The organism is Microbacterium sp. EST19A, assembly GCF_019969685.1.
Taxonomy (GTDB): domain Bacteria; phylum Actinomycetota; class Actinomycetes; order Actinomycetales; family Microbacteriaceae; genus Microbacterium.
This window is the reverse complement of sequence record NZ_JAHXYZ010000001.1, coordinates 1,850,275-1,960,746: the sequence shown is the minus strand read 5'-3', so window position 1 is coordinate 1,960,746 and position 110,472 is coordinate 1,850,275. Positions and strand designations below refer to the sequence as shown.

At 69.5% G+C, this 110,472-nt stretch carries 111 protein-coding genes (2 of these 111 cut by a window edge); 44 read left to right on the top strand and 67 right to left on the bottom strand.

The genetic code is table 11. The features are described 5' to 3' along the window. The 4 genes from LC452_RS09700 to purM form a co-directional block, all read right to left on the bottom strand. A protein-coding gene (locus LC452_RS09700; protein WP_223624571.1) for an HNH endonuclease signature motif containing protein crosses the window boundary here: on the bottom strand, positions 1-230 show its 5' portion. It extends 1,276 nt beyond the left edge of the window; 230 of the gene's 1,506 nt are visible here — the first part of the coding sequence; its start codon is at positions 228-230; its stop codon lies beyond the left edge, outside the window. A 103-nt stretch (positions 231-333) separates the two neighbouring features. Beyond that, the gene (locus LC452_RS09695) at positions 334-1,635 is read right to left on the bottom strand and encodes a CynX/NimT family MFS transporter (protein WP_223624569.1); all 1,302 of its coding nucleotides are present in this window, start codon (positions 1,633-1,635) and stop codon (positions 334-336) included. Further along, the gene (gene purF, locus LC452_RS09690) at positions 1,632-3,104 is read right to left on the bottom strand and encodes an amidophosphoribosyltransferase (RefSeq protein WP_223624567.1); all 1,473 of its coding nucleotides are present in this window, start codon (positions 3,102-3,104) and stop codon (positions 1,632-1,634) included. Before purF ends, LC452_RS09695 begins: the two co-directional genes overlap by 4 nt. Positions 3,105-3,110: 6 nt before the next feature. Further along, positions 3,111-4,226, bottom strand: a complete 1,116-nt coding sequence (gene purM / locus LC452_RS09685) for a phosphoribosylformylglycinamidine cyclo-ligase (protein WP_223624565.1) — start codon at positions 4,224-4,226, stop codon at positions 3,111-3,113. Positions 4,227-4,312: 86 nt separating this feature from the next. On the opposite strand from purM, the gene LC452_RS09680 reads away from it, so the two are divergent. Then, positions 4,313-4,918: a zinc-binding alcohol dehydrogenase gene (locus LC452_RS09680; protein ID WP_223624564.1), complete on the top strand. Its 606-nt coding sequence runs from the start codon at positions 4,313-4,315 to the stop codon at positions 4,916-4,918. A gap of 18 nt (positions 4,919-4,936) precedes the next feature. Here the strand turns inward: LC452_RS09680 and LC452_RS09675 are convergent, their stop codons facing one another. The 3 genes from LC452_RS09675 to LC452_RS22075 form a co-directional block, all read right to left on the bottom strand. Next, on the bottom strand, positions 4,937-5,359 hold the full coding sequence (locus tag LC452_RS09675; RefSeq protein WP_223624562.1) for a cupin domain-containing protein: 423 nt from the start codon (positions 5,357-5,359) through the stop codon (positions 4,937-4,939). Between the two features lie 4 nt (positions 5,360-5,363). Then, positions 5,364-5,678 carry a potassium transporter Trk gene (locus tag LC452_RS09670; protein WP_223624560.1) on the bottom strand — a complete coding sequence of 105 codons (315 nt, stop codon included), beginning with the start codon at positions 5,676-5,678 and terminating at the stop codon, positions 5,364-5,366. 148 nt (positions 5,679-5,826) lie between these two features. Further along, complete coding sequence (locus tag LC452_RS22075) at positions 5,827-10,038, bottom strand: HtaA domain-containing protein (RefSeq protein ID WP_223624558.1); 4,212 nt, start codon at positions 10,036-10,038, stop codon at positions 5,827-5,829. Between the two features lie 163 nt (positions 10,039-10,201). Here LC452_RS22075 and LC452_RS09660 point away from each other — a divergent pair, with 163 nt between their 5' ends. Genes LC452_RS09660 through LC452_RS09650 form a run of 3 tightly spaced genes read left to right on the top strand, consistent with a single transcriptional unit; the run spans position 10,202 to position 13,148 of the window. Then, the gene (locus LC452_RS09660; protein WP_223624556.1) at positions 10,202-11,308 is read left to right on the top strand and encodes a hemin ABC transporter substrate-binding protein; all 1,107 of its coding nucleotides are present in this window, start codon (positions 10,202-10,204) and stop codon (positions 11,306-11,308) included. Continuing rightward, positions 11,305-12,378 (top strand): iron ABC transporter permease, encoded by a 1,074-nt coding sequence (locus LC452_RS09655; protein WP_223624555.1) that lies wholly within the window; start codon positions 11,305-11,307, stop codon positions 12,376-12,378. The genes LC452_RS09660 and LC452_RS09655 overlap by 4 nt, the downstream gene beginning before the upstream one ends. Then, positions 12,375-13,148: a heme ABC transporter ATP-binding protein gene (locus LC452_RS09650; RefSeq protein ID WP_223624554.1), complete on the top strand. Its 774-nt coding sequence runs from the start codon at positions 12,375-12,377 to the stop codon at positions 13,146-13,148. Before LC452_RS09655 ends, LC452_RS09650 begins: the two co-directional genes overlap by 4 nt. Positions 13,149-13,164: 16 nt before the next feature. Here LC452_RS09650 and LC452_RS09645 read toward each other — a convergent pair whose 3' ends face one another. Further along, positions 13,165-13,542, bottom strand: coding sequence for a hypothetical protein (locus tag LC452_RS09645; protein WP_223624553.1), 378 nt, complete (start codon positions 13,540-13,542; stop codon positions 13,165-13,167). 113 nt (positions 13,543-13,655) lie between these two features. After that, positions 13,656-14,027, bottom strand: a complete 372-nt coding sequence (locus tag LC452_RS09640; protein ID WP_223624552.1) for a sterol carrier family protein — start codon at positions 14,025-14,027, stop codon at positions 13,656-13,658. Positions 14,028-14,180: 153 nt separating this feature from the next. Between LC452_RS09640 and LC452_RS09635 the strand changes: the two genes are divergently transcribed. The 4 genes from LC452_RS09635 (at position 14,181) to LC452_RS09620 (ending at position 18,109) form a co-directional block, all read left to right on the top strand. Next, positions 14,181-14,861, top strand: coding sequence for a CoA pyrophosphatase (locus tag LC452_RS09635; protein WP_223624551.1), 681 nt, complete (start codon positions 14,181-14,183; stop codon positions 14,859-14,861). Positions 14,862-14,913: 52 nt separating this feature from the next. Further along, entirely contained in the window at positions 14,914-16,191 is a 1,278-nt protein-coding gene (gene purD, locus LC452_RS09630) for a phosphoribosylamine--glycine ligase (RefSeq protein WP_223624550.1), read from the top strand. A gap of 101 nt (positions 16,192-16,292) precedes the next feature. After that, a complete protein-coding gene (locus tag LC452_RS09625) occupies positions 16,293-16,766 on the top strand; it encodes a helix-turn-helix domain-containing protein (protein ID WP_223624549.1) in 474 nt (157 codons plus the stop codon). Beyond that, positions 16,763-18,109: an MFS transporter gene (locus LC452_RS09620; RefSeq protein ID WP_223624548.1), complete on the top strand. Its 1,347-nt coding sequence runs from the start codon at positions 16,763-16,765 to the stop codon at positions 18,107-18,109. Before LC452_RS09625 ends, LC452_RS09620 begins: the two co-directional genes overlap by 4 nt. 13 nt (positions 18,110-18,122) lie before the next feature. Here LC452_RS09620 and LC452_RS09615 read toward each other — a convergent pair whose 3' ends face one another. From LC452_RS09615 to LC452_RS09590, 6 genes are all read right to left on the bottom strand, one after another. Next, complete coding sequence (locus LC452_RS09615) at positions 18,123-18,851, bottom strand: amino acid ABC transporter ATP-binding protein (RefSeq protein ID WP_223624546.1); 729 nt, start codon at positions 18,849-18,851, stop codon at positions 18,123-18,125. Further along, positions 18,848-20,317: an amino acid ABC transporter substrate-binding protein/permease gene (locus tag LC452_RS09610; protein ID WP_223624544.1), complete on the bottom strand. Its 1,470-nt coding sequence runs from the start codon at positions 20,315-20,317 to the stop codon at positions 18,848-18,850. The genes LC452_RS09615 and LC452_RS09610 overlap by 4 nt, the downstream gene beginning before the upstream one ends. 143 nt (positions 20,318-20,460) lie before the next feature. Then, positions 20,461-20,697: a DUF2442 domain-containing protein gene (locus LC452_RS09605; protein ID WP_223624542.1), complete on the bottom strand. Its 237-nt coding sequence runs from the start codon at positions 20,695-20,697 to the stop codon at positions 20,461-20,463. Further along, positions 20,681-20,914, bottom strand: a complete 234-nt coding sequence (locus LC452_RS09600) for a DUF4160 domain-containing protein (RefSeq protein ID WP_223624540.1) — start codon at positions 20,912-20,914, stop codon at positions 20,681-20,683. Before LC452_RS09600 ends, LC452_RS09605 begins: the two co-directional genes overlap by 17 nt. 169 nt (positions 20,915-21,083) lie before the next feature. Continuing rightward, the gene (locus LC452_RS09595) at positions 21,084-22,640 is read right to left on the bottom strand and encodes a DHA2 family efflux MFS transporter permease subunit (protein WP_223624538.1); all 1,557 of its coding nucleotides are present in this window, start codon (positions 22,638-22,640) and stop codon (positions 21,084-21,086) included. Continuing rightward, positions 22,637-23,260 carry a PadR family transcriptional regulator gene (locus LC452_RS09590; protein WP_223624536.1) on the bottom strand — a complete coding sequence of 208 codons (624 nt, stop codon included), beginning with the start codon at positions 23,258-23,260 and terminating at the stop codon, positions 22,637-22,639. Before LC452_RS09590 ends, LC452_RS09595 begins: the two co-directional genes overlap by 4 nt. Positions 23,261-23,345: 85 nt before the next feature. On the opposite strand from LC452_RS09590, the gene LC452_RS09585 reads away from it, so the two are divergent. Continuing rightward, a complete protein-coding gene (locus LC452_RS09585; protein WP_223624534.1) occupies positions 23,346-24,224 on the top strand; it encodes a phosphoribosylaminoimidazolesuccinocarboxamide synthase in 879 nt (292 codons plus the stop codon). Between the two features lie 121 nt (positions 24,225-24,345). Next, a complete protein-coding gene (locus tag LC452_RS09580) occupies positions 24,346-25,701 on the top strand; it encodes a uracil-xanthine permease family protein (RefSeq protein ID WP_223624532.1) in 1,356 nt (451 codons plus the stop codon). Here LC452_RS09580 and LC452_RS09575 read toward each other — a convergent pair whose 3' ends face one another. From LC452_RS09575 to LC452_RS09565, 3 genes are read right to left on the bottom strand one after another with little or no spacing between them, the layout of a single operon-like run. After that, positions 25,702-27,297 carry an urea amidolyase family protein gene (locus LC452_RS09575; protein WP_223624731.1) on the bottom strand — a complete coding sequence of 532 codons (1,596 nt, stop codon included), beginning with the start codon at positions 27,295-27,297 and terminating at the stop codon, positions 25,702-25,704. 4 nt (positions 27,298-27,301) lie between these two features. After that, positions 27,302-28,066 (bottom strand): LamB/YcsF family protein, encoded by a 765-nt coding sequence (locus LC452_RS09570; RefSeq protein WP_223624531.1) that lies wholly within the window; start codon positions 28,064-28,066, stop codon positions 27,302-27,304. A 4-nt stretch (positions 28,067-28,070) separates the two neighbouring features. Next, complete coding sequence (locus LC452_RS09565) at positions 28,071-28,736, bottom strand: TetR/AcrR family transcriptional regulator (protein WP_223624530.1); 666 nt, start codon at positions 28,734-28,736, stop codon at positions 28,071-28,073. Between the two features lie 125 nt (positions 28,737-28,861). On the opposite strand from LC452_RS09565, the gene LC452_RS09560 reads away from it, so the two are divergent. Continuing rightward, complete coding sequence (locus tag LC452_RS09560) at positions 28,862-29,734, top strand: DUF1266 domain-containing protein (protein ID WP_223624529.1); 873 nt, start codon at positions 28,862-28,864, stop codon at positions 29,732-29,734. Beyond that, a complete protein-coding gene (locus LC452_RS09555; protein WP_223624528.1) occupies positions 29,707-30,771 on the top strand; it encodes a hypothetical protein in 1,065 nt (354 codons plus the stop codon). Before LC452_RS09560 ends, LC452_RS09555 begins: the two co-directional genes overlap by 28 nt. A 91-nt stretch (positions 30,772-30,862) precedes the next feature. On the opposite strand, the gene LC452_RS09550 is transcribed toward LC452_RS09555, so the two are convergent. The 5 genes from LC452_RS09550 to LC452_RS09530 form a co-directional block, all read right to left on the bottom strand. Then, the gene (locus LC452_RS09550; RefSeq protein ID WP_223624729.1) at positions 30,863-31,858 is read right to left on the bottom strand and encodes a LacI family DNA-binding transcriptional regulator; all 996 of its coding nucleotides are present in this window, start codon (positions 31,856-31,858) and stop codon (positions 30,863-30,865) included. A gap of 120 nt (positions 31,859-31,978) precedes the next feature. After that, positions 31,979-33,409 carry a GH1 family beta-glucosidase gene (locus LC452_RS09545; RefSeq protein WP_223624527.1) on the bottom strand — a complete coding sequence of 477 codons (1,431 nt, stop codon included), beginning with the start codon at positions 33,407-33,409 and terminating at the stop codon, positions 31,979-31,981. A gap of 5 nt (positions 33,410-33,414) precedes the next feature. Beyond that, positions 33,415-34,305, bottom strand: coding sequence for a carbohydrate ABC transporter permease (locus LC452_RS09540; RefSeq protein WP_223624526.1), 891 nt, complete (start codon positions 34,303-34,305; stop codon positions 33,415-33,417). Beyond that, a complete protein-coding gene (locus LC452_RS09535; RefSeq protein ID WP_223624523.1) occupies positions 34,302-35,357 on the bottom strand; it encodes a carbohydrate ABC transporter permease in 1,056 nt (351 codons plus the stop codon). The genes LC452_RS09540 and LC452_RS09535 overlap by 4 nt, the downstream gene beginning before the upstream one ends. A gap of 96 nt (positions 35,358-35,453) precedes the next feature. Next, on the bottom strand, positions 35,454-36,761 hold the full coding sequence (locus tag LC452_RS09530; RefSeq protein WP_223624521.1) for an ABC transporter substrate-binding protein: 1,308 nt from the start codon (positions 36,759-36,761) through the stop codon (positions 35,454-35,456). Positions 36,762-36,905: 144 nt separating this feature from the next. Here LC452_RS09530 and LC452_RS09525 point away from each other — a divergent pair, with 144 nt between their 5' ends. The 3 genes from LC452_RS09525 to purQ all read left to right on the top strand — a co-directional run bounded on the left by LC452_RS09525 (position 36,906) and on the right by purQ (position 38,460). Further along, complete coding sequence (locus tag LC452_RS09525; RefSeq protein WP_223624519.1) at positions 36,906-37,445, top strand: adenine phosphoribosyltransferase; 540 nt, start codon at positions 36,906-36,908, stop codon at positions 37,443-37,445. Between the two features lie 62 nt (positions 37,446-37,507). Further along, entirely contained in the window at positions 37,508-37,756 is a 249-nt protein-coding gene (purS, locus tag LC452_RS09520) for a phosphoribosylformylglycinamidine synthase subunit PurS (RefSeq protein ID WP_223624517.1), read from the top strand. Continuing rightward, positions 37,753-38,460: a phosphoribosylformylglycinamidine synthase subunit PurQ gene (purQ, locus tag LC452_RS09515; RefSeq protein ID WP_223624515.1), complete on the top strand. Its 708-nt coding sequence runs from the start codon at positions 37,753-37,755 to the stop codon at positions 38,458-38,460. Before purS ends, purQ begins: the two co-directional genes overlap by 4 nt. A 37-nt stretch (positions 38,461-38,497) precedes the next feature. Here the strand turns inward: purQ and LC452_RS09510 are convergent, their stop codons facing one another. Beyond that, complete coding sequence (locus tag LC452_RS09510) at positions 38,498-39,757, bottom strand: glycoside hydrolase family 76 protein (protein WP_223624513.1); 1,260 nt, start codon at positions 39,755-39,757, stop codon at positions 38,498-38,500. Positions 39,758-39,952: 195 nt separating this feature from the next. Here LC452_RS09510 and LC452_RS09505 point away from each other — a divergent pair, with 195 nt between their 5' ends. Both LC452_RS09505 and LC452_RS09500 read left to right on the top strand, forming a co-directional pair. Further along, complete coding sequence (locus LC452_RS09505) at positions 39,953-41,758, top strand: glycoside hydrolase family 15 protein (protein ID WP_223624510.1); 1,806 nt, start codon at positions 39,953-39,955, stop codon at positions 41,756-41,758. A 65-nt stretch (positions 41,759-41,823) separates the two neighbouring features. Beyond that, positions 41,824-42,720: an SDR family oxidoreductase gene (locus LC452_RS09500; protein WP_223624508.1), complete on the top strand. Its 897-nt coding sequence runs from the start codon at positions 41,824-41,826 to the stop codon at positions 42,718-42,720. Between the two features lie 25 nt (positions 42,721-42,745). Here the strand turns inward: LC452_RS09500 and LC452_RS09495 are convergent, their stop codons facing one another. Further along, complete coding sequence (locus tag LC452_RS09495; RefSeq protein ID WP_223624506.1) at positions 42,746-43,174, bottom strand: DUF1761 domain-containing protein; 429 nt, start codon at positions 43,172-43,174, stop codon at positions 42,746-42,748. Positions 43,175-43,288: 114 nt separating this feature from the next. Between LC452_RS09495 and LC452_RS09490 the strand changes: the two genes are divergently transcribed. Further along, the gene (locus LC452_RS09490; protein WP_223624504.1) at positions 43,289-44,950 is read left to right on the top strand and encodes a glycoside hydrolase family 13 protein; all 1,662 of its coding nucleotides are present in this window, start codon (positions 43,289-43,291) and stop codon (positions 44,948-44,950) included. 103 nt (positions 44,951-45,053) lie between these two features. Here the strand turns inward: LC452_RS09490 and LC452_RS09485 are convergent, their stop codons facing one another. Genes LC452_RS09485 through fdxA form a run of 3 tightly spaced genes read right to left on the bottom strand, consistent with a single transcriptional unit; the run spans position 45,054 to position 46,520 of the window. Continuing rightward, the gene (locus LC452_RS09485; protein ID WP_136056718.1) at positions 45,054-45,683 is read right to left on the bottom strand and encodes a superoxide dismutase; all 630 of its coding nucleotides are present in this window, start codon (positions 45,681-45,683) and stop codon (positions 45,054-45,056) included. Positions 45,684-45,708: 25 nt separating this feature from the next. After that, positions 45,709-46,197 (bottom strand): flavin reductase family protein, encoded by a 489-nt coding sequence (locus LC452_RS09480; protein ID WP_223624502.1) that lies wholly within the window; start codon positions 46,195-46,197, stop codon positions 45,709-45,711. After that, entirely contained in the window at positions 46,194-46,520 is a 327-nt protein-coding gene (gene fdxA / locus LC452_RS09475) for a ferredoxin (RefSeq protein ID WP_223624500.1), read from the bottom strand. The genes LC452_RS09480 and fdxA overlap by 4 nt, the downstream gene beginning before the upstream one ends. 162 nt (positions 46,521-46,682) lie before the next feature. Between fdxA and LC452_RS09470 the strand changes: the two genes are divergently transcribed. From LC452_RS09470 to LC452_RS09435, 8 genes are all read left to right on the top strand, one after another. Next, positions 46,683-47,765, top strand: coding sequence for a nucleoside hydrolase (locus LC452_RS09470; protein ID WP_223624498.1), 1,083 nt, complete (start codon positions 46,683-46,685; stop codon positions 47,763-47,765). A 3-nt stretch (positions 47,766-47,768) separates the two neighbouring features. After that, positions 47,769-48,539: a hypothetical protein gene (locus LC452_RS09465; RefSeq protein ID WP_223624496.1), complete on the top strand. Its 771-nt coding sequence runs from the start codon at positions 47,769-47,771 to the stop codon at positions 48,537-48,539. Then, positions 48,536-49,795: an adenosylhomocysteinase gene (locus tag LC452_RS09460; protein ID WP_223624493.1), complete on the top strand. Its 1,260-nt coding sequence runs from the start codon at positions 48,536-48,538 to the stop codon at positions 49,793-49,795. The genes LC452_RS09465 and LC452_RS09460 overlap by 4 nt, the downstream gene beginning before the upstream one ends. A gap of 35 nt (positions 49,796-49,830) precedes the next feature. After that, positions 49,831-51,135: an amidohydrolase family protein gene (locus LC452_RS09455; RefSeq protein WP_223624491.1), complete on the top strand. Its 1,305-nt coding sequence runs from the start codon at positions 49,831-49,833 to the stop codon at positions 51,133-51,135. Continuing rightward, positions 51,132-52,499, top strand: a complete 1,368-nt coding sequence (locus LC452_RS09450; RefSeq protein ID WP_223624489.1) for an NtaA/DmoA family FMN-dependent monooxygenase — start codon at positions 51,132-51,134, stop codon at positions 52,497-52,499. Before LC452_RS09455 ends, LC452_RS09450 begins: the two co-directional genes overlap by 4 nt. Before the next feature lie 154 nt (positions 52,500-52,653). Continuing rightward, complete coding sequence (locus tag LC452_RS09445; protein ID WP_223624487.1) at positions 52,654-53,895, top strand: extracellular solute-binding protein; 1,242 nt, start codon at positions 52,654-52,656, stop codon at positions 53,893-53,895. Continuing rightward, positions 53,895-54,842, top strand: coding sequence for a carbohydrate ABC transporter permease (locus LC452_RS09440; protein WP_223624484.1), 948 nt, complete (start codon positions 53,895-53,897; stop codon positions 54,840-54,842). Before LC452_RS09445 ends, LC452_RS09440 begins: the two co-directional genes overlap by 1 nt. Then, entirely contained in the window at positions 54,839-55,666 is an 828-nt protein-coding gene (locus tag LC452_RS09435) for a carbohydrate ABC transporter permease (protein ID WP_223624482.1), read from the top strand. The genes LC452_RS09440 and LC452_RS09435 overlap by 4 nt, the downstream gene beginning before the upstream one ends. A gap of 19 nt (positions 55,667-55,685) precedes the next feature. Here the strand turns inward: LC452_RS09435 and LC452_RS09430 are convergent, their stop codons facing one another. From LC452_RS09430 to LC452_RS09405, 6 genes are all read right to left on the bottom strand, one after another. After that, a complete protein-coding gene (locus tag LC452_RS09430) occupies positions 55,686-57,932 on the bottom strand; it encodes a glycoside hydrolase family 3 N-terminal domain-containing protein (RefSeq protein ID WP_223624480.1) in 2,247 nt (748 codons plus the stop codon). Further along, complete coding sequence (locus LC452_RS09425) at positions 57,932-58,981, bottom strand: ABC transporter permease (protein WP_374197768.1); 1,050 nt, start codon at positions 58,979-58,981, stop codon at positions 57,932-57,934. The genes LC452_RS09430 and LC452_RS09425 overlap by 1 nt, the downstream gene beginning before the upstream one ends. 67 nt (positions 58,982-59,048) lie before the next feature. Next, positions 59,049-60,044: an ABC transporter permease gene (locus tag LC452_RS09420; RefSeq protein ID WP_223624476.1), complete on the bottom strand. Its 996-nt coding sequence runs from the start codon at positions 60,042-60,044 to the stop codon at positions 59,049-59,051. After that, entirely contained in the window at positions 60,041-60,853 is an 813-nt protein-coding gene (locus tag LC452_RS09415) for an ABC transporter ATP-binding protein (protein ID WP_223624474.1), read from the bottom strand. Before LC452_RS09415 ends, LC452_RS09420 begins: the two co-directional genes overlap by 4 nt. Continuing rightward, entirely contained in the window at positions 60,850-61,674 is an 825-nt protein-coding gene (locus LC452_RS09410) for an ABC transporter ATP-binding protein (RefSeq protein ID WP_223624472.1), read from the bottom strand. Before LC452_RS09410 ends, LC452_RS09415 begins: the two co-directional genes overlap by 4 nt. Positions 61,675-61,787: 113 nt before the next feature. After that, on the bottom strand, positions 61,788-63,458 hold the full coding sequence (locus tag LC452_RS09405) for an ABC transporter substrate-binding protein (protein WP_223624471.1): 1,671 nt from the start codon (positions 63,456-63,458) through the stop codon (positions 61,788-61,790). A 128-nt stretch (positions 63,459-63,586) separates the two neighbouring features. Here LC452_RS09405 and LC452_RS09400 point away from each other — a divergent pair, with 128 nt between their 5' ends. Both LC452_RS09400 and LC452_RS09395 read left to right on the top strand, forming a co-directional pair. Beyond that, the gene (locus tag LC452_RS09400) at positions 63,587-64,222 is read left to right on the top strand and encodes a TetR/AcrR family transcriptional regulator (protein ID WP_223624470.1); all 636 of its coding nucleotides are present in this window, start codon (positions 63,587-63,589) and stop codon (positions 64,220-64,222) included. 9 nt (positions 64,223-64,231) lie between these two features. Then, positions 64,232-65,446 (top strand): amidohydrolase, encoded by a 1,215-nt coding sequence (locus tag LC452_RS09395; protein ID WP_223624469.1) that lies wholly within the window; start codon positions 64,232-64,234, stop codon positions 65,444-65,446. Between the two features lie 76 nt (positions 65,447-65,522). Here the strand turns inward: LC452_RS09395 and LC452_RS09390 are convergent, their stop codons facing one another. From LC452_RS09390 to LC452_RS09365, 6 genes are all read right to left on the bottom strand, one after another. After that, the gene (locus tag LC452_RS09390) at positions 65,523-66,089 is read right to left on the bottom strand and encodes a hypothetical protein (protein ID WP_223624468.1); all 567 of its coding nucleotides are present in this window, start codon (positions 66,087-66,089) and stop codon (positions 65,523-65,525) included. A gap of 133 nt (positions 66,090-66,222) precedes the next feature. Then, on the bottom strand, positions 66,223-67,083 hold the full coding sequence (locus LC452_RS09385; protein WP_223624727.1) for a 1-phosphofructokinase family hexose kinase: 861 nt from the start codon (positions 67,081-67,083) through the stop codon (positions 66,223-66,225). Positions 67,084-67,088: 5 nt separating this feature from the next. Beyond that, complete coding sequence (locus tag LC452_RS09380) at positions 67,089-67,562, bottom strand: hypothetical protein (RefSeq protein ID WP_223624467.1); 474 nt, start codon at positions 67,560-67,562, stop codon at positions 67,089-67,091. A 10-nt stretch (positions 67,563-67,572) separates the two neighbouring features. After that, positions 67,573-69,363: an IlvD/Edd family dehydratase gene (locus tag LC452_RS09375; protein WP_223624466.1), complete on the bottom strand. Its 1,791-nt coding sequence runs from the start codon at positions 69,361-69,363 to the stop codon at positions 67,573-67,575. Next, positions 69,360-70,730, bottom strand: a complete 1,371-nt coding sequence (locus LC452_RS09370; protein WP_223624465.1) for a hypothetical protein — start codon at positions 70,728-70,730, stop codon at positions 69,360-69,362. Before LC452_RS09370 ends, LC452_RS09375 begins: the two co-directional genes overlap by 4 nt. A 34-nt stretch (positions 70,731-70,764) precedes the next feature. Then, positions 70,765-71,604 (bottom strand): fumarylacetoacetate hydrolase family protein, encoded by an 840-nt coding sequence (locus LC452_RS09365; RefSeq protein ID WP_223624462.1) that lies wholly within the window; start codon positions 71,602-71,604, stop codon positions 70,765-70,767. A gap of 68 nt (positions 71,605-71,672) precedes the next feature. Here LC452_RS09365 and LC452_RS09360 point away from each other — a divergent pair, with 68 nt between their 5' ends. Continuing rightward, positions 71,673-72,350, top strand: a complete 678-nt coding sequence (locus LC452_RS09360; RefSeq protein WP_223624460.1) for a hypothetical protein — start codon at positions 71,673-71,675, stop codon at positions 72,348-72,350. Between the two features lie 12 nt (positions 72,351-72,362). Here the strand turns inward: LC452_RS09360 and LC452_RS09355 are convergent, their stop codons facing one another. Further along, on the bottom strand, positions 72,363-73,781 hold the full coding sequence (locus tag LC452_RS09355) for an MFS transporter (RefSeq protein WP_223624458.1): 1,419 nt from the start codon (positions 73,779-73,781) through the stop codon (positions 72,363-72,365). Between the two features lie 112 nt (positions 73,782-73,893). On the opposite strand from LC452_RS09355, the gene LC452_RS09350 reads away from it, so the two are divergent. Further along, positions 73,894-74,268 (top strand): helix-turn-helix domain-containing protein, encoded by a 375-nt coding sequence (locus tag LC452_RS09350; RefSeq protein ID WP_223624456.1) that lies wholly within the window; start codon positions 73,894-73,896, stop codon positions 74,266-74,268. A gap of 63 nt (positions 74,269-74,331) precedes the next feature. Here the strand turns inward: LC452_RS09350 and LC452_RS09345 are convergent, their stop codons facing one another. From LC452_RS09345 to LC452_RS09310, 8 genes are read right to left on the bottom strand one after another with little or no spacing between them, the layout of a single operon-like run. Then, entirely contained in the window at positions 74,332-75,012 is a 681-nt protein-coding gene (locus LC452_RS09345; protein ID WP_223624454.1) for a polysaccharide deacetylase family protein, read from the bottom strand. Continuing rightward, on the bottom strand, positions 75,009-75,458 hold the full coding sequence (locus tag LC452_RS09340) for a hypothetical protein (RefSeq protein WP_223624452.1): 450 nt from the start codon (positions 75,456-75,458) through the stop codon (positions 75,009-75,011). Before LC452_RS09340 ends, LC452_RS09345 begins: the two co-directional genes overlap by 4 nt. A gap of 6 nt (positions 75,459-75,464) precedes the next feature. Further along, the gene (locus tag LC452_RS09335; RefSeq protein ID WP_223624450.1) at positions 75,465-76,310 is read right to left on the bottom strand and encodes a class II fructose-bisphosphate aldolase; all 846 of its coding nucleotides are present in this window, start codon (positions 76,308-76,310) and stop codon (positions 75,465-75,467) included. Continuing rightward, entirely contained in the window at positions 76,304-77,083 is a 780-nt protein-coding gene (locus LC452_RS09330; RefSeq protein WP_223624448.1) for a DeoR/GlpR family DNA-binding transcription regulator, read from the bottom strand. Before LC452_RS09330 ends, LC452_RS09335 begins: the two co-directional genes overlap by 7 nt. Further along, positions 77,067-78,074 carry a D-2-hydroxyacid dehydrogenase gene (locus LC452_RS09325; RefSeq protein ID WP_223624446.1) on the bottom strand — a complete coding sequence of 336 codons (1,008 nt, stop codon included), beginning with the start codon at positions 78,072-78,074 and terminating at the stop codon, positions 77,067-77,069. The genes LC452_RS09330 and LC452_RS09325 overlap by 17 nt, the downstream gene beginning before the upstream one ends. Then, positions 78,071-78,985, bottom strand: coding sequence for a carbohydrate ABC transporter permease (locus LC452_RS09320; RefSeq protein WP_223624444.1), 915 nt, complete (start codon positions 78,983-78,985; stop codon positions 78,071-78,073). Before LC452_RS09320 ends, LC452_RS09325 begins: the two co-directional genes overlap by 4 nt. A gap of 9 nt (positions 78,986-78,994) precedes the next feature. Continuing rightward, the gene (locus tag LC452_RS09315) at positions 78,995-79,936 is read right to left on the bottom strand and encodes a carbohydrate ABC transporter permease (RefSeq protein ID WP_223624442.1); all 942 of its coding nucleotides are present in this window, start codon (positions 79,934-79,936) and stop codon (positions 78,995-78,997) included. Beyond that, positions 79,936-81,240, bottom strand: a complete 1,305-nt coding sequence (locus tag LC452_RS09310) for a sugar ABC transporter substrate-binding protein (protein WP_223624441.1) — start codon at positions 81,238-81,240, stop codon at positions 79,936-79,938. Before LC452_RS09310 ends, LC452_RS09315 begins: the two co-directional genes overlap by 1 nt. A gap of 178 nt (positions 81,241-81,418) precedes the next feature. On the opposite strand from LC452_RS09310, the gene LC452_RS09305 reads away from it, so the two are divergent. The 3 genes from LC452_RS09305 to LC452_RS09295 are packed head-to-tail and all read left to right on the top strand — an operon-like array spanning position 81,419 to position 83,630. After that, complete coding sequence (locus tag LC452_RS09305; protein WP_223624440.1) at positions 81,419-82,327, top strand: SIS domain-containing protein; 909 nt, start codon at positions 81,419-81,421, stop codon at positions 82,325-82,327. Then, the gene (locus LC452_RS09300; protein ID WP_223624439.1) at positions 82,327-82,671 is read left to right on the top strand and encodes a hypothetical protein; all 345 of its coding nucleotides are present in this window, start codon (positions 82,327-82,329) and stop codon (positions 82,669-82,671) included. The genes LC452_RS09305 and LC452_RS09300 overlap by 1 nt, the downstream gene beginning before the upstream one ends. Further along, the gene (locus tag LC452_RS09295) at positions 82,647-83,630 is read left to right on the top strand and encodes a carbohydrate kinase family protein (protein WP_223624438.1); all 984 of its coding nucleotides are present in this window, start codon (positions 82,647-82,649) and stop codon (positions 83,628-83,630) included. The genes LC452_RS09300 and LC452_RS09295 overlap by 25 nt, the downstream gene beginning before the upstream one ends. A gap of 25 nt (positions 83,631-83,655) precedes the next feature. Here the strand turns inward: LC452_RS09295 and LC452_RS09290 are convergent, their stop codons facing one another. Then, positions 83,656-83,922, bottom strand: coding sequence for a hypothetical protein (locus LC452_RS09290; protein ID WP_223624436.1), 267 nt, complete (start codon positions 83,920-83,922; stop codon positions 83,656-83,658). A gap of 49 nt (positions 83,923-83,971) precedes the next feature. Then, positions 83,972-84,550 carry a TetR/AcrR family transcriptional regulator gene (locus LC452_RS09285; protein ID WP_223624434.1) on the bottom strand — a complete coding sequence of 193 codons (579 nt, stop codon included), beginning with the start codon at positions 84,548-84,550 and terminating at the stop codon, positions 83,972-83,974. Between the two features lie 61 nt (positions 84,551-84,611). Here LC452_RS09285 and LC452_RS09280 point away from each other — a divergent pair, with 61 nt between their 5' ends. Beyond that, a complete protein-coding gene (locus tag LC452_RS09280) occupies positions 84,612-85,391 on the top strand; it encodes an SDR family NAD(P)-dependent oxidoreductase (RefSeq protein WP_223624432.1) in 780 nt (259 codons plus the stop codon). A 21-nt stretch (positions 85,392-85,412) separates the two neighbouring features. On the opposite strand, the gene moaA is transcribed toward LC452_RS09280, so the two are convergent. The 3 genes from moaA to LC452_RS09265 all read right to left on the bottom strand — a co-directional run bounded on the left by moaA (position 85,413) and on the right by LC452_RS09265 (position 87,667). Next, positions 85,413-86,495 carry a GTP 3',8-cyclase MoaA gene (gene moaA, locus LC452_RS09275; protein ID WP_223624430.1) on the bottom strand — a complete coding sequence of 361 codons (1,083 nt, stop codon included), beginning with the start codon at positions 86,493-86,495 and terminating at the stop codon, positions 85,413-85,415. A gap of 102 nt (positions 86,496-86,597) precedes the next feature. Further along, the gene (locus LC452_RS09270) at positions 86,598-87,206 is read right to left on the bottom strand and encodes an MBL fold metallo-hydrolase (protein ID WP_223624427.1); all 609 of its coding nucleotides are present in this window, start codon (positions 87,204-87,206) and stop codon (positions 86,598-86,600) included. After that, positions 87,203-87,667, bottom strand: a complete 465-nt coding sequence (locus LC452_RS09265; protein WP_223624425.1) for a MarR family winged helix-turn-helix transcriptional regulator — start codon at positions 87,665-87,667, stop codon at positions 87,203-87,205. The genes LC452_RS09270 and LC452_RS09265 overlap by 4 nt, the downstream gene beginning before the upstream one ends. A gap of 59 nt (positions 87,668-87,726) precedes the next feature. On the opposite strand from LC452_RS09265, the gene LC452_RS09260 reads away from it, so the two are divergent. After that, positions 87,727-88,095, top strand: coding sequence for a VOC family protein (locus tag LC452_RS09260; RefSeq protein ID WP_223624423.1), 369 nt, complete (start codon positions 87,727-87,729; stop codon positions 88,093-88,095). A 29-nt stretch (positions 88,096-88,124) separates the two neighbouring features. Here the strand turns inward: LC452_RS09260 and LC452_RS09255 are convergent, their stop codons facing one another. The 4 genes from LC452_RS09255 to LC452_RS09240 are packed head-to-tail and all read right to left on the bottom strand — an operon-like array spanning position 88,125 to position 91,143. Continuing rightward, positions 88,125-89,177, bottom strand: a complete 1,053-nt coding sequence (locus LC452_RS09255) for a sulfate/molybdate ABC transporter ATP-binding protein (RefSeq protein ID WP_223624420.1) — start codon at positions 89,175-89,177, stop codon at positions 88,125-88,127. Then, complete coding sequence (modB, locus tag LC452_RS09250) at positions 89,174-89,962, bottom strand: molybdate ABC transporter permease subunit (RefSeq protein WP_223624418.1); 789 nt, start codon at positions 89,960-89,962, stop codon at positions 89,174-89,176. The genes LC452_RS09255 and modB overlap by 4 nt, the downstream gene beginning before the upstream one ends. After that, the gene (gene modA / locus LC452_RS09245; RefSeq protein ID WP_223624416.1) at positions 89,959-90,747 is read right to left on the bottom strand and encodes a molybdate ABC transporter substrate-binding protein; all 789 of its coding nucleotides are present in this window, start codon (positions 90,745-90,747) and stop codon (positions 89,959-89,961) included. Before modA ends, modB begins: the two co-directional genes overlap by 4 nt. A 3-nt stretch (positions 90,748-90,750) precedes the next feature. Next, positions 90,751-91,143, bottom strand: a complete 393-nt coding sequence (locus tag LC452_RS09240) for a molybdopterin-binding protein (RefSeq protein WP_223624414.1) — start codon at positions 91,141-91,143, stop codon at positions 90,751-90,753. A 166-nt stretch (positions 91,144-91,309) separates the two neighbouring features. Between LC452_RS09240 and LC452_RS09235 the strand changes: the two genes are divergently transcribed. Then, the gene (locus LC452_RS09235) at positions 91,310-92,698 is read left to right on the top strand and encodes a D-alanyl-D-alanine carboxypeptidase family protein (RefSeq protein ID WP_223624412.1); all 1,389 of its coding nucleotides are present in this window, start codon (positions 91,310-91,312) and stop codon (positions 92,696-92,698) included. 27 nt (positions 92,699-92,725) lie between these two features. Here the strand turns inward: LC452_RS09235 and LC452_RS09230 are convergent, their stop codons facing one another. Both LC452_RS09230 and LC452_RS09225 read right to left on the bottom strand, forming a co-directional pair. Beyond that, on the bottom strand, positions 92,726-93,307 hold the full coding sequence (locus LC452_RS09230) for a putative glycolipid-binding domain-containing protein (RefSeq protein WP_223624409.1): 582 nt from the start codon (positions 93,305-93,307) through the stop codon (positions 92,726-92,728). 29 nt (positions 93,308-93,336) lie between these two features. Then, complete coding sequence (locus tag LC452_RS09225; protein WP_223624407.1) at positions 93,337-93,972, bottom strand: dihydrofolate reductase family protein; 636 nt, start codon at positions 93,970-93,972, stop codon at positions 93,337-93,339. A gap of 71 nt (positions 93,973-94,043) precedes the next feature. On the opposite strand from LC452_RS09225, the gene LC452_RS09220 reads away from it, so the two are divergent. From LC452_RS09220 to LC452_RS09205, 4 genes are read left to right on the top strand one after another with little or no spacing between them, the layout of a single operon-like run. Then, the gene (locus LC452_RS09220) at positions 94,044-94,829 is read left to right on the top strand and encodes a HesA/MoeB/ThiF family protein (protein WP_223624405.1); all 786 of its coding nucleotides are present in this window, start codon (positions 94,044-94,046) and stop codon (positions 94,827-94,829) included. Beyond that, positions 94,826-96,061, top strand: coding sequence for a gephyrin-like molybdotransferase Glp (gene glp / locus LC452_RS09215; protein WP_223624403.1), 1,236 nt, complete (start codon positions 94,826-94,828; stop codon positions 96,059-96,061). The genes LC452_RS09220 and glp overlap by 4 nt, the downstream gene beginning before the upstream one ends. Beyond that, positions 96,058-96,552, top strand: coding sequence for a cyclic pyranopterin monophosphate synthase MoaC (moaC, locus tag LC452_RS09210; RefSeq protein WP_223624401.1), 495 nt, complete (start codon positions 96,058-96,060; stop codon positions 96,550-96,552). Before glp ends, moaC begins: the two co-directional genes overlap by 4 nt. After that, on the top strand, positions 96,549-96,782 hold the full coding sequence (locus tag LC452_RS09205) for a MoaD/ThiS family protein (protein ID WP_223624399.1): 234 nt from the start codon (positions 96,549-96,551) through the stop codon (positions 96,780-96,782). The genes moaC and LC452_RS09205 overlap by 4 nt, the downstream gene beginning before the upstream one ends. 13 nt (positions 96,783-96,795) lie before the next feature. Here the strand turns inward: LC452_RS09205 and LC452_RS09200 are convergent, their stop codons facing one another. The 5 genes from LC452_RS09200 to LC452_RS09180 form a co-directional block, all read right to left on the bottom strand. Next, positions 96,796-97,224 carry a molybdenum cofactor biosynthesis protein MoaE gene (locus tag LC452_RS09200; protein WP_223624397.1) on the bottom strand — a complete coding sequence of 143 codons (429 nt, stop codon included), beginning with the start codon at positions 97,222-97,224 and terminating at the stop codon, positions 96,796-96,798. Then, positions 97,221-97,709, bottom strand: a complete 489-nt coding sequence (locus LC452_RS09195) for a molybdenum cofactor biosynthesis protein B (protein ID WP_223624395.1) — start codon at positions 97,707-97,709, stop codon at positions 97,221-97,223. The genes LC452_RS09200 and LC452_RS09195 overlap by 4 nt, the downstream gene beginning before the upstream one ends. 128 nt (positions 97,710-97,837) lie before the next feature. Next, a complete protein-coding gene (locus LC452_RS09190) occupies positions 97,838-99,424 on the bottom strand; it encodes a molybdopterin-dependent oxidoreductase (protein ID WP_223624393.1) in 1,587 nt (528 codons plus the stop codon). A 192-nt stretch (positions 99,425-99,616) separates the two neighbouring features. After that, positions 99,617-100,516 (bottom strand): formate dehydrogenase accessory sulfurtransferase FdhD, encoded by a 900-nt coding sequence (fdhD, locus tag LC452_RS09185; protein WP_223624391.1) that lies wholly within the window; start codon positions 100,514-100,516, stop codon positions 99,617-99,619. Between the two features lies 1 nt (position 100,517). Continuing rightward, entirely contained in the window at positions 100,518-102,950 is a 2,433-nt protein-coding gene (locus LC452_RS09180; protein WP_223624389.1) for an FdhF/YdeP family oxidoreductase, read from the bottom strand. Positions 102,951-103,090: 140 nt separating this feature from the next. Here LC452_RS09180 and LC452_RS09175 point away from each other — a divergent pair, with 140 nt between their 5' ends. Next, a complete protein-coding gene (locus tag LC452_RS09175; RefSeq protein ID WP_223624387.1) occupies positions 103,091-103,738 on the top strand; it encodes a TetR/AcrR family transcriptional regulator C-terminal domain-containing protein in 648 nt (215 codons plus the stop codon). A gap of 43 nt (positions 103,739-103,781) precedes the next feature. Here LC452_RS09175 and LC452_RS09170 read toward each other — a convergent pair whose 3' ends face one another. Next, positions 103,782-105,368, bottom strand: coding sequence for an alpha-amylase family glycosyl hydrolase (locus tag LC452_RS09170; protein WP_223624385.1), 1,587 nt, complete (start codon positions 105,366-105,368; stop codon positions 103,782-103,784). A 163-nt stretch (positions 105,369-105,531) separates the two neighbouring features. Between LC452_RS09170 and LC452_RS09165 the strand changes: the two genes are divergently transcribed. Next, on the top strand, positions 105,532-106,968 hold the full coding sequence (locus LC452_RS09165; RefSeq protein ID WP_223624383.1) for an MFS transporter: 1,437 nt from the start codon (positions 105,532-105,534) through the stop codon (positions 106,966-106,968). A 69-nt stretch (positions 106,969-107,037) separates the two neighbouring features. Here the strand turns inward: LC452_RS09165 and LC452_RS09160 are convergent, their stop codons facing one another. After that, positions 107,038-107,736, bottom strand: a complete 699-nt coding sequence (locus tag LC452_RS09160; protein ID WP_223624381.1) for a GTP pyrophosphokinase family protein — start codon at positions 107,734-107,736, stop codon at positions 107,038-107,040. A gap of 180 nt (positions 107,737-107,916) precedes the next feature. On the opposite strand from LC452_RS09160, the gene LC452_RS09155 reads away from it, so the two are divergent. Both LC452_RS09155 and LC452_RS09150 read left to right on the top strand, forming a co-directional pair. After that, a complete protein-coding gene (locus tag LC452_RS09155) occupies positions 107,917-110,022 on the top strand; it encodes an APC family permease (RefSeq protein WP_223624379.1) in 2,106 nt (701 codons plus the stop codon). Positions 110,023-110,178: 156 nt separating this feature from the next. Further along, a protein-coding gene (locus tag LC452_RS09150) for a GNAT family N-acetyltransferase (protein ID WP_223624377.1) crosses the window boundary here: on the top strand, positions 110,179-110,472 show its 5' portion. 297 nt of this gene lie beyond the right edge of the window; only the first 294 of its 591 coding nucleotides appear in the window; the start codon lies at positions 110,179-110,181; its stop codon lies beyond the right edge, outside the window.

Sequence of the window (110,472 nt, the reverse complement as noted above, 5' to 3'; positions counted from 1 at the left end):
TGCGGGATCCGAGCCGCAGCAGAGAACTCCGCGACCATCGATCGGTGCATCGCATCCCGGTGATAGCCATTCCCCACGACATCCCTGTCGTGAATCGCGATCCGCTCGCCGAGCAGGTCCATCGCCTCGCATTCCAGAACCGCGGCCTGACGCTTCTTCTCCACCCACGCATCCAACACACGACAACGCTCCTCGAGATCGAGGTCGAAATCCGTGCACTGCTGAGCCATGACCCCAGTTTAGAACGTATGTTCGAATCAGGAACGGCTCAGCTCACGAGAATATCGGTCAGTCCCCCTCGATTCTCACCGCTCGACGTTCGCCAGCATGACCTCACCAGCGCCCGTACCGGCGCTCCCACTCGTCTTCGATCGTGCGCCGCCGCCCTGCGACGATGCCCGCGGGGATCGCCGCGACCAGGACGGCACCGACGACGATGAGCGGCACCTGCCATCCGTCGGTGGTCTCATGCAGCAGACCGACCAGCAGCGGGAAGACTGCGGCGATCGCGTACCCGATGCTCTGCACGAAGCCGCTCAGCGCGACGGCACTCTCGGGCGTGCGGGCGCGGATGCTGAGCAGCACGAGGCTGAGCGGGAACATGATCGCCGAGAGGCCGAAGACGCACACCCACAGCGCCAGCGCGGCGGTCGGCGCGAACAGCAGTCCGAGAACGCCGATGAGCCCGGCCACGACCCCGACGAAGAAGAGCGGCCGCGTCGCCTGATACCGCACCACGAGGATCGGAACCAGCATCGAGCAGGGCAGACCGATCAGGGCGAAGAGAGAGAGCAGGAAGCCCGCGGTGGCGGGTGTGACGTCGCCGATGTCGACGAGCATCGTCGGCATCCATGCGAAGGAGACGTACGCCATGGTCGACGATGTCGCGAACACCAGCGCGAGCGCCCAGGCCAGCGGCAGCCGCCACAGGCGGGCGAAATACCGCGGATTCGCGGGGGCGGTCGAGATCGGTCCGGTCGCGACGGCCACGGCATCCTGCAGGTCGTGACGACCGTCGGTCGGATCGAGCTCCTCCGTCTCGGCCGGCGCCGGCATCGGGTTCGACCGCTCGCGCAGAAGCAGCGTCACCCACGGCACCAGCGCGATCGCGGCGAAGAGGCCCCACATGCCCAGGGAGACGCGCCAGCTGAGCGCGTCGGCCACCGGCACGGCGACGAGCGGCGGCAGGAACGTCGAGACCGCCAGCGTCGTCGAGTACACCGTCATCATGACGCCGATGCGGTCGGGGAAGTACTTCTTCACCAGCGGAGGCAGCAGCACGTTCCCCGAGCCGACGCCGGCGAACACGAGCGCAGTCGCCGCGAGAAGGCCGACCGAGTCGAACGCGAGCCCGCGCAGCAGCATCCCCAGGGCCATCAGCGCGATCGCGGTCACCGCGACGCGTTCGAGGCCGAACCGCCGTTCGAAGAGCGGCGTGAGCAGACCGAAGATCGCGAAACAGACCGGCGGCGCCGCGCCGATCAGCCCGACGGCGACCGGAGAGACCGGGAAGTCCTCGGCGATGTGGTCGATGACCGGCGACAGCGAGGCGACGGCGGACCGCAGCGAGAACGCGACGAGCACGATCCCGACGAGTGCGAGCGCACGGCCCTGCCACAGCGGCCGGGCCGTCACGAGGTCTGCGACCCCTCCACCCAGGCGAGGTATTCGTCGGAGACGGTGCCGGTGACGTACCGGCCGTCGAAGCAGCTCATGTCGAGATCTGTCAGAGCGGAGCCCTCGATGATCGCGGCCTTGAGGTCTTCGACCTCCTGGTAGACGAGGTGATCGCAGCCGAGCTCCTCCGCGATCTCGGGGATCGTCCGGCCGTGCGCGATCAGTTCGTGACGCGACGGCATGTTGATGCCGTAGACGTGCGGATGCCGCACCGGCGGCGCCGCGGACGCGAAGGTCACCGAGGCGGCGCCGGCATCCCGCGCCATCTGGATGATCTCCTTCGAAGTGGTGCCGCGCACGATGGAGTCGTCGATGAGGAGCACGTTCTTGCCCTGGAACTCGGTCGACATCGCGTTGAGCTTCTGGCGCACGCTCTTCTTGCGCACGGCCTGCCCCGGCATGATGAAGGTGCGGCCGACGTAGCGGTTCTTGTAGAAGCCCTCGCGGTACTCGATGCCGAGCTTGCGGGCGACCTCCATCGCGGCGGGCCGTGACGAGTCGGGGATCGGCATGACCACGTCGATCTTGTCCATCGGCACATGCTTGGCGATCGTGTCGGCGAGACGATCGCCCATGCGCAGCCGCGACTCGTAGACCGAGATGCCGTTCATGACCGAGTCAGGACGCGCGAGGTACACGTACTCGAACGCGCACGGCGCGAGGTGCACCTCGGGCGCGCACAGCTTGCTGTAGAGGGTTCCGTCGTTCGTGATGAAGACGGCCTCACCCGGCTCGACCTCGCGGACGATCTCGTAGTCGCCGTTCTCGAGCACGAGGGACTCGCTCGTGACGACCCACTCGTCGCGGCCTTCAGCGCCTGCGACCGTCGACGGCCGGCGCCCGAGGATGAGCGGACGGATGCCGAACGGGTCGCGGAATGCGAGGAGACCGTATCCGGCGATCACGGCGATCACCGCGTAGGCGCCCTCGATGCGCGCCTGGGTGCGGGCGACCGCCTCGAAGACGCGCTCGGAGTCGAGGTCGACCGCGGAGGTCGTGGCCTGCAGCTCGCCCGCGAGCACGTTGAGCAGCAGCTCGGTGTCGCTGGAGGAGTTGAGGTGGCGCCGGTCGCGCTTGGCCATGTCGGCGGTCAGCTCACGCGTGTTGGTGAGGTTGCCGTTGTGGATGAGGATGATGCCGTAGGGCGCGTTCACGTAGAACGGCTGCATCTCCTCCTCGTTCGACGCGGTGCCCTTGGTGGCGTAGCGCACGTGGCCGAGGCCGACGTTGCCGAGGAGGGCCCGCATGTCACGCGTGCGGAACGCCTCGCGGACCATGCCCTGCGCCTTCGCGTTGTGCATGACGCCGTTGGCCTCCGCCGTGGCGATGCCCGTCGCATCCTGGCCGCGGTGCTGCAGCAGCAGGAGTGCGTCGTAGATGTCCTGATTGACCGGGGCAGAGCCCACCATTCCGACGATGCCGCACATGGGCTCTTACTTCGCTCCGTCCGCGTAGGCGCCGACCAGGCGCACCGCTCCACCGTCGACGCCTTTGGCGCCCTGTTCGAATTCGCCGGCCGGACGCGCGCCGAAGCCGACGGTCCCGACCTGCCACGAGGGCATGCCCTCGGCGTTCAGTGCCGCGATCGCGGCATCCTTCTTGTCAGCGGCGATGATCGCGAGGAATCCGATCCCGAGGTTCCAGGTGCCCTCGGCCGACTCCAGCGTGGAGCCGGCGATATCGCTCAGCACGCGGAAGACCGGGCTCGGCGACCACGTGCTGCGATCGACTTCGGCCCAGCTGCCCTGCGGGAGCACACGTGCGAGGTTCGCCGCGATGCCGCCGCCGGTGACGTGGCTCAGCGCGTGCACTCCCCCGGGCAGCGCATCGATCAGGCGCAGCAGCGGCAGCGTGTACAGACGCGTCGGCTCGAGGAGCGCCTCGCCCCAGGTCACGCCGAAGTCGGCGGCGTTGTCGCCGTAGCCGATGCCCGCGCGGGTGACGATGTGACGCACGAGCGAGTAGCCGTTGGAGTGCAGCCCGCTCGAGGACACCGCGATCACCGCGTCGCCGTCCTGAACCCGATCGGCGCCGAGGATGGCGTCGGCTTCGACGACTCCGGTCGCCGCGCCCGCCACGTCGTAGTCGCGCGGCCCGAGCAGACCCGGGTGCTCGGCGGTCTCGCCGCCGACCAGCGCCGTGCCCGTCGCCGAGCAGGCGTCGGCGATACCGCGGACGATGTCGGCGATGCGCTCGGGGACGACCTTGCCGCACGCGATGTAGTCGGTCATGAAGAGCGGCTTCGCACCCACCACGACGATGTCGTCGACGACCATCCCGACCAGGTCCTGGCCGATCGTGTCGTGCTTGTCGATCGCCTGCGCGATCGCGACCTTCGTGCCGACCCCGTCGGTGCTGGTCGCGAGCAGCGGGCGACGGAAGTCGCGCAGCGCGCTGGCGTCGAACAGGCCGGCGAATCCACCGACACCGCCGAGCACTTCGGGGCCGTGCGTCGCGCGCACGGAAGACTTCATCAGCTCGACGGCAAGATCACCTGCAGCGGTGTCGACGCCGGCTTCGGAATAGGGATTGGTGGGGGAGGCAGCCACCCGTCCAGCCTACCGCCCACGACCGACCCGGCTCTCCGCCGAAACAGACCTCGGACCATGACCCCGCTCCCGCCTACGATGGGGCCATGGCCGACAAGCCGCAGTGGCTCATCCGCGAAGACGCGAGCGTTCCGGTGCTCGTCGCGCTCGCGCTGCGCCAGATGCTCGGGATCCGGGTGCCGGAAGACCTCCCGAGCCTTCGCGAGCTCGCCGTACGCGCACCGGATGCCGTCGACGCCTCGGATGCTGTGGAGGAGCAGTGGCGGCAGTACTGGGACATGACGGTCGAGCCGCGTGCCCATCCGTCGGAGGTGCCGCTCGAGCTCATCGACGGCTTCGACACGCTCGTCGCCCTGCCCGCGACCGGCGCTGCCGAGCTGGGCGCCGCGATCGCGCCCCACGGCGAATCGGCTCTCCGCTATGCGCGCGCCGCGCATGACCGCTACGTGCACTCGATGAAGAGCAACACCGGCGGCGACGCGTACCGGGCCTACGCGAGCGCCATCGCGGAATTCGAGCGCGAAGTCGGCCGGCGAGCGCACTCGTTCGAGCTGAACGTGCAGGTGCTGCCGTTCTCGCAGCGCGGCATCTGGTGGATCGGCGCCCTCACCGTCGCCGTGACCGACGGACTCCGCCGCGATGTCGTGGCGTTCGATGCCGCCATCCGTCCGGTGATCGCCGAACTCGCGTAGCGCGAGCCGGCGAGGTCGTCACCCCTCCGGGGCGAACGAGCCGATCTGCCGGTCCAACGGCACCGTGCGCTCGACGGTCACGTCTCCCGTGTGCGCGGTCGTCACCGTCTCGATGAGGACGATCTCGACCTCGCTCTCGGCGACGGGATTGTGGCGCACGCCGCGAGGCACGACGAAGAACTCCCCCGGACCGAGGCGGACCTCCCGATCGCCCTCGAGCTGGATGAGAAGGTCGCCCGAGACGACGAGGAACATCTCGTCCTCGTGCTCGTGGGCGTGCCAGACGAGCTCTCCGAGCAGCTTGGCCACCTTGATGTACTGGTCGTTGACCTGACCGACGACCCTCGGCGTCCAGTGGTCGGTGACCAGCGCCAGTTCCGCCGCGATGGACGTCGCGCTGAGGACGGACAGGCCGCTGCCCCCGATGTCGGTGCCTCCCACAGGACTAGTCCGTCTCGACGACGGTCTCGCGGTCGACCCTGACCACGCGGTCGTGTCGACGGGCGACGCGTTCGAGGATGATGCCGACGACACCGCCGAGTGCGAGACCGATCGGCGCGGTCCACAGCAGCAGGAATCCGAAGACCTGGGCGGGCGGATAGACGACGTCGAGCGCCTGCGACTGCTCGAAGCTGCCCGCCCAGGTGAGCAGGGCAGCGGCGATGACGCCGACCACCACGCCGATGCCCATGAACACGCCATAGCGAGGCACGCGACGCACGGTCGCCTCGACGGTCTGGTGGGAATCGGTGGGAGCCATGTGTCCATTCTCCCACCGTTGCGATCAGCCCGCAGCCCGTGTGCCCTGGCGCTTTGCAGGTCGAGATCACGGATGCAGGTCGAGATCGTCGATCTCGGCCTGCATCCGTGATCTGGTCCTGCATCTGTACCCGGACGGCCCGAACGGATCAGACCTCCGTCGTCGCCTCCGCCGACTCACCCGTGCGACCACGGCGCGCGATGAGCACACCACCCGCCGCGGCGAGCGCGACGACGACGAGCCCGCCGACGATCCACGGCCACACCGGAGCACCCTCCGTGATGGCCGGTGTGGTCGCCGCGGTGACCGCTGCGGTCGCGTCCGAGTCGGTCTCGTCCTCCGCCGGCGCCGCGACGCCGCACTCGGCGTCCACCGGGATCACCGCGGTGACCGGGTCGAGCGCCTCGCCCGCGGCGTAGGTGCCGAATGCGGCGGAACCTGCCTCGGTGAGCCTCGTCGGAACGGCATCCAACGACAGGACTCCGTCGACCACCGCGGCGTCGCCGAGCGCGAACTCCGCGAGACGCACGCCCTGCTGGTCGACGCTGGCGCCGTCCTGCGTGGTGCCCGTCACATCGAACACGAGGTACCCGGTGTCGCCGGCGAGCTCGACGCGGGCGTCGGCCAGCGTGGTGTTGAGCGCGCCCTCATGACCCGTGAAGGTGATGCTGCCGCCGTAGGTGACGAGGCCTGCGAGGGTCTCGTCGTCGAACGAGCCGGAGCCGTTCGCCCAGACGTAGTCCGGGTACTGGTACGCCACGTCGGTGAGCGTCCAGCCGCCCTTCGCGATGCCCTCGATGTAGGTGCGGAAGGACTCCTTGTACCCCCACTTCAGCGTCGCCCCCTCGACCGTGCACGCACCGATCGCGGTGACCGCGCGGGTCAGTGTGAACGCGAGGCCGCGGTCGACCGAGCCCTGCAGGGTCAGGGTGTGCGGGCCGTCCTCGAGGCTGGCCGGCAACGTGCCCGACCAGGTCGCGACGCCAGTGGCATCCGCCGTCACCGTCTCGAGCAGCACCGGCGTCGAGTAGACGACGACCTGGATTCCGTCCTCGTTCGGCTGGAAGCCGGCGGCGGAGATCGTCGCCGCGCTGCCGGCCTCGAGGGCGGCGAGGTTCTCGTCGTCGATCACGATGCCGTCCGTCGCGGGCGGAGTCGACGGGAGCGTCGCCTTCGCCTTGACGGATGCCGCCGCCACCGTGCCCGTCGTACCGGCCGGCGCAGCCGCCGCCGAGCCGATCGTGAAGGTGACCGGGTTCAGCGCGGTCGGGTTGCCCGACAGGACGCGGTCGCGCCCGGCATCCGTCAGCGTCGCGGGAGCGGCGATGTAGCTCACCGCACCGGCCCCCGTGGTGCGCCCCGCACTGCCCAGGTCGAGCGTGGCGAACGCGATCTGCGCTCCACCGCTCGACACGTACAGCGTCGCGGCGTTCGCCGACGTCACGCGGATCACCGGGTTCGCGATCGTGACGTCGAGCACGCCGTGGTGCCCGGTGAAGCGCACGGCGCCGCGGTACGCGACGCTGCCGAGGCCGGTCGCGACATCGAAGTCCCCGCCGACCGACTGGCCGAACTGGAACTGCCCGCCCGAGCGCGTCGCTCCGTCGGACACGGCGATCGAGCCCTGCGCGATCGGACCTGTGATGTAGTTCACGAACGACGAGGAGATCGCCCAGCGGAGCGAACCCCCGGGGACGTTGGCCGGCGGGGTCACCGGGGTCACCGGCGGCTTCGGCTCCTCCGGCTTCTTGCCGAGCAGGGCGTCCCATTGCGCCTCGGTGATCGTCACCGTGGACCGGGCGAGCATCGTGTCGGCGTTCGGCATCGTGTGCTGCTGCCAGACGATGACCTCGTAGGTCTTCGTGCGATCGAGCGTGGCGGCGGCCGTCGTGAGGTCGACGCTGAATGCGCCCCAGGTGACGTTCCGGACGAACTGCATCGCGAGGAAACCGCCGCCCGCGGTGACATCCGCCTCCGTTCCCGCCTCGATCAGCGCGACGTAGGCGCCGGTGATGTCTCCGAGATTGGCCGCGGCGGCGCTGACGGTCAGCCCGTCCGCGGCCGTCGCGGTCTTCACCGTGGTGGTGACGGATGCCGAAGCGGGGAAGATCTTGTCCCATTCGCTGTCACTCACCGCGACGGTTCCTCGGGCGAGGATCGTGTCGGCGTTCGGCATCGTGTGCTGCTTCCACACAATCACCTCATAGGTCGTCGTGCGGTCGAGGTCGGCCGCCGCCGCGGTCAGATCGACCGTGAACGCGCCACCCGAGACCGGACGCACGTACTGCATGGCGAGGAAGCCGCCGCCGGCGGTGACATCCGCCTCGGTGCCCTCCTCGATCAGCGCGACATACGCCCCCGTGATCGCGCCGAGCTTCGACGCCGCGGTCGTGACGGTCAGGCCGTCGGCAGCCGTGGCCGCCTTCACGGTGTTCGTGACGACCGGCGTGATCGCGTAGTCGAGGGCGACGCTGCGCTCCTGGTCGGCGTTGACGACGCCGCCTGCGCCATAGGTGTAGACGCCGTAGGAGCCGGGGGATGCCGCGGCATCCTTCAGCGTCAGCGTGGCCTGGAACGTGCCGTCCGCGGCGATGTCCACCCACTGCGCGCGGATCGCGGCCTGGTATTGCGCCGGCACCTGGTCGAGCACGCTCTCGGCGAGCGCCCATGCCTGCGCGCCGACGGAGCGCGTCGACGACGCTGCACCCGTGGACGGCTGCCAGGTCGAGGCGAAGTTGCCGAAGACCACGTAGGTGCCCTGGGGAAGGTTCGACGGGATCGGAGCCCCGCGGCCGCCGACGTTCGCTGTCGGGTCGTAGCCCGAGCCCTTCACGACGACCTTGTCGCCGGCCTTGAGCGCGACGCCCTCCGCGGGAGTCGTCCCGTCGGCGAGGAACACCGAGATCGACGGCGAGACCGGCTCCGGGGCGATGGCGTCCCAATCCGCGTCGCTGATCGCGACGGCCGAGCGGGCGAGGATCGTGTCGGCGTTCGGCATCGTGTGCTGCTTCCACACGATCACCTCGTAGGTCTTCGTGCGGTCGAGGTCGGCCGCCGCCGCGATCAGATCGACCGTGAACGCGCCGCCCGAGATGCCGCGCACGTACTGCATCGCGAGGAAGCCACCACCCGCGGTGACGTCCGCCTCCGTCCCCGTCTCGATCAGGGCCGCGTACACACCCGTCGCCGCACCGAAGTCCGTACCCGCGACGGTCGCGGTGATTCCGGATGCCGCGGGGGAGACCGCAGAGGTCACGGAGATCTTCGGGGTGATGGCGTAGTTCAGGGCGACGCTGCGCTCCTGGTCGGCGTTGACCACGCCGCCGGCGCCGTAGGTGTAGACACCGTAGGACCCGGGCGTCGCCGCCGTGTCCTTCAGCGTCAGTGTCGCCTGGAACGTGCCGTCCGCGGCGATGTCCACCCACTGCGCGCGGATCGCTGCCTGATACTGCGCCGGCACCTGGTTCAGGACGCTCTCCGAGAGCGCCCATGCCTGCGCGCCGACGGAGCGCATCGACGACGCCGCACCGGTCGAGGGCTGCCACGTCGCACCGAAGTTGCCGAAGACCACGTACGTGCCCTGCGGAAGGTTCGACGGGATCGGGACGCCCCGACCGCCGACGTTCGCCGTCGGGTCATAGCCCGAGCCCTTCACGACGACCTTGTCGCCCGCCTGGAGCGCAACACCCTCGGCAGGAGTCGTCCCGTCAGCGAGGAACACCGAGATCGCCGCGGATGCCGGGGGCGTGCCCGGGTCGGTGCCGGGGTCCGTACCGGGGTCGGTGCCCGGGTCCGTACCCGGGTCCGTACCCGGGTCCGTACCCGGGTCCGTGCCGGGGTCCGTACCCGGGTCCGTGCCGGGATCCGTGCCCGGGTCCGTTCCCGGCGCCGCACCGAAGACGGCATCCCACTGCTCGCCGGTGATCCCGACGTCGCCGCGGGCGTAGATCGTCGTCGCGTCCGGGTTCGAGTGCTGCTTCCAGACCAGCACCTCGTAGGTCTTCGTGCGGTCGAGCGATCCTGCCGCGGCCGTGAGGGTGAACGAGCTCGCTCCCGCGCTCACCGCGGGGAACGGCATCGCGAACGCCGCGTATCCGCCGCCCGCCGAGATCGACCCTTCGGTGCCCTTGACGATGAGCGCGGCGTAGGCCCCGGCGACGTCCGGGAGTCCGGATGCCTGCACCTGCACGGTCACGCCCGACGGCGATGCGGCGGTGACGGTCGAGGTGACGCTGCCGTCGGCGGCGTGCGCGGGAGCGGCCACCACCGCTCCCGCGGCGACGAGGAGGAAGGAGATGAGGGCGGCGATCAGCACGCGGAGGCGGCTGCTCGTTCTGAGGGCGATTGCTGTGTCGTTCACGGGTTCTCTCCGGACCCCGGGGCACGCGGACACGCGCGCCGGCGGTGCCGCAATGCAGTCGGGCGAAGGGATGAGGATTGGTTAGGCTTAGCTAAGTAAGCCCACCTTCCTGAGCGTAGGGGGCTGCCTCGGACCGCGTCAAGTTTTAGGATAGCCTTGCCTAATGCGACGCGTTCTTGCCCTCTTCTTCGCAGCCGCTCTCGCCGTCGGGCTCACCGCGTGCGCGGAGCCGGGCGCGACCGCAGCCGCGCCGTCGGAGTCTGTGGATGCCTGCCCGCAGGCATCCGTCCCCCTCGCTTCTCTCGACCTGGTCGACGACGTGCGCGCCGTCACGGGAGGGTCGACAGCCTGCCTGCCGAACCACACGATCGAGCCGGTCGACGACGACACGGCACCCAAGCTGCCGGTGTCCGTCACCGACAGCGAGGGCCGTGCCGTGACCATCACCGACGTCGACCGCATCCTCCCCATCGACATCTCCGGGACGATCGCGTCGACCGTGTTCGCGCTCGGCCTCGGCGATCAGGTGGTCGGCCGCGACTCCTCCACCGACTTCGCCGGGACCGAGGACCTGCCGGTCGTCACGAAGACCGGTCACTCGCTGAACGCCGAGGCGATCCTCGAACTCGCGCCGACCGTCATCCTGACCGACACCACGATCGGCCCCAAGGAGATCCGCCAGCAGCTGCGAGACGCCGGCATCGCCGTCGTCGTCATCTCCAGCGACCGCCGCATCGACACGACCGATGAACTCGTCACCGAGATCGCCGCCGCGCTCGGCGTGCCCAGTCGTGGTGACGCCCTCATCGAACGGCTGAATGCCGAGCTCGACGCCTCCCTCGCCGAAATCGCCGACGTGGTGCCCGCAGAGGACGAGGACCGCGCCCGGATGCTGTTCCTCTACGTGCGCGGCAGCGCCAACGTCTATTACATCTTCGGCGAGGACTCCGGGGCGGACTCCCTGATCGACGCGGTCGGCGGGGTCGACGTCGCCGGTGAGATCGGATGGGAGGGCATGAAGCCGATGACGGCGGAAGCCCTCGTGGCCGCCCGCCCGGACGTGCTCGTGATGATGACGGACGGCCTGGAATCGGTTGGGGGCATCGACGGCCTCATCGAGCGGATCCCGGCGGTCGCCGAGACGCCGGCCGGCGCGAACCGTCGCGTGATCGACATGGCCGACAGTGAGATCCTCAGCTTCGGACCGCGCTCCGCCGAGGTGATCAGCGCTCTCGCTCGCGCCCTGTACGCCCCCGAGCCCGCGAAGTGACCGCCGAGGTCGTCACCTCGACGCCGGCCAGGCATCGGGGGCTGCGGTTCGCCCTGGTGACCGTCGGTCTGATTGTCGCGCTCGTGATCACCTGCATCGCGTCGATCACCAGCGGGCAGTACGACCTCTCCCCGACCGATCTCATCGGCGTGCTCCTGCACGGCGTGGGGATCGACACCGCCTGGGCACCCGCCGCCTCGACGGATTACGGCGTGATCAACAGCATCCGGATGCCGCGACTCGTGCTCGGACTCCTCGTCGGCGCCGCGCTCGCCGTCTCGGGGGTGCTGATGCAGGCGATCTTCGGCAACCCGTTGGCGGATGCCGGCGTGGTCGGGGTCTCGTCGGGCGCGGCCCTCGGCGCGGCCGGGAGCATCACCTTCGGCCTCGCCACCTTCGGGATGTGGACGACGCCCGCCTTCGCGTTCCTGGGCGGCCTCGCGGCCGTACTCGCGGTCTACTTCATCAGTCGCTCCGGCGGACGCACCGAGGTCGTGACCCTGCTGCTCACCGGCATCGCGATCAACGCCATCGCGGGCGCGGGCATGGCGTTCTTCACCTTCCTCGGGACGACCTCGACGCGTGAGCAGATCGTGTTCTGGCAGCTCGGCTCCCTCAACGGCGCTCTGTGGGCGAACATCCAGCTGGTCGCTCCGCTCGTCGGCATCGGCGTCGTCGCCGCCCTCGTCGTCGCGCCGACGCTCGACCTCTTCGCCCTCGGCGAGCGCACGGCCCGGCACCTCGGGGTGAACGTGGAGCTGCTGCGGATGGCCGTCATCGTGACGGTCGCGATCCTGGTCTGCGCGGCCGTCGCCTTCGCCGGCATCATCGGATTCGCGGGTCTCGTCGTGCCCCACCTGATGCGGATGATCATCGGGCCGGCGCATCTCCCCCTCGTGATCGCGTCTGCTCTGGGTGGTGCTCTGCTCATCGCCGTGGCCGACCTCGTCGCCCGCACCGCCGTGCCCTTGGCCGACCTGCCGATCGGGATGATCACGTCCCTCGTGGGCGGACCGTTCTTCCTCTGGCTCCTCGTCCGGACCCGCCGACGCTCGGGAGGATGGGCATGACCGTGCGGCTGCGGGGCGAAGACCTGACGGTGCGCGTCGGCGAGGGGCGCAGCATCCTCGAGAACGCCACGATCGACATCCACGCCGGCGAGGTACACGCCCTCGTCGGGCCGAACGGGGCGGGCAAGACCACGCTGTTCGGCGTGCTCGCGGGCGACGTCGCCACGGAGTCGGGCGAGGTCAGCCTCGACGGTCAGCCGATCGGCGAGCTGCGCCCGAGGATTCTCGCCCGGCAGCGAGCGGTGCTCCTGCAGGAGAACACGGTGACGTTCCCGTTCAGCGCCGAGCAGGTCGTGCGCATGGGGCGCACACCGTGGGCGCGCACGCCCGCCGCCGACGAGGACGACCTCGTCGTCGCCTCCGCGATGGACCTCACCGAAGTGACCGCTCTGCACACGCGTTCCGTGACCTCGCTCTCCGGGGGCGAGCGCGCCCGCGTCGCCCTCGCCCGGGTCATCGCTCAGAGCACCGGCATCCTGCTGCTCGATGAGCCGACCGCAGCGCTCGATCTCAAGCACCACGAGGACGTGATGCGTCTGATCCGGGCGCGAGCGGATGCCGGGATCGCCGTGGCCATCGTGCTGCACGACCTGAACGCCGCGCTCGCGCACGCGGATCGGGTGACCCTGCTCTCCGAGGGCCGTGTCGTCGCATCCGGACCGGCCGCCGAGGTCCTGACGGCGGCGCGCATCCAAGAGGTCTACGGGCAGCCCGTCGACGTCTTCCCGCACCCCGTCACGGGCGTGCCGCTGGTGGTCGCGCGCCGCTGAGGTCCCGCGGGATGGCTCAGGCGCCCGGGGGGCCGTCTCCGACGAGGGGAATGCCGTCGTCGTCGAAGCGCACGCCTTCGGCGATCAATCGCTCCTTCGCGGCGTGATGCACGACACCCCGTCGGGGCGGGTCGAACTCGAGGAGCTCCAGGAGGATGGCGCGCGTCGCGTTCGCGTGCTTCGCGACCTCGATGCGCACACCCCAGAACCGATCGGATGCGAAACGGGTCAGGGCTGCTTCGTCGGCGGCCGGATTCATCGCCGCCACCGCTCGGATCCCCTGATTCGGGTCGAGCGCGAGCTGCGCGAAATCCTCGGGCGTGCGCGCGCTGCGAGCCCGTGCGTAGCGACGCTCCTCATCGGCGATCTGCTCGGGCGACTTGCGCTTTCCCATCGCGGTCCCTTCGTCCGTGCAGCACAGGCTACCCGGTGCGTTCGACGGTCTTCCGGTCGCCTGGGATCCCAGACTTGGGTCCCTGAGCTTGTCGAAGGGGCTCAGCCCCGGTGCTACGGCCGCAGCGGCAGCACGTCGACGAGGCTGGCGCGGGTGCCTGAGGCGGCGATGCGTCCTGCCGTCTCGGCATCCGTCCAGACCTCCGCACCGGTCGCGACGGCGATCCAGGTGGCGGCATCCATCTCGACGACGTTCGGCGGGGTGCCGCGCGTGTGCCGAGGACCCTGGATGACCTGCACCGCACCGAACGGCGGCACCCGCACCTCGACGCTGTTGCCCGGCGCCTTCTCGTCGAGCAGCTGCAGCAGGTACCGCACCGCGGTCGCGAGGTCGGTGCGCTGCGGTGTCGTGCCCGCGGCATCCGCGGCGCGTACGGCGTCGAGAGCCGTGCGTCCGGTGATGATGTCGATCTTGCGGGAAGGCATGAGATCGAGGGTACGCCGCCGGTCGCCCGGGCGCCTCGCGAGGGGATGGGCGCTTCGCGAGGACGAATGCCGCGAATCCGTCCTCGCGAAGCGCACGAATCCGCGCGACGCGCACGCCCCTTTCGTCACTGCAGCAGGCATAGGCTCGACTCGATGACCCCCGATCCCGACACCCTGCATGGCGCACGCGCCGAGCTGCTCGCCACCGCGCAGCGCACTGACGGGTGGACGCGGGGCTTCCCCGCGGTATTCGACGGCGCCCACCCGGCATCCGTCCTGGTGCTGTTCGGCCGGCTCGACAGCATCCCGGCGGAGACCGACGAGTTGACCGTGGCCGCCGATCTCGATGTGCTGCTGCAGCGCCGCGCCGCCACCCTCTCGTCGCATCCGGGGCAGGTCTCGTTCCCCGGCGGACGACGCGAGGAGCAGGATGCCGACGCCGTGGCCACCGCGCTCCGCGAAGCCCAGGAGGAGACCGGCCTCGACCCGTCGGGCGTCGAGGTGCTGGCGACGCTGCCCGAGATCCCGCTCGCGGCGAGCAACCACCTCGTCACGCCGGTGCTCGGCTGGTGGCGGTCGCCCTCGCGCGTCGTCGCGGTCGACCATGCCGAGACGGTCGAGGTGTTCCGCGTGCCGGTCGCACAGCTGCTCGACCCCGAGACGCGGTTCACGTCGACGCTGCACCGCCTGGGGCAGACCTTCCGGGGTCCGGCGTTCGATGTCGACGGCACGATCGTCTGGGGCTTCACCGCCATGGTGCTCGACGCCCTCTTCGATGCCGCCGGCTGGACCCTCCCGTGGGATCGGACGGACGAGCGGCCGATCGAGCTCTGAGCCGAGGACTCGCGCACCGAAACGCGACGGCCACCCTCGGTAGGCTGGACCGGTGAAGATTCTCGTCCTCGGTTCCGGTGCCCGTGAGCACGCGATCATCCTCGCCCTGCGAGCGGAGCAGGCGGAGCACGAGATCTTCGTCTCTCCCGGCAATGCCGGCATCGCGCAGGATGCCACCCCCGTCTCGGTCGATCCGCTCGACGGTGCGGCGGTCACCGCGTTCGCCAACGAGCACGCGATCAACCTCGTCGTCGTCGGCCCCGAGGCTCCGCTGGTCGCCGGCGTCGCGGATGCGCTGCGTGCGCACGGCGTACCGGTGTTCGGCCCCGGCAAGGCGGCGGCTCAGCTCGAGGGCTCGAAGGCGTTCGCCAAGCGGGTCATGGATGCCGCGGGCGTGCCGACCGGCCGCGCGGTGCGCGCCTCCCGCACCGCCGACGTCGAGGCCGCTTTCGACGAGCTCGGCGCGCCGTATGTGGTCAAGGCCGACGGACTCGCCGCGGGCAAGGGCGTCATCGTCACGTCCGACCGCGCCGAGGCTCTCGCGCACGCCGAGCACTACCTTCCCGCAGGCCCGGTGCTCGTGGAGGAGTTCCTCTCCGGTCCCGAGGTGTCGCTGTTCTTCCTGAGCGACGGCGACACCGTCCGCGCGCTCAGCCCCGCGCAGGACTTCAAGCGCGCGCTCGACGGCGACGAGGGCCCCAACACCGGCGGCATGGGCGCGTACTCGCCGCTGCCGTGGCTCGCCGAGCAGTTCGGCAGCGAGCAGGCCTTCGTCGACGAGGTCACCCGCGACGTCGCCCTCCCGGTGATCCGTCAGCTCGATGCCGAGGGCACCCCGTTCATCGGACTTCTCTACGCCGGGCTCATCCTCACCCCCGCCGGTGTGCGCGTCATCGAGTTCAACGCCCGGTTCGGCGACCCCGAGACGCAGGTCGTGCTGCCGCGGCTGGTCACCCCGCTGTCGGAGCTGCTGTTCGCCGCGGCATCCGGCACTCTCGAGGACCAGCCGGAGCCCGTCTTCCTCGACGACGTCGCGATCACGGTGGTGCTCGCGAGCGAGGGCTACCCGGAGGCACCGCAGACCGGACGCCCGATCGAGGGACTCGCGGATGCCGCCGCCGTCGAGGGCGTGCATCTCGCGCACGCCGCGACCGCGAGCCCGGATGCTCCCGGCGGATCACTCGTCGCCTCGGGCGGACGCGTGCTGAGCGTCGTCGCCGTGGCATCCGACTTCCGCACCGCACGCGAGCGCGCCTACGACGCAATCAGCCGCATCGCGCTCGACGGCTCGCACCACCGCACCGACATCGCGGCCCGCGTCGCGGAGTAGTCCGGCGGATTCCTGACGAATCCTCCCGGGATTCCTGCCATCTTCCGATTTCCGGACGCTGCACGCTTGACTTCCGCAGCTTTCTTCAAGAAAGTAAGCGGATGCCGCTCCGCTCCGACTGGTCGTCCACGACGTGCCCCATCGCCCGTTCCGCCGATGTGCTCGCCGACCCGTGGGTGCTGCTGATCCTGCGTGAGCTCTTCTCAGGCCGCAACCGCTTCGATCAGCTGCGCGATGCCACAGGAGCCGCCGACTCGGTGCTCGCCCGCCGGCTGAGCGCCATGGTCGACGCCGGCCTGCTGGCCCGCGACGACGAGAGTCGGCCCGGATACGTGCTGACGGATGCCGGACGCGAGACCCTCCCGATCCTGCACGCCTACGCACGTTTCTCCCGCATCACCGACCCGGACGACGGCTACGGGCTCACGGTGAGCTGCGCGCGCTGCGGCGAGGCGGCGGCATCCGTCGACTGGTGCACCCACTGCGCGGCTCCCCTCGACGCCGACAGCACCCGGTGGGCGCGGCAGAGCATGGGCGGCGCCTCGTTCGCCCTGCTCGCCGGAGACGCGGCATGACCGCCGAATCGGTGGAGGAGCCCACGGTCACGCCCCCCGCGCGACCCCGCCGCTTCCATCCCGCCTGGACCGTCGCCCTCGTCGCGCTGATCGCGCTGATCGGAGCCGCGGGCTTCCGTGCCGCGCCCGGCGTGCTCATGGTGCCGCTCGAAGAGGAGTTCGGCTGGACGACGGCCGAGCTCTCGCTCGCCGTCTCGATCAACCTCCTGCTCTACGGGCTGATCGCTCCCTTCGCGGCCGCCCTCATGCAGCGATTCGGCATCCGTGCGGTCACGGTCGTCGCCCTGTTCGTGATCGGCGCCGGCGCAGCTCTGAGCGTGCTGGTCGCGACGCCGGGGCAGCTGATCCTCACGTGGGGCGTGCTGATCGGCCTCGGCACCGGATCGATGGCGCTCGTGTTCGCGGCCACCATCACCGACACCTGGTTCGCGACCCGTCGCGGTCTCGTCTCGGGTGTGCTCACCGCCGGGAGCGCGACCGGACAGCTCATCTTCCTGCCGGTGATCGCCGCCGCGGCTGAGGACATCGGGTGGCGCGGAGCATCCTTCATCATCGCGGGAGGCGCGCTCGCCGTCGCGCCGCTGGTCTGGATCTTCCTGCGCAACCGTCCGAGCGACCTCGGCGTCACGCGCTACGGCGAGACGGAACCCTACGTCGCCCCGGCACCCACGCCACGCGGTTCGGCGTGGGACGCCGCGAAGCTCGCCCTGAACACGCTGCGCGAAGCCGCACGCACCCGCACGTTCTGGGCGCTCGCGATCGGCTTCGCGATCTGCGGCGCGACGACCAACGGCCTCATCGGCACGCACTTCATCCCGAGCGCGCACGATCACGGGATGCCGACGACCACGGCCGCCGGTCTGCTCGCGGTCGTCGGCATCTTCGACATCGCCGGAACCGTGTTCTCGGGCTGGCTGACCGACCGCGTCAACCCGCGCATCCTGCTCGCGGCCTACTACGCGCTGCGCGGAGTGAGCCTGCTGTTCCTGCCCAGCCTGCTCTCGGCAGAGGTGCAGCCGAGCATCGTCGTCTTCATCGTCATCTACGGGCTCGACTGGGTCGCGACCGTCCCGCCGACCATCGCCCTGTGCCGTGAGGTCTTCGGCGCGAAGGGACCTCTCGTGTTCGGCTGGGTCTTCGCCGCGCACCAGATCGGCGCCGGCATCGCGTCGATCCTCGCCGGGATCGTGCGCGACCAGACCGGCCAGTACACGTTCGCGTGGTTCGCCGCCGCCGGGTTGTGCGCCGTCGCGGCCCTGGTCAGCGCGACGATCCGGCGCCACGGGCCTCGAGCGGCAGCATCCGAACCCGCCGTCGCGCCCGCGCAGCCCCTCGCCGACTAGCCGACACGCCCCCTCAGAGCACCTTCGAGAGGAAGTCCTTCAGGCGCTCGTTCTTCGGGGCGCCGAACAGCTCGGCGGGCGGGGCCTCCTCGACGACGACGCCGCCGTCCATGAAGACCGTGCGACCGGAGACCTCACGGGCGAAGCCCATCTCGTGCGTGACCAGCACCATCGTCATGCCGCCCGAGGCGAGGTCGCGGATGACCTGCAGCACCTCGCCCACCATCTCGGGGTCGAGTGCGCTCGTCGCCTCGTCGAACAGCATGATCTCGGGGTCCATCGCGAGCGCGCGGGCGATCGCCACACGCTGCTTCTGACCACCGGAGAGGGATGCCGGCTTCGCATCAGCCTTCTCCGCCAGACCCACGCGCTCGAGGAGCGACATCGCCCGCGAGCGTGCGTCGGCCTTCGACAGCTTGCCCAGCTCGATCGGCGCCAGCGTGATGTTCTCCAGCACGGTCATGTGCGGGAAGAGGTTGAAGTGCTGGAACACCATGCCGATGCGCTGACGCACCTCGTCGAGCTTGACGCTCTTGTCGGTGAGGTCGACGCCGTCGATGACGATGTGGCCCGACGTGGGCTCCTCCAGCTTGTTCAGGCAGCGCAGCAGCGTCGACTTGCCGGAGCCCGACGGACCGATGACCGCGACGACCTCTCCGTCTTCGACAGCCAGGTCGATGCCCTTGAGCACCTGGTTGTCACCGAACGACTTGTGCAGATCCTTGACCTCGATCTTGCTCATGCGTTGAACTTCCTCTCCAGGCGGTTCGCGAGCAGCGTCAGCAGCGTGATCACGACGAAGTAGATGATGGCGACGATGGTCAGCACCTGCGCCGACAGGTACGTGGAGGCGATGATCTGGCGCGACACGAAGGTGAGCTCGGCCAGACCGATGACGCTGATCAGCGACGTGTCCTTGAGGGTGATGATGCCCTGGTTCACGAACGACGGGATCATGATGCGGAACGCCTGCGGGAGCACGACCTTCTGCATCGTCTTCCAGTGCCCGAGGCCGAGCGAGCGCGAGGCCTCGGCCTGCCCCGGATCGACCGCCTGGATGCCGCCGCGGATGATCTCGGTCATGTACGCGCCCGTGTTGAGCGACAGCGTGATCGCACCGGCGACGAAGGGGTTGAAGGTCAGACCGGGGAACAGCTGCGGGATGGCGAAGAACACGAAGAACGCCTGCACGAGGATCGGCGTGCCGCGGAACACGAAGACGTACGCGGTCGCGAGCCAGCGGAACGGCAGGAACTTTGAGATGCGGCCGAAGCCGAACACCAGTCCGAGGATGAACGCGGCGACGAGCGCGACGAGCGTGGCGAGGATCGTGAGCCAGAGACCCTGCATGAGGGCGGGCCAGTACTGCACCGCGACCGAGAAGATGTCGGTCGCCTGCGTCGACGTCTCACCGCCCGCGAGGTAGGTGTCGACGATCTTGTCGTACTCGCCGGATTCCTGCAGGTTCGCGAGACCCGCGTTGAACATCTCGATCAGCTCGGGGTTCATGCCCTTGTTGACCGCGAAGCCGTACTCGCCGCCGAGCTCGGGCTCTCCGACGAGGCGGAATCCGGAGCCCTGCTGGATGCCGTACGCCAGCACCGGGAAGTCCTCGAAGTAGCCGACCGCCTGGCCGGCCTTCACGGCATCCACCATGTCGGTCGTGTCGGAGTACGGGGTGACTTTGAAGCCGTACTCGTCCTGGTTCTCCTCGGCGAAGGTCTGACCCTGGGTGCCGGTCTTGACCGCCACGGCTTCGCCGTCGAGGTCGTCGAGGGACTGGATGTCACTGGACTCGAGAACACCGAGCTGGATGCCGCTGGTGAAGTACGGGTCGCTGAAGTCGAAGGTCTGCTTGCGCTCGTCGGTGATCGACATGCCGGCCATGACGGCATCCACCTGGTTGGCCTGCAGCGCCTGCACGGCGGCGTCGAACCCGAGCTGCCGGATCTCGACCTCGAAGCCCTGGTCCTTCGCGATCGCGCGGAGCAGGTCCATGTCGATGCCGACGAGGTCGCCGCTCGCATCGGTGAACTCGAACGGGGCGAACGTGGTGTCGGTGCCGATGACGTACTTCTCGCCGTCTTCGGCGGCGACGGCGCTCGAGGCTCCGCCGAGAAGGGCGCCGACGGCGACGAACGCGGTGAGCGCGGCGGCGATGGCGGTGCGGCCGAAACCACGCGTGCGCGCGGAGGGTGTGCGGATCACGACGGATGCTCCTCGGGATCGGATGATGCGACCGGACAGCCGCCGATCATCCACCCTAACGGGCGGCCCTTCACACCCCGGCTCGACTGAACCGGGTCACGGTCGCGAGAACGCGTTCATCCGGATCTCGGAGAGAGGCCCGCTCAGCGACCCCGGAGCAGAGCCGGAATCGAGATGTCCTCATCCAGTTGCCGCCAGTGGATGCCTTCTCCCGCGCCGATGAGACGCCAGTCCAGGCGCTCCGCGGGGGTCCCGCCCGCGAGACGAGGAAACCAGTCGAGGGGGGCGCTGATCGTGCGTCCGTCCTTCATCCGAACGTGCAATTCCTGATCGTCGATCACGACGCCGATGGCCACGGCGTCATCAACCGAAGTACTCATCCCACGCCTCCTCGATCAGGTCGCGTCGAAACTCGACGATCTTGCGTAGCAGCCGAATTTCTCGACCGCTGAACCTTGTTCTCGCCGCCGATTCTACGGGCCTCAGCCAGAACTTGGCAGTGAATTCTGCCCGTTCCACATGCACGTGCGGAGGCTCCGACCCCTCATTGCTGTAGAAGAAGAATCGGTACCCGCGTACCCGCATGACCGTCGGCATCGGCCGAGGCTAGCGTCGCGTCGGCGCCTGCCTCGCCGGGGAGAACGTGTCACACGGCTAGCGGGGAGAACCTCACCGGACTGCTGAATGTGTGGGAGGAGTCCCACCCGCTCAGGTCGCGAAAAGGCACCCATCCGCGACCGGGATGGGTGCCTTTTCGAGACGCGGGCTATTCGATCGGGGCGGATGCCGTGACGTCGGTCTCGGCGGCCTCGGGCCGCTTGTCCTTCGGAGCGCCGCGCAGGAAGAGCGAGGCGATGAGGGCGACGAGGATCACGACGGCCGGCAACAGGATGGCCTGAGACATACCGGCCGAGAAGCCCTCGGCGACCGGCGCGGGGAGGGCGCCTCCGGAGCTGATCGAGCCTGCGGCATCTCCCATGCCCGGGAGGTTCGCCTCGAGCCGCGCCTGCATGAACGTCGCGATCGCGGCGGAGCCGACGACCGAGCCGATCGTGCGGGTCGTGTTGTAGATGCCCGCGCCGGCGCCGGCCTGACGCATCGGCAGCATCCGCGTGGCCGTCGTGGCGAGCGGTCCCCACATGCCGGCGCTGCCGATGCCGAGGAGCGCGGACGGGAACAGGAACATCCAGATCGGGGTGTCCATGTTCACCAGTGACGAGTACCAGAACAGTGCGGCGGCGAAGGCGATGAGGCCCGGGATGAGGATGAGCCGCGGGTCGGTGCGGTCGAGGATCCGCCCGGCGAGCGGGGCGAGCACGCCGGAGAGCACGGCCATCGGGATCATCAGGAGCGCGGCCTCGGTCGGGGCGAGCCCGCGGGCGATCTGCAGGAAGAACATCAGCGGCAGCGACATGCTCGTCACGGCGAAGCCCACCGCGGCGATCGCGACGTTCGCGCCGGAGAAGTTGCGGTCGCGGAACAGCGCGAGCGGCACGAGCGCCTCGCTCTTCGTCTTCCACTGCTGCAGCACGAACAGCGCGAGCACGACGATGCCGGCGATGATCAGACCCCACACCGAGATGGGACCCCAGATGACACCCCAGTCGTACTTCTCGCCCTCCTGCAGGCCGAAGACCAGGAGGAAGATCGCCGCCGCGCTGAGCACCACACCGAGGATGTCGAAGCGGTGCGGGTGCGTCTTCAGACGAGGCACGAGGATCCACGCGGCGATGAACGCGATCACGCCGACCGGGAGGTTGACGAAGAAGATCCACTCCCAGCCGAAGCCGTCGACCAGCAGGCCGCCGGCGAGCGGTCCGACGAGCGTCGCGACACCGGCGGTCGCGCCCCACAGCCCCATGGCGGCGCCACGGCGGTTCGGCGGGAAGGTGCGGGTGATGACCGCCATCGTCTGCGGCGTCATGAATGCGGCGCCGAGTCCCTGCACCGCGCGCGCCACGATCAGTCCCTCGAGCGAGTTCGAGAGACCGCACCAGAGCGAGGCGAGGGTGAAGATCGCGAGGCCGATGAGGTAGATGTTCTTCGGCCCGAACCGGTCGCCGAGGCGGCCGGTGATGAGGAGCGGCACGGCGTAGGTCAGCAGGTACGCGCTGGTGACCCACACCACGTTGTCGAGGTTGTTGGTGTTGGGGTCGAGCGCGGCCTTGATCGCCGGGTTCGCGACCGAGACGATCGTGGTGTCGACGAGGATCATGAAGAAGCCGATGACGAGCGCCCACAGGGCGGGCCACGGGCTCTTCGGTTCGTTGCCGGCCGCGAACGGTCCGGTCTCAGGCCCTGCGGCCTGTCGTGATTCGGTCATTGCTGTGCAGCCTTTCGCTGAGCGAGGTAGCGGTCGGAGTCGGTGAATGCCGAGGGACCCCAGGGGATCGTGTCGGCCTCGAGACGGGCGAGGAGGGAGTCGAGCCAGCGCAGCTCGGCCTCGAGAAGGGCTTCCTGGCGCTCGATCTCGACGAGCACCTGTTCCGGAACACCCTTGGCTGTTGCCTTGCGCAGGCCGTCGCGATGCAGGATGTGGTCCTCGTCGAGCGCCACCCGGCGGGCGCGGAGCAGCTCGATCGTGTCATCGCGCTCGAGGTTGTGCGCTTCCGCGAGGGCCACACGGAACTCGGCCGGACGATCGACCTTCGGGATCTCCCGCTGCACCCAGGCGATGACGGCTTCACGCCCGGCATCCGTCAGCGTGTAGGTGGTGCGCTCGGGACGGTTGCCGTCGCGGTCGATGCCGACCTCGTCGAGGAGTCCGGCCCGCTGGAGCCGGGCGACGGTGTGGTAGAGCGTGCCGTTCGTGATCGTGAGGAGCCGGTCGTCATGCCGTACCCGCAGCAGCCGCACCATCTCATAGGGGTGCATGTCGGCCTCGCGCAGCAGCGCGAGCACCATCACCCCCATGGGCGTGAGCCGATCCACGGCATCCTTCATGTTCCACCTCGATTAGTCCACGTGGACTATACGCCTTTTCCGACCCCGGGACAAGACGGCGGCGCGGCTCTGGAATGATGGGCGGGTGAGCACCTCTTCAGAAGGCACGGCCCGGACGATTCCCGGCTGGCGGCACATCTACTCGGGCAAGGTCCGCGACCTCCACGCGTCCGAGGATCCGGAGGACACGCGCATCCTCGTGGTCGCCTCCGACCGCGTCAGCGCCTTCGATTTCGTTCTCTCCCCCGGCATCCCCGAGAAGGGTGCGCTGCTCACGCGTCTCAGCCGCTGGTGGTTCGCGCAGCTCTCCGACGTGCCGAATCACCTCGCCGACGGCGAGATCCCGGAATCCGTCGCCGATCGCGCCATGCTGGCGCAGTCGCTGGAGATGCTGCCGATCGAATGCGTCGTGCGCGGCTACATCACCGGCTCCGGGTGGGCCGAGTATCAGGAGAGCGGCACGGTGTGCGGCCTCCCGCTGCCGGCCGGCCTGCAGAACGGCGACCGCCTGCCGGAACCGCTGTTCACGCCCGCCTACAAGGCGCCGATGGGCGAGCACGACGAGAACATCACCTTCGAGAAGGTCGTCGAACTCGTCGGCGCGGACCGCGCCGCCGAGCTGCGCGACGTCTCGCTCGCGATCTACACCCGTGCCGCCGCGATCGCCGAGGAGAAGGGTCTGATCCTCGCCGATACGAAGTTCGAATTCGGAACGGATGCCGACGGCACGCTGCGCCTCGCCGACGAGGTGCTCACGAGTGATTCCTCGCGGTACTGGGACGCCGAGGCCTGGAAGACCGGCACCACTCCGAGTGAGCGGATGGCGAGCTTCGACAAGCAGATCGTGCGGGACTGGCTGGCCGCGAACTGGGACAAGCAGGGCGAGCCGCCGCTGCTTCCCGAAGACATCGTCGAGCGCACGGCCGACCGCTACCGCGAGCTGATCGAGCGCCTCGGGGCGTGAGCTCTCCCCCACCCGACCTACGTCGGCGTGAAGGCATCCAGCCAACACTCAGGAATCGGTAGGGTGGCTCCAGCACTGTCGCGTTCCCCCGCGCGACATCCCCCGAACCTGAGGAGCCCGCATGGCCCTGTGGAAGCTGCATGGAAACGGCCGCACGGTCGAGCCCGGCGCCGTCGTCACCCCCGGCGAGCGCCTGAGCTGGCCGGCGACGATCGCGATCGGCGCCCAGCACGTCGTCGCCATGTTCGGCGCCACGTTCCTGGTGCCGACCCTGACCGGGTTCCCCGTGTCGACCACCCTGCTCTTCAGCGGTCTCGGCACCCTGATCTTCCTGCTGATCACGAAGAACCAGCTGCCCAGCTACCTCGGGTCCTCGTTCGCGTTCATCGCCCCGATCACCGCCGCCGTCGCCGCCGGCGGAACGGGTTCGGCACTCGCGGGCGTGGTCGCGGTCGGCATCCTGCTCGCCGTCGTCGGGCTCGTGGTGCAGTTCGCCGGTCTCCGCTGGGTCGACGCGCTGATGCCCCCGGTCGTCGCCGGCGCGATCGTCGCGCTGATCGGCTTCAACCTCGCCCCGACCGCCTGGAACAACTTCCAGATCGATCCGGTCACGGCGACCATCACTCTCGTCGCGATCATCCTGTTCGCGGTGCTGTTCCGCGGCTTCCTGGGCCGCATCTCGATCTTCCTCGGCGTCGCGGTCGGCTTCGTGTACGCCGCCATCACCGGCTCGTTCAGCGTGCCGAACGAGCTGCGCGGCGGCAAGACGCCCGCGGAGCTGATCTCGGATGCCCCGTGGATCGGCCTGCCGCAGTTCCAGCTCCCCGACTTCATCGCGCCGGGCACCTGGTCGACCATCGCCATGTTCCTGCCGGTCGTGCTGGTGCTCGTCGCTGAGAACGTCGGACACGTCCGCGGCGTCGCGAGCATGACCGAGAACCCCGACATCAACAAGCACACCGGCCGCGCGCTCATCGCCGACGGCGTCGCGACCACGATCGCCGGCGGTTTCGGCGGCTCGGGCACGACGACCTACGGCGAGAACATCGGCGTCATGGCCGCGACCCGGGTCTACTCGACCGCCGTCTACTGGGTCGCCGGGCTCTTCGCCATCCTGCTGGCCTTCTCCCCCAAGGTCGGCGAGGTGTTCAACTCGATCCCCGCCGGCGTGCTGGGCGGTGCGACCACCGCACTGTACGGGCTCATCGGCATCATCGGCATCAAGATCTGGGTCGACAGCCGCGTCGACTTCTCGCGCCCCGTGAACCAGTACACCGCCGCGGTCTCGCTCGTGATCGGCATCGCAGGGTTCTCGATGCAGCTCGGCGACTTCGCGTTCGGCGGCATCGTGCTGGGCACGGTCGCGGCGCTCCTCATCTACCACGTGGGCAACGCGATCGCCCGTGCGCGCAAGACCGGCGCCGATGACCCGAAGCCGCTCGAGGCGGTCGGTCCGCTGGGCGGCGACCCCGCGTAGTCACAATGCCGCGATGCGGAACCGAAGGCGCACGCCCGGGGGCAGCTGACCCGCGAGGTCGAGGCCGCGGTCGGTGAGCGCACCGATGATCGGGTAGCCCCCGGTGAGCGGGTGATCGGCGAGGAACAGCACCGGCTGCCCGTCGGGTGGCACCTGGAGCGCGCCGGTCACCGCACCCTCGCTCGGCAGCTCCCCGCCGACCGACCGCTCCAAGGGCTCATCGCCCTGAAGGCGGATGCCGACGCGATCGGAACGCGGCGTGACCGTCCACTCCTGGCCGGTGAGGGTGTCGAGCGCGGCGGCCGTGAACCAGTCGTCGCGGGGCCCGAGCGTGATCTCGAGCTCCACGAGCTCGCCGGAGGCCGGAAGGTCGCGGGGCACCGCCTCCGGCTCGACCGGATGCGGCGCGGCACCCCCGACCGGAACGACGGCGCCCGCTGCGAGCGCCCCCGGACCGAGACCGGCGAGCGTGTCGGCGGACCGGCTCCCCAGGGCAGGTTCCGCATCGATCCCGCCCCGCACGGCGATGACGGACCGCAACCCGCGGTCCGGTTGCCCGAGGGTCAGCTCGTCGCCGTCGACTGTGGCGAAGGGTGCCCCGTGCACGACGGCGCGAACGGCACCGCCGGCCTCGACGAGGGTGAGCGCGCCGATCGCTCCCGTGACCGCGGCGACGCCGGCACCGCGAAATCGCAGCACGGCTCCCCCGACGCTCTCGAGCACCGCGGCCGTGGTCGCGTTCCCCACCGCGCGGTTGGCGTCGCGCATCGCCCGGCGGTCCGCCGCTCCGGATGCCGAGACCCCGAGCGCCGCATAGCCCGGGCGTCCGGCATCCTGCACCAGCAACGGCAGTGACGCGCGCACGATCTCGACGGCCGGCACGGCGGTCGAGGGAGGAGAACCGGAAGCATCGGTCTCCGCGGCGGCGTGCCGAGCGGCGACAGGCCGCGACGGCTCACGATCGTCTCCGTTCTCCGACACCCGCGCCTGCGCTCGCACGTGCGTGAACCGCACCGCCGCGCCGGGCGACAGCAGCGCCGGCGGATCGCGGTCGATGTCCCACATCACCGCGTCGGTGCGGCCGATGAGCTGCCAGCCGCCCGGGCTCGCGCGGGGGTACACCCCGGTGAACTGTCCGGCGAGCGCGACCGATCCGGCGGGCACGCGCGTGCGCGGCGACGACCGACGCGGCACGTCGAAGAGGGGATCGCTGCTCACCACGTACCCGAATCCGGGCGCGAAGCCCGAGAACGCGACACGCCAGTCGGCGGCGAGGTGCCGGTTCACCAGTTCCTCCGCCGAGACGCCGAGCAGGGATGCCGCCTCGTCGAGGTCTTCGCCGTCGTAGTGCACCGGCACGGTGACCGCACCGGCGCCCGGCAGAGACGCGGTGTCGACCTCGGTCGCCGACAGCACCGCGGCGAGATCGGCAGCCGACACCCGCAACGGATCGAAGCGCATGAGCACCGTGCGGGCGCCGGGGATGCGCTCGACCACGCCGGGCAGCCCGTCCCACGCGAGGTTCAGCCGCATCGCCTCGTCGAGGTCGGACGCCTCGACGAGAAGCGCGCGATCGGATGCCGTCAGGATGCGCATCACGTCAGACCGGCGCGAACGGCGCGATCGCGACGCCCGCGCGCTCCAGCATCCGCGTGGTCTCAGCCGCCATCGCCACCGAACCCGGACTGTCGCCGTGCACGCAGATCGACTGCGCGACCACCGGCACGTCGGTGCCGTCGATCGCCCGGATCACACCGTCGGAGGCGAGGCGCACCATGCGCTCGGCGACCGCCGCGGGATCGTGCAGCACGGCACCCGGCTCGGCGCGCGAGACGAGCCGTCCGTCGGGCTGATACGCGCGGTCCGCGAAGGCCTCGGCGGCGACGACGAGCCCTGCCCGTTCGGCGACATCGAGCACGACTGCGCCCGACAGCCCCAACAGCACGAGGCTCGGGTCGATCGCGCGGATCGCCGCCACGACGTCCTTCGACTGCCGCTCGTCCCGCGCGATCGCGTTGTAGAGCGCTCCGTGCGGCTTGACGTACGCGACCCGCCCGCCGACGGCCGCCGCAAGGCCGATGAGCGCGCCGAGCTGGTACTCGACATGGGCCTGCAGCGTGGCCGAGTCGATGTCGACCGCGATGCGTCCGAAATTCTCATAGTCGCGGTAGCCGGGGTGCGCGCCGATGACGACGCCGCCCTGCACCGCCGCCGCGAGAGTCTCGCGGATGCCCTCGGGGCTGCCGGCATGGAAGCCGCATGACACGTTCGCACTCGTGACGAGGCGCAGCATGCTCGCGTCGTCGCTCACGATGCGGCCAGGGACGTTCTCGCCGAGGTCGGAGTTCAGGTCGATCGAAACCATGCGATCACGCTCCCGAGTCCAGTATCCCCGTCGCCCGCGGGCGACGCTCGCCATCGTGCAGGCGCACTGGCGGAGCGATCGGCGTCGTCGGCTCGGGCAGTCCGTACCGGCGGTGCATCCACCGCCGCGCATCCTCCAGCGGGAAGGTCTCGCCGAAGACCGCGAACTTCACGAAGACGCCCTCGAGGGTGCTGCGCAGCATGATCTCCTCGAGCGCCGGGTCTTCGGCGCCGCGCGCGCGGAACAGCTCGCGTACGGCATCCTCCGCCGCCGACGCGGCCGCCTCGTGACGGGCCTCGGATTCCGCGAACAGTCGATGAGTCGCGGGCTGCTGCTGCATCGCGAGGACGGCCCGCTGCAGCGGGAGCGCGTAGGCCGTGGCGGTGAGCGCTCCGTCGATCACCGCGGCGAGCGCCTCGTCGGGCGTCCCGTCGACGCGGGCGAAGCCGAGCACGGTCTCGAACCAGCGGTCGATGACGGCGGCGACCAGCTGGTCCTTGCCGCCGAAGTGGTAGTTCACCAGTCCCTGAGCGGCGCCGGCTCGCTGCGTGATCGCGGCGATGCTGGAGCCCGCGACGCCGCGCTCGCTGAAAACCTCGATCGCCGCCTGCAGCAGCGCCTCCCGTGCGCGCTCGCGCGCGAGGCGGTTCCGTTCATCGGAGCGTGCCATGCGGCATCCACCTCCTGCGTCGCGATCTGAATCTTCCGAAATCCTCCCCGTGCCGTATAGATTACTCACTGAATGTTCGTTCAATCTATGAACGGCGACGGATTCACCCCTCCCAGGAGCAGCACATGCATTCTCTCGCGCGCGTCGACTTCAACGACCTCGGCTCGATCATCGGCTGGCTGATCGAGCAGTGGTGGTTCTGGGCGATCATCGGCGTCATCGTGCTGTTCTTCGTCGTGGTCTGGCTGCTGCCCGACGCCAAGGTGAAGCCGTCGGAGCAGTTCTCGACGACGGATGCCGAGGCGAACGAGATCGCGCTGGGATTCCTGCAGATCACGAACCTCCCGTCCGGACCCTGGAACGACCCGACCGCCTCCGGCCTGGGCGCCCGGGAGAAGTCCGTGCTCGTCGACCAGTGGGGCGTGCACTCGCGGCAGGACTGGCTCGACAACATCGAGCGCCTCACCACCGACCGTCGCCGGCGTCAGATGTGGACGCTCTACCTCGCCGTCCGCACCGGCGTGGCCGAGCGCCTCGGACGCGCGCCCAAGGCCAAGGAATGGCTCGCGGCCATCGCGGAGGAGGGCGGCGACAAGCGGGACGCGCGCACCTTCGTCACCGCGATCGAGTACATCGAGTCCGAGGTGCGCAAGCGGGTCGGCAAGGACATCGTCGCCCCCGGCCTCTTCGTGAGGACGCTCGACGGCTACGCCATCGGCCAGGCCGTCGCGATGACCACCTGGGGTGTCGCGCTCGGTCATGCCGACGTCGCCGAGGCCCGCACGATCATCCATCAGATCAACGTGGACGCGCGTCCCCACTTCGCCTCGTGGGCGGACTTCGGGCTGAGCTACATCGCCGGTCGGGTCATGCACTGGAGCGACGGCAGCGTCGACGAGAAGTCGTTCGAGAAGTTCGGCGACGGCTGGTCGGACTTCAAGGCCGCCGCGACCGAGAAGCGCAACGGCCCGTGGGCGACGCTGTCATGGAGCCGCTGACCGTCGACCTGGAACCGCTGCGACGCAGCGCCGGATTCCGCGACATCCTCGCCTACGAGCGCACCTGCCGCATACCGCCGCACCGTCGCTTCGTCGCGATCCTCCTCGCCGTGCTGCTGTTCGCGGCGGCGATGCTGGTGGGGCTGTGGTTCCTCGGTCGCACCGACATCCTCGCCGTGGCTCCCATCCTCGGGGTGTTCGTCGTCGGGTACACCGTGCTCGCCGCGGTCGGGTTCCTCTGGTATTCCGTCGGCCTGAGCAGGCGCGTCAAGATCGCGGCCTTCGCGTGGCAGAACGGCTGGGCGTACGCCGACACGCTCGAGCACACCCGACGGCCGGGCGCCGCGTTCACCCGGGTCCTGCGCGGGCAGGAGCGTGCGGTCGTGGCGTCCGAAGACGAGCGGATGCCGTTCGAACTCGGCATCCATCACTCGGTGTCGCGCGGGCAGGAGCGGGCGACCGTGCAGCGGCCGTTCGCCTTCATCGAACTCCCGCTCCCGACGTCGGTGCCCCACATCGTGCTCGCGAACAGGCGGCGCAGCATCATCCCGACGCTGGGCCTCGGGCGGGGAGCTGCCCGGATGGATCTGGAGGGCGAGTTCGCCTCGACGTTCCGGCTCATCGTTCCCGAGGGCTACCAGCAGGATGCGCTGTACATCTTCACGCCCGACCTGATGGCGCGGGTGCTCGACCTCGGCTCGGGTGCCGAGATCGAGCTCGTCTCCGATCGCCTCTACGTGTACCTGCCGGCGAGCACCCGGTTCGATCGGGCGGACACCATGGCCGCGGCGATCACGCTCGCCGAGGAGTTCCACCGCCGCTTCGCCGCGCGCACGGAGCTGTACCGCGACGACGACGCCGGTGAGATCGCCGCTCGTGCCGGCGTCTCGGTCGGGCTCCGCGGACAGCGTCTCGGCGGCCGCGGGATCTCGATCCTCGCCGTCGCGGGCACGGCGGGAGTGCTGCTGCTGTCGGCCGGGGTGACGGCGTTCTCGCTCTTCGGCGGCGACATCCTGCGCACGCTCGGCTCCGGCTGAGCCCCACATACCCACGGCTGTGGGCCTGGCCCGGAGGGGGCGCCAGGGCCACAGCCGTGTTCATCTCTCCCGTGCCGCGAACTCGAGCCCGCTACGCCGAGGCGCGCACCACCAGCTCGGTCGGCAGGATCGTGGTGTGCGCCGGGTCCTCGCCGGCCAGTCGTGCCAGAAGCACTCCCGCCATCGCCTCGCCCTGCGCGTACATCGGCTGGCGCATCGTCGTGAGCTGCGGCTCGGTCGACACCGCCACCGAGGAGTCGTCGAAGCCGACGAGTGCCACATCCTCCGGCACCCGCAGCCCCGCCGATCGCAGGGCCGTGAGGGCTCCCCTGGCCATGAGGTCGCTCGCGACGAACACCGCGTCGGGCGTTCCGGCGGAGAGGATGCGGCGCATCGCCTCGGCGCCGCTGCCCTCGCTGTAGTCGCCGGCCTCCTCCGCGAACGCCTGCAGCCCGGCATCCGCGAGCACGCTCCGGAACCCCTGCATGCGGTCGATCGACGACACCATGGTCGGCGTGCCGGAGATCGTCGCGATCTTCGTGCGGCCGATGTCGACCAGACGACGGGTGGCGTTCTTCGCACCGGTGACGTTGTCGACGTCGACGACGTAGTCGGCCTCGCGCCGGCGCACCGGACGCCCGCCGTAGACGACCGGCACGGCATCCGCGATCCGGTCGATGAACGCGTCGCTGGTGTGGTGCGAGACGATCAGCGCGCCGTCGACGCCGCCGTTGCGCACGAAGCTCGTCATCTTGTCGCCCGGGTCGTCGCTCGCGATGAGCAGGTTGAGCAGGTAGTCCGAGCCGCCGAGCTTGCCCGTGATCCCCGCGACGATGGCCGCGAAGAACGGGTCGCCGAAGAACCGGTTCGTGTCCTCGGGCACGATGAGCGCGATCGCATGCGTCTGCCGGGAGGCGAGTGAGCGTGCGGCGCGGTTGGGCACGTAGTTCAGCTCGTCGATCGCCGCCCGCACGGCGGCGAGGGCCTCGGGGCTCACCGCCGTCGACCCGTTCACGACACGCGAGACCGTCGACCGGGACACCCCGGCGGCGGACGCCACCTCTTCGATGGTCGCTCGGGGCGACATCATCGTGCGCACTCTTCCATCGCCCTATTCTGTCTGATCGGCCCCGAGGCCCGTTCGAATCGCCTGACTGGTCGCTTTTCCGGCCCTGAGGCGACCATTCGCGCGATTCGAGCGGCCGGGTCAGAGACTGCGGCCGGCGATGATGCGCGCGTACTCCCGGCCGGAGTCCTTGAGACTGCGCTCCTGCGTGTCGTAGTCGACGCGCACGATGCCGAAGCGCTTGTCGTAGCCCCAGGCCCATTCGAAGTTGTCGAACAGCGACCAGTAGAAGTAGCCGCGCACGTCGACACCGGCATCCACAGCATCCAGCACGGCTCCCAGATGCAGGCGCAGGAACTCGGCGCGGTCGGCGTCGTGCACGCGCGTCTCACCCTCCTCGACCACCGCGACGTCGTCGTAGGCCGCGCCGTTCTCGGTCATGGAGAGCACGGTTCCGGCGGGTTCGGCGTACTCGGTCCACACCCGCTGCAGCAGGCGGGTCAGCCCCTCGGGCTGCACCTCCCAGTTCTGCGCGGTGCGCGGGAGCCCGCGCTCGACGGAGTGGATGCCGTCGCTCGAGGGGTACGGGCTGCGGGTGGGCCGCTCGGTCGCGGGGCCTCCGGAGACCGGGGGCTCCGCCGGCGCCTCTCCCGCGACGAGGTCACCGTGGTAGTAGTTCACGCCCTGCGTGTCGATGTGCTGCGCGATCGTCTCGAGGTCGCCCGCATGGATCGCGGACTCGAATCGCGCGACGGCATCCGCATCCACCGCCCGGATGTCCTCGACGATGTCGGCCGGGTACGCCCCGCGGTAGATCGGGTCGAGGAACCAGCGGTTGAACTGCCCGTCGACGCGGCGTGCGGCGTCGACATCCGCGGGGTTCTGCGGGTCGGCGGGGTCGGCGACCGTGTGGTTGAGCGTGATCCCGAGGTTGAGCGACGCGTCGCGGCCGCGCAGCTCGCGCACCGTCGCGCCGTGCGCGAGCAGCAGGTGGTGCGAGGCCAGCAGCCCCTCCGCGATGCTCGTGTGCCCCGGCGCGTGCTCGCCTCCTGTGTAGGAGAGGAACGACGAGCACCACGGCTCGTTCAGAGTGGTCCACACGTTCACCCGGTCGCCGAGCGCGTCGTGCATCGTGCCGGCGTACTCGAGGAACCGGTCGACGGTGTCGCGGTTCGTCCAGCCCCCCGCGTCCTGCAGCGCCTGCGGCATGTCCCAGTGGTAGAGCGTCAGCCAGGGCAGGATGCCGGCGCCGAGAAGCTCGTCGACGAGGCGCTCGTAGAAGTCGACGCCCTTCGCGTTCACCGCACCGCCGTCCGGCCGCACGCGCGACCACGAGGTCGAGAAGCGGTAGGTCTGCAGCCCGAGGTCCTTCATGAGCGCGACGTCGTCGGAGTAGCGGTGGTAGTGGTCGCACGCGACATCGCCCGTGTCTCCGCCGATCACCGCACCGGGCACTCGCGAGAACGCATCCCAGATCGACGCGGTGCGCCCGTCCTCGAAGGCGGCTCCCTCGATCTGATATGCCGCGGTCGCCGCGCCGAAGAGGAAGTCCGAGGGGAAGGCACGCGTCATACGGGTCATCCTTTCACCGCGCCGGCCATGATGCCACTGACCAGCTGTCGCCCGGCGACCACGAAGAGCACGAGCAGCGGGAGGGTGGCGAGCACGGCACCCGCGAGCACGATCGAGTAATCGATGTAGTACCCGGACTGCAGCTGGCTGAGAGCCGTCTGCAGGGTGGGGTTCGAGGGCGAGAGCACGATCAGCGGCCACAGGTAGTCCGTCCACGCGGTCATGAACGTGAAGAGACCGAGGATGGCCATCGCCGGACGCGCGGCGGGGATGCCGACGGTCAGGAACGTGCGGAACTGGTTCGCGCCATCCATCCGAGCGGCTTCGATCAGCTCGTCGGGGATCACGTCGACCAGATACTGGCGCATGAAGAACACCCCGAAGGCGGTGACCAGCGTCGGCACGATGACCGCGCCGATCGACCCGGTCCAGCCGAGCTCGCGCATGAGCATGAACAGCGGGATGATGCCGAGCTGCGTGGGGATCGCCATGGTCGCGATCACGAAGATCATCAGTCCCTCGCGGCCCTTGAAGCGCAGCTTCGCGAAGGCGTAGCCGGCGAGGGTGGAGAAGGTCACGACGGAGATCGTGATGATTCCCGAGATGAGGAACGAGTTGCCGAGCGCCAGCCAGAACGGGATGGCGTCGAACACCTTGGCCGCGTTCGTGAGGAAGTTCCCGCCCGGGACCAGCGGCAGCGTCTCGCCACGCGTGGCATTGGTGCCGCTGGCCACGACGACCGACCACCACAGCGGATACACGCTGCCGATGATGAAGGCGGCGAGCAGTCCGTAGGTGAGGAAGCCGGGGCGGCTGCCGATGCCCGCGTTCCCGCCCGTCGTGGTGCGGCGGCGGCGGATCTTCTCCGGCACGCTGAGAGCCTGGGTGGCGGTCATCGCGCCTCCTCCTTGGTCGAGTTCCTGCTCGTCGAGCGGGAGCGACGGCGCGCGGCGCGGTTCGTCGGGTCGCTGCCGGTGGCGATGCGCCGGGAGATCAGGAAGTTGATCACGCCGATGCCCACGATGAGCAGGAAGAGCAGGATGGCGACGGCGGATGCTTCGCCGAGGTTCCGCCGGAAGAAGGCGAGCTCCCAGAGGAACAGCACCGTCGTCTGGAACTGGCGGTCGCTGCCGCCGATGCCGCCCGCGGTCGAGACGTCGAACAGCCGCGGCTCGGCGAAGACCTGCAGCCCGCCGATCGTGGCGGTGATGATGACGAAGATCAGCGTCGGGCGGATCGTGGGGATCGTGATCGAGAAGAAACGTCGAGCGGCACCGGCGCCGTCGAGGGCGGCGGACTCGTACAGGTCACGCGGCACGGCCTGCATCGCCGCGAGCAGGATGAGGGCGTTGTAGCCGGTCCAGCGGAAGTTCACCATCACCGCGATAGCGATGTGCGACAGGGCGGTGTTGTGCTTCCACTCCTGGTCGGCGATGCCGATGAGGTTCAACAGGTTGTTGGCGAGGCCGTCGGCCTCGTTGAAGATGCTCGAGAAGATGATCGCGACCGCGACCGGGGTGACGACGAACGGGATCAGCACGCTCATCCGCCAGAAGGTCGGCGCGCGCAGTCCGCGATCGAGCAGATAGGCGATCACCAGAGCGACCGCCAGCTGCGGGATGGCCGACAGCAGGAAGATGCTCAGGGTGTTGCCGATCGAGTTCCAGAACATCGAGTCGCCGAGGATCTCGACGAAGTTGCCGACGCCGACGAACTCGCCCTCACCCTTCAGCAGGTCCCACTCGTGCACCGCCACCCAGACGGTGTACAGCAGCGGGAACAGGCCGACCAGCCCGAACAGCAGGAAGAACGGCGAGATGTAGAGGTACGGCGAGGCGTTCTGGTCGAACCGGGAGAGCCGGTGATGCCAGGGGCGCGTGGGCGCGGCATCCGTCTTCTCTGCGGATGCTGCGCGCTGCTGCTCCGCAGGCGGGGCGGTGAGTGTCATGGGGTGTCCTTGTCCCGGGATTCCGAGGAGTTCCGGTCGCAGTTCCTGCCGCCGACCGTGGGTGGAGGCGGCAGGAACTGCGACCGGAAGGGGATGTCAGTCGACGAGCTCGTTCAGGAGCTTGATCGCCTGGTCCCAGGCACCCTGGGTGTCGGTCTCACCACGGTCGAGCCCGCTGAGGGCCGGACCGAAGACGTTCTCCTGGATGACGGAGTCGTCGGCGCCCTTGAACTGCGCCACCACGCCCTTGGCGCGCTCGGCGAGGATCGCTCCGGTCGGTGCGTCGTTGAAGAACGCGTTCGGCGTCGCCTCCGAGGAGAGCGTCTCCTGCGCCTTCACCGTGGAGGGGAAGTTGCCCGCTGCAGCGGACTGCTTCACCTGCTGCTCGGGCTGCGTCAGCCAGTCGGCGAGCTCGGCGGCCGCCTCCTGGTGCTGCGAGCTCTCCGGGATCGACAGGAACGCGCCACCCCAGTTGGCCGCCCCTCCCGGGAACACGTCGGCGAAGTCCCACCCGGTCGCCGCGTCGCCGCCGCCGGCCTCGACCTGACCCTGCACGACGCCCAGCATCCAGCCCGGGCAGACGAAGGTCGCGAAGGTGCCGTCGACGAACGACTTGCCGCCGTTCCAGTCCCACGCGGTCTGTGCGGCGGACTGGCCGCCCTCGGTCGCAGCCCCCAGCAGCTCGAAGCGCTCCTTGAGCTCGGTGTTGTCCTCGACGTTCACCTCGCCGTCGGCGGTGTAGTAGCCCTCGTCGAGCTGGTTGACCATGGCGTTCCACACGAAGCCGGAGTGGTCGTACCAGGCCTTGCCGGTCTTCTCGGTGTACTCGGCGCCGACGGCGAAGTAGTTCTCCCAGTCGCCGTCGAGCAGCTGCGCCACCGACTCCCGGTCGCTCGGCAGTCCCGCCGCCTCGAACGCGGCGCCGTTGTAGCAGATCCCGCTCGGGCCGATGTCGGTGCCGTAGCCGATGACGCGGCCCTCGGCGTCCGTCGCCTGGCCGTACTTCCAGTCCACCCAGTCGGCCTTGCGGTCCTCGATGCCGAAGTCGCGCAGGTCGACGAAGGTGTCGGAGACGTCCATGACCGCGCCGAGCCAGCCCTCCTCGATCGCGACGATGTCGCTGAGACCGGAGCCCGCCGCGATCTTGGTGAAGGCGTCGGTGCGGGCGTTGCCGCCGGTGTCGATGTTGGTCGCCTCGATCGTGACGTTCGGATGCGCCTTCTCGTACTCCTTGTAGAGGTCTTCGTATCCGAAGGTTCCGAAGGTGGTGACGGTCAGCGTGACGTCCTCGTCGCCGCCCCCTTCGGCGGGGCCGGTGCTGCCGGAGCATCCGGCCAGGGCGAGGGCGGAGACGGATGCCACGGCGGCAGTCGCCAGGATCCGGTTGCGGGCACGTGTGTTCACGGTTCACTCCTTTGTGTGCGGGTCGTGCGATGTGATGCAGATGGTGCTTCGGGAAGTCGTGGGAGCGCTCCCACGAACTGAGACGTCACTATATGGGAGCGCTCCCACGGATGTCAAGCACGGCAGAGCGAGTAGCCTTGCCCGGTGCCCGAAGCTCCGCTCTCCCCCGCCCTCGTCCGCGCCGCCTCACTGATCCGCAGCATCCCGGACTACCCGGAACCCGGCATCGTCTTCCGTGACATCACGCCGCTGCTGGCCGACGCCGAGGCCCTCCGCGTCACCACCGAGGCGATCATCGAGCCCTTCGCCGGCCAGTTCGACGTGGTCGCCGGCATCGAGGCGCGCGGGTTCATCTTGGCCGGAGCAGCCGCCATCGCGGCGGGGGTCGGCCTGATCCCGATCCGCAAGGCGGGCAAGCTGCCGCGGCCCGCGGCATCCGTCGACTACGCCCTCGAGTACGGCACCGCGACGATCGAGATGCACGACGACCTGCCCGCCGGATCCCGCGTGCTGCTCATCGACGACGTGCTGGCCACGGGCGGCACGCTCGCCGCCGGGCGCGAGCTCGTCGAACGCCTCGGCAGCCACGTCGCCGGCATCTCGGTGCTGTTCGAGATCGACGGCCTCGGCGGCCGCGCGGCCATCGGCGACCTGCACACCGTGTTCCACTCAGACCCCGCGTAAGGCGTCGCGCGCGGGCCGGTAGACTGAGGGCGCCAGCCTTCCCGCGACTTCCGGAGCCGTTCATGCCCACCATCGTCGTCGACGTCATGCCCAAGTCCGAACTGCTCGACCCGCAGGGGAAGGCCGTCTCGGGAGCATTCGCCCGTCTCGGCGTCGAGGGGTTCAGCGACGTCCGCATCGGCAAGCGCTTCGAGCTCACCGTCGAGGGCGAGGTCACCGACGAGCTGCTCGCCGAGGCCAGGCGCGTCGCCGACGAGGTGCTCTCCAACGCCGTGATCGAAGACGTCGTGGGTGTCGAGGTCGTCGAATGACTGTGCGCATCGGCGTCGTCACCTTCCCCGGATCGCTTGACGACCGCGACGCGCAGCGCGCCGTGCGCATCGCCGGCGCGGAGCCCGTCGCCCTCTGGCACGGCTCGCACGACCTCGAGGGCGTCGACGCCCTCGTGCTCCCCGGCGGCTTCAGCTACGGCGACTACCTGCGAGCCGGGGCGATCGCCGCACTCTCGCCGATCATGGCCGAGGTGAAGGATGCCGCGGCCAAGGGCATGCCCATCCTCGGCATCTGCAACGGATTCCAGATGCTGGTCGAGGCGCACCTGCTGCCCGGCGGCCTGATCCGCAACGACCACCAGCACTTCGTGCGCCGCGACCAGAAGCTCGTCGTCGAGAACTCCGACACCGCCTGGACCAACGCATTCCGCACGGGCCAGGAGATCGTCATCCCGCTGAAGAACGGCGACGGCGGCTACATCGCCGACGACGCGACGCTCGACCGTCTCGAAGGCGAAGGCCTGGTCGCGTTCCGCTACGCCGGAGTGAACCCGAACGGTTCGCTGCGCGACATCGCCGGTCTCACGAACGAGGCGGGCAACGTCGTGGGGCTCATGCCGCACCCCGAGCACGCCACCGAGCCCGGCTTCGGCCCCGACACCGCGGTCGCGATGCGCAGCGGTGTCGACGGACTCGCCTTCTTCACGAGCGCGGTCGCCGCGGTCGCCCGCGTCGCGGCCTGACCGCCGCCCCGTCGACCGGCGCTCAGCCGACCGGCGCTCAGTCGACCGGCAGGCGGAACGGGTTGTCCCCGGCCGCCGCGAGCAGGTACCAGGCCGTCGTGCCCGTGTGCAGGCTGGCGTAGTACAGGTCGCCGAAGCCCGAGTCCAGGCCGTCGTTCGACGTCGCCACGATGCCCTTGCCGTCGCCGTTCGGCGCGTCGAGCTGTGCCTGCCGAATGCTTCCCAGCAGGTCGTCCACGCGATCCGCGTCTCCGGGTGCGTCGCGAAGCTCGAGCGCGAGTGCCAGGTGTCCGCCGCCCTCGAACCAGGCCTTCGACACGTCGACGTTGCTGATCGAGGGTCCCGTGTACGGGCCGTCCGTCGCGATCAGGTTCGCCAGCGTCCAGTCCAGGGCCGCGCCGTAGCGGGCGTCCCCCGTGGCGAGTGAGCTCCAGGTCTGCGCGTCCAGCGGGATGGGATGGGTGTTCACGGTCGAGCCGTCGAGGAGCGTGCCGGTGTCGACATGGCCGTCCGCGCTCTGCATCGCCGCGACGAAGCCCGCGGCGACGGAGGCCCGGTCCGCCCACACCGAGTCGCCGGTGGCCTGCGCCAGCTGCGTGAAGAACCCGGCCAGATCGCTGTTGTGCTCGGTGGACTTCCAGACGAGCGAGGTGCCGTCGTCGGTCTGGCCACCGGTGTAGCCGTAGGGCGCGCGCACCATGTCGGCCGTGTTCGTCTGCACCCACTCGCCGATCCGCAGCGCACCGTCGAGGTACTTCTGCTCGCCGGTCGCGTGGAACAGGCGCGTCAGGGCCATGCCCACCCACGCCTGGTTGCCGGTGAAGGTGCCGGGACCGGTGATCTCCACCCGTCCCTGCCGGATGCCGTGTGGCTCGTACGACGTGCGGACGCGGCCGTCGCCGATCGGATCCTCGTCCTGCACGAACAGCAGCGTGTCACCGATCGTCTGCGCGCGACGGAGGTCTTCCGGCAGCCCTCGGGCGGTGTACGCGATGACCACGAGCGCATCGTCGTAGACGAACGAGGGCGTGAAGTCCCAGCTCGGGGTGGTGAAGAATCCGCCCTGATAGCTGCGCGGCAGGCAGCGGTCGGCGGAGTCGCAGAACTCGTCGACGCGGGCATCCAGGAACTCGTACGCCAGCTCGACGGACTGTGCGGCATCGATGCTCTCGGGCACGATTTCCTCCCCGGGCGAGCCGGCATCAGAGGCAGCGGATGTCGCCCCGGTGAACACGGCCGCGGCGACGAGCGCGGCGATGATCGCCCAGGGGGCCGAGCGGCGCGGAGAACCGGACATGGAAAGCCTTCGGTGGGGAGTGACGAGTCGCACGGGGCGACCAGAGGCCGCCTCTGGAGCTTGTCATGCGCGGCGGGCCGCGGAATAGAGGCGAAAGTCTATGATTTCCGCCTCTTTCGGGCGTGCGCGTATAGCACCGTGCGCGGAGCCGTCAAGGCTTTTGCCCGACGAGGTCGCTCGGCGCACGATGAGGGCATGCCCCCCGCTCCCTCCGATCGTCCGCTCGCCTCGTACGCGCCGATCGGCGACGGGCGCACGGTGGCACTGATCGGGCTCGACGGGAGCATCGACTGGCTGCCGCTGCCGGAGCTGACGGACCTGCCCGTGTTCGCACGTCTGCTCGACGAGGACACAGGCGGATGCCTGGAACTCCAGCCGACGGCGGAGTTCGAGAGCGAACGCCGATACATCCCCGGGACGAACGTCCTGGAGACGACGTTCCGAACGGATGCCGGCACCGTGCGTGTCACCGATGCCCTCGTCTCCGGTGTCGCCGGCCGCCTGCCGTGGGCGGAGCTCGCCCGTCGGGTGGACGGCGTCATCGGCGAGGTGCCGATGCGGTGGCGCGTGCATCCGGGGTCCTCCCTGCAGACCGCCGCACCGTGGATGGAGAGCACCCCGCACGGCACCGTGATCCGCAGCGGTGCGACGGCGTTCGTCGTGGTGGGCTTCGACCACGGCCCGAAGCGCCCTGACCCCGACGGCGCGACAGGACCGCTGCTCGACGGGGCCTTCACGACCTCCCCGGGCTCCCGGCATCTGCTGGCGTTGGCGTCGACCCATGATGAGCCGTTGCACTTCCCCGATCCCCACAACGTCGACGTCGGTGTCGACCGGACCGTGGCGAACTGGGAGCACTGGTCATCGGTCTTCTCGTACGACGGACCGTGGGAGAAGCACGTGCAGCGGAGCGCTCTCGCCCTGAAGCTGCTGATCCACAGCCCGACCGGCGGCATCGCCGCGGCAGCCACCACCTCGCTCCCGGAGCGCGCAGAGGGCGGCAAGAACTGGGACTACCGCCACGCCTGGGTGCGCGATCTCGCGTACAGCACGCATGCGCTGGTGCGATTCGGACTGCGTGAGGAGACCCACGCCGCCCTGTCGTGGCTGCTGCGCACGATCCGCGCGCACGGCCCGGAACTGCACGTCATGTACACGCTCGACGGAGATCTCGTGCCCGAGCCGAAGGAGTACGACGTGCCGGGCTGGCGCGGGATCGGACCGGTCGTGACCGGGAATCCCGCGAGCGGCCAGCTGCAGCTCGGCGTCTACGGCGACCTGCTCGCGATCTGCCGCACCTACGTCGATGCGGGAAACATCCTCGACGCAGGCACGGCGCGTCTGCTCGCCGACATGGCCGACCGCACCTGCGATCTGTGGCGCAACCCGGACTCCGGCATGTGGGAGCTCGCCGAGCTCCGCCACTACACGTCGTCGAAGATGGGCTGCTGGAAGGCGCTGGACGACGCCGTCGCGCTCGCAGACGCCGGCGTCATCCCGGGCAGTCCCGAACGCTGGAGCGCGGAGCGCGATCGCATCCGGGGCTGGATCGACGAGAACTGCTGGTCCGCGGAGCGCAGCGCCTACGTGTTCTTCGCCGGCACCGACGAGCTCGACGCCTCGGTGCTCCTGCACGCTCCCAGCGGGTTCGACCGGGGCGAGCGCATGTCATCGACGATCGATGCCCTGACCGACGACGTCGGCGCCGGATCGTTGATGTACCGGTACACGGGTGCGGCCGCCGAGGAGAAGACCTTCGTCGCGTGCGCGTTCTGGCGCGTGGAGGCCCTGGCGTGCGTGGGTCGGCACGAGGAGGCGCTCACCCTGATGGACGATCTCGTCGGGCGCGCGAACGACGTCGGCATCTACGCCGAGATGATCGACGCCGACGACGGATCCGCGTGGGGGAACACCCCGCAGGCCCTGAGCCATCTCGCCTTCCTCTCGGCCGCCATGACGATCCGCGACATCGTCCCCGAAGAACTGCTCGGCGCGCGATGAGCGCCGAGCCCGAACCAGCCACCGACCGACCGACCGACCACAAGGAAACAAGGAGAGGACACCCCATGTCCCGTGACCAGTACACCTTCGTCAACCCCGCCGAGCTCTACTCGGACATCGAGCCCGAGAAGCAGCACATGCCCGAGCCCGGGCTCGACGCCGACCTGGCCCCGAAGGCCGACCTCGGCGAGGAGAGCTACCGCGGCAGCGACCGTCTCACGGGGCGCAAGGCGCTCATCACCGGTGGCGACTCGGGCATCGGCGCCGCCACCGCGATCGCCTTCGCCCGGGAGGGCGCCGACGTCGCGCTTTCGTACCTGCCCGAAGAGGAGGAGGACGCGGCCCGGATCGCCGGCATCCTCCGCGAGGCGGGCGCGAACGTCGCGACCCTTCCCGGCGACCTCCGCGACCCCGAGTACTGCCGGTCGCTCGTCTCGGATGCCGTGTCGGCACTGGGCGGCATCGACATCCTCGTGAACAACGGCGGGAAGCAGATCTACCAGGAGTCGCTGACCGACATCACCGACGAGCAGTTCGACGACACGTTCAAGACCAACGTGTACGCGATGTTCTGGATCACCAAGGCCGCGCTGCCGCACCTGCCCGCCGGTTCGGCGATCATCAACACCACGTCGATCCAGGCATATGCCCCGTCGGGCATACTCGTCGACTACGCCTCGACGAAGGCGACCATCAACGCCTTCACGAAGGGTCTGGCCGAGCAGCTCGCTCCGAAGGGCATCCGCGTGAACGCGGTCGCCCCGGGACCGATCTGGACGCCGCTGCAGCCCAGTGACGGACAGCCGCAGGAGAAGCTTGCGGAGTTCGGCGAGCAGACCGCCCTCGGGCGCATGGGGCAGCCCGCCGAGCTCGCACCCGCCTACGTTTTCCTGGCGTCGGCCGAGTCGAGCTACGTCATCGGCGAGACGCTGAACGTCAACGGCGGCATGCCGACTCCCTGATCTGCGCGGTCTGGCCGCCACGCTCCTAACCGAGTGCGGGCGGCCAGACCCCGATCAGTACGGCCATGACCAGCACGGTCACCAGCTCGTGCGCGATGTTCAGCGTCGTCAGCTTCGTCGAACGACCCTCGAAGGCGTCGTGCGTGATGAACCGCGCGGCCGTGAACCCGGCCCACAGCGTCACGCCGGTCACGACGGTGCCCCAGAAGAACGGTCCGCCGTAGAAGTGCCAGGCGATCGAGGACGCTCCGGCGAGCACCCAGGCGGTGATGAAGCTCACGATGACGGTCGTGATGATGGGCCAGACCGCGGTCGCCGCCGGTCGGTCCATGTCGACGTCCGCGAGCTTCGCCCAGCGCGTGCCGAACACCTTCGGGGTGTACCAGATCGCGCCGACGAGCATGCTCGACGCCGTGGCCAGCAGAACCGCCCAGTAGTTGATCTCGGGAACCATCTTTGCCTCCTCGAATCGGATGCCGTCAGGCTACTCCTGGCGGTCGATCCGGAACGGCCTTGGTGCGATCGAACCGATTCGATTCCTGCGCTGGCGGGCCTGTAGCCTGGTCCCATGGCACAGCTCGAGCAGATCGCAGCCCCCGGTTCCGAGTGGTGGCGCAGCGCCGTCATCTATCAGATCTACCCCCGTTCCTTCGCCGACGCCTCGGGCGACGGCATCGGCGATCTGCCGGGCATCACCGCACGGCTCGACTCGCTGAAAGACCTCGGCGTCGACGCGATCTGGCTGAGTCCCTTCATGACCAGCCCGCAGCGCGACGCCGGCTACGACGTCGCCGACTACCGCGACGTCGACCCGCTGTTCGGCACCCTCGCCGACTTCGACGAGATGCTCGCCGAAGCCCATGCCCGCGGCATCCGCGTCGTCGTCGACCTGGTACCCAACCACTCCTCTGCGCAGCACGCCTGGTTCCAGGCCGCCCTGAAGGCGGCACCGGGCAGTCCCGAGCGCGCGCGGTACATCTTCCGCGACGGCAAGGGCGAGAACGGCGAGCTCCCGCCGAACAACTGGGAGTCCGTCTTCGGCGGCGGCATGTGGGAGCGCATCACCGAGGCCGACGGCACACCCGGACAGTGGTACCTGCACATCTTCGACCCCACCCAGCCCGACTTCGACTGGAACAACGAAGAGGTGCGCGAGGAGTTCCGCTCGATCCTGCGCTTCTGGCTCGACCGCGGCGTCGACGGCTTCCGCGTGGATGTGGCGCACGGCATGATCAAGGCCGACGGTCTGCCCGACTACACGCCCCCGGCCGACGCCGATTCGATGGGTGGCGCCGAGGCGAACGTGCCGTACTGGGGTCAGGATGCCGTGCACGACATCTACCGCGATTGGCACGAGGTGCTCGCCGCGTACGAGGGCGACCGCGCGCTGTGCGGTGAGGCCTGGCTGCCCACGCTCAAGAAGACCGCGCTGTGGGTGCGTCACGACGAGATGCACCAGACGTTCAACTTCCCGTACCTGCAGACGGCGTGGGACGCGAAGGCGCTCGGCGACGTCATCCGCGAGTCGCTCGACGCCTTCGGCGACGTCGGCGCCCCGAGCACGTGGGTGCTCTCGAACCACGACGTCGTGCGGCACGCGACCCGCCTCGCCCTGACGGCCGACAACCCGCAGGGCGAGGGCATCGGCCCGAACACTCCTGACAAGCCGGATGCCGCGATCGGCTTGGCGCGTGCCCGCGCCGCGACGACTCTGATGCTCGCTCTCCCCGGGTCCTCGTACCTGTACCAGGGCGAGGAGCTCGGGCTTCCCGAGGCGATGGAGATCCCCGACGCGTTCCGCCAGGACCCGACCTGGTTCCGCACGAACGGCGAGCGCTACGGACGGGACGGATGCCGCGTGCCGCTGCCCTGGACCGCCGAGGGCCCGGCCTTCGGGTTCAACGACACCGGAGCCTCGTGGCTGCCGCAGCCGGCCTCGTGGGCGAGCTACGCGCGCGACGTCGAAGAGGCCGACCCGACCTCGACCCTCTCGCTCTACAAGCAGCTGCTGGCGACCCGCCGCGAGCACGGCTTCGGCAGTGGCTCGCTGGTGTGGGAAGACGCGGGAGCGGATGCCGTGGCGTTCCGCCGCGGTGACGTCCTCGTCGTGGCGAACCTGGGCACTGCACCCCTCGAGCTGCCGGCCGGCGCGCAGGTCGTGCTGTCGAGCCAGCCGCTCGAGGGCACGACGCTGCCCGTCGACACGGCCGCCTGGTACACGACGGCCTGATCGGCGCCCGGACTTCTGCGGCCGATGACAGCTTCTGCGGCCATTCCGGGCGGCTCAGGCCGCAGCAGTTCGGAATGGCCGCAGAAGTCGAGCCGCGCTCAGGTCACGACGCGACGATGAGCCCTGCGGTCGCGGTGCGCGCGGCGGCCAGACGAGCCTGCACGTCGGGCCAGTTCACGAGGTTCCAGAACGCCTTGACGTAGTCGGCGCGCACGTTGAGGTAGTCGAGGTAGTAGGCGTGCTCCCAGACGTCGAGCTGCAGCAGCGGCGTGACGCCGAGCGGGGCGTTGCCCTGCTGGTCGAAGAGCTGGAAGATGACCGGTCGCGCGCCGACGCTGTCCCAGGCGAGCACGGCCCAGCCGGAGCCCTGCACGCCGAGTGCGGTCGCGGTGAAGTGCGCGCGGAAGGCGTCGATCGAGCCGAAGGCGTCGACCAGTGCGGCCTCGAGTTCACCCTCGGGAGCTCCGCCGCCCTCGGGCGAGAGGTTCTGCCAGAACACCGAGTGGTTGATGTGGCCGCCGAGGTTGAACGCCAGGTCCTTCTCGAGCTTGTTGACGTTCGCGAGGTCGCCGGCGCTGCGGGCCGTCGCGAGCTGCTCGAGCGCGGTGTTCGCCCCCGTCACGTAGGCCTGGTGATGCTTGGAGTGGTGCAGCTCCATGATCTTGCCGGAGATGTGCGGCTCGAGCGCCGCGTAGTCGTAGGGCAGCTCGGGGAGAGTGTAGAGAGCAGACATGGCGTCTTCCTTTCAGAGGTGGGTTCTACGGAAGCGGGTGGAAGCGGCGGTCGAAGTAGACGAGCGGGCGACCGGGGGTTCCCGGGATCACCTCGAGCACCTCGGCGATGACCACGGTCGACGAGCCGACCGGCACCGTCTGGATGGGCCGACACCGCAGCGCGACGCGGGCCTCGGCGAGGTGCGGCTCACCGGTCGGCAGAGTGCTCCACCTCTGGGCCGGTGTGAAGCGCTCACTGCCGCTGATCGCGAACGCCTCGGCGAGGGCGGAGTGCTCGTCGTCGATGAGGTGCACGACGAACGACTCCGCGGCGAGGATCGCCCCCGCGCTGCCGGTCGCTCTCGTCACCGAGAAGGCGATCGCCGCCGGGTCGACCGCGACGGAGGAGACGCTCGACGCCGTGAGCCCGACCGGGCCGTCGGGGCCGGCGGCCGTGATGATCGCGACACCTGCGGGGTGCGCGCGGAACGCCGCCTTCAGCCCCTCGCCGACCTCGCTGGGGAGCGGGTTCATGCGTGCGCTCCCTGGGGCGGGAGGGCGGCGATGATGGGGTGGTCGAACGGATAGACCCCGGTCTTCGCGGCGCCGCCGGGAGAGCCGATCTCATCGAAGAACTCGACGTTGGCCTTGTAGTAGTCCTGCCACTCGTCGGGAAGGTCGTCCTCGTAGTAGATCGCCTCCACCGGACACACCGGCTCGCACGCGCCGCAGTCGACGCACTCGTCCGGATGGATGTACAGGAACCGCTCGCCCTCGTAGATGCAGTCGACAGGGCACTCGTCGATGCAGGCCTTGTCCTTGACGTCGACACAGGGCAGCGCGATCACATAGGTCATCGAGTGTTCTTCGTCCGGGTCATGACTCCAACGTAAAACCTCAACCGCTGTTGAGGTCAAATCGGCAGACGCGCATGACCGCATGTTGCACAGCGAGATGCGACCGGATGCTTCGGGGTCCTAGCGTCGCGGTAGACCCTGACCACGGAGGACAGCCCGTTCATGCCTTCACCCCGCTTCGCCCCCGGAAAGCAGTGGGTCGTCGTCGACACCGACACCGGAATCGACGACGCCCACTCCCTGCTGTACCTGCTCGCTCAGCCCGACGTCGAGATCGTCGGCATCACGACGGTGTACGGCAACTGCACGGTCGAGGACTCCGCGCGCAACGTCGCCTACGTGCTCGATGTCGCCGATGCCACCGGCATCCCGATCTACGGAGGAGCGGGGGCACCGCTCGAGGGCGATGCCTCGATCGCCTGGTTCGTCCACGGCCATGACGGACTCGGCGACCGCGGGCTGGTGCGCCCGGAGGCGACACTCGAAGCGGAATCGGCGGCCGACTACCTGGTGCGGATCGCGAACGAGAACCCGGGCGAGATCGACCTGCATCCGCTCGGCCCGCTCACCAACATCGCCCTCGCTCTCGAGAAGGACCCGGAGCTGTTCCTCAAGTTCCGCTCCGTCGTCATCATGGGCGGCGCAGGTCCCTACCCGGCTGCGGGGACCCCGACCGTCACCGACGCCAACACGCACAACGACCGCGCCGCGGCGGAGCGGGTCTTCGGGGCCGTGAATCGCGGCAACGTGATCATGGTCGGCGTGAACGTCACGTCACAGGCGCTGCTCGAGGAGCACGTGACAGCGACCCTGCTCGGGTCCGACCTGCCGGCCGCGCAGTTCGCCGGCACGATCCTCGACGCGTACAACGACTTCTACCAGTACAAGTGGGGACGACGGATCTCGGCAGCACACGACGGGCTCGCCTCGGTGATCCTGCACCGGCCGGAGATCGTGACGGGCTGGGTCGAGGGCCCGGTCGACTTCACCCCGGCCGCCGGATCGCTCGCGACCCGTGTCGCTCTGACGGCCGAAGGACTGCCGCTGGCCTGGGGCACACCCGACGGCCCGTCGACACGCGCGATCACCTCGTTCGACCTGACGGAGTTCCGCCGTCGCTTCCTGCACGCGCTCACCTACGGACGCAGCCGTCCGGCGCTCGACCCCGCCGGGCGAGTGGCCCCCGCGGCGTGGCCGCAATCGGGCCCTTCCAGCGCTTCTCGCGCGGCCGTTCGACAGGACTGACCGATGCCGGAGGATCTGCGCGCCTTCGCATCGGACGATCGGCCACCGAGCGGCCTCCTGCTCGCGGCGGCCGCCGCGTCGGCGCATCCCTCTTCCGACCGCAGCGTCATCGGCTGGCGTTTCCCGGCCCTGCCTGCGGCACCGGCGGAGACGGCGCGTGCGACCTGGGGCATCACGATCACCTCGGACGACACCGGAGTCGACCCGCGCGACGGCGCCGGGTTCTCGACGCTTCTCGCGCACGCCCGCTCGGAGCAGATCGTGCGCGCGCTCGCCCGGCACACGAACCTCGTCCTCCCTGCCGCCACCGCCCTCGTGGTGGGCGACGGCCCGATCGCCGAGACGATCGCCGACGCGCTCTCCTCGGGCGGCACCCGGGTCGTGCGCGCTGCGGACGCCGCGCTCGCACGGCTGCGCGCCCATCTCGGCGGTCTGCGCATCACTACCCCCACCGCGCCCTGGCCTCCGGCCGACCTGGTGATCACCACCGGGGAAGGTCACGCTCCGCTCGATCCGGCCACGTTCGGCTCGGTCGCGATCGACGCCTCGATCGACTCCACCGGTTTGACCGCGTCCGCCGGCGAAGAGGTGCGGCCGTTCGTGCGCCGCGTCGGGGCGCACAGCTGGGTGACCGCAGCACCCGGTCCTTTCGACGCCGGCGACGGCGCACCCGATCGGCCGAATCGTCTCGCCGACCTGCTCGTCGCGCTGTCGATCCTGCACACGCGCACGGACGCCGCCGACGCTCGACTCGCCGAGCTGGTGCTCGCATGACCGGCCGCATCGCCGATGCCACCCTGTGGCGCGAAGGCGCCGAGCGCATCGCCTGGGCGCGGGAGTTCATGCCCGCGACGACCGCGATCGCCGCCGAGCTCACCGACTCGGGTCGTGTGCGCGGGGTCCGCATCGCCGTGTCCGACGTTCTCGAGCCGAAGACCGCGACGGTCGCCCTGCTGCTCGCCGAAGCGGGCGCCGACGTCGTGGTCTCCTGCGTCGGGCGCGACACCGACGACGCGGTCGCCGCGGCGCTCGTGCACGCCGGCATCCCCACCTATGCGCAGCGGAACGCGACGGAGGCGGATGACCGCGACAACGTGCTCGCGCTGCTCGACCATCATCCGGACGTGATCGTCGACGACGGGGCCGGCACCATCCGACTCGCGCACACCGCGCGCCCCGACATCCTGGCAGCCATGGCCGGCGCGACCGAGCAGACGACGAGCGGCGTGCGGCCGCTGCGCACCATGGAGCGGCTGGGCGAGCTGCGCATCCCGATCATCGCCGCGAACGACGCACGCACGAAGTCGCTGTTCGACAACGCGCACGGCACCGGGCAGTCGGTCGTGCTGGCGGTCGCCGACCTGCTCGACGAGCCCTGGGCCGGGATCGACGTCGTGGTCGTCGGATTCGGACGGGTCGGGAGCGGTGTCGCCCGCCATGCAGCAGCCCTCGGCGCACGCGTGACCGTGACCGAGGTCGATCCGGTCGCCGCCCTTCAGGCGGTGTTCGCCGGGTACGCGGTCGAACCGCTGGCGGATGCCGCCGGGCACGCCGACGTGCTCATCTCCACGACAGGCATCGCGCACACGGTCACCGCCGCGCACCTCGAACGACTGCCCGACGGCGCCGCGGTCGCGGTCGGCGGCGGCGCGTTCCAGGAGATCTCGCTGCTGAACGCCCGCGAGGCCGGGGCGGAGGAGGTCGCGCGACAGGGGGCGATCTCCGTGCTGCGGTTGCCGAACGGCCGCCGGATCCGTGTGCTCGACGACGGTCACTGCATCAACGTGAGTGCAGCCGAGGGCAACCCCATCCAGGTCATGGACCTGTCCTTCGGCATCCAGCTGGCCGCGGTCGAGCACCTGCTCGCGTCGCGCGGCACTCTCTCCCCGACCGTCCACATCCTTCCGGCGGCAGCCGACGACCGCGTGGCGGCGCTCGCTCTCGGCGCGTTCCGCGGCGGGCTCGATGCCGTCTCGGACGCACAGCGCGACTACCTGACGTCGTGGATCCCCCGCGACATCGCCCCCTGAGCCTCGAATCGCCCGTACCGAGAGACCGGATCCGCATGAGCAGCATCACCCTCCACCGCGCACGCACGGTGCTCCCTGTCGCGACCCCGCCGATCGCCGACGGCGCCGTCGCCGTGCGCGATGGCCGCATCGTCGCGGTCGGAACGCACGACGCCCTGACCGCCGAGCTGGGCGAGACCGTCGGCGAGCGCCACGAATGGGACGGCGCGCTCACGCCGGGCCTCGTGAACGCGCACACCCACCTGCAGTACACCGACATGGCCGAGGTCGGACGCGGCTCCTATCCGAGCTTCGAGACCTGGGCGCTCGCCTTCGAGAAGGGCTACCGCACCGAGCACGATTGGGCGGCCTCGGCCGCCGAGGGGGTTCGCCTGTCGATCGCCGGCGGCACCACCGCGGTCGCGGAGATCGTGACCGATCCCGCCGCGGGCGCCGCCGTGCACGACGCCGGCCTGCACGGGATCGTGTTCTGGGAGGTGTTCGGCTGGAAGCGGGCGGCCTGGGAGCTCGACGGCCGCGAGCGCGTGCTGTCGCAGCTCGAGGCGCTCCCCTCGCCCCCGGCGACGGGCCTGTCCCCGCACGCGATCTACTCACTGGACACCGACGTGTTCCGCGCGCTGCAGCATCTCGCGGAGGAGCACGGTGTGCGACTGCACATCCACGCCGCGGAATCCGCATCCGAAGACGAGTTCGCCCGCTTCGGCACCGGCGCGCTCGCCGATCGGTGGCGCGGTCTCGGCCACTCCGACATGCAGCTGCTGTCGGGCGGCGGCTCGGGCGACGGCGTCGTGCGCTACCTCGACAGCCTCGGCGTGCTCACCCCGCACTCGCACCTCGCGCACGGCATCTACGTCGACGCCGACGACCGTGCGCTGCTGCGCGCGCGCGGAGTCTCGGTCGCCCTGTGTCCGCGCTCGAACGCCGTGATCGGTCTGGACGCCCCACCGGTCGCCGACTACCTGCTCGAGGGGAACCCGATCGGCGTCGGCACCGACTCGCTCTCCTCCTCGCCCTCGCTGAACGTGCTCGACGATGTCGCCGAGCTCCACCGCCTCGCGCAGGCGCAGGGATACACGGGCGACGACCTGCACGCCCGCCTGCTGCACGCCGCAACGGCAGGCGGCGCCCGCGCGCTCGGCCTCGGCCTCGGCAGCGGTCCCGCCCCCAGCGGTCTCCTGGCCGCGGAGGCGCGCGCGGACCTCGCCGTGTTCGCCGTCTCCTCGACCGACCCCCGTGACGCCCTGGCCGAGCTCGTCGAGAACGCCCCGGCGGCGGTCGCGACGATCGTCGACGGATGCACGCTCTGGACCGCCGCCCTCACGAACGGAACGAACCGATGACCGAACGACGACCGCTGATGTACGGGCTGTACGAGCAGGCATGCGTGGGCAACGGCTCCGGTGCCGTGAGCCTCTGGACGCATCCGGCCGACGAGCGCCTCGGCGCGACCTCTCTGAAGTACTGGCTCGACCTCGGACGACGGGCGGAGGATGCCGCCTTCGACCTGTTCTTCTTCGGTGACGTGCTCGGCCTCTACGACACGTACCGCGGAGGCGCGGCGACCGCACTGGAGTGGGGCGTCGAGTTGCCCGCGCACGACCCGCTCCTGCACATCCCCGCCCTGGCCGCCGTCACGGAGCGCATCGCCTTCGGCGCCACCGTGTCGACCACGTACGAGCATCCGTTCGCGCATGCGCGTCGGTTCAGCACGCTCGACCACCTCACCGACGGCCGCGTCGCGTGGAACATCGTCACCTCGTATCTGCCCGGCGCGGCGGCCAACTTCGGGCTCGACGTGATGGCCCACGACAGCCGCTACGACCGCGCGGACGAGTTCCTCGAGGTCGTCTACGACCTGTGGGAGCGCAGCTGGGAGCCCGACGCCTTCGTCGGCAGCAAGGAGCAGCGTCTGTTCGCCGACCCGTCGAAGGTGCATCGGGTCGACCACGAGGGCGCGCACTTCCGGGTCGCGGGTCCGCATCTCAGCATCCCCTCCCCGCAGCGCACGCCGTACCTGATCCAGGCCGGCTGGTCGCCGCGCGGGCGCGAGTTCGCCGCCCGTCACGCCGAGCTCATCTTCGTCGGCGACTCCGACCCGCAGGCGATCAGGACGGGGCTCGCCGGCATCCGCGCCCGTGCCGCCGAACTCGGGCGAGACCCGGAGCAGATCCGCGCCGTCGTGGGCATGAACCCGGTCATTGCCCGCACTCGTGTCGCGGTGCAGGAGAAGCTCGACGGCTACCAGTCGCATTACAACGCCGACGCCCAGCTCGCCGCCTACGCCGGATGGAGCGGCGTCGACTTCAGCAGGTACGCCGACGACGAGCCGATCGCGAAGCAGAGCACCACGCACACGCAGACCAAGGAGACGCAGGCGGATGCTCCGCCTCTCACCGCCGGCGACGTCCGGCGACGCTTCGCCTCGGTCACGGCCTTCTCGGACGACCGGTTCATCGGCACCCCCGACGAGGTCGCGGCGAACATCGAGGAGTTCGTCGACGCGTCCGGCGTCGACGGCTTCCTGCTGCACCAGTTCCTGTCGCCCGGCACGCTCGACGATTTCAGCGAGCTGCTCGCTCCGAAGCTGCGCGACCGGGGCCTGTTCGGGGGCTTCCCGGATTCCGGCACCCTGCGCTCGCGACTCAGGACCGACGGATCGGACGTGGTCGGGATCGACCATCCCGCCGGCGCACGACGCCGCTGACCCGGCGGGCATGACAGTGTGCGTCGGATCATTTCGTCATGTTTCCGACGCTGCAGACGCTCGGGCGCGGGTCCACGAGACTCATGCCAACCGGCATCCGCCACCCTTCTCCCGACGACCGGTCACAGCCCGGTCGAGCTAAGGATCCGCCCTCATGAGCATTCTCCGTGCGCGCACGTCACGCGTCGCTCTCTCGGCCTCGGCCGGGCTCGCGACCGTCATCCTCCTCGCCGCCTGTTCGCCCGCCGCCGAACCCGAGTCGAGCGGTGACGCCGGCTTCGAGGGCGTCGAGCTGACGGTCTGGAACAACATCGACTTCGACCCGTACCAGACGCTGCAGAAGGAGTACTTCGAGGCCTGCGCCGCCGACCTCGGCATCAAGGTCGAGGTCGAGACGCTGTCCGGCGACTACACCACCAGCCTGCTGCAGGCGGCGAGCTCCAAGTCGCTTCCCGACATCGCGCTGCTCAGCACCGACACGCAGCTGCCGCAGCTCGCCGAGCAGGGCGTGCTGGCCGACCTGGGTGAGCTGGGCCTGGACACCGAGGGACTCGCCGACTCCGTCGCCGACCTCGGTCAGTACGACGGCACGCTCTACGCGCTGCCGGTGCAGGTCGAGGACTACTCCGTCTTCTACAACAAGGAGATCTTCGACGCCGCCGGGATCACCGAGCTCCCCACCACGTTCGACGAGCTCGTCGAGGTGGCCAAGGCCACCACGACCGCCGACCACTACGGCATCGCGCTCCCCGGCATCGCCGGCGACGGCTCGACCTCCTCGTACTTCCTTCCGTTCCTGCTGAGCGCCGGCGGCGACCCGGCCGAGGTCACCAGCGACGGCGCGGCCGCGGCGATCGACCTGTACAAGACCCTCGTCGCCGACGGCAGCCTCTCGAAGGAGTTCGTGAACTGGGGCTGGGACGGCATCGACCAGTGGACGTCCGGCAAGGCGGCGATCACCGTCTCCGGGCCGTGGAACCTCGTCGACACGAGCCTCGGATTCGAGTACGGCACGTTCCCGATCCCGGCCGGCTCGAGCGCCGATGAGAGCAGCGTCGGCCTTCTCGGCTACGGCTACGGCGTCGCCGTGCAGGGCGACGAGAAGCGCGAGAAGGCGGCCGCCGCTCTCGTCGAGTGCCGCGCCTCGGAGGAGAATCAGATCGACACCGCGGTGCAGGGCGGCTACGTGCCGGCGCTGACCTCCGCGCAGGATGCCTTCGTCGCCGAGGTCCCCGCGGCCGAGGCCTTCGTCACCCCCGTCGAGAACGCCTTCAACCCGGCATCCCTCGGCACCGAGTGGAACGCGCTGCAGCAGAAGTACGTCGACGCCCTGCAGAACGCGACCGTCAACGGCGTGAGCGCCGAGGAAGCGTTGAGCAAGGCCGATCAGGGCTGATGACCGCAGTCACTGCGGCGCCGAAGCGACCGGAGACCGCCGTCTCCGGTCGCTTCGGCCTGACCCTCGTGCGGCGACGCAAAGTGGAGCTGTGGGCCTTCCTCGTGCCCGCCATCCTCTTCTTCGCCGTCTTCTTCCTCTTCCCGCTCGGGTACGGCGTGTTCATGAGCACGACGGACTTCACGACCGGCACGTTCATCACCGGCGAGGCGCCCTTCGTGGGCCTGCAGAACTTCGCCGACATCTTCCGCGCTGACGCGACCGGCATCGCGATCGTGAACACGCTCACGATCACCGTGGTCGCGGTCACCGCCGAGCTCGTGCTCGGGTTCGGTCTCGCGCTCCTGTTCACGCGTCGCTTTCCCGGGAGCCGCTGGCTCCCCGCGCTCATCCTGATCCCCTGGCTGCTGCCGGCCGTCGTGGTCGCGACGATCTGGAAGTCGCTGCTCGCCGGAGACGGCGCGGTCAACGACATCCTCCGCACTCTCGGCCTGCCGACGAACGCGTGGTTGGCCGATCCCGCGACCGCGCTCGCGTGCGTGATCGTCGTCGCGGTGTGGGCGAGCCTGCCGTACTGGTCGACGATCCTCGCGGCCGCGCTCAAGCAGGTCCCCGAGGAGCATCTCGAGGCGGCTGCCCTCGATGGAGCCGGTGCAGGCAAGCGGCTGTGGCACATCGTCATCCCGAGCATCTGGCCGGTGATCTCGGTGCTGGTCGTGATGAGCGTGGTGTTCAACCTGCTCATCGTCGACCTGGTGCTCGCTCTCACGCAGGGCGGTCCCGCGAACAGCACCATGACCCTCGGTGTGCTGTCGTACCGCGCGGCCTTCAGCACGTTCGAATTCGGCCAGGCGGGCGCCTACGGCATGCTCCTGCTGATCATCAGTCTCGGATTCGCGATCGTGTACACCTGGCTGTCGGCGCGACGGGAGCGTGCGGAACGATGACCGCGCACACGCCGCGTCGTCACCGCGGCTGGTTCTGGACGCTGCTCACCGTCGCGATCCTGATCGTCTATCTGTTCCCGGTGTACTGGATGCTGTCGGCATCCCTCCAGCCGGGTGCGAACTCGACCGACACCGAGTGGTTCCCCTCGAACGCCGCGCTCGACGGGTATGCCGATGCCTTCGAGAACGGCGGGCTCGAGGGGCTGCGGGTCAGTCTCGTCACGGCGTTCGGCTCGGTGCTGCTCACTCTCGTCGTGGCCGTCCCGGCCGCGTACTCGCTGAGCAGACTCCGGTCCCGTGCGGTGAGTCTGGGCCTCGTGCTCCTGCTGCTCGCGCAGATGATCCCGAGCATCGTGCTGGCGAACTCGTTCTACGCGATGTTCAACACGTGGGGCGTGCTCAACAGCTACGTGGGACTGATCCTGGCCAACTCGACCGCGGGCATCCCGTTCGCGATCATCCTGCTGCGGTCGTTCATGCTGCGCCTCGACACCGAGGTGATCGAGGCGGCGACGCTCGACGGACTGGGTCCGCTCGGCGCCCTGCGTCGGATCGTCGTGCCGCTGTCGCGCAACGCGATCATCACGGCCGGGGTCTTCACGTTCCTGTTCTCGTGGGGCGACCTGCTGTTCGGGCTGACGCTGGTCACGAAGACCGACATGTACCCGGTGACGGTGTTCATCTACGCGCTCGCGAACTCGAACCTGAACACCTGGGCCGCGACCATGGCGGCGTCGCTGATCGCGAGCCTTCCGGCACTGGTGCTGGTGCTGGCGGCGCAGCGCTACGTCAAGGAGGGCGTCATCACCGGCAGCGGGCGCTAGCGCCGGGTCGTGCGCCGACTCAGGCCACCTCGAACCCGGCGGTCAGCAGCACCTCGTCCCGCGACGACGGTCCGACGAGCAGCTCGAACGCCCCCGGCTCGACGACACGGATGCCGGCGGCATCCACGATCGTGCAGTCCGCGACCGGCAGCTCCAGTCGCACCCGCGCCGACTCCCCCGGCTCGATGTCGACCTGGCGGTAGGTCTTGAGCTCCTTGTCGGTCCAGCTCACGCTGGTCACGGCATCCCGCACGTACACCTGCACGGTCTCGCGCACCGGACGCTCCCCCGTGTTCGTCACGGTGATGTGCCCGACGATCGTGTCGTCCGCTCCCAACGCGGTCGACTCGAGCGCGAGGTCGGAGTACTCGACCGTCGTGTACGACCGTCCCTCCCCGAACGCCCAGGCCGGCGCCTGGGTGAGGTCGGCGTAGCGGTCGCCGTGCTGCCCGCGGATCTGGTTGTAATAGGTCGGCTGCTGGCCGACATGGCGCGCGAACGAGATCGGCAGACGCCCCGAGGGCTCGACGGCTCCGGAGATGATCTCGGCGAGCGCGCGCCCGCCCTGCATCCCCGGGTTCGCCGCCCAGATCACGGCGGCCGCCTGCTGCACGGATGCCGGCAGCACGAGCGGCTTCGACGCGAGCAGGACCACGACCACGGGCTTGCCCGTCGCGATCACCGCGTCGAGCAGCGCGTTCTGTCCGCCGATGAGCTCGAGCGTGGCGGTCGAGCGTCCCTCGCCGACGAGTTCGATGCGGTCTCCCACCACGGCCACGACCACGTCGGAGTCGGATGCCGCGGCGACGGCCTCGGCGATCAGCGCCTCATCCGGAGCCGACGGCTTCACCACCGGCGGGCGCGGCTGATGGTCGGGGAAGAACGCGCCCTGCGGGTCCTCCTCGAGCGTGAGGATCTCGGCCCCACGGGCGTGGGAGACGCTCCAGCCGTCGATGCGCTCCAGCCCGTCGCGCACGGTCGTGATCATCTCGCGCGGCTGGCCGTCGAGCCAGCCGGCCTGTCCCGAGCCGCCGGCCCAGTCGCCGAGCTGCGTCTGCGCGTCGTCGGCGAGCGGTCCGACGACCGCGACCCGCAGCGGAGCCGTCGCGTCGAGCGGCAGCACGCCGTCGTTCTCGAGCAGCACGATCGAGCGGCGTGCCGTCTCGAGGTTGAGGTCCGCGTGCGCGGCGCTGCCGACGACGGCATCCAGTTCCGCCCGCGGGAGACGCGGGTCCTCGAAGAGCCCCAGCTCGAACTTCAGCGTGAGGATCCGTGCGGCTGCGGCATCGAACGCGTCCTCGGGGAGGAGCCCCTGCACCACGGCATCCAGCGCGCCCTCGAAGAAGCCGGGCGTGGTCATGATCATGTCGTTGCCGGCGCTCGTCGCTGCGGCCGCAGCGTGCGCGATGTCGGGCTGGATGCGCTGCTCCCAGACCATGCGGCCGACGTTGTCCCAGTCGGTGATGAGCGTGCCGGTGTAGCCCCACTCCCCGCGCAGCACATCGCTGAGCAGCCACTCGTTGGTCGTGATCGGCACGCCGTCCATGGTCTGGTAGCCGAGCATGAACACGCGGCATCCCTCCTTCGCCACGCGCTCGAACGGCGGCAGGAACCACGAGCGCAGCTTGCGGCGCGAGATGTCGGCCTCGCTGGCGTCGCGCCCGCCCTGCGTCTCGGAGTACCCGGCGAAGTGCTTGGCCGTCGCGAGGATCGCGGTCGGGTCGTCCAGGCCGTCGCCCTGGTAGCCGCGCACCATGGCACTGGCGAGCTCGCCGATGAGGAACGGATCCTCGCCGAACGTCTCGCTCACCCGGCCCCAGCGCAGATCGCGCGAGATGCAGAGCACCGGCGAGAACGTCCAGTGGATGCCGGTGGCGGCGACCTCTTCGGCGGTGGCACGGGCGACGCGCTCGAGCAGTCCGGCATCCCAGGACGCGGCCATCCCGAGCTGGGTCGGGTAGATCGTCGCGCCGGGCCAGAACGAGTGGCCGTGGATGCAGTCCTCGGCCACGAGCAGGGGGATCTGCAGCCGCGTCCGGGCGGTCAGCTCGTTCGCCCGCAGGATGCGCTCGGGCGAGGTGTGCAGGATCGACCCCGCCTGCCGGCGCAGGATGTGGTCGTCGAGATCGTCGCGGGCGTCGAGCTGCAGCATCTGCCCGATCTTCTCCTCCACCGTCATGCGGCCGAGGAGATCGGCGACGCGGTCCGGGATCGAGAGGTCGGGGTTCTGGTACGGCAGGGACGTGGTCAGAGTCTGAGAGGTCATCACTTCGAGTTCTGTGTGTTCGTGGTCTTCGACGACGTCGTCGTCGAGGCCGTGGTCTTCTTCGGGGAGGTCGGGATGCTGCGGACCGCGGTGACCGCGTCGTTCACATTCAGCCCCTTCTTCTTCATGGCCCTGGCCCGCTCACCGGCGGACCGCAGGCGCGGGTTGACGTACTCGTCGATGCCGAAGTTGATCAGCGAGAGTGCGACGCCGAGGAGGGCGATGCAGAGCCCCGCGGGCACGTACCACCACCAGTAGTTCGGGAAGGCGCCGTTCTGCTGCGCCCAGTACAGGATCGTGCCCCAGTTGAGGTTCGTGATGGGGATGACGCCGATGAACGCGAGCGTCGTCAGCCCGAGCACCGCCGCGGTCACCGTGCCGACGAAGCTCGAGGCGATGATCGCCATGAGGTTCGGCAGCATCTCGACGAAGATGATGCGCCGGAGCGGCTCGCCGTTCGCCCGCGCGGCCTGGATGAAGTCGCGGTTGCGCAGCGACATCGTCTGGGCGCGCATCACGCGGGCGCCCCACGCCCACCCGGTGAGGGCGAGCACGGCGGCGATCAGCACGAGCGGCGGGTTCTCGAACTGCGAGGCCACGATGATGATCAGCGGCAGTCCGGGGATCACCAGGAACACGTTCGTCAGGGCCGAGAGCGACTCGCTGCGCCAGCCTCGGGTGTACCCCGAGACGACGCCCATGATCACGGCGATGAAGGTGCCCATGATGCCGGCGAGGAAGCCGACGATGAGCACACCGCGGGTGCCGTAGATGATCTGGCTGAGGATGTCCTCGCCCATGTGGGTCGTGCCGAGCAGGTGGGTCCACGACGGCGCCTGCCGGAGGGCCGTGTAGTCCTTCTCCAAGGGGCCGTAAGGGGCGAGCAGGTCGCTGAACAGCGCGACGAGCACGAAGACGCCGAGGATGATGAGACCCGCGAGAGACTTGCGGTTGCGGAACATCGCGAACGACGCACCGAGCTGCGACCAGAAGGTCTTCTCGGCGGGCGGCTTCACGGCCGGCGCCCGGAGCGTGGCCGTCTCCGGCATCCCGGTGTGCGCGGCGACGTCGTCCGCCGACGCGGCGGCGTTCTCTGCTGAGGGGGAAAGGGTCATCTCAGGCCTCCGACTGCCGAGTGCGCGGATCCAGCACCGCATAGGCGATGTCGGCGAGGATGTTGGCGAGCAGGACCGCCATCGTGATGATGAGGAATAGCCCCTGCATGAGCGGGTAGTCCTTCGCGGTCGTGGCGTCGAGCAGCAGCTTGCCGACCCCCGGGTAGGAGAACACCATCTCCATCACGATCGTGCCGCCGACGATGAAGCCGATCGACAGCGCGAAGCTGGAGAGCTGCGGCAGCACGGCGTTGCGCGCCGCGTAGCGCCACAGCACCCGGCTGTTCGGCATGCCCTTCGCCTGAGCGACGGTGATGTAGTCCTCGTCGAGCACGGTCAGCATCATGTTGCGCATGCCGAGGATCCAGCCGCCGAGCGACGCGATGACGATGGTCAGCACCGGCAGAGTGCCGTGCGCGATCACCTGGCCGATGAAGTCGAGTGTGAACTCGGGGCTCGATCCCTTGTCGTAGGCGTGGGATGCCGGGAACCAGCCGAGGGTCGTCGAGAGCACGGCGATCGCGATGAGTCCGAGCCAGAAGTACGGCACGGTGCTGAAGAACGTCGAGATCGGCACGATGACGTCGGCACGGCTGCCGCGGCGCCATCCGATGATCGCACCGCCCGCCGTGCCGATCAGGAACGAGAGGACCGTCGCGACGCCGACCAGACCGACGGTCCAGGGCAGCGCCCCGGCGATGACCTCGCCGACGGGCGCGAGACCGTTCGAGAACGACCGGCCGAGATCGCCGGAGAACAGCAGCTGCCAGTAGTCGAGGTACTGCTGCCAGACGGTGGTGTTCTGATCGAGCCCGAAGAGGATGCGCAGCGCACGCTCCGCCTCGGGACTGATCTGCCCGGCGTTCTTCTGCATGTACGCGGTGACCGGGTCGCCCTTGAGCATGCGGGGCAGGAAGAAGTTGATCGTGATCGCGGCCCACGCCGTGAACAGGTAGAACGCGACGCGGCTGGCGATGAACCGGACGGGGATTCTCATGCGTCTCCTCCGAACGGCTGCCGCGCCGGTGCGGCGAAGTGCTTCTCCGGATCGGGCGAGGCTGCGCGCAGCTCGCGGGTGTACGGATGCTGGGGGTTCAGGATGACGTCGTCGGCGATGCCGTGCTCGACGACCTTGCCGTGGTGGAGCACCATGATCTCGTCGCTGAAGTGGCGGGCGGTGGCGAGGTCGTGCGTGATGTACAGCACGCCCAGGCCCTCCTCGCGCTGCAGATCGGCGAGCAGCGTCAGCACGCCGAGTCGGATCGACACGTCGAGCATCGACACCGGCTCGTCGGCCACGAGCAGCGACGGGCGGGATGCCAGGGCCCGAGCGATCGCGACCCGCTGGCGCTGACCTCCGGAGAGTTCGTGCGGACGGCGATCGATCACGGCATCCGCGTCGAGGCGCACCTTCTCGAGGAGTCGACGCACCTCGGACTCGACCTGGTCGCTCGGCACGACGGCGTCGAGTCGCAACGGGCGCTCCACGTGATAGCGGATCGAGTGGGCCGGGTTGAGCGAGGCGAACGGGTCCTGGAAGACCATGCGCAGCTGCTGCCGATAGCGGCGGAGCCCTCGGCCGCGGCGCGGGATGGGCTTGCCGTCGAGCAGCACGCTTCCCGAGGTCGGCGTCTCGAGCTGGGTCAGGATCTTCGCGATCGTGGACTTGCCGCTGCCGGACTGCCCGACCAGGGCGATCGTCTGCCGATCGCGCAACGTGAAGCTGACGTCGTCGAGCGCGAGCAGGGGTGCGGAACCCCGCACGCGGTAGCGCTTGGAGACGTTCTGGAACTCGAGGAGCGTCATCGGACCAGCACTCCCCGCTCGCCGGTGAGGCGCGGGAACGAGGCGAGCAGCTTCTTCGTGTAGTCGTGCTGCGGGCGCTCCCAGAGGTCTCGGGCGGTGGCGAGCTCGATGATCTCTCCCTCGCGCATCACGGCGATGCGGTCGCTGATCTCGAGCAGGAGCGGAAGGTCGTGGGTGATGAAGATCACCGAGAAGCCGAACTCGTGGCGGAGCTGCGAGATCTGGCGGAGGATCTCGCGCTGCACCAGCACGTCGAGGGCGGTGGTCGGCTCGTCCATCACCATCAGCTGGGGGCGCAGCGCGAGCGCCATGGCGATCATGACGCGCTGGCGCATGCCGCCGGAGAGCTCGTGGGGGTAGGAGCGGATGCGCTCCTTGCCGACCGCGACGAGCTCGAGCAGCTCCTCGGCGGCGGCCCGACGCTCGCGGCGGCTGAGGTCGGGGCGGTGCACCTCGAACACGTCCTCGAGCTGGGCACCGATCGTCGCGACCGGGTTGAGGGCGTTCATCGCCCCCTGGAAGACCATCGACACCTTGTCCCAGCGGAAGCGCTGCATCGCATCGGTGTCGAGTGCGTTGATGTCGACGTCGACGCCGGAGGCATCGTGGAACGTCACGCTGCCGCTCGTGATGACAGCCGGCGCACGGAGCAGGCGCTGCACGCCGTAGGCGAGCGTCGTCTTGCCGCATCCGCTCTCCCCGGCGAGGCCGAGGATCTCGCCGCGCTGCAGCTCGAGCGTCACGTTCTTCACCGCCTCGACGGGCGGTTCGACGTCGTACACGACCGAGAAGTCGCGCACGCTGAGAAGGGGGTCAGGCATGGGGTATCGCTTTCGTGGGGCGGCGGGGTGTTTCGTCTCGCTTCGCTCGCTCAACGACCGGGGCTGGTGTGCCCCGGTCGTTGAGCGAGGAGCGAAGCGACGAGACGAAACGTCTACTCGGCCGGCTTCAGCTTGGTCAGGATCAGCGGCACGGTGACCTGCGTGGGGTCAGCCGTCGCGTACTGGTCCTTCTCGCCCGGCCACCCGACGTAGCCCCGCGTGTTGTACTCGCCGAGCACGGGGTGCGTGCCGACCGGGATCACCGGAACATCTTCCACGAAGATCTTCTGGACCTGTTCGATCGCGGCGGTGCGCTCCTCGTCGCTGGCGGACGTCGCGTAGGTGTTCAGCAGCTCGGTCGCCTCCGCGTTCTCGTAGCGGCCGAAGTTGAAGTCCACGTCAGCGCCCGCGAGCAGCCAGCGTCCGTCCATCGTGTCGGAGTAGAGGTCGTACGGCGTGGTGCCGCCGTCGGTCCAGTGCATGATGGCGTCGAAGTCGCCGCTGCGCTTGTTGGCCCACCACGTGTCGGCGTCCGGGGTGTCGACCTTCGCGTCGGCGCCGAGGGTCTCCTTGACCTGGTCGGCGATGAGGCTGATGCCGGTGACGTAGTCGTTCCAGCCCTGCGGCACCTGCAGCGTGAACGCGACGGGCTCGCCGTCGGGGTCGATCAGCGCGTCGCCGTCCCACGTGTAGCCGGCGTCCTCGAGGATCTTGCGGGCGCCCTCGACGTCGATCGAGAACTCCTCGCCCTTGTACTCGTCGGCGATGTACTGCTCACCGACGGGGGTCGGCAGACCGGTCACCGACGTGAGCTCGGGTCCGGCCTTCTCGCGGGCGATCTCGGTGTGCGCCGCACGGTCGATGACCATGTTCACGGCCTGGCGGAACGCGAGGTCGTTGAAGGGCTTCTGCTGGTGGTTGAGGAACAGCACGTCGGGCGAGAGCGTGTTGGCGGCCCAGAAGACGTTGTGCTCCGGGTCCTTGTCGACGAATGCGCCCTGCACGTCGGGGATGAAGGCCTGCGCCCAGTCGGCGTCGCCGTTGGCGAGGGCCGTGGTGAGCGCCGTGTTGTCGTTGTACGAGATGTAGTACAGCGTGGGCACGGCGAGGTCGCCGCCCCAGTAGTCGTCGCGCGCCTGGAGGGTGACCGACTGGCTGCTGAACTTCTCGAGCGTGTACGGACCGGTGCCGACCGGGTCGGGAGCGACCTCGGTGGTCGGGTCGGCGATGTCCTTCCAGATGTGCTCGGGCACCATCGGGATGTGCAGCACCTGCGCCTGCTTGACGAACTTCGACTCGGCGAAGGTCAGCACGACGTTGTCGCCGTCCTTCACGATGTCGGTGAGCTGGATGTTGCCGGTGTCGAACGCGGGGGTGTCACGGATCATCTCGTAGGAGAAGACGACGTCGTCGGCGGTGAACTCCTCGCCGTCGCTCCAGGTGACGCCCTTGCGCGGGGTCACGGTGAGCTGCGTGTAGTCGTCGCTCCACTCGACCTTCTCGGCGAGCCACGGGGTCGTCTCGTTGTCGCCGACGGCGTTGACCATCGCCAGCGGTTCGAAGATGACGTTCTTGTAGCCGAGCCGGTTCGCCGAGGAGTCGCCGACCCAGGGGTTGTTCGACTCGGTGGTGATCGCGCCGTCGGGCTTGGCGATCGTGAGTGCGGGCGACTCTCCGGAGCCGCCGCCGTCGTTCGAACCGCCGCCGGCTGCGCACCCGGCGAGGACCGAGGTGCTGAGGGCGGCGATAGCCGCGACGGCGATCAGAGATCTTCTGAGCTTCATTGCTTCTCCTTGGCACGGTCATTGTGCTGTGTGGGGGACATTCACTTACTGTCGAGAAAGTAAGTATTGGTGAGGTTACCCACTGGTAAGTAAGATGGCAAGTGCGAGCCCGGCGGAAGGGGGTCAGGATGACGGAAGAGACGCGAGTCCGTCCGACGACCCGTGCGAAGAGGGAGCAGATCCTCAAGTCCGCCGTCGAGATCTTCGGCAACAAGGGGTCGACGAACGGAACCCTCGCCGATGTCGCCGAACAGGTCGGCATCACGCATGCCGGCGTGCTGCACCACTTCGGCTCCAAACAGAAGCTGCTGCTCGAGGTCCTCTCCTACCGCGACCAGGCCGATGTGGCCGAGCTCGCGAAGAAGCACATACCCGGCGGCCCCGAGCTGTTCCTGCACCTCGTGCGCACGGCCTTCGCGAACGAGAAGCGCCCCGGCATCGTCCAGGCGTACACGGTGCTCTCCTCCGAGTCGGTGACCGACGACCACCCCGGCCGCGAGTACTTCGAGGAGCGCTACACGACGCTGCGCCGAGAGGTGAACGCCGCGTTCCACGAGCTCTGCGCGCAGGAGGGCGTCGCCGATCCGCAGAGCATCGCCGCAGCATCCGCCGCCATCCTCGCGGTCATGGACGGGCTGCAGCTGCAGTGGCTCCTGCATCCCGATGCCATCGAGCTCGGCGCCGCCAGCGAGTACGCGATCCGCGCCATCGTCAACGGCGTGCTGCACCCGGGCCCCGCGCTGGAGACGTACGCCCGCGAGTAGGCTCGGGCCATGACGATCGACCTCGAAGCGCTCTACATCGACCTGCACCAGCATCCGGAACTCTCGTTCCAGGAGACGCGCACCGCCGGCATCGCCGCCGCGCACCTGCGCGAGCTGGGTCTCGAGGTCGAGGAGGGCGTCGGGGTCACCGGCGTCGTCGGGGTTCTCGAGAACGGCGACGGTCCGGTCGTCTGGGTGCGCGCCGACATGGATGCCCTGCCCGTCGAGGAGCAGACCGGCCTGGCATACGCGAGCACGGCGAAGGGCGTAGACCCCTCAGGCAACACCGTCCCGGTGATGCATGCCTGCGGGCACGACATGCACGTCACCGCGATGATCGGCGCCGTCGAGAAGCTGGTCGCCGAGCGGGCCGACTGGACGGGCACGCTCGTCGTGCTGATCCAGCCGGCCGAGGAGTACGGCGCCGGTGCACGCGCGATGCTCGACGACGGCATCCTCAGCCGCTACCCGAAGCCCGACGTGGTGCTCGGCCAGCACGTCACCCCGCTCCCCGCCGGCATCATCGGCGTGCGCAGCGGCACCCAGATGGCGGCATCCGACGGGCTCACCGTGATCCTGCACGGCCGCGGCGGCCACGGCTCGCGACCGCACTCCACGATCGATCCGATCGTCATGGCCGCGGCCACCGTGATGCGCCTGCAGACCATCGCCTCCCGCGAGATCGACCCGCAGGGTGTCGGCGTCGTGACCGTGGGCTCGATCCACGCCGGCCTGAAGAACAACATCATCCCGGCCGAGGCGACGCTCGAACTGAGCCTGCGCTACCCGAACGAGGAGGCCCGCGAGAAGGTGCTCGCGAGCGTCGAGCGCATCGTGCGCGCCGAGGCGCTGGCCTCCGGCGCCGAGCGCGAGCCCGAGATCCACACCCTCCACACGCTGCCCGCCACGATCAACGACGAGGATGCCACGGCGCGGGTGACCGCAGCGCTGCAGCGTGCGCTGGGCGAGGCCGCCGTCATCGACCCGGGGATGTTCACCGGCAGCGAGGACGTCTCGTGGTTCGCCCGAGACGCCGGAGTGCCCCTGGTCTTCTGGTTCTGGGGCGGCGTCGACCCGACGCGGTTCGCCGAGGCCGCCGCGGCCGGGCGCCTCGACAAGGAGATCCCGACGAACCACTCGCCGTTCTACGCGCCGGAGATCCACCCGACCCTCGAGGTCGGCGTGACGGCTCTGTCGTCGGCGGCGCGCGAGTTCCTCGGCTGAGCTTTCGAATCGCGCAAGTGGTCGGTATCCGGGTCGAATACCGACCATTCAGGCGATTCGAAGAGCGAGGGCGACCCTAGCTCGGCGCTCCCGGCACGCACCCCGGCGGCTCGGAGTTGCCACTGATCGTGAAGTCGCCGCACGTGAGGAACAGCTCCTGGTTCATGCCGAGCAGGAACGCGGCGACCCCGATGATCGCGACGGCCACGACGACGAGCACCCGCCTGCCGCGGGGAATGTCTTCGCCGAACTCCGGCCACATGACGCGTGCGAGCACCCAGATCGTCGCCGGCACACCCAGCAGTGCCACGAGCAGCGCGAGCAGGTCGAGCGCGACCGTCAGCAGGTCGTCGCTCTCGAGGAACAGGAACGACAGCGCCAGCCAGAGCGACGGCACCAAGAGGGCGAGCGCCTTGAGCACCCGGGGCCGGCCTCGCGGCTGGAACAGCACCACCAGGAGCGCGCCGGTGGATGCCGCCCACACGGTGAGCAGCTGATCGAAGAAGAAGGTCCCCCACGCGCCCAGCGTGAACGCCGGCCACCACACCGCGACGCTCATGCCCACGATGACCACGCCCGTCGCACGGGTGGACGCGCGCGAATCGCTCCGCGGCGCGGCGATCTGTGCCCCGTCGTCTGTCATGTCGCTCCTATCGCCGTGCGGAGGGAGTCCGCGTCGGTGTCGAGCAGTCGCCGCTCCCGCTCCGGCGGACTGTGCGGGTGATGTGACATGGCGCCATGATCCCAGCGCACCCATGGCCGTGCAAGCGGGCGGGCTACGCCAGCACGCCCTGACCAGGCACCTGGGCGTTGCGTTCCGCGGCGTCGCGGGCGATCTCGAGGGCAGCCGCGAACGGCGCATCTCCATCGAGCCCGGTCAGCAGCCCGCCGAAGAAGGAGTCGCCGCTGCCCGCGGGGAAGCGGCCGACGGCGCGCGGCGGCGCGAGGTGATGGAGCTCGCCGGCGTACAGCGCCATGCCGCCGCGCACGCCGTCGGTCACCACCGCATCGACCCCGAACTCTCCGTGCAACACGGTGCAGGCCGACGCCGCGTCGGGCATCTCGCGGCCGAGCAGCTCGGAGGCTTCGGCGCGGTTCACCTTGACGAGGTCGCTCTGCGGAGCGAGCTGTGCGAGTGCCGCTCCCGAGGTGTCGACGGCGATGCGGGAACCTCGCGCACGCATCTCGGCGAGCACCGCCGCGAGCTCGATCGGAGGAACGCCCGGAGGAACGCTGCCCGACACCGCCGTCCAGCGCGCCGCGCGAGCCGTGCGCACCGTGTCGGCGAAGTGCGCCCACTCGTCCGGCGCGAATCCGGTCGCGGGCTCGTAGACGTCCGTGCTCGAGGCCCCGCCGTCGGACTCGACCAGCGCGAGGCACGTGCGCGTCTCCGCGGCGAGCGCGACCACGGTCGTCGGCAGGTCGGCGGCCTCGAGTCGGCGGCGAATCCACTCCCCGTTCGCACCGCCGAGGGCCACCGTCGCCCGCACGTCGGCTCCCAGTTCGCGCGCGACTCGGGCGGCGTTCAGCGCCTTCCCTCCGGCGACCCTCGTCGTGCGCGATGGCCGATTGATCTCACCGGGCACCAGAGCATCCAGTTCGTACGTCACGTCGACCGCGGGCGACAGGGCGAGCATCGAGATCACGGCCGTCGCTCCCAGGGGCGGACGACGCCGAGGATGCGCGGTGTGCCGTCGGCGAGCACCTCGAGCGCGGCATCCGACACCTCCTGCGGGGTGTGCCACCGCGTCGATCCGCCGTCGTCGACCCAGCCGAGCAGCAGCACGTCGGGCGCGACCACGGGTTCGATTCCGTGCGCCGGATCGGCCGCCGCGCTCGTCCGCACGAGCACGACGCGTCCGTCGACCGCGGCTGCCACCCGCGGGAGGGTCTGGACGGTGACCGCGGGCTCGTAGACGATCGCCGCCGTCCACCGCGCGGCGCCGAGCGCCGCGTCGAGGGCGGGGAGGTCGTGGGCGTCGACATGCAGACCGTTGACGCCTGCAGGCGAATGCCGCCGACGGCTGAGTCCGGTCACCGCCGCACCGCGCTCCACCAGAGCGGATGCCGCGGGTGCGAGGATTCCGGATGCGCCGACGACGAGAACCGAGGTCATGCGCTCCAACCTAGAACGCCTGCGGGCCGACCGGTGCCCCCGACTTCCCCTGGAGGAAGTCGAGGTCGAGCCCTTCGTCGGCCTGCGTCACATGCTCGATGTACAGCCGGGTCCAGCCGCGCTCGCTGTTCGGCACGACCGGAGGGGTCCAGCCGGCGCGACGGGCTTCGAGCTCCTCATCGGAGACGTTCATGTGCAGCGAGCGACCCGCGACGTCGAGCGTCACGGTGTCTCCGGTGCGGATGAAGGCCAGGGGCCCGCCGGCCGCCGCCTCCGGCACGACGTGCAGCACGACCGTGCCGTAGGACGTGCCGCTCATCCGGGCATCCGAGATCCGGACCATGTCGGTCACGCCCGCCTCGAGGATCTTCCGCGGCAGCGCGAGGTTGCCCACCTCCGGCATCCCGGGGTAGCCCTTCGGTCCGACGTTGCGCACGACGAGGATGTCGTCGGGCGTCACATCGAGATCCGGATCCTCGGCATCGACGAGGTACGCCTGCAGCGAGTCCCAGACGAGCGCTCGACCGGTATGCTGCATGAGCTCGGGAGCCGCGGCCGACTGCTTGATCACGGCGCCGCGCGGGGCGAGGTTGCCCTTGAGCACCGCGATGCCGGAGCCGACCGGCTTCACCGGGTTGTCGAGCGGACGGATGACCTCGCGGTTGAAGACCTCGGCCCCCGCGTAGTTCTCACCGAGGGTCGCCCCCGTGACGGTGAGCGTGTCGCGGTGCAGCAGATCGCCGAGCGTCTCGGCGAAGCCGGCGGTGCCGCCCGCGTACTCGAAGTCCTCCATGAGGAAGCGCCCGCTCGGCATCAGGTCGGCGAGCACCGGGATGTCGCGCACGAGCGTGTCGAAGTCGTCGATCGTGAGCTCGACGCCGACCCGACGGGCGAGCGCGAGCAGGTGGATCACGGCGTTCGTCGAACCCCCGAGCGCCGCATTCGCCCGCACGCCGTTCTCGAACGCCTTGCGGGTCAGGATCTTGGAGGGACGCAGATCCTCGGCGACCATCTCCACGATGCGTCGACCCGCGAGGTGCGCGGCGGTCGCGCGACGCGAGTCGTTGGCCGGGAGGGATGCCGTGCCCGGCAGCTGCATGCCCATGTACTCCGAGATGCAGGCGAGCGTCGACGCCGTGCCCATGGTCTGGCAGTGCCCCTGGCTGCGGGCCATGCAGCCCTCGGCCTCGGTGATCGCCGTGTCGTCGATGAGCCCGGCGCGATACGCCTCGGTGAACTTCCACACCGAGGTGCCGGAGCCGATGTCGGTGCCCCGGTGCTTGCCGTTCAGCATCGGCCCGCCCGTGATGAGCAGCGCGGGAAGATCGACGGATGCCGCGCCCATCAGGTACGCGGGCGTGGTCTTGTCGCAGCCCGCGAGCAGCACGACACCGTCGAGCGGGTTCGACCGCAGGGTCTCCTCGAGGTCCATCGCCATGAGGTTGCGGAGCAGCATCGCGGTCGGACGCACGATGGGCTCGCCGGCCGACGTGGTCGGGAACTCGAACGGCACTCCGCCGGCCTGCCAGATGCCGCGCTTGACGTGCTCGGCGAGCGCGCGGAGGTGGATGTTGCAACTGGTCAGCTCGCTCCACGAGTTCGCGATGCCGATGATCGGACGCCCGCGGAACGAGTCGTCCGGCAGCCCCTCGCTGCGCAGCCACGAGCGGTGCATGAACCCGGTCTTGCCCTCGGCCCCGAACCACTGCTGACTGCGCAGACCCGTGCCCCACTCGTGCTCGCCCTGTGGAGCGAACTTCTCGAACGGCTCCTGCGTCGAGCCGATGTTCTGGGCGCTCATGCGAACCTCGGAAGGTGCCGGGCCTGCGCGGCGATGAGATCGTCGGTGAGGGCGGTGGCGCGGTCGGCGTCGAAGATCGCCCCGTCGGCGATCATGGCCTCGACGACCAGGTCGCGGTTTCCGGTGAGCGCGGCCTCGACCGCCAGGTCGACCGAGGTGAGCCGTCGGGCGAGGATCGCCGTGAGCGGCTTGCCGAGGTCAGGGACCGCGATCGGACGGATACCGCGAGCCGTGGCCACACCGGGGATCTCGACGGCCGACCACTCCGGCAGCCCCGGGACCGAGCCGTTGTTCACGACATTGCAGCTGAACATCTCACGGGAGTCGAAGGTGATCGAGCGGATGATCGCGATCAGCTGCTCCTGCTCGCCGCCGGAGCGCTCGAAGATCGACTGGTCGAGGGGCTCTTCGCCGAGCGCCTGGCGCTTCATGCCCTGGTACCGGTTCTCGCCCCACTCCAGGATCTCGGGGAGGCTGAACGCGTCGATGCCGAGCTTCTTGCCGTAGTAGTCGCCGCTCTGGAACCGCTCGGGGAAGAACTCCACGACGTGCCGGTCACCGGCGGCGGCGAAGGCGCCGTAGCGCTCGAACAGCTCCCAGGCGAACGGGTTGTGCCACGCCGTCGGCTTCTCGTAGAAGATGTTGCCGATGTCGGCGGGGTCGGGCGCCTCGGCGAGCTCCGTGCGCACGCGCTCACGGATCAGCGGCCAGGCGTCCTGCCCTTTCCAGCGGAAGTCGTAGATGAAGGTCAGGTGGTTGATGCCCGCGTACAGCGTCGAGGTCTCGTCGAACGGTGCGTCGATGAGCTGCGCGAGCTCGCGCTGGATGTGGTGCATGCCGTGGCAGAGGCCGACGACCTCGAGCCCGGTCTCCTGGTGGATGGCCTGCACGTTGGCCGTCATCGGGTTGGAGTAGTTGAAGAAGAACGCGTCGGGCGCGAGTTCGGCGACGTCGTGGGCGATGTCGACCAGGACAGGCGTCGTGCGCAGCAGCCGCGAGATCCCTCCGGGCATGATCGAGTCACCCACCGGCTGGTAGATCCCGTGCTTCTGCACGATCTCGTGGTCGAGCTGCCAGGCGGGCCGACCGCCGACACCGACGCAGGTGACGATGAAGTCTGCCCACGGAAGCACCTGACGTCGGTCGGTGGATCGCACGATCCGGATGCTGTCCTCGACGCCGCGGGCGGCGACCATGGCCTCCGCGAGGTCGGCGGCGACGTCGAGCGCCACGGCATCCACATCGACGAGACGGATCTCCCATGCCCCGAGATCCTCGGCGCTGATCAGGTCGGCGAGCAGGCCGCGCGTGAAGACGGCGGATCCGGCCCCGATGAGGACGAGGACGCGGCGGTCGGTGGTGGTCATCGTTGAGTTCCGATCAGTGCGAGGGCGGGCGAGCTCAGGCCGTGAGACGGGAGCGGTGGACGAAGCGGTTGCGGAGCTCGCCGATGCCCTCGACACCGGCCGTGACGACCTCGTCGTGCTGAAGGTAGCGCGGCGGGGTGCGGAAGGCACCCGCCCCGGCGGGCGTGCCGGTGAGGATCAGGTCACCGGGCTCGAGCGTGACGCCGTCGCTGACGAACGCGAGGATGGTGGGCACGTCGAAGATCATCTCGGCCGTGTCGTCTTCCTGCAACAGCTCGCCGTCGACCTCGGCGTAGATGCGGTGGCCCGCAGGATCGCCGAACTCGTCGGGTGTGACCAGCTCCGGTCCCAGCGGCGTGAAGGTGTCGAAGGACTTTCCGCGGGTCCACTGCACGTCACCGAACTGCACGTCTCGGGCCGACACGTCGTTCGCGACGGTGTACGCGGCGACGTCGTCGAGCGCGGCGGGGGTGTCGCCACCGCAGCGGCGACCGATGAGGAGGGCGAGCTCCGCCTCGAAGTCGACGCCCTGCGTGAGGTGGTCCGGCACCACGACGTCTGCCGTGGGGCCGGTGATCGAGGTCGCGTACTTCGCGAAGGTGAGCGGACGCTCGGGCTGGGTGAAGCCGGTCTCCGTCGTGTGGTCCACGTAGTTTAGGCCCACGGCGATGATCTTGCCGGCGCCGGCGACCGGGGCGAGCAGCTCGAGATCGCCGAGGTCGACCACGGTCCAGCCTGCGGAGGTTCCGGATCGCCCGCTCTCCAGAGCGGCGAGGGCGTCGTCGGGGTGCGACGCCGGCGCGAGCCGGGACTGACCGGCATCCGTGATGACGATGCGCGGGCTGCCGTCGACGAGGGCTCTGGCGATTCTCATGCTTCTCCTTCGAAAGGTCGTGGAAGCAATGTTGTCACAAACACCCACAAATGAGCAAGAATAAGCAAATGCATTCAGAGATCATCATCGAAGTGGGCGGGAACCGTGCGCTCGCAGGTCGCGCCTCGCTGGCGCAGGGGGTCTACGGCACCCGCGGAAACCTCGAGCTCGTCGCCTGCGATGCGACCGATGGGCTCTGGGTGTTCTGGTTCAACGCCGACGATGCCGACGATCCGCTCGACACGCCGGAGGTGCCCCCCGGTCACTGGAGCGCCGGTCTCGCCTTCGCCTCCGGGTCGCGCTACCGCGACGCGCAGATCGTGCAGTCGACCCTCGGGCCCGATCACCTCGAGGTGCTCGCACTGACCGACGCCGGTGTGTTGGAGAGCTGGTACTGGTCACCGGGTCCGGGCTTCCAGCGGCGAGGCACGGATGCGGCGGCATCCGTCCGACGATTCCGGCTCGCGCATCGCGACGGCATCCTGACGGCGGATGTCGAGCGCGAGGACGGGACGACCGCCGTCCTCGCATCCGGCGTCGAGCACTACCCCCAGCGGATCTGGGCGGCGGTAGAGGGCACCGCCGTCGTGCGCGACCCCCGCGCGGAGGAGATGCTGCGCGCCCACGGCATCCGCGACGTGGTCGAGGGCACCGCCCGCGCAGCCCGCTCGACGCGCGACGGCGGCACGACCGAGCTCACCTGGCGCGACCGCCGCGGCATCCGCCATCTCGGCATCCGCGACTGATCCGCGGACTCTCTACGACCGGATGCCGCGGCGCCCGGCCGCGCCGCGCCGCGGGCGTGCGAGGAGGGTGGCCACGACACCGAACGCGGCGAACCCGAGGGGCACCCAGAGCGCCGAGCGGTAGGTGTCGATCTCCGAGTGTCCGGCATCCGCGGCGATCGTGAGCACCGCGCTCGTGGCGGCGAGACCGAAGGCGGCGCCGAACTGGAAGAACGTGTACAGGATGCCGCTCGTGAGGCCCTGATCGCGATCTGCGACCCCGTCGGTGGCCGCGATGGTGAGCGGTCCGTACGCGAAGGTGAAGGCGAGCCCGAGCACGAGGAAGCTCGGGAACATCAGCGCGTACGTCCAGTCCGGTGCGACCGGCAGGAACAGTGCGTACGAGAGCGCGGCGAGCGCGAGGCCGCCGATCGCCACGGGCCAGGTGCCGAAGCGCGCGACCATCCGCGGCGTGACGGTCGGAGCGAGGATCGCGTCGATCGCGAGCACCACCATCGCGAGGGCCGTCTGCAGGGCCGACCAGCCCCGCAGCTCCTGAAGGTACAGCACCACGATGAACTGGAAGCCCATGAACCCGGCCGCGAGCGATCCTGCGCCGAGGTACGCCCGCAGCAGCGCACGCGAGCGGAGGAACTCGGTCGGAATCAGCGGAGCTGCGGCGGTCCGCTGCCGGACGCCGAACAGCACGAGGGAGACGATCGCCCCGACGGCCGCGGCGATCACCAGGGGACCGGCGCCGTGCGAGAGTTGCTCGACGGCGAGCACCGTCAGCACGATGCCCGCGGTGAGCAGCATCGCACCCAGCACGTCGAAGGGCGTGCGCTCCCGGTCGGCCGCATCACGCGGGATGAGCGCGAGCCCGCTGGCGAGGATGAGGATGCCGAGCACGACCGGCGCGAAGAAGACCCACCGCCAGCCGAAGGCCGTGAGCAGTCCACCGGCGACGAGGCCGAGCGAGAACCCGGCGGCGCCGATCCCGGCGTAGATCAGCACGGCACGGTTGCGCGCAGCGCCCTCCGCGAAACCCGTCGTGATGATGGAGAGTCCCGTCGGCATCATGAACGCGGCGGCGATGCCGGTCGCGAACCGGGCGATGATCAGCATCCACCCCGCGTCCGCGAAGCCGCCCGCCATCGAGAACGCGATGAACACGGCGAGGGCGGTGAGGAACACCCGGCGGCGGCCGAAGCGGTCGCCGACGCGACCGCCGAGGATCATGAACCCGCCGTATGCGACGACGTAGCCGCCGAGAACCCATTGCAGCTGCGTGGTCTCGAGTGCGAGGTCAGCGCGGATGACGGGCAGCGCCACGTTGAACATCGCGATGTCGATGCCTTCGAGGAACGCCGCTCCGCAGAGGGTGATCAGCAGCAGGATGCCGGTTCCCCGCAGACGGATGCCGGATGACGCGGTCTCGGTGGTCGTGCTCACAGTGCCCTCGGTTCCTCGGTTACTTCTTGTGCGTAACAGCATCGTGCGTCATCATGAGGGCATGACGGAAGTACGCACTTCGGAATACGCAGGTTCCTGCGAAGTAACCGACATGCCGAACGACCCGTTCCAGTGGGACTCGCGCGAGGACTGCGAGGTCCGCCAGATCCTGGACCGGATCGCCGACAAGTGGTCGCTGCTGGTGATGGCGCTGCTCGAGAACCGCACGATGCGGTTCACCGAGCTGCTGAAGACGGTCGACGGAGTGAGTCAGCGGATGCTCACCGTCACGCTGCGTCAGCTCGAGCGCGACGGCCTCGTGTCGCGCACGGTGTTCCCGGTGATCCCGCCGCACGTCGAGTACTCGCTCACGGATCTCGGCCGCAGCCTCAACACGACGGTGACCGCGCTCGTCACCTGGACCGAGTCGCACCAGTCCGACATCGCGGCATCCCGCGCCCGGTACGACGAGGCCGTCGCGGGCTGACGCGCGCTGCGGACGCGTCTCTCGGATCGGATGCCGCAGCCAGGCGCCGCGCAGACGCGCGGGCTAGTTCACGCGGTGGATCATCGTGTTCGCGAACTGGTAGCGGTAGCCCGCGTCCTTCACAGCCTGGTCGTGACGGGGGCTCTGCCCGTAGGACGAGCCGTGCAGCCACACGAACGCGGGAGCCTCCTGGCCGGTCACGGCCTCGAGCTGCGCCTTCGACTCGACGACCTCGCGCCGGATGTCGTCATCGGACAGCGTCGTGTCGAAGCCCTCGTGGTGCGCGGTGTGCGGGAAGACGACGTGCCGCTGCGAGACCTCGGCGACCTCGTCCCAGCTCATCGCGATGCGGCCGCCCTTCGTGTCCTCCTCGACCAGCGAGATCCAGTGCGCGCGGGCGAAGGCTTCCTGGTGCTCCGGGTCGCAGTCGACGAACGACGTCGCGATCGGGAACCAGCCGGTCAGGCCGTACTGGTCGCAGAGCGGAGCGGCGACCGAGATCGAGTTGCGGTACCCCTCGTAGAACACCGGGATGAGGCCCGGCTTGTCCTTATGCCAGGTGCCCGTCTCGAACAGCCGGTCGAGGTCGTCGAGAGTGACCGGCGCGTAGTCGCGGGCGAATCCGGCGAGCTCCTTCTCGAGCTCGTCGCGCGCCCCGCGCGGGGTCGAGTGGTAGTTGACGACGCGGATGAAGTGGCCGTTGGCCAGCTGCTCGCGCTGCACATCGAAGGAGGGCTTGGTCATGAGAGGGTTCCTTCCCCGGTCAGTGCGGGATCGATCGGATCGGATGCCGCGGGCACGACAGGGTCGGATGCCGAGGCACCGACGACCGCGGGCGCCGTCTCATCGGTGATCGGCGTCGCTCCCGGCGCGAAGTGCGTGTAGGCGAGAACCTGCATCGCGGTGATGACGGCCCCCTCGTCGTCGACGCGCGCGAACGGCACCAGAGCGTCGCGGTACCGGTCGAGCACGGCGAGGAACGCGGTGCCCTCGGCACGCTGCGCATCGGATGCGGCGGCGGGGATCGGGCCGCGCTCGTCGGCGAGTCCGAGGACCATCGGGATCCCCTCCCGCTCGAGGCGGCGGTCATGGCAGGCGCGCATGAGACCGACGATGTCGCCGGCTTCGAGCAGCGCCGCAGCGCTCGGCTCACCGTCGTGCGACGACGGCCCCTGGACGGTTGCGGACATGGGTTCCTACCTCTCCGGGTCGGTGGGTACGGGGGATGAGATCACGTCGAGCAGCTGCGCGACCTCGGCGGCGATGGCATCGCGCGCAGCGGCCAGCGCCCGGCGCGGATCGACCCGGTCGCCGAGTTCGCTCCGCAGCGCGTTCGTGTATGCCGCCGACAGCTGGGTGCCGACGTTGACCTTGCGGATGCCGGCCGCCACGGCCGCGCGGATGCCATCGGCACCGACGCCGGACGAGCCGTGCAGCACGAGCGGCACGGGCACGGCTGCGGCGAGACGCTCGATCAGCGCGATGTCGAGCTCCGCGGTCTGGCTGGTCATCGCGTGCGAGGAGCCGACCGCGACGGCGAGAGCGTCGACCCCGGTCGCGGCGACGAACGCCGCTGCCTCCGCAGGGTCGGTGCGCACACCGGGGGCGTGGGCTCCGTCCTTACCGCCGATCTCGCCGAGCTCCGCCTCGATCCAGAGTCCGAGCTCCTGGCCGCGGGCGGCGACGCGCGCGGTCGCCGCGACGTTCTCGGCGTAGGGCAGCATCGACGCGTCGAACATCGCGGAAGCGAACCCGAGCCCGGCGGACTCCAGGACGAGATCCTCCGACTCGCAGTGGTCGAGGTGCAGCGCGACAGGCACCGAGGCGTCGTCCGCGAGAGCCCGGCAGGCCGCGGCGATCGGTGCGAGACCGCCGTGGAAGCGCACCGCGTTGTGACTGATCGAGAGCAGCACGGGCAGTCCGGCGCGCTCCGCTCCGGCGACGATCCCCTCCGCGTATTCGAGGGTGATGACGTTGAAGGCGGCGATGGAGGGCAGGCTCGCGCCCAGCCCCACCGCCGCGAGGGCGGGTGGGATCAGCATGTCTCGACGGTCACCCCCGCATCGCGCAGGCGCCCGAGCAGCGCGGCATCCGCTCCGTCATCGACGATCAGGCGCGAGATGCCCTCGATCGGGACCAGTCGCGCAGGACCGCGCCGCGCGAGTTTGGAGTGGTCGGCGAGCACGATCAGCTCGCGGGCCGACGAGGCCAGCGACCGGTCGGTCTGCGTCTCGGAGAGGTTCGTCCCGGTCACGCCCATCTCGGCATCCACACCGAAGGCGCCCGTGAACACGCGGTCGATGCCGAACTCGTCGAGCCCGGCGATCGTGAGGTGTCCGAGCAGGCTCATCTCCGAGCGGCGCAGTAGGCCGCCGAGCACGATGATGTCGATGTCGGGGAACTGCGACAGCCGGCTGACGACGCTGAGGCTGTTGGTGAGCACGGTGAGACCGGGGATGCCGCCGAGGAACGGCAGCATCGCCTCGGTCGTCGTTCCACCGGTGATCAGCACGGTCGAGTTCGGCGTGATGTACGCGGATGCCGCGCGGCCGATGCGCTGCTTCTCCTCGGCGAACGCCACCTCGCGCTGCGGGCGCAGGGGCTCCACGTCGTCGTCGACCTGCGCCGCACCGCCGTGCACGCGCTCGACGAGCTTCTTGTCCTGCAGCTCGTTCAGGTCGCGTCGCACGGTCGACGTGCTCACGCCGAGCAGCTTGGCCATCTCGCTGACCGAACCGGCACCGTAGGTGCGGATGTAGTTGAGAAGCTCGCGCTGACGCTTCGGCCCGATCAGGGGCTCAGTAACCGGCTGCACGGTCCACCTCATTCAGCAAGGGCCTGTTCTCGGCCAGTCGGGTCAGGTTCTCGACGACGAGGTCGAGTGTCTGTGCATGATACTGCGGGGCCAGTCCCGCGACGTGGGGGGTGATCAGCGCGCCGGGTTCTGTCCACCACACCGAGTCCGCGCCCAGCGGCTCCTCGTCGAACACGTCGAGGGCGACGCCGCCGATGCGTCCGTCACGCAGCCGGTCCAGAAGTGCCTGCTCGTCGACGATCCCGCCGCGGGCGATGTTGACGACGAAGGCGCCGTGCGGAAGCAGGTCGAGCTGCGCGGGCCCGATGAGTCCGCACGTGAGCTCGGTGAGGGGAACGACCACCACGAGGAAGTCGCTGCGGCGAAGGACCTCGTCGAGACGGTCGATCGGGAAGAGCTCCGCCGGGTCGTCGTCGATGGTCTGACGGCCGGTGTCGAACTTCTCGGTCGCCGCGACGCGAGCGCCCGAACGGCTGACCCCGAGCACGTTCATCCCGAACGTCGTGGCGAGCCGCGAGATCTCGCGGCCGATCCGCCCGTAGCCGACGATGCCCGCTGTCGCTCCCGACAGCTGCCGCGGCGTGAGCGACGCGAGCCGCTCCGCGTTCGAGGGCCAGGAGCGATCCAGACGGTGCCGCGCGATGAGCGGCATCCGATGGGCGAGCTCGAGGATCGACATCAGCGCGTACTCGGCCATCGGCACCGGGGCGATGCCGCCGAGCGTCGCGATCGGCACACCGCTCTCCCACAGCGTCGTCCCCCGCACGTGATCCACACCCGAGGTGTCGAGCTGCACGAGCCGCAGCGCGGGCACGTCGGCGGATGCCGGGAGCCACTCGCTCGTGTGCAGCAGGTCGACGGCGGCGAGGACCTCCGCCGGCGGCGGCGTCTCCGGTGTCATGCGGTGCACCGCGACCTGCGGCATCCGCTTCTGCAGCTCGTCGAACCAGGAATCCGGCAACGGGAGCGAGCAGAGGTACGTCAGTGTCATTTGATCCCGCTCCGGGCGAAGCCCTGCACGAAGTACCGCTGGAAGAAGATGAACAGCAGCACCATCGGCAGCACCGTGATCAGCGCGAGCGCCATGATCGCGTTGTAGTCGGGCGACGTCTGATTCTTGAGATACAGCAGTCCGATCGGAAGGGTGAACAACTGGTTGTCGTTGAGGGCGATCAACGGCCACGCGAAGTCGTTCCAGCTTCCCATGAGCGTGAGCAGGGTGAGCACCGCGATCAGCGGCTTGCACAGCGGCAGCACGACCTGCAGGAAGATGCGGAAGTGCCCGGCTCCGTCGATGCGGGCGGCCTCGATGATCTCGTCGGGGATGCCGATGAAGAACTGCCGCGCGAGGAAGATGCCGAACGCCGCGGCGGCTCCCGGCAGGATCACGCCCCAGTAGGTGCCGAAGATGCCGAGACCGGAGACGAGCTTGAACTGCGCGACCATGATCGCCTGCACGGGGATCATCATCGTCGCGAGGGCGAGGATGAACACCGCGTTGCGTCCGCCGAAGCGGAGGCGGGCGAAGGCGTAGCCGGCGAGCAGGTTCACGAACACGGTGAGCACCGTGACGAACGCCCCGATCACGACCGAGTTGCCGAACCAGTCGACGACCGGCACCCGGTCGAAGACCTTGGCGAAGTTCTCGAGCGTGAGCGTGCTCGGCCAGAGACGCAGACCCGGTTCGAACACCTCGCCGCGCGGCGAGAACGCCACGACGAGCATCCAGTACAGCGGGAAGATCACGACGAGCGAGACGACCGCGGCGATCAGCGTGCGCCAGACGATGCCCTTGCGCGACTGGCTCTGACGACGACGGCGACGACGCTGCACGCGCGCGGCGCCCTTCTCTCCGAGCAGCGCCGCGTCGGCGATCTGCACGACAGTGGTGGTTTCAGCCATGATGCACTCCTACTCCGCCAGGTCTCGCGTGCGACTGGTCTTCCACTGGATGAAGGTGAAGATGAGCGTGATGATGAGGATGACGATGCCGATCGCGGCGCCGTATCCCTGCTCCCTGATCTGGAAGCCGTTGCGGTACGCGTAGGTCACGAGCACCGAGGTCGAGTTGCCCGGGCCGCCGCCGGTCATGACGAAGATCAGGTCGAACACCTGGAACGACGCGATCACGTTCATGATCAGCAGGAAGAACGTCGAGGGTCCGACGAGCGGCACGGTCACCGACCGGAACTGCTGCCAGCGGCTGGCACCGTCGATGCGCGCCGCTTCGTACAGCTCGGGCGAGATCGACTGGAGGCCGGCGAGATAGATGATCATGTTGAAGCCCAGCCGCAACCAGACCGCGGCGATCATGACCGAGATCATCGCGGGGCCGCCCTGCGACTGCCAGCCGACCGAGTCGAGGCCGATGGCGTTCAGGATCTTGTTCACCAGGCCGTTCGACTCGTAGAACATGATCACCGCGATCATGCCCGAGGCGACGCCGGAGATGACCATCGGCAGCACGATCATGGTGCGGAAGACACCGCGCGCCGGAAGCACCGAGTTCAGCAGAACCGCGAGACCGAGGCCGCCGAGCAGCTCGATCGGGACGGTCACCGCGGTGAAGAGCATGGTCTGCGCCAGGCTCTGCCAGAAGACCGGGTCGGAGACGAGCCGGACGTAGTTCTCGAGCCCCACCCACTCCGGGTCGCCGAAGCCCTTCGTCTCCTGGAAGGAGATGATCGCCGCCCAGATGATCGGGACGAACAGGAACAGCGACATCAGGACGAGGTTCGGAGCGGCGAAGCTCCAGCCGACGAGAGACTCTCGCAGGCGGGCGGTCCGCTGCCCCGCCCGCGGCCGGGGCGACGCGACAGCGTTACCCCGGTCGCGGGTGGACAGAGCAGTCATTACTTGGCGGCTTCCTCGATGGCGGCCGACAGGTTCGCGAGCGTGTCGGCAGTGGACTGCCCGCCGATGAACGCGGCCTCGAGCTGGTCCTGCAGCGCCGTGTTGATCGCGGCCATGGCCGGGGAGGTCAGCTGCTTGACGTCGCTCGGCTCGATCGTGCCGGCCTGATCGACGAACACGGGCATGACGTCGGGACGCACCTTGAACTCCACGGCGTCGCCCTCGAGGTCGAGGCGGGTCGGCAGCTCATTGGTGTTGGCGCAGAACTCGCTCATCGCGTCGGCCGAGACCATGAACTTCAGGAACTCCGCGGCCAGCTCCGGGTTCTTCGTGTCCTTCGTGGCGACCAACGCGTTGCCGCCGAGGTCGGTCGCACCGCGCTCGTCCTTCGGCATCGGGATGGCCGTCCAGTCGAACTTCGAGAGCGAGTCGATGTCGGGCACGAGGAAGGATCCGGCGAAAGCCATCGCGACCGTTCCCTCGGTGAAGAGGTTGTCGGCGTAGACGGTGCCCTTGGTCGAGCTCGTCGGCGGGACCCATTCGTTCTCGAAGAAGCTCTTCGTGAAGTCGAGAGCCTTCTCACCCTCGGGCGAGTCGATGGTCGCGGAGGTGCCGTCGAGGAAGGTGCCGTTCGCCTCGAACAGCCAGCTCAGCCAGCGGGGTGCGCCGCCGAGCTGCCAGTTGTAGGCGAAGGGGTACTTGTCGGCGGGGAGCGCGCCGCGCAGCTGCGTGGCGACATCGGCGAACTCGTCCCAGGTCCACGCGTCGTCCTGCGTGGTGGGGAGGGTCGCCGGGTCGATGCCGGCATCCGTCAGCATCTGCGTGTTGACGAGCAGAGCGGACACGTCGGTCTGGTGGGGCACGCCGTAGGGTGCGCCGTCGAACGACACGGCCTCCCACATCGCGGGGGTGAACTCAGCGATCTCCTCGTCGGAGAAGTACTCGCTCAGGTCGAGCAGCTGGTCCTGGCTCGAGTAGACGCCGAGGTTGCCGTAGTCGACGCGGAAGAGATCCGGCGCCTTCCCCGAGGAGAGCTGGGCGTCGATGTTCGAGAACATCTGGTCGTAGGGCACCACGTTGAGCTTGATGTCGACGCCGTCGTGGTCGGCCTCGAACTGCTTGATGAGGTCCTTGAAGGTGGTCTCCTCGGACTCGCTGCCCCAGGTGGTGAAGGTGAGGGTCTGGTCGCCGCCCTCTTCGCTCGATCCGCCGCCGCCCCCGAAGCCGGCACAACCGGAGAGCACCAGTGCGCTGGCCGCGCCGATCCCGACGATGCCGATGAGGCGCTGATTTCTGATTCTCACGCGTCGATCTCCTCTTGTGATGTCGCCGACAGCCAGGGTGCTGCGTGGCGTCCGTTCGTTGCAGTATTCAACAACCTGCTCAATCCGTCAAGAACTTTCATTCCTTGCTCATTTCTGATTGAATCTGCACAGATCGTCGCCACATGCGCGCCGACGGAGAGACCTGAAGGACCACGATATGAACGACAGCATCGTCGGAACGGGCGCCATCACCCGGGCAGAGCTCACGAGCCAGCCCGAGATCTGGCAGCAGGCACTCGACCTCGCCGAACGTCATCGCGCCCTTCTCCCCGCCGCGGGCGAGAAGGTGCTGATCGTCGGCTGCGGCACCTCCTATTACATCGGCGACTCGTACGCGTACCTCCGCAACGACGCGGGGCTCGGACGCACGCGCGCCGCGATCCCCAGCGAGCTCGACTGGATCGATGACGACGAGCACATCGTCGTGATCTCCCGTTCCGGCACGACACAGGATGTCGTCGACCTCGTCGAGCGCTACGGCGCCACCCACCGCATCACCGCGATCCTGGGCGACACCGACACTCCGCTCGGCCGACTGTGCACCGACCGCACCGTGCACCTCGACTTCGCCGACGAGAAGTCGATCGTGCAGACGCGCTTCGCCACGACCGTGCTGACGACGCTCCGAGCCTCGATCGACCAGGTGCCCGCGACGCTCGTCGACGATGCGCGCACCGCCCTCGCGGAGACGCTGCCCACCGACCCCGAGCACGTGCAGCACATCGTCTTCCTCGGACACCGCTGGACCAACGGTCTCGCACAGGAAGCCGCCCTGAAGGTGCGCGAGTCCGCCGGCTTCTGGACCGAGGCGTACTCGATGTGGGAGTACCAGCACGGCCCCATCTCGTGCGCCGGCCCGAACACTCTCGTCTGGTTCCTCGGCGAGGCGCCCGACGTCATCGCCGACGACGTGCGATCGACCGGGGCAGCCGTCTACGTGAACGACCTCGACCCGCAGGCGAACCTGCCACTCGCGCACCGACTGGCCGTCGACCTCGCCGCGCTGCGCGGACGCAACCCCGACACACCTCCGTTCCTGAACCGCTCGGTCCTCGTCACCGACTGATGCCCGTCATCACGATCGCGACGGTGCCGCACGCCGCGGAGCGCGACCTGCTGCAGAGCGTGGCGGATGCCGTCGCCGACGCGCTGGAGCTGGCGCCCGGCGATGTGATCGCGATGTCGATCCCCGTCCGCGCGACCGTGACGAACGGCGCGACGACGGATGCCGACGCGAATCCGTGGGCCCTGATCAGCATCCACGGCTCCGACCGCGGCGAGGAGAAGACCGGGCGCGCATGCGGAGCCGCACGTCACGCCGCGGCAGACTGGAGTCGTCGGCAGGTCGCGGATGGCGGAGTCGACCTGGAAGGGGTGTGGTGCGAATGGCTGCTGCCGCAGCATCCGTAGGCCGACTGCTCGTCGTCGGCGAGCTGTGCGTCGATCTGATCATCGAGGTCGGGGACGAGCTCCGGTTCGGTCAGCACGAGCAGATCGTGCCGAGGACCACCCTCACCATGGGCAGCTCGTCCGCGATCACGGCGTGCGGTGCGGCCGCGCTGGGAGTCGACACGCGACTGATCAGCGTGCGCGGAGACGACACGTTCGGCCGCTTCCTCGACGCCGAGCTGCGCGAGCGCGCCGTCGACACCGCCGGGGTGCGCGTCGATGAGACGCTCCCCACCGGCGCGTCCACCCACCTCACCCGCCCGAGCGGCGACCGCGCCATCCTCACTTCGATGGGATCGATCGGCACGGTCCGCGCCGCAGACGTCACCGCTGCCGACCTCGCGTCGGCTGCGCACCTGCACGTCGGCAGCTACTTCCTCCAACACGCCCTGCATGCCGACGCGCCCGCGCTTTTCCGCGCCGCGCGCACGGCGGGGCTGACCACCTCCCTCGACGGCAACTTCGACCCCGAGGAGCGGTGGGACTCCGGCATCCTCGAACTGATGCCGCACGTCGACGTCTTCTTCGGCAACGAGGAGGAGCTGACCGGCATCACCGGTGCGGGCAGCATCGACGCCGCGATCGAGCATCTTCTCGCGATCATGCCCGCGGACGCCGTCGTCGTCGCGAAGCTCGGCGCCGAAGGTGCCATCGCCGCGCGGCGCACAGGCACCGGGATCGGACGCGCCCGCGCAACGGTTCCGGCGCTGGATGCGGAGCTCGTCGACACCGTCGGGGCCGGCGACACCCTCGCAGCCGGCTTCCTCGCCTCCCGCATCTGGGGTCAGCCCGTCGAGCGAGCCATCGCCTTCGCCGTGGCCTGCGGAACAGCATCCACGCGCGGCAGCGGCGGGGTCGGCGCCCAACCCGACCGGGACACGGCGACGGCGCTCGCGGCGCAGACCACCGTCACACGCTGAGGCGTGCGAGTCAGAGGCGTCGCGCTCAGAGCTTGCGCACCGTGATCGCTTCGCTGCCGTGCGACTGCCGCAGCGTGCGCAGGCATCGCGAACAGAGGATCTCGACCTGTCGCGGATGACCCTCGCCGCAGACGCAGTCGATCGTGACACGCCACTTGGCCCTGCGTCCGCAGGGCTCGTATCCGCTCTCGTCACCGTGATCGCATTCGCAGCGCTGGCGTCCGCGGTCGACGCCGGCGAGTTCGCCGAGGTCGACGATGCTCTCCGTGTCCAGCTCCGCAGATCTCACCACCAGGAGATGCTCCCAGGACACGCGTTTCCGCGCAACCGTCAGCGGGGTCTCAGCGGGACAGGTACTCCAGGTGCAACGCCAGCGAGGCCTCGAGCGTGTCGGTCTCGCCGGTGGCCCGGAGCACCTGCACACCTCCCTGGATGCCGGCGATGACCGAGGCTGCGACCGTCGCAGCATCCGCGTCCGACCGCGCCTCCCCCGCATCCTGCATCGCGCGGATGCCACGGGTGAGGCGAGACCGCCAGTCCGCGAGCAGTGCGGAGATGACCTCGGCGGCACCGGGAGCGGATGCCTGATCCATGAGGGCGGCGAGCGGACAATGGGCGCCGAGCTCGCGATATCGGGCGACGACGGCGGCGCTCCATCTCTCCCACCCGCGGCGATCGGTCAGGTCGTCGAGCTGAGGCTGCTGATCGCCGATCACGTGATCGGCCTCGCGACGGATGGCGGCGAGCAGCAGCTCCTCCTTGCCGCCGGGGAAGTAGTGGAACAGCTGTCCTTTGCTGGTGCCGGTGAGGGCGCGGATGTCGTCGAGCGTGATGTCACCGGGAGCATCGCTGCGCAGGTACGAGGCCGTCGCATCGAGGATGCGCCCGCGCGTGGCCTGTCCCTTGACGGTCAAAGTCATGAACTCATTCTCCCCGCTTCTGGACTCGCGGGTCCAGAAATTGCGGCGTACCGTCGCCGACATGACACGCAGATTGAACGACAGAACCGCGCTCGTGACCGGAGCGACGAGCAACATCGGCCGCGCCATCGCCGCCGCCCTCGCGGCGGAAGGCGCCTACGTGATCGTCTCCGGACGAGACGCCGACCGTGGCGCAGAGGTCGTCGCGGAGATCCGCGCCTCGGGCGGACGCGCCGACTTCGCCCGCGCCGATCTGACCGGCGACCGGGCGGCGAGCTCGACGTTGGCGGCTGATGCCCTCGCCCTGACCGGCGGACGCCTCGACATCCTCGTCAACAATGCCGGCGTGTACCCGCTTCACTCCACGGCGGATGCCGGAGACGACCTGTTCGACCACATCTACGGCGTGAACGTCAAGGCGCCGTTCCATCTCGTGCAGGCGCTCGTCGGCCCGCTCGCCGAGAGTGGCGGGGTGATCCTCAACCTCGGCTCCTGGGTCGCCCGACTCGCGGTGCCGTCCAGTCCGCTGTACTCGTCGTCGAAGGCGGCGATGGAAGCCCTGACCCGAGCGTGGTCGTCGGAGCTCGGGCCCCGCGGCATCCGCGTGGTGGGCGTCTCGCCCGGCGTCATCCGCCCGCTCGGATCGGATCCGGATGCTCCGCATCGCTCCGACGCATTGATGGCGGACGCGCCGACCGGGCGAGCGGGCGAGGCCGCCGACATCGCGGCGGCATCCGTCTATCTCGTCTCCGATGACGCCTCGTTCGTGCACGGGACGACGCTCGACGTCGACGGCGGACGCGCGAACGTCGCTGTCTCGGCGGCGCGCGAGGCAGCCTGAGGCCGGGACTCGTCGACGCGGTCAGCCGCCGATGGCGTTCATGCCGCGGGCGGGCTGCAGGAACGACGGGTCGTTGATCGCGTGGCCGGGCAGCTTGCCGTGCACGCAGGAGCGCAGCAACGCGGCGATGGCGTCGGCGCGCTGTCCCGGCACCGATCCTTCGCTCCGCATCACCGCGGTGAGGTCGTATTCGGCGTTCGAGAACAGGCAGTTGCGGAACTGGCCGTCGGCGGTCAGGCGCAGGCGGTCGCACGCGCCGCAGAACGGTGCGGTCACCGAGGCGATCACCCCGACCTCGTGCGGGCCGCCGTCGATGCGCCACTTCTCGGCCGGGGCGCCGCCGCGACCGGGAACCGGGTCGAGCTGCCACCGCTCGCCGAGCTTCTCGAGGATCTCCTCGCGGGTCACCATCGTGGAGCGATCCCAGGTGTGCCCGGCATCCAGCGGCATCTGCTCGATGAATCGCAGCTGTGCGCCCACGCTCATGGCGAAGGCGACGAGCTCGGGCAGCTCGTCATCGTTCACTCCGCGCATCGCGACGGCATTGAGCTTGAGCGGACGGAGTTCGGATGCCGCCGCAGCGGCGATCCCCTCGAACACGTCGTCGATCCGGTCGCGCCGCGTCAGGTCGGCGAAGCGCTGCCGGTCGACCGTGTCGATGCTGATGTTCAGGCGGGTGAGCCCCGCCGCGATCAGGTCAGGGAGCTTCTTCGCGAGGCTGATGCCGTTGGTGGTCATGGCCACCTCGACCGGTCCGTCCTCACCCCGGATCCGGGCGATCCGGCGCACGACCTCGATGATGTCGGCGCGCAGAAGCGGCTCGCCGCCGGTGAGGCGGAAGGTGCGGATGCCGAGCGACGCAGCCACCTCGGCGACCTCGACGATCTCGTCGGTGGAGAGGATGCTGCTGCGTGCGAGCCATTCGTTGCCCTGCTCGGGCATGCAGTAGGTGCAGCGCAGCGAGCAGCGGTCGGTGAGCGAGATGCGCAGATCGCGGTGCACGCGGCCGTGCGTGTCGACGAGGGCACCGGTCGTGGGCACCGGCGCGGCATCGGGAGCAGCGACGGGCGCGCGGACGCCGATCACGACTGGTACGGCCGTCATCGCTCCACCCCGCGCGTAGTCATCCTTCGAGACTAACCCGCGTCACGTCGGCGCGGGTGCGCATGACCTCGAAGACCGGCACATTGCCAGTGACGGCTGCGGTCAGGGAGTCCAGGCGTCGCGGTCGTGCGTGATCCACACCCGATCCGGATGGAGCGAGCGGATGAGCAGCTGCCCCTCGGACTCCGGCTCGTCGAGCTGACCGAACCACACGGCGGTGTCGCCCGCGATGATCGTGGGGCGGTCGCCGGTGTCGACGACGACGATCTGAGAGCCGCGCGTGTGTCCGCGCGCCGGCAGGAGCCGGATTCCCGGGAGCAGTTCGTGCTCGCCGTCGACCGGCACGTAGTTCGTGCCCGGCGCATCCACCCACTCGGGGATCGTGTAGTCCTCCTCGGTACGGGCGTCTTCGAGTTCCTGGCGCTGCACGTAGATCGGCTTCCCGGCGAAGAGGTGATTGCCGCCGCAGTGGTCGAAGTGCAGGTGCGTGTTCACGACCATGTCGATGCCGTCCAGGTCGAAGTCCGGTTGCTCATGAAGCGGATACGGCCGGGGCGCGAGGTCGGCCGCCGCGGGGTGCGCCTCGGTGAAGCCGGTGTCGACGAGAACGCGACCCTCGGGATGTTCGATGAGGTGCACGTAGACGGGCATCAACTCGCCTTCGGCCGTCAGATCGCCGACGTGGATGGGCGTGATGCTGATCCCGGTCATCGCGGAACCGCGTCGTCGGAATCGCGCAGGGAGTGGATCATGCTGCGGAGCATACTCCGGGCCGCGGACGTCTCGCGATCGCTCATTCCGCTCAGCATCCGCACCTCGACGGACCGGACCGCCGCGCTCGCCTGCTCGCGCCGTCGCTGGCCGAGCGGCGTGAGCTGCGCCGGCAGCACCTTCCCCACCGCGGCTTCGGCGGGGCGGGTCACGGAGCCGTCCCGCTCCAGCGACTGGAGCAGCACGTTCATCGACTGCCGAGTGACGAAGGTCCCCCGCGCCAGCTCGGAGTTCGACAGGCCGGGGCGCTGCGCGAGCAGCTCCAGGCAGGAGTAATGGGTGACGGTCATCCCGAGCGGCCGCAGCACCGCCTCCATCGAGGCGCGCAGTGCGCTCGACGCCTCTTTGAGGAGGTAGCCGAGAGACGTCTCCAGGTGGATGCGCTCTTCGTCTTGACTCATGTCAGTATTCTGACATACTCTGTTGCGTGTCAGAAAACTGACATCAAGGAAGGAACACCATGCCCGTCACCGGCCCCGACTTCATCTCTCTGCAGGCTCGCGACCTCGCCGCCTCTCAGGCGTTCTACGAGCAGCACCTCGGTCTCGTCCGCTCCCCTGCCGGCCCGCCCCACGCCGTCGTCTTCGAGACGACCCCCATCGCCTTCGCACTGCGCGACGTGGTGCCGGGAACGGATCTCGCGTCCGTCGCACAACCGGGAATCGGCGCCGCGATCTGGCTCCACGCCACCGACGTCCAGGACATCCACGATGCCCTGGTCGCCGCCGGACACCCGATCGTGTCCGCGCCGATCGACGGCCCGTTCGGCCGCACGTTCACGTTCGCCGACCCCGACGGCTACCAGATCACGCTCCACGACCGCGCGTAGAAACGGGCGGTGGTCGCTACGAAGTTCTGTCAGCACGCCACGAAACGCACGTCCGCGGGGTCGACCTGCAGCCGCAGTTGATCACCGGGCGCGAGCCCCACGGCATCCGCCAGCGCGATGTCGACCGCACCGGCCTCCGTGTGCACGCGGACGCCGGCGAGCGTCGACTCGAGCCGGGTGACGCGGGTCCGCCAGGCGCCGGCATCCGTCACCGTCTCGTCGACGATCCGCACGTCCTGCGGGCGGAACACGGCGGCGAGCGCCGCGCCGTCCGTCGCCGCGAGTGTGCGCGAAGCGGCATCCGCACTCGCCAACCGCAGGTCGCCGTGCCGCCAGGTGCCGCCGTCCGCGACACCGACGAGGCGGTTGACGCCGGCGATCGCGGCGACGAATCCGGATGCCGGTGACGCCAGCACCTCGCGGACCGCGCCGCTCTGCGTCACGCGACCGGCCTCGACGACGATCAGGCGCTCGGCCAGCGCGACGGCATCCGCCGCATCGTGCGTCACGGCGATCGTCGTCGTGCCGGCGAGCTGGTCGCGCAGCATCTGCCGGATCTCCCCCGCGGTCGCCGGATCCAGCGCGACCAGCGGCTCGTCGAGCAGCACGGCCCGCGGGGATGCGGCGAGCGCGCGGGCGACGGCGACGCGCTGCCCTTCGCCGCCCGACAGCTCGCGCGGCATCCGCTCTCCCGCTCCCGGCAGCCCGACGCGCACCAGCCACTCATCGGCGGAATCGCGCGCTGTGCGGGCGTCGACCCCTCCGGCGCGCGGTCCGAAGGCCACGTTCTCGCGCACGGACAGGTGCGGGAAGAGCCGGGCATCCTGTCCGAGCAGCACGACGCCGCGGCTCATCGGCTCGGTGCGGATGCGGGGCGCAGCGACCCGATCGACGACGCGGCCGCCGATGGATATCTCGCCGTCGGTCAACGGCTCGAGGCCGGCGAGCGCCTGCAGCAGCGTGGACTTGCCGGCACCGCTCGGCCCCATGACGGCGACGGTCTCGCCGGGGGCGACGTCGAGTGCCACATCCACGGCGAAGTGCTCGCGCTCGACGATCACGTGTGCGCGCAGCCCGCTCATCGCGCGGCCCCCGGACGCCAGCCGCGCACCAGCAGCAGCACCGCGATCGCGGTGACGAGCAGCAGCAGCGAGAGGGCCGCCGCGGCGCCCTGCGAGACGCCGGCGCCGTTGAACGCGGTGTAGATCGCGAGCGGCATGGTCTGCGTGACGCCGGGACGGTTGCCGGCGAACAGCGCCGTTGCCCCGAACTCGCCGATGGCGCGGGCGAAGCAGAGCACGACGCCGGCCACGATCCCGGGCGCCGCGAGCGGCAGCGTGATCCGTCGGAGGATCGTCCACCGGCTCGCGCCGAGCGCTGCCGCCGTGCGCTCGTGGTCGACACCCGAGGTGCGCACGGCGCCCTCGACCGCGAGCACGAGGAAGGGAAGCGCGACGAACGTCTGCGCGAGCACGACCGCGGGGGTGCTGAACGACAGTCCGATCCCGCCGAGCCATCCCGCACGCCCGAACAGGTAGAGCAACGCGACGCCGCCGACCATCGGCGGAAGCACGAGGGGAACCGTGACCGCGGCGCGCAGTCCTGCGGCGAGACGCGGTCCCGAGCGGGCGATGTACAGCGCGAGCGGCACACCGACGATGATGCAGAGGACGGTGGCGATAAGGCCCGTGCTCAGCGACAGGGCGAGGGCCGAGAGCGCGGCCTCCGACGTCACGTCGGCGAGGAACGTCGACCACTGCACACGGGCGACGAGCGCCGCGAGCGGGAGGATCAGGAAGATCAGCCCGACCGCGGCGGGAACGGCGAGCGCGCGGGGCGCGTAACCCCGCGCGCCGCCCGGACTCATGGCTTTCCGAAGCCGAAGTCGGCGAGGATCTTCTGACCGGCGTCCGACAGGACGAACGCCACGAAGGCCTCGGCGGCATCCGGATTGGCGGCGTCGGCGAGCGCCGCGATCGGGTAGTGGTTGACGACGTCGTCCGCACCCTCGGGCACGATCACCTCGATGTCGTCGCGGCCGATCACGTCGGTCGCGTACACGAACCCGGCATCGGCCTCGGATGCCGCGACCTTCGTGAGCACGGCGGTCACGTTCTGCTCGAGGCTCGCGGCCTCGACCGTCACGCCGGCGGCGGTGAGGAGCTTCGCGGATGCCGCGCCGCACGGAACCTCGGGAGCGCAGAGCACGGTGGTGACGCCGGCGAGGTCGGCAAGCGTCTTCACGTCACCGGGGTTGCCGGCGGGCACCGCGATCACGAGAGTGTTCGACGCGAAGAGCGCGGGGTCGATCGCGGCATCCCCCGCCTTGTCCATGTTCGCCTCGTCGGCGGAGGCGAAGACGTCGGCCGGAGCACCCTCGAGGATCTGCGTGACGAGCGTCGACGACCCGTCGTACACGGGGCTGACCTTCACCTCGGGGTTCTCGGCTGTGAACTCCTCGGCGATCGCGTCGAATGCCGCGGACAGGGATGCTGCGGCGTAGACGTTGAGCTCACCGCTCAGAGTGCTCTCCGCCGCGGTCTCGGAGGGGGAAGCGGACGGGCTGGACTCGGCGGCGCCCGCGCAGCCCGTGAGGACGAGGACGGCAGCGGCGAGCAGCGCAGTGGCGGAATGGCGGAACGTGCGATTCATGGGTCAGACCTTCGGGACTTCGACGACGACCTGGGTCGCCTTGACGGACGCGGTGGCGAGAGAGCCGACCTCGAGCTGCAGATCTCGCGCGGCCTCGGCCGACATCAGCGAGACGACGCGGTGCGGACCCGCCTGGAGATCGACCTGAGCCATCAGGCCCTCGATCTGCACGCGGGTGACGATCCCGACGAATCGGTTGCGGGCGCTGGAGAGGACGTCGTCCCCCGTCTTGACCTCTTCCGCAAGAGCGACAGCACGAGCCGCGAGCGCGTCGCCCGGGATCTCGGCCGGAACGGCATCCGTGACAGGAAGGAGGCCGTGGTCGATCCAGCGCCGGACGGTGTCATCGCTCACGCCGAGGAGCTGCGCCGCGCGCGCGATTCGATAGGTCTGCATGATCCGAACCTACCGCAGATGCGTACTCAATGGAAAAAAGATTCCGCATCTGCGAAGTATGGGGTCTCGATCGAGAGCGGCTGTCCCCCGAATGGCCGATACCGCGTGCGGCGGATGTCCGCGAAGATGGGCAGTTCCGGAGATTTCGAACGACAGGTGGAGCCCAGTGACGAGCGACACGACGACGCCGCCGGACCAACCGGGGGACGGCCTGTCCGAGTTCGCGGAGCTGCTGACCCACGAGCAGGAATTCACCTCTGATCGTGACCGGATCGATCCGCAGGTGCGCAGAAGACGCCGACGCCGGGGCCTCATCATCGCCGCCGTCTGCGTCGTCGTGCTGCTGGCCGCGACCGGAGGTTACATCGGGTGGGCTCTCACTGCTCCGGTGAATCCGCCGGCGGTGACCACCGCCACACCGCAGGCCCCGGCAGTCGAAGCCGCGGTCATCGCCACTCCCACGACGGCGGCTTCGGCCATCAGCATCGCGGGCGCCGACGCCTACCTGGGCGAGGCCGCGACAGGTATCTGGTCGTCGACCGGGACCGGCGAGGCCCTCCCCATCGCGAGCATCACCAAGCTCATCACCGCGCTCGTCATCCTCGAGGCTGTCCCGCTCGCCTCGGCCGATGACCCCGGACCGACGATCACGTTCAGCAAGGCCGACCATGAGCTCTACGACCGGTATTACGTGCAGGGCGCGACCATCGCCCCCATGCCCACCGGCACTTCGATGTCGCTGCACGATGCCTTGGCCGCCATGCTGATCCCCTCGGCGAGCAACTATGCCGAGGCCCTGTCGTCCCACATCTTCGGATCGCAGAACGCGTTCCTCGGCGCGACGCGCGACTGGCTCGCAGCGCGTGGCCTGACCGGCACGACGATCACCGAGCCGACCGGCATCAGCCCCCGCAACACGAGCACGCCGGCGGATCTCCTGGCGATCGGGAAGCTCGCCGCAGCGCATCCGGCGATCGCTCAGATCGTCGCGACCCCGTCGATCTCGCTCCCCGGCGCCGGTCAGCTCTACAACACCAACGGCCTGCTCGGCACGGCGGGGATCACAGGGTTGAAGACCGGCACCCTGGGCGAGGGCACGTACAGCCTGCTGTACACGGCGACGCTCGAGGTGGGCGCCGCCGATCCGCTCTCGGTGACCGGCGTGTTCCTCGGAGGATCGTCGCGCGACTCGGTGAACGCCACCGTGATCGCCACCTTGGACAGCATCCGCACCGGCTTCCACACGGTGCCCGTCGCGACGTCAGGCCAGGAGGTCGGCACGATCTCGACACCCTGGGGTTCCACCGCCCAGCTGGTGATCGGACGGGCCGCGTCGTTGTTCACCTGGTCGGACACGCCGATCGTCGTGACGATGGACATCGACGCCCCGCCGACCTACAGGGACGGCACCGTCGTCGGCAGCGTCACCTGGACCGCCGGCCCGAACACCGTCACCGCTCCCGTGCAGATCGCGGGGAACATCGACCCGCCGACCGAATGGTGGCGGCTCACGCATCCCTCCGAGCTCGGTTCCTCGACGGATGCCGGGGGCTGAGGCACCGGATCCCCTCGCGCCATCAGATCAGAGATCCCGCACGGCGATTCCGGGATAGTCCACGATGAGCCCCGCCCCGTCGTAGATCAGGTCGCAGACGAACTCGAACGTGGGCGACTCGTAGTGCAACGTCAGTCCCTCGTCGGAGCGAGCGATGAGCGTGTAGGTCTGGTCCAGGCGCTCGACCCGCAGATCGTCCGCGCGCACGAACGCCGATGACACGTCGAAGGCCTTCCCCTCGACGAGATCGAGCCGGTGGATCGGGAACGTGTTGGTGACCGCGGACGATTCGAAGTCGACGTCGGCACAGCCGTCCAGATCGGGCCTCGGCTCGCCGTCGACCACCCACCGGTCTGCGGCATCGCGGGTCAGCGCCACCTCTCGCCCCCCGGCCGCGGTGAGCGTGGTCGCGTGCACGGCGACCGTCCGCCACGCAGCATCCAGCGTCACGTCGTAGCCGACCGACCAGAGGACCGACTCCTCGTTCGCGGTCGTGTGCCCGACCAGTCGGTGGCCGTCGCCCGCCGATCGGAGGAACACCACCTCGAATCCGTCCCGCACGCCTCGATGCGTCCAACTCGCCTCCGGCGGCAACGGCGACAGTCTCATACGTCGAACCCCGACCACCCGCCGCCCGCTCAGGAGCGGCGGTACTCCGCTAGGATCGCGCCCTTCTGGGTGACCACGGATCGAGTGAGCTTCAGCGTCGCGGGAACGGTGCCGTCGGCGAACAGGCGCTTTCCGGCGCCCACGGTCACCGGGAGGATCGTGAGGATGTACCCGTCGACCAGATCGGCTGCCTGCAGGCTGTGCAGCAGGGTCGCGCTGCCGAGCATGACCAGCTCGCCGTCACCCGCCTTCTTCAGCTGCGAGATCGTCTCGACCGCCTCTCCGGCGACGAGCTCGCTGTTCGGGTGGGGCAGATCCGCCGCGGGGTTCCTGCTGGCGACGAACTTCGGAGTCGCGCGCAGGACGTCGGTGAACGGATTGGGTTCGGATGTCGCGAGCCAGTGGCCGACGAGATCGTCATAGGTCCGTCGGCCGAACACCATCCCCTCCGTCGCACCGCTCCCCGCCATCGCCGCGGCCCCCGCCTCGGGGTCGACGGCCATATGGTTCGCGGCCCACCCGCCGCGGGTGAAACCGTCAGAGGTGTCTTCGTCCGGTCGACCTGGAGACTGCATGACTCCATCGAGCGAGCTGAACTCCACGGCGATGAGCGTGCGCATGTCGGCATCCGTCTCCCGGGCGTCGGCGGCCCGTTCGGCGCCCACGATACTCGCCGCGCGTCCGTGCGCGACAGGCTCCCTCGTGCGATGCCTGCGTCGAGGCATACCCTGAAGCCATGGATCCTCTCGTCGCCCCCGCACCTGCTCTGGAGCCGACCGAACTCGTGCGCACCGCTCGGCATGCCGTGCTCACCGGCATCGGCGAAGAGGGGCAGCGGCGCCTCAACGCCGCGCGTGTCACGGTCGTCGGCGCCGGCGGCCTCGGCTCGCCGGTACTGCTCGCGCTCGCCGCGGCGGGCATCGGAGCGCTCACCGTGATCGACGACGACGTCGTGGAGCTGACCAACCTGCAGCGTCAGCTCGCCCACCGCGTCGAAGACATCGGCACGCACAAGACCGCCTCCGCCGCGCGGGCGATCACGGCACTCGCGCCGCAGACCACCGTCACGCAGCTGCCCGAGCGCCTCGATGCCGCGAACGCCGAACGCCTGCTCGCGGGAGCCGATGTCGTCGTCGACACGAGCGACTCGTTCGAGACCCGCCGCGAGGTCGCGGCCGCCGCCGAAGCCCTCGGACTTCCGCTCGTGTGGGGCGCGGTGCAGGAGTGGCACGCGCAGGCCACCGTCTTCTGGTCGCATCCGCCCCAGGGCGAACCGGTCGTGCTCGCCGACCTCTTCCCGCCAGGAACCGAGGGCGAACCACCCAGCTGCGCGCAGGTCGGCGTGCTCGGCGCGCTGTGCGTGCAGGTCGGCGGACTCCTCGCCGGCGAGGTCATCAAGCTCGTCACGGGCGCCGGTGAGCCGCTGCTCGGCCGGCTCGCCATGATCGACGCGCTCACCTCGCGGCAGCACGAGATCGCGATCCGTCCGGCATCCGCCGTCACCCAGGCGGTGTCCGCATGACCGGGCGTCGCACGGTCGAGGACCAGCTCGCCCGCGTTCTCGAGGCCGTGGAGGTGCTCGAGGCGGAGACGCGCGCGGTGAAGGATGCCGCAGGGCGCACGCTCGCCGATCCGGCCGTCGCCGCCCACGACATCCCGCTGTTCGACAACTCCGCGATGGACGGCTTCGCCGTGCGCGCGGCCGATGTCGCCACGGCATCCGAGGAGCACCCTGTCACGCTGCGGGTCGTCGCCGACCTGCCGGCCGGAGTCTCGATCGATCCGCCGCTCGGCGCCGGCGAGGCCGCGCGCATCATGACCGGCTCCCCGACGCCCGCGGATGCCGACACCATCGTGCCCTTCGAAGACACGGAAGGCGGTCTCGCGGACTCCCTCGGCGAGGTGCGGGTGCTTCACGCTCCCGCGAAGCCCGGCACGTTCGTGCGACGACGCGGCGCAGACCTGAAGGCAGGCGATGAGGTCGTGCGGGCAGGCGAGCGCCTGGGTGCCTTCCAGCTCGCGGCCGCGGTTGCCGCCGGAGTATCGGGGGTGACCGTGACGCGCGCGCCGCGCGTGGCCGTCATCTCCACCGGGAGCGAGCTGCTCGACCCGGGCGAGCCCGCCGAACGCGGCCGTATCCCCGACTCGAACGGTCCGCTGCTGGAGCAGCTGGTGGCGGATGCCGATGCCGAGGTCGTGCTCGTCGCCCGGGTGCCCGATTTGCCGGAGGCCGTCAGCGCCGTGACGGCCGAAGCCGTCGAGGTCGGTGCCGACGTGATCATCTTCACGGGCGGCGTGAGCGCCGGTGCGTACGAGCCCGTGCGCGGGGCGTTCGACGGTCGCGGCGAGGTCGAGTTCGTGAGCGTCGCGATGCAGCCGGGCAAGCCCCAGGCGTTCGGCGCGCTCGACGCCGGCGGCCTCGTCTTCGGACTGCCCGGCAACCCTGTCAGCGTCGCGGTGTCGTTCGAGGTGTTCGTGCGCCCGGCTCTCCTCGCGATGCAGGGTCGCACCGACATCCGCCGCGCGCATGCGCCCTTCACCGCCGATGCCGCATGGACCACGCCGCCCGGACGCCGCCAGTACCTTCCGGCCGTCGTCGACCTCGCCGCGCGCACGGTGCGTCCGGCCACGGCGGGCGGATCGGGGTCGCACCTGGCCGGAGGCCTCGCCCGCGCCCACGCGTTCGCGATCGTGCCCGCCGAGGTCGAGGCCGTCGCCGTGGGCGACGTGATCGATGTCATGCTGGTGGGATGAGCTTCCCTCACCTTGACGCGGCCGGCCGCGCGCACATGGTCGATGTGACCGCGAAGCAGCCGACCGTCCGCACGGCGACGGCACGCGGTTTCGTGCGCTGCAGCGCCGAGGTCATCACCGCCCTCCGCGACGGCACCGCCCCGAAGGGCGACGTGCTCGCGGTCGCCCGGATCGCGGGCATCCAGGCCGCCAAGTCGACCCCGGCGCTGCTGCCGCTCGCCCATGTGATCGGCGTGCACCGCGCCAATGTCGAACTCGACATCGTCGACGACGGCGTGCTGATCGAGGCGACCGTGGGAACCGCCGATCGCACCGGCGTCGAGATGGAGGCGCTGACCGCCGTCTCCGTGGCCGCGCTCGGAATCGTCGACATGATCAAGGGACTCGATCGTTCGGTCGTGATCGAGGACGTGCGCATCGTCGCGAAGTCGGGCGGGCGCTCCGGCGACTGGGTCCGCCCGGGAGAAGACGCACCCGGAGACGCACGATGACCCGCGTGCGCTACTTCGCCGCCGCCGCGGAAGCCGCGGGCACGGATGCCGAGGAACGCGACGAACCCACGCTTCTGGCCTTCCGTGCGGCTGTGATCGCGCAGCATCCGGCCCTCGTCGACATCCTGCCGCGCTGCGCCGTGCTCGTCGACGGCGTGCGCGCCGATGACGACCGGCCGCTCGACGACGCCCAGCTCATCGACGTGCTCCCGCCCTTCGCGGGCGGGTGAGGCGAGCGGCGGCTCAGCCGCCGATGCCCTTCCACGACGTGGTCCCGTCGGATTCGACCTGACGCTTCCAGACGGGCAGATCCTTCTTGATCGCCTCGATCACCGCACGGCACACCTCGAAAGCCTCGGCCCGGTGCTCGGAGGCGACGGCGATCACGACAGCCGCGTCGCCGACTTCCAGCCGGCCGATGCGGTGACTGACCGCCACCACGGCGGAGGCGTCGCCCCCGGCCTCTTCGGCGATCCGGCGCAGTGTCGCCTCGGCATCCGGGTGGGAGCTGTACTCGAGGCCGACCACGGGCGTCTGCGCGTCGGGGTCGTTGTCGCGCACGCGTCCGACGAAGGTCGTCACGCCGCCGAGCCGCGGATCCTCCACTGCGCGCAGGTGCGCGTCGAGGTCGAGCAACTCTTCGCTCATGGCTGCCAGTCGTACGTCGTTCATGTGTGGTCTCCGCCCTCTACCTGATCCACGATGTGCCCGGCGACGCCGAGAATCACGGGAACTCCGGATGCGACGGCACGCGTCGATCCGGGAAGATTCACGACCAGCGCCCCGTACGGGTCGATGATGCCGGCAACGCCCCGCGACAGCACCGACAGGGGCGTATCGGCCATTCCGCTGCGCCGCAGCTCTTCGGCGATGCCGGGGATCTCGCGGGTGACCACCCGGCTCGTGCCCTCCGGCGTCTGGTCACGCGGACCGACACCGGTGCCGCCCGTCGTCACGATCAGTCGGATGCCGCGTGCCGCGGCTCTGCGCAGGGCATCGGCCACGGAGCTCGTGCCGTCTTCGATGATCTCGGCATCCGGGCAGCTCCACCCCGCGGCCCGCAGCAGCTCCACGGCGATCGGACCGCCACGGTCTTCGCGCTCCCCGCGGAAGGATCGATCCGAGACGGTGATCACGAGAGCGGGATGCGACGTCATGGCTCCACCCTAGGTGCCGGGGTCCCTCGCGGAAACAGGCCGACGCGCGGAATCAGGCCGATCTTGTCGGAATCGGCCTGATTCGGCGCGTTCGCCTGATTCCGCGCGGGGTCAGCGCCGCACCCGGGTCAGGTGACGCGGATGAGCGAACGCTGCCAGCCGGACGATCCGTCGGGCGCGATCGGTGCACGTTCCTCGATCTGGAGGTCGCCGTTCTTGTTCACGGCGCGAACGGCGACGTAGTGCGTGCCGGGGGTCGCGTCCCACTCCATGAACCACTGCACCCAGGTGTCGTCGTTGATCGGAGTCGACATCGTGACCGCGGTCCACTCGCCTTCGTCGATCTTCACCTCGACGCGCTCGATGCCCACGGACTGCGCCCAGGCGACACCCGCGATCGGGATCTTGCCGGCGGGCACGGCCTCGCCGATGCTGGGGGTGTCGAGCCTCGACGAGAACTTGATCGGCGCCTCGGCGCTGTAGCCGCGAGGGGTCCAGTACGCCTCGTCCTTCGCGAAGGTCGTGACCTTGAGCTCGGTGAGCCACTTCGTCGCCGAGACGTAGCCGTAGAGACCGGGAACGACCATCCGCACCGGGAAGCCGTGCTCGGCGGGCAGAGGCTCGCCGTTCATGGCGACCGCGAGGATCGCGTCGAGGTTGTCGTCGGTCAGGGCCGACAGCGGGGTGCTCGCGGTGTAGCCGTCGACGCTCTTCGAGAGCACCATGTCGGCACCCGACTTCACGCCCGCCTTCTTCAGCACGTCACGCAGGGGGACGCCGAGCCACATCGCGTTGCCGGCGAGCTCACCGCCGACCTCGTTGGAGACGCATGTCAGGGTGATCGAGTACTCGTCGAGCCCCATGTCGAGGAGGTCCTGGAACGACATCTCCACCTTCTGGTCGACCATGCCGTCGATCGTGAGACGCCAGGTCGCGGGATCGATGGTCGGAACCGTCAGCGCGGTGTCGACGCGGTAGAAGTCCTTGTTCGGGGTGAACAGCTTGCTCAGACCCTTGATGTCGAGCTCGGCGCCCTCGGGGATCGTGACCTTCGACTTCGCCGAGGGCAGCTTCAGGGAGTCGCGGATGGCCTCGACCGACCCCACCGTCATGCTCACAGCACGCGATGCGACGCCGACGACGACGGCGGATGCTCCCGAGATCGCGGCCACCATGAAGAAGCGGCGGCGGTCGATGCCCTTGGGCGCAGCGGTCTCGGCGTCAGCGCTGACGCCTTCCGCACGCTCCGGGAGGACGGCGGCACGCCAGGCGCGCAGGCGCTTGACGAGGAGGAGGAGGACGATCGATCCGGCGATGGTGCCGAGGACCGGCGGCAGGAAAGCCAGCGCGGGGGCTCCGGCCCGGGTCACGATCGCAGCGGTCGAGAGCACACCGGCGATGATCAGCGCGACGACACCGAGCGGGGGCTTGATGAGTTGCAGGATGCCGGCGATCGCCGACGCGATGACCACGGCGAGGCCGAGGCTGCCGAGCAGCACGAGCTTGTCGTATTCGCCGAACGTGGCGATCGCGAACTCCTTGAAGGGCTGCGGAACGATGTCGATCACGAAGCCGCCGACCGCGAGGATCGGGCTCGCCGCGCGGGCGAAGAGGAGGGCGAACAGCTCGGCGACCGCGAGGAAGACCGCGCCGCCGATCACCCCCGAGAGGGCAGCCCACGCGATGAATCGTTTGCCGCTGCGGCGCTTGGCCATGATCGTCTCCTGTTCCACCGGTGAAGGTGCTCAGCGGTTGTTCGGAGACAGAGGGGAATCGGATCGGAGGCGCGCACGTCACCAGCGCATCCGGCCCGACTCGGACTCCGCAGAACGACACGAACTTCGTCGCAGGGACCAGCCGGATTCGTGCGAAGTCCGTGCTGTTCTGCGGATCGCGTTCCGCGACGGTCAGACGACGACGCGGTCCGGCCGCGCGTAGACGTTCATCGACGTCCCACGCACGAAGCCGGCGAGCGTCAGCCCTGACGCCGCTGCGAGCTCGACGGCCAGCGACGACGGCGCCGACACGGCGGAGAGGATCGGGATGCCGGCCATCACCGCCTTCTGCACGAGCTCGAAGCTCGCACGTCCGGACACCTGCAGCACGGTGCCGGTCAGGGGCAGCCGATCCTCGAGCACCGCCCAGCCGATCACCTTGTCGACGGCGTTGTGCCGACCGACGTCCTCCCGCAGCACCAGGAGCTCTCCGGTCGCCGCGTCGAACAGCGCGGCGGCATGGAGGCCGCCGGTCTTCTCGAACACGGCTTGCCCCTCGCGCAGCCTGTCGGGGAGCGACAGCAGCAGCGCGGCATCCACCGTCACGGCATCCGCCGCCACGTCGAAACGGGAGGTCTTCTCGATCGCCTCGATGGAGGCCGCTCCGCACACGCCGCACGAACTCGTCGTATAGAAGTTGCGGGCGATGTCGGTGACTGGCGCCTCGAGTCCCGACCGGAGAGTGACGTCGAGCACGTTGTACGTGTTGCCGGCGGAGAGCGCGGATGCCGGCGGCTCGCTGCCGATCGTCAGCAGCGAGCCCGGGCTGCCGCCTCCGGTGCCGGGTCCCCCGCAGTGGATCGCGGTGAGGAAGTCGCCGCCCGCCGAGATCACGCTCTCCGACACGAGGAATCCCGCCGCGAGCTCGACGTCGTGGCCGGGAGTGCGCATCGTCACGGTGAGCGGGCTGCCCGAGAGGCGGATCTCGAGGGGCTCCTCGACGGCGAGGGTGTCGGCACGCCGGCGGACGGTGGCACCCTCATCGGCGAGCACGATGCGCGTGACGGGAGAGCGTGCGGTGAGGCGACCCATCTCAGTCGCCCGATGCGATCGCGCCGGCACGGTGCTCGAGGCGCACGATCACGGACTTCGAGGTCGGCGTGCCGCTGACATCGGCGACCGAGTCGAGCGGCACGAGCACGTTCGTCTCCGGGTAGTACGCCGCGGCATTGCCGCGCGGGGTGGAGTACGGCACGATGCGGAACTCCTCGGCCCGGCGCTCCTCGACGGAGCCGTCGGGGCGTTTCCACTCCGAGACGATGTCGACGATCTCGCCCTCGGCGAATCCGCGCTCGACGATGTCGTCGGCATTGACCAGCACGACCCTCCGGCCACCGCGGATGCCGCGATAGCGGTCGTCCTTGCCGTAGATCGTGGTGTTGTACTGATCGTGCGAGCGCAGGGTCTGCAGCAGGAGGCGACCCGCCGGGATCACCGGGTACTCCAACACGTTCGCCGTGAAGCGGGCCTTGCCGTCGACGGTCGCGAACCGACGCTCGTCGCGCGGGCCGTTCGGGAGGAAGAAGGTGCGACCCTTCTGGATGCGGTCCTCGTAGTCCTCGAAACCCGGGATCACGCGGGCGATATGCGAGCGGATGAGGGCGTAGTCCGTCTCGAGGGCCGCCCAGTCGGCGCGCGGCACGTTCATCGCCGCACCCGGCGTGCTCTTCTCCGCCTCGACCTTCCCGTATTCGGGGAGTCCGCGCTCGGGATCGCCGTCATGTGACGCGGGCGCGTGCGCCGGCGATGATCCGTCGGCGAAGAGGTGACCGCAGAGGCGCGCGACGATGGCGACCTCGCTGAGCAGATCGTCGGCGGGCGGTACCAGGCGACCGCGCGAGGCGTGCACGGCGCCCATCGAATCCTCGACCGTGACCCGCTGCTCGGCGTCGCCGCGGCGGTCGCGATCGGTGCGGCCGAGAGTCGGCAGGATGATCGCGCGACGCCCCGTGACCACGTGCGAGCGGTTGAGCTTGGTGGAGACCTGGACCGTGAGGTTCACCCGGGCCATCGCCGCCTCGACGACCGCTGTGTCGGGGGTGGCCGAGACGAAGTTGCCGCCCATGCCCATGAAGACCCGCACGCGGCCGTCGCGCATCGCCCGGATCGCCTCGACCGTGTCGAAGCCGTGCTCGCGGGGTGCGGTGAAGGCGAACTCGCGGTCGAGCGCCTCGAGGAACGACTCGGACGGCTTCTCGTAGATGCCCACGGTGCGGTCGCCCTGCACGTTGGAATGCCCGCGCACCGGGCACACGCCCGCGCCCTTCCGCCCGATGTTGCCCTGCAGCAGCAGCACGTTGACGATGTCGCGCAGCATCGGCACCGAGTGCTTGTGCTGCGTGAGACCCATCGCCCAGCAGACGATCGTGGCCTTCGAGGCACGGACGTCCTCCGCGATCTCGCGCAGCCCCTCTTCCGAGACACCGGTCGCCTCGCTCAGCGACGCCCAGTCGGCGTGTGCCATGGCCTCTCGGTAGGCGTCGATGCCGCTGGTGTGGGCGTCGATGAAGGCGTGGTCGAGCACGCCGCCGTCGCGCTCCTCCACCTCGAGCAGATGCTTGCCGATCGCCTGGAACAGCGCCTGGTCACCGCCGGAGCGGATCTGCACGAACCGGTCGGCGATCTTCGTGCCGCCGAAGGCCACACCCCGCGGGGTCTGCGGATTCTCGAAACGCATGAGGCCGGCCTCGGGCAGCGGATTCACGGCGATGATCCTCGCGCCGCGCTGCTTCGCCTTCTCGAGTGCGGACAGCATGCGCGGGTGATTGGTCCCCGGGTTCTGCCCGGCGACGATGAGCAGGTCGGCATCGTGCACGTCCTCGATCGACACCGTGCCCTTGCCGATGCCGATGGTCTCGGTCAGCGCGGAGCCGCTGGACTCGTGGCACATGTTCGAGCAGTCCGGCAGGTTGTTCGTGCCGATGCCGCGTACGAGCAGCTGGTACAGGAAGGCGGCCTCGTTCGAGGTGCGACCCGAGGTGTAGAAGACGGTCTCGTCGGGGTCGTCGACCGCCGCGATCGCATCGGACACCTCCCGCAACGCGTCGTCCCAGGAGAGGGGGCGGTAGTGCGTCGCCCCCTCATCGAGGATCATCGGATGCGTCAACCGCCCCTGCTGGCCGAGCCACCAGTCGTCATGGCTGCGCAGCTCGTCGATCGAGTGCCCGCGGAAGAACTCCGGTCCGACCGTGCGCCGCGTCGCCTCTTCGGCGACCGCCTTGGCGCCGTTCTCGCAGAACTCCGCGATGTGGCGCTTGTCCTCCTCGGGCCAGGCGCAGCCGGGGCAGTCGAAGCCGTCCTTCTGATTCACCAGCGCGAGGGTCTGCACCGAGCGCACGACGCCCATCTGCTCGTTCGCGATCTGCAGCGCATGCAGCACGGCGGGCACGCCGACGGCGACCTTCTTCGGCTCCGAGACCTTCACGCGGGTCTCGTCGATGTCGGACTTCGGTGCCTTCGTCGCCATGGCGCCATGTTAGGCCAGCATCCGCGGAGTGGGGCTCGAGCCCCACGGCATCCGCTCCGCACACATCCTCGGCTTCTCACCATCTCCGAGGATGCTTCGACGCCCGGGCAGTGACAGAGTGGCATCGGAGAGGTGACCCGATGCCGCGCCCCAGCACACCCAAGCTGTCCATCGATGCGATCGTCGATGCCGCCATCACCTTGGCCGAGCAGACCGGCGGTCTCTTCACCATGGCCGATCTCGCTGCCGCGCTCGAGGTGCGTCCGTCCTCGCTCTACAACCACGTGGCGGGTCGGGCCGAGGTCGTCGATCTCATCCGCCACCGAATGCACGAGGAGATGGCGGTGCGCATCGACCCGCGCGCGGACTGGCGCACGGTGGTCCGAGAGTCGGCGCGTGCGCAGCGAGACGCCCTGGCGCGCCGCCCCTGGCTGACGATGCTCCTCGCGACGTCGCCCGCCGAGCTCGGCGCCGCCGCGTCGAGTATCGAGAACATCGCTTTCGTGCTTTCGCGGGCGGGATTCCGGGATGCCGACCTGCTGCAGATCATCACCGCGATCGACATCGTCGCGATCGGCGCGAGCCTCGATCTGCTGTCGCCGGAGCGGCTCTATCCGCGGGACGTGCTCGCAGAGTCGGCGAGCCTCTCCCGCGCGCTCCGACACGCTCCGCGCGACCTGCCGCGAGCGGAGTCGGCTTTCGTATTCGCCGTCGACCTGCTGATCAGCGGACTCGAGCAGCGCCTCGCGGCCGGCAATCCGCCCGCCTTCCCAGCCTCGCCCGCCTGACCCGCCCGGGCACGAGCGACGCACCCGGGCGGCGACTCGGCGTCTACTCCGCCGCGCGATACACGGCGGCGCTCCAGGGGAGCACCTGCCCGCCGTTTTCCGACGCGCGACTCGCGAGCAGCAGTTCTCCCCGCTCGCGAGGCGCCTCGAGCGGCGCGTCCGCGAAGTTCGCGACGACGAGCAGCTCACCCGATCGGTAGATCCATCGTTCGTCCGTCACCTCGACCTCCACGTACTCCGCACCGGCTCCGAGGTGTTCGGAATGCAGCGCGATGAGGTCGCGCACGAGATGGAGCACGGAGCGGGGATCGCTGCGCTGACGCTCGACGTTGACGGCAGCGTCCGGATGGATCGGCAACCACGGGGTGCCGGCGGTGAAGGCCCCGTCGTCCGTCTCATTCCACCGCATCGGCGCGCGCGCGTTGTCGCGGGGCCATTGCCCGTTGAGCCCTCCGGCGGTGAGCGGGTCCTGCTGCAGGTCGGAGGGGATGTCGCTGTCGACCATGCCCAGCTCGTCGCCGTAGTAGAGCGCGTACGTACCGGGGAGCGTGGCGAGCACAGTGTGGGCCAGGCGCAGCCGCCCTTCATCGTTCTGCGCCCAGCGCGTCGACATGCGCGGCAGGTCGTGGTTCGACCCCGCCCATACCGTCGCCGATCCTGCCGGGAACGAGGCGAACGATTCGCGTACGATCCGCGCGAGGGCCTGCGGCTCGAACGGGGCGAAGATCAGCGGGAAGTTGAAGCCCAGCTGCAGCTCGTCACCATCCCCGTAGTACGGCGTCAATTCGTCGACGCGGGCGACCCAGGTCTCGCCGAGCAGCAGCCGCGGCGGATCGAACTGTTCCGCCGCCGCGCGCCAGTCCCGGTACACCTGATGCGTCTCGGGCTGATTGAAGTTGTACTTGTGCTCGATGCCGTAGCGCCCCTGCACTTCGGTGTTGTAGATCACCGCGCGAGGATCCACGGGGTTGTCGCGCAGCAGCCTGTCCTTGTACAGCCCGTTCGCGACGTCGATGCGGAAGCCCGCGACGCCGCGCCGGTACCAGAAGTCCATGATCCTGGCGAACTCGGCGTGCACGCGCTCGTCCCACCAGTTGAGATCGGGCTGAGCGTCGAGGAAGTTGTGGAAGTAGTACTGGCCGGTCTGCTCGTCGAGCGTCCAGGCCACCTCTCCGGTGTCGTCGACCCAGTTGTTGGGGAGCGAACCGTCCTCCTTGCCATCCGCCCACACGTAGTAGGACCGGTGCTCCGAATCACGCGAACTGCGCGCGTCGAGGAACCACGGATGCTCGGAACTCGTGTGGTTCGCGACGAGGTCGAGCATGACCTTCATGCCGCGTTCCCCTGCCTGAGTGATCAGGCGATCGAGCGTGGCGAGATCGCCGAGGTCGGACTGCACGTTCTCGTAGTCGGCGACGTCGTAGCCCCAGTCGCGGTTCGGCGACGGCATCGTCGGCGAGAGCCAGAGCGCATCGACGCCGAGCCATTCGAGGTACTCAAGGCGGTCGATGATGCCCTGGATGTCGCCGTGACCGTCGGCGTTCGCGTCCTGGAAGGACCGTACATAGATGTGATAGAGCGTCGCGCCCCTCCACCACTCCGTCGTTTCGGAAGAGTTCTGCTGGTTCATGTCCCGGAGTCTCACAAGCGGGAGGATCCGGGGGCAAACATCCGGCGAATGCGGTTCGTTTCCTGTTTGACACTGCTTCGGCGTGGTCCCAGGTTGGAGTCACAGGCCTGCCACCCACCCGACCGGATCGCCAGACGGCGATCACATGCCGAAGGACTCACCGATGAGCCGCAGCACGCAATCCGACAATCAGCAGGGAACGCCGCACTCGACCGCCTCCGACCTCGGAGAGCTCAGGACGCCGGGCTTCGCCGAGCGACTCGCGTACGGCTGCGGCGACGTCGCCTCGAACCTCGTGTTCATCGCCGTCGCCTCCTTCCTCACGTTCTTCTACACCGACGTCGTCGGCATCGATGCCGGCGTGGTCGGCACGATCTTCCTCGTCTCCCGGCTCATCGCCGCCGTCTCCGACCTCGCCATCGGGATCGCGATGGAGAAGCGGCGGTCGCGGCGGGGCGGCAAGGCGCTGCCGTGGCTGAAGTGGTTCGCCGTGCCCTTCGGACTGTCCGTCGCGCTGATGTTCTCGGCTCCCGATCTCGGCGACACCGGCAAGATCGTCTACGCGTTCATCACGTTCAACCTCTGCGCCTCCGTCATCTACTCGGCGATCAACATCCCCTACGGCGTGCTCGCCACGTTGATGACGAAAGACCAGTTCGGCCGTGCACTGCTCAACACCTTCCGGATGGTCGGCTGCTACGTCGGCTCGATCGCGATCGCGGCGGTCACCCTTCCGATGGTCGACGGCTTCGGCGGCGGCGCACTCGCCTGGACGTACACGTTCCTCATCATCGGCGCGCTGGTCACGGCACTGTTCTTGATCACGTTCCGGTTCTGCCGCGAGGCGGTGTCCCCCGCCGAGGTCTCGACGGATGATCGGAAGGCCCCGCCGCTGCCGGTCATGCGTACCCTCGGTCTCCTTGCGGGCAATCGCTACTGGATGCTGCTCCTCGGCTTCAGCGTCGTGCTGAACATTCTCCTCACGCTCCCCGGCGTTTCGCTCTACTACGCGAAGTGGGTGCTCGGTGACGAGTCCGCCGCCACGGGCATCCTGACCCTCCGCATGATCGCAGAGCTCTCCGGCGTGCTGCTCGCCGTCCCCGTCGTGAAACGGTGGGGAAAGCGCAACGCCTGCATCCTCGCCTGCGCGGTGATCGTGGCCGGGCAGCTCCTGATCCTCATCGATCCGTCCACCCTCACCACGGTCATCATCGGGCAATGCGTCGCCGGCATCGGTGCCGGAGCCATCCTGGGTTCGATCTTCGCGATGATCGGCGATGTGATCGAGCACGTCGAATGGCGCAGCCATGTACGCGCCGAGGGCATCGTCTACAGCGGCATCTCGGTCGGCCAGAAGATCGGCGCCGGCATCGGCAGCATGATCATCGGCATGATGCTCGCCGGGAGCGGCTACGTCTCGTCAGCCACGGCGAGCGAACAACCGGAGTCTGCGATCGGGGCCATCGGCTTCCTGTTCATCTGGTTGCCGGTGATCTCCGCCGTCGCCATGGCCGCGCTGCTCATCGGCTACACGCTCGACCGCCGGTATCCGCGCATCGTGTCCGAGCTCGCCGCTCGGCGCGAGGCCGTCGGCAGCTGATCCTGCCCGGATCTCGGACAATCGCGCGTTTCTCGGATGCTCATGCCGAGAAACGCGCGGTCATCCGCGTCAGACCCCGACGATGTGCGGGGGCGGCGGCGGGGCGAGCGAACGGCGCGGCACGCCGTGGGCCTCGCGGTGCAGACGCTCCATGCGCGTGTCGAGCTCGGCCGCGGCTGCCGCGGCATCCGTCAGGCTGTCGACGAGGTGCGACGGAACCTGGTTCGAGAACTTGTAGTAGATCTTGTGCTCGAGGCTGGCCCAGAAATCCATGGCGATGGTGCGGAACTGCACCTCGACCGGCACCGACAGGGCACCGGTCGACAGGAACACGGGCACCTCGATGATGGCGTGCAGGCTCTTGTAGCCGTTGTCCTTGGGCTCGGCGATGTAGTCCTTCACCACGCGAACCGTGACGTCGTCCTGCTGGGTGAGCAGATCGAAAAGCTGGTAGACGTCGGCGACGAAGCTGCAGGTCACCCGCACCCCGGCGATGTCGGTGATCTCGGCCCGGATGCGGTCGAAGTCCGGCTCGTCGATCCCCTTGCGGGCGATCTTCTCCACGATGCTGTCCGGGGTCTTCAGCCGGCTCTTCACATGCTCGATCGGGTTGTACGCGTGGTCGTGGGTGAACTCGTCGCGGAGGATCGAGATCTTCGTCTCCACCTCACGCATCCCGAACTCGTACTCGCGCAGGAAACGCTGGAACTCGTCACGCAGTTCGCGTGTCTTGCGGATGGAGTCTTCGGTGACCTGAAGGGTCGTCATGCCCTCGACGTTACGTGCTCGTGATCGGAAAGGGCTGTGGATCGCTGATGCGTCGCAGAGGTCACCATGGATCCCTGCCAGGTTCATGTCGTTCTGCGAGATGCGTATTCCCCGGAGGCCGTAAGGATTCCGTGAGGGACGTGCGACACGCCGTAGGGATTCCGTGAGGATGTCGTGAGGATGCCGTCGGCAGGCGTAGTGTCGCCGGACGTGTCAGACGAAATCCGAGACAGCGCGGACGCCCCGCCCCTCGCCAAGCGCATCCTCATCGGTGACCCGCTGACGAGCGAGCAAGTGGAAGACCAACTGCTCCCGAAACGGATGGCGCTGCCGATCTTCGCGTCCGACGCCCTGAGCTCCGTGGCCTATGCGCCGCAGGAGCTGCTGATGATCCTGCTGATCGGCGGATTGACGTTCCTGTCGTTCACGCCGCTGGTCGCCGCCGCCGTCGTCGTGCTGCTGATCGTCGTCGTGCTCAGCTACCGGCAGCTCATCAAGGCCTACCCGTCGGGCGGTGGCGACTACGAGGTCGCGTCGAAGAACCTCGGCGAGATCCCCGGTGTGATCGTGGCCGCCGCGCTCCTCGTCGACTACGTGCTCACCGTCGCCGTGTCGGTCGCCTCGGGCGTCGACAACATCATCTCCGCGGTGCCGGGGCTCGACCCGTTCCGCGTCGAGCTCGCGGTCGGCGCGGTGATCCTCATCATCATCGTGAACCTCCGCGGGGTGCGCGAGGCGTCGCTGGTCTTCGCGATCCCCACCTACCTGTTCATCGGCTCGGTCGGCTTCATGATCGTGACCGGCATCATCCGCACGTTCCTCGGCGACGCGCCGATCGCGTCGAGCGCCGAGTTCTCGGTGCAGGCGGAAGACCTCAGCCAGGCCGCGGTCATCCTCCTGATCCTGCGTGCCTTCTCGAGCGGATGCTCCGCCCTCACGGGCGTCGAGGCCGTGTCGAACGGCGTGCCCGCGTTCCGCACTCCCAAGGTGCGCAATGCGCAGTCGACCCTCGTGCTGATGGGCTCGATCGCGATCTGCCTCTTCGCCGGCCTCACCGCTCTGGCCCTCATCGCCGGTGTGCACTACGCCGAGAACCCGTGCGACCTCATCGGATTCGACTGCACGAGTCCGCAGCCGAGCCTCATGGCGCAGATCGCCGCGGCCACGTTCGGCGGCGGCAGCATCCTCTTCTTCATCGTGCAGGCGGCGACGGCCTGCGTGCTGCTGCTCGCGGCGAACACCGCCTTCAACGGCTTCCCGCTGCTGGGCGCCGTGCTCGCCCGCGACGGCTACGCGCCGAAGTCGCTGAACACCCGCGGCGACCGCCTGGTGTTCTCGAACGGCATGATCCTGCTCGGCATCGGCGCGATCGTCGTGCTGGTGGTGTTCCAGGCGCGGCTGACGACGCTGATCCAGCTGTACATCATCGGCGTCTTCGTGTCGTTCTCGCTCGGGCAGATCGGCATGGTGCGGCACTGGCGACGAGTCCTGCGGGGCCCGGCCGAGGACACGCCGGCGTCCGGAGTCGACGGCGCATCGGCATCCGATCGCCGGTCGGCGAAGGTCGGTCTCATCATCAACTCCGCCGGCGCCACGCTCACGGTGCTCGTGCTGGTGATCGTGACCATCACCAAGTTCACCCACGGCGCGTACCTCGTGTTCTTCGCGATCCCGATCCTCGCGTTCCTGATGCTCGGCGTGAAGCGCTACTACCGCGACGTCGACCACGAGATCGCGATCGACGACACCACGCGCTTCGGCGCGACGGGCGACCTCGCGATCGTCATGGTCAGCCGCCTGCAGAAGCCGGTCGCCAAGGCCGTCGACTACGCGGTCGCCGCGAAGCACGGCAAGACGATCGCGGTGCACGTCGCCGTCGATGCGGATGCCGCCACCGAACTGCAGAAGCAATGGGCCGACCACCTGATGCCGATCCCGCTCGTGATCGTGGAGTCGCCGTACCGGTCGTTCGCTCAGCCGGTGTCGCAGTTCATCAAGCAGTACCGGGCGAAGCACGGCTCCTCCGTCGTGACCGTGTATCTGCCGCAGTACATCGTGGGGCACTGGTGGGAGACGTTCCTGCACAACCGCCGCGCCCGCCGCCTCGCCAATCAGCTCATGCTCGTGCACGGCGTCTCGATCACGCTCGTGCCGTGGCTTCTCGACTCGTCCGAGCTCATCTACGGCCGTCGTTCGCGCCCCTTGCCGGGCCAGGAACGCGCCGGTCGTCCGGTCGTGGTCAACGGCCGCCGTGCGCACCGCCCCGGCGGTCCGCCGCAGGACTAGGCACCGCGGCATCCGTCTGCCGCCTTTCGGTCTCCGGCCTCCGGTCGCAATTCACGTCGCTCGGAAGGGTTCCGGTCGCGATTCGTGCCGCTCAGCGGCGGTCCGGGCGACATCTATCGCGACCGGAAGACCGAGCAGCATCCCTAGGCTGAGGTGATGGAATCACTCGTCCGCACCGAACGGCTGCAGATCCGCGCGATGACCGAGCCCGACATCGACGCGATGTGGGAATGGCGGCGGCTCCCCGAGGTGAACCGCTGGCTGGGACTCGCACCCGAGACTCTCGAGGCGTTCCGGGAACGCTACCGCGATCCGGAGCGGATGGCGGCGATGCACCTGGTCGAGCTGCTGCCGGAAGGCGACGACGGCGACCCCGTGCCCATCGGCGACATCATGATCAAGATCGGCGACGGATGGGCGCAGCTCGAGGTCGCGGATCAGGCGAAGGAC

What these genes read in the sequence shown, in the direction of transcription:
- LC452_RS09230 (WP_223624409.1), bottom strand. Translation starts at nt 93,307, where the DNA reads ATGAGACTGTCGCCGTTGCCGCCGGAGGCGAGTTGGACGCATCGAGGC.
- LC452_RS09175 (WP_223624387.1), top strand. Translation starts at nt 103,091, where the DNA reads ATGCCGCGCCCCAGCACACCCAAGCTGTCCATCGATGCGATCGTCGAT.
- LC452_RS09615 (WP_223624546.1), bottom strand. Translation starts at nt 18,851, where the DNA reads ATGAGCAAGATCGAGGTCAAGGATCTGCACAAGTCGTTCGGTGACAAC.
- LC452_RS09195 (WP_223624395.1), bottom strand. Translation starts at nt 97,709, where the DNA reads ATGACGTCGCATCCCGCTCTCGTGATCACCGTCTCGGATCGATCCTTC.
- purF (WP_223624567.1), bottom strand. Translation starts at nt 3,104, where the DNA reads ATGTGCGGCATCGTCGGAATGGTGGGCTCTGCCCCGGTCAATCAGGAC.
- LC452_RS09430 (WP_223624480.1), bottom strand. Translation starts at nt 57,932, where the DNA reads ATGACCTCTCAGACTCTGACCACGTCCCTGCCGTACCAGAACCCCGAC.
- LC452_RS09160 (WP_223624381.1), bottom strand. Translation starts at nt 107,736, where the DNA reads ATGACGACCCTTCAGGTCACCGAAGACTCCATCCGCAAGACACGCGAA.
- LC452_RS09260 (WP_223624423.1), top strand. Translation starts at nt 87,727, where the DNA reads ATGCCCGTCACCGGCCCCGACTTCATCTCTCTGCAGGCTCGCGACCTC.
- LC452_RS09350 (WP_223624456.1), top strand. Translation starts at nt 73,894, where the DNA reads ATGCCGAACGACCCGTTCCAGTGGGACTCGCGCGAGGACTGCGAGGTC.
- LC452_RS09320 (WP_223624444.1), bottom strand. Translation starts at nt 78,985, where the DNA reads ATGGCTGAAACCACCACTGTCGTGCAGATCGCCGACGCGGCGCTGCTC.
- LC452_RS09670 (WP_223624560.1), bottom strand. Translation starts at nt 5,678, where the DNA reads ATGGCTCCCACCGATTCCCACCAGACCGTCGAGGCGACCGTGCGTCGC.
- LC452_RS09190 (WP_223624393.1), bottom strand. Translation starts at nt 99,424, where the DNA reads ATGGCCAAGCGCCGCAGCGGCAAACGATTCATCGCGTGGGCTGCCCTC.
- LC452_RS09415 (WP_223624474.1), bottom strand. Translation starts at nt 60,853, where the DNA reads ATGACGCTCCTCGAGTTCCAGAACGTCTCCAAGCGCTACCGCGTGCGG.
- LC452_RS09335 (WP_223624450.1), bottom strand. Translation starts at nt 76,310, where the DNA reads ATGCTGATCCCACCCGCCCTCGCGGCGGTGGGGCTGGGCGCGAGCCTG.
- purS (WP_223624517.1), top strand. Translation starts at nt 37,508, where the DNA reads ATGCCCACCATCGTCGTCGACGTCATGCCCAAGTCCGAACTGCTCGAC.
- LC452_RS09565 (WP_223624530.1), bottom strand. Translation starts at nt 28,736, where the DNA reads ATGGCACGCTCCGATGAACGGAACCGCCTCGCGCGCGAGCGCGCACGG.
- LC452_RS09620 (WP_223624548.1), top strand. Translation starts at nt 16,763, where the DNA reads ATGACCGCCGAATCGGTGGAGGAGCCCACGGTCACGCCCCCCGCGCGA.
- modB (WP_223624418.1), bottom strand. Translation starts at nt 89,962, where the DNA reads ATGAGTCCGGGCGGCGCGCGGGGTTACGCGCCCCGCGCGCTCGCCGTT.
- LC452_RS09595 (WP_223624538.1), bottom strand. Translation starts at nt 22,640, where the DNA reads ATGACCGAATCACGACAGGCCGCAGGGCCTGAGACCGGACCGTTCGCG.
- LC452_RS09495 (WP_223624506.1), bottom strand. Translation starts at nt 43,174, where the DNA reads ATGGTTCCCGAGATCAACTACTGGGCGGTTCTGCTGGCCACGGCGTCG.
- LC452_RS09240 (WP_223624414.1), bottom strand. Translation starts at nt 91,143, where the DNA reads ATGCAGACCTATCGAATCGCGCGCGCGGCGCAGCTCCTCGGCGTGAGC.
- LC452_RS09510 (WP_223624513.1), bottom strand. Translation starts at nt 39,757, where the DNA reads ATGTCCGGTTCTCCGCGCCGCTCGGCCCCCTGGGCGATCATCGCCGCG.
- LC452_RS09485 (WP_136056718.1), bottom strand. Translation starts at nt 45,683, where the DNA reads ATGTCTGCTCTCTACACTCTCCCCGAGCTGCCCTACGACTACGCGGCG.
- LC452_RS09360 (WP_223624460.1), top strand. Translation starts at nt 71,673, where the DNA reads ATGCATTCAGAGATCATCATCGAAGTGGGCGGGAACCGTGCGCTCGCA.
- modA (WP_223624416.1), bottom strand. Translation starts at nt 90,747, where the DNA reads ATGAATCGCACGTTCCGCCATTCCGCCACTGCGCTGCTCGCCGCTGCC.
- LC452_RS09635 (WP_223624551.1), top strand. Translation starts at nt 14,181, where the DNA reads ATGACCCCCGATCCCGACACCCTGCATGGCGCACGCGCCGAGCTGCTC.
- moaC (WP_223624401.1), top strand. Translation starts at nt 96,058, where the DNA reads ATGAGCTTCCCTCACCTTGACGCGGCCGGCCGCGCGCACATGGTCGAT.
- LC452_RS09470 (WP_223624498.1), top strand. Translation starts at nt 46,683, where the DNA reads ATGCCTTCACCCCGCTTCGCCCCCGGAAAGCAGTGGGTCGTCGTCGAC.
- LC452_RS09375 (WP_223624466.1), bottom strand. Translation starts at nt 69,363, where the DNA reads ATGAGCGCCCAGAACATCGGCTCGACGCAGGAGCCGTTCGAGAAGTTC.
- LC452_RS09220 (WP_223624405.1), top strand. Translation starts at nt 94,044, where the DNA reads ATGGATCCTCTCGTCGCCCCCGCACCTGCTCTGGAGCCGACCGAACTC.
- LC452_RS09205 (WP_223624399.1), top strand. Translation starts at nt 96,549, where the DNA reads ATGACCCGCGTGCGCTACTTCGCCGCCGCCGCGGAAGCCGCGGGCACG.
- fdhD (WP_223624391.1), bottom strand. Translation starts at nt 100,516, where the DNA reads ATGGGTCGCCTCACCGCACGCTCTCCCGTCACGCGCATCGTGCTCGCC.
- LC452_RS09300 (WP_223624439.1), top strand. Translation starts at nt 82,327, where the DNA reads ATGCCCGTCATCACGATCGCGACGGTGCCGCACGCCGCGGAGCGCGAC.
- LC452_RS09460 (WP_223624493.1), top strand. Translation starts at nt 48,536, where the DNA reads ATGACCGGCCGCATCGCCGATGCCACCCTGTGGCGCGAAGGCGCCGAG.
- LC452_RS09380 (WP_223624467.1), bottom strand. Translation starts at nt 67,562, where the DNA reads ATGACCTCGGTTCTCGTCGTCGGCGCATCCGGAATCCTCGCACCCGCG.
- LC452_RS09365 (WP_223624462.1), bottom strand. Translation starts at nt 71,604, where the DNA reads ATGAGAATCGCCAGAGCCCTCGTCGACGGCAGCCCGCGCATCGTCATC.
- LC452_RS09395 (WP_223624469.1), top strand. Translation starts at nt 64,232, where the DNA reads ATGACGATCGACCTCGAAGCGCTCTACATCGACCTGCACCAGCATCCG.
- LC452_RS09600 (WP_223624540.1), bottom strand. Translation starts at nt 20,914, where the DNA reads ATGCCGACGGTCATGCGGGTACGCGGGTACCGATTCTTCTTCTACAGC.
- LC452_RS09385 (WP_223624727.1), bottom strand. Translation starts at nt 67,083, where the DNA reads ATGCTCGCCCTGTCGCCCGCGGTCGACGTGACGTACGAACTGGATGCT.
- LC452_RS09370 (WP_223624465.1), bottom strand. Translation starts at nt 70,730, where the DNA reads ATGACCACCACCGACCGCCGCGTCCTCGTCCTCATCGGGGCCGGATCC.
- LC452_RS09435 (WP_223624482.1), top strand. Translation starts at nt 54,839, where the DNA reads ATGACCGCGCACACGCCGCGTCGTCACCGCGGCTGGTTCTGGACGCTG.
- LC452_RS09570 (WP_223624531.1), bottom strand. Translation starts at nt 28,066, where the DNA reads ATGGTTTCGATCGACCTGAACTCCGACCTCGGCGAGAACGTCCCTGGC.
- LC452_RS09285 (WP_223624434.1), bottom strand. Translation starts at nt 84,550, where the DNA reads ATGACTTTGACCGTCAAGGGACAGGCCACGCGCGGGCGCATCCTCGAT.
- LC452_RS09420 (WP_223624476.1), bottom strand. Translation starts at nt 60,044, where the DNA reads ATGAGAATCCCCGTCCGGTTCATCGCCAGCCGCGTCGCGTTCTACCTG.
- LC452_RS09445 (WP_223624487.1), top strand. Translation starts at nt 52,654, where the DNA reads ATGAGCATTCTCCGTGCGCGCACGTCACGCGTCGCTCTCTCGGCCTCG.
- glp (WP_223624403.1), top strand. Translation starts at nt 94,826, where the DNA reads ATGACCGGGCGTCGCACGGTCGAGGACCAGCTCGCCCGCGTTCTCGAG.
- LC452_RS09270 (WP_223624427.1), bottom strand. Translation starts at nt 87,206, where the DNA reads ATGACCGGGATCAGCATCACGCCCATCCACGTCGGCGATCTGACGGCC.
- LC452_RS09500 (WP_223624508.1), top strand. Translation starts at nt 41,824, where the DNA reads ATGTCCCGTGACCAGTACACCTTCGTCAACCCCGCCGAGCTCTACTCG.
- LC452_RS09405 (WP_223624471.1), bottom strand. Translation starts at nt 63,458, where the DNA reads ATGAAGCTCAGAAGATCTCTGATCGCCGTCGCGGCTATCGCCGCCCTC.
- LC452_RS09490 (WP_223624504.1), top strand. Translation starts at nt 43,289, where the DNA reads ATGGCACAGCTCGAGCAGATCGCAGCCCCCGGTTCCGAGTGGTGGCGC.
- LC452_RS09580 (WP_223624532.1), top strand. Translation starts at nt 24,346, where the DNA reads ATGGCCCTGTGGAAGCTGCATGGAAACGGCCGCACGGTCGAGCCCGGC.
- LC452_RS09680 (WP_223624564.1), top strand. Translation starts at nt 4,313, where the DNA reads ATGGCCGACAAGCCGCAGTGGCTCATCCGCGAAGACGCGAGCGTTCCG.
- LC452_RS09465 (WP_223624496.1), top strand. Translation starts at nt 47,769, where the DNA reads ATGCCGGAGGATCTGCGCGCCTTCGCATCGGACGATCGGCCACCGAGC.
- LC452_RS09155 (WP_223624379.1), top strand. Translation starts at nt 107,917, where the DNA reads ATGCCGTCGGCAGGCGTAGTGTCGCCGGACGTGTCAGACGAAATCCGA.
- LC452_RS09305 (WP_223624440.1), top strand. Translation starts at nt 81,419, where the DNA reads ATGAACGACAGCATCGTCGGAACGGGCGCCATCACCCGGGCAGAGCTC.
- LC452_RS09480 (WP_223624502.1), bottom strand. Translation starts at nt 46,197, where the DNA reads ATGAACCCGCTCCCCAGCGAGGTCGGCGAGGGGCTGAAGGCGGCGTTC.
- LC452_RS09340 (WP_223624452.1), bottom strand. Translation starts at nt 75,458, where the DNA reads ATGTCCGCAACCGTCCAGGGGCCGTCGTCGCACGACGGTGAGCCGAGC.
- LC452_RS09550 (WP_223624729.1), bottom strand. Translation starts at nt 31,858, where the DNA reads ATGTCGCCCCGAGCGACCATCGAAGAGGTGGCGTCCGCCGCCGGGGTG.
- LC452_RS09410 (WP_223624472.1), bottom strand. Translation starts at nt 61,674, where the DNA reads ATGCCTGACCCCCTTCTCAGCGTGCGCGACTTCTCGGTCGTGTACGAC.
- LC452_RS09545 (WP_223624527.1), bottom strand. Translation starts at nt 33,409, where the DNA reads ATGACGCGTGCCTTCCCCTCGGACTTCCTCTTCGGCGCGGCGACCGCG.
- LC452_RS09345 (WP_223624454.1), bottom strand. Translation starts at nt 75,012, where the DNA reads ATGACCAAGCCCTCCTTCGATGTGCAGCGCGAGCAGCTGGCCAACGGC.
- LC452_RS09265 (WP_223624425.1), bottom strand. Translation starts at nt 87,667, where the DNA reads ATGAGTCAAGACGAAGAGCGCATCCACCTGGAGACGTCTCTCGGCTAC.
- LC452_RS09640 (WP_223624552.1), bottom strand. Translation starts at nt 14,027, where the DNA reads ATGCCTTCCCGCAAGATCGACATCATCACCGGACGCACGGCTCTCGAC.
- LC452_RS09560 (WP_223624529.1), top strand. Translation starts at nt 28,862, where the DNA reads ATGCATTCTCTCGCGCGCGTCGACTTCAACGACCTCGGCTCGATCATC.
- LC452_RS09325 (WP_223624446.1), bottom strand. Translation starts at nt 78,074, where the DNA reads ATGACACTGACGTACCTCTGCTCGCTCCCGTTGCCGGATTCCTGGTTC.
- LC452_RS09200 (WP_223624397.1), bottom strand. Translation starts at nt 97,224, where the DNA reads ATGAACGACGTACGACTGGCAGCCATGAGCGAAGAGTTGCTCGACCTC.
- LC452_RS09660 (WP_223624556.1), top strand. Translation starts at nt 10,202, where the DNA reads ATGCGACGCGTTCTTGCCCTCTTCTTCGCAGCCGCTCTCGCCGTCGGG.
- LC452_RS09165 (WP_223624383.1), top strand. Translation starts at nt 105,532, where the DNA reads ATGAGCCGCAGCACGCAATCCGACAATCAGCAGGGAACGCCGCACTCG.
- LC452_RS09505 (WP_223624510.1), top strand. Translation starts at nt 39,953, where the DNA reads ATGCCCCCCGCTCCCTCCGATCGTCCGCTCGCCTCGTACGCGCCGATC.
- LC452_RS09180 (WP_223624389.1), bottom strand. Translation starts at nt 102,950, where the DNA reads ATGGCGACGAAGGCACCGAAGTCCGACATCGACGAGACCCGCGTGAAG.
- LC452_RS09645 (WP_223624553.1), bottom strand. Translation starts at nt 13,542, where the DNA reads ATGGGAAAGCGCAAGTCGCCCGAGCAGATCGCCGATGAGGAGCGTCGC.
- LC452_RS09280 (WP_223624432.1), top strand. Translation starts at nt 84,612, where the DNA reads ATGACACGCAGATTGAACGACAGAACCGCGCTCGTGACCGGAGCGACG.
- LC452_RS09590 (WP_223624536.1), bottom strand. Translation starts at nt 23,260, where the DNA reads ATGAAGGATGCCGTGGATCGGCTCACGCCCATGGGGGTGATGGTGCTC.
- LC452_RS09400 (WP_223624470.1), top strand. Translation starts at nt 63,587, where the DNA reads ATGACGGAAGAGACGCGAGTCCGTCCGACGACCCGTGCGAAGAGGGAG.
- LC452_RS09390 (WP_223624468.1), bottom strand. Translation starts at nt 66,089, where the DNA reads ATGACAGACGACGGGGCACAGATCGCCGCGCCGCGGAGCGATTCGCGC.
- LC452_RS09575 (WP_223624731.1), bottom strand. Translation starts at nt 27,297, where the DNA reads ATGCGCATCCTGACGGCATCCGATCGCGCGCTTCTCGTCGAGGCGTCC.
- moaA (WP_223624430.1), bottom strand. Translation starts at nt 86,495, where the DNA reads ATGACGGCCGTACCAGTCGTGATCGGCGTCCGCGCGCCCGTCGCTGCT.
- LC452_RS09650 (WP_223624554.1), top strand. Translation starts at nt 12,375, where the DNA reads ATGACCGTGCGGCTGCGGGGCGAAGACCTGACGGTGCGCGTCGGCGAG.
- LC452_RS09540 (WP_223624526.1), bottom strand. Translation starts at nt 34,305, where the DNA reads ATGACCGCCACCCAGGCTCTCAGCGTGCCGGAGAAGATCCGCCGCCGC.
- LC452_RS09440 (WP_223624484.1), top strand. Translation starts at nt 53,895, where the DNA reads ATGACCGCAGTCACTGCGGCGCCGAAGCGACCGGAGACCGCCGTCTCC.
- LC452_RS09455 (WP_223624491.1), top strand. Translation starts at nt 49,831, where the DNA reads ATGAGCAGCATCACCCTCCACCGCGCACGCACGGTGCTCCCTGTCGCG.
- LC452_RS09425 (WP_374197768.1), bottom strand. Translation starts at nt 58,981, where the DNA reads ATGCCGGAGACGGCCACGCTCCGGGCGCCGGCCGTGAAGCCGCCCGCC.
- LC452_RS09170 (WP_223624385.1), bottom strand. Translation starts at nt 105,368, where the DNA reads ATGAACCAGCAGAACTCTTCCGAAACGACGGAGTGGTGGAGGGGCGCG.
- LC452_RS09295 (WP_223624438.1), top strand. Translation starts at nt 82,647, where the DNA reads ATGGCTGCTGCCGCAGCATCCGTAGGCCGACTGCTCGTCGTCGGCGAG.
- LC452_RS09255 (WP_223624420.1), bottom strand. Translation starts at nt 89,177, where the DNA reads ATGAGCGGGCTGCGCGCACACGTGATCGTCGAGCGCGAGCACTTCGCC.
- LC452_RS09625 (WP_223624549.1), top strand. Translation starts at nt 16,293, where the DNA reads ATGCCGCTCCGCTCCGACTGGTCGTCCACGACGTGCCCCATCGCCCGT.
- LC452_RS09450 (WP_223624489.1), top strand. Translation starts at nt 51,132, where the DNA reads ATGACCGAACGACGACCGCTGATGTACGGGCTGTACGAGCAGGCATGC.
- LC452_RS09535 (WP_223624523.1), bottom strand. Translation starts at nt 35,357, where the DNA reads ATGACACTCACCGCCCCGCCTGCGGAGCAGCAGCGCGCAGCATCCGCA.
- purQ (WP_223624515.1), top strand. Translation starts at nt 37,753, where the DNA reads ATGACTGTGCGCATCGGCGTCGTCACCTTCCCCGGATCGCTTGACGAC.
- LC452_RS09315 (WP_223624442.1), bottom strand. Translation starts at nt 79,936, where the DNA reads ATGACTGCTCTGTCCACCCGCGACCGGGGTAACGCTGTCGCGTCGCCC.
- LC452_RS09605 (WP_223624542.1), bottom strand. Translation starts at nt 20,697, where the DNA reads ATGAGTACTTCGGTTGATGACGCCGTGGCCATCGGCGTCGTGATCGAC.
- fdxA (WP_223624500.1), bottom strand. Translation starts at nt 46,520, where the DNA reads ATGACCTATGTGATCGCGCTGCCCTGTGTCGACGTCAAGGACAAGGCC.